A 112,275-nucleotide genomic window follows, 5' to 3' on the forward strand; every position below is an offset into this window, starting at 1 on the left:
TCATGGCCGGCGACGAATATGGCATCCACTGGCTCCCGACCTATGTCGGCGGCGGCAGCCGCGGTGGGCCGCACATGCCCGATTTCCGCATCCTCGATCGCAGCGAGCATCCCTTCGCGCTCGACAGCGTCGCCCGCTACCAGACGATGTATGTCGAGACGGGGCGCTTTCTGCGCACCCTGTCGCGCGACATCCAGATCGCGGGAGGCCGCTTCGTCGTGCGCCGCTTCGCCGCAGCGGCGGAGGTGGCGGCATTGCCCGAACGGCTGGTGTTCAACTGCACCGGCCTCGGCGCCGGCGCGCTGTTCGGCGACGCGTCGCTCTACCCGATCCGCGGCCAGCTCGCGATCCTGCTACCCCAGCCGGAGGTGCGCTACGCCTATAACGGTGCCGCCGGGTACATGTTTCCGCGCGCTGACGGCATCGTCGTCGGTGGCACCTATGAAAAGCACGTCGCCGACCCTACGCCCCAGCCACAGGACATTGCCGACATCCTGACATCGATGAACGGACTCTTCTCCGGCTTCCGGTGCAGTTGAAGTCGGGCGCCGCCACGCCCAAATGCGCCAGCCTATGAATGACACCCTGACCCCCAAGGCGATCGTCGCCGCTCTAGACGCCCACATCATCGGACAACAGGAAGCCAAGCGGGCCGTTGCCGTCGCGCTGCGCAACCGCTGGCGCCGCCAGCAGCTCAAGGCCGAGCTGCGCGACGAGGTGACGCCCAAGAACATCCTGATGATCGGCCCGACCGGCTGCGGCAAGACCGAGATCAGCCGCCGTCTGGCCAAGCTCGCCGACGCCCCGTTCGTGAAGATCGAGGCGACCAAGTTCACCGAGGTCGGCTATGTCGGCCGCGACGTCGAACAGATCGCCCGCGACTTGGTCGAGGAAGCGATCCGCCTCGAAAAGGAACGCCGCCGCAACGCCGTCAAGGACAAGGCCGAGGCCGCGGCGATGACCCGCCTGCTCGACGCGCTGACCGGCAAGGACAGTTCGCAGGCCACGCGCGAAGCATTTCGCGAACGCCTGAACCAGGGGCATCTCGACGACAAGGAGGTCGAGATCGAGGTCGAGGCGTCGGGCGGCATGCCGTTCGACGTCCCGGGCGCGGGCCCGCAGATGATCAACCTTGGCGAGATGATGAAGGGCCTGAGCGGGCCGCAGCTCAAGCGCCGCAAGATGAACGTCCACGCCGCCTGGGCGAAGCTGGTCGAGGAGGAGGCCGACAAGCGCCTCGATCAGGACGATGTCGCCCGCGTCGCATTGGCCGATGCCGAAGCCAACGGCATCGTTTTCCTCGACGAGATCGACAAGATCGCGGTCAGCGACGTGCGCGGCGGCAGCGTCAGCCGCGAGGGCGTCCAGCGCGACCTGCTTCCGCTGATCGAGGGGACGACCGTCGCCACCAAATACGGGCCGATGAAGACCGACCATATTCTCTTCATCGCATCAGGCGCATTCCACGTCGCCAAGCCCAGCGACCTGCTCCCCGAGCTTCAGGGCCGCCTCCCGATCCGGGTGGAGCTCAAGGGTCTGACCGAGGATGATTTCGTCGCGATCCTGTCAGACACCAAGGCGTCGTTGCCCGAACAATATCGCGCGCTGATCGGCACCGAGGGGGTCGACGTCAGCTTCACCGATGACGCGATCCGCGCCATTGCCCGCATCGCCGCGGAGGTGAACGGCCAGGTCGAGAATATCGGCGCCCGCCGCCTGCAAACGGTGATGGAAAAGCTGCTTGAGGAAGTCAGCTTCGATGCCGAGGATCGCTCGGGATCGGCGCTGGTGGTCGATGCCGCCTATGTCGATCGCCAACTCGCCAGCATCGCCCGCAACACCGATCTCAGCCGCTACGTGCTGTGACGGCCACCTTCGGCTAACGCCCGCAAACCATCCGGAAGGCCGGGTCCTTGGCAGGATTGGCGATCTTCTGGCGCGGGCGTTTCGCGGCGGGGAAGACCCGCTCGCGGATCAGCTTGCCCTTGGCGAACAGCCGTTGCGCGCGCAGTTCCGTGACCCCCGCGGCACAGTCCATCGCGACGATGCCGATGATCGACCCCTCCATGCCGAGCGCGGTGGTGCGGGTGCGAAACACGCGCCACTTGCCCTCCTGCCGGATCCCAGCGGTGTCGATCGCCAGGGTCGCATTCGCACCGCCCGGTACCTGTTTCCAGCTTTGCGCGGTGACGGGAAGTGCGGCGAGTGCGAGTGCAGCGAACAGGGCAGGGCGGATCATTGCAGAGCCTTTCCATCGCAGACGAAGTCGATCAGCTTGCGCATGAACGGATGATCGGCGTCGGCCGGCTCGCGGTTCTCCGGCTCGACCGTGGTGACTTCGCCGGTCGTGGCGCTGGTCAGGCGCACGATCATCAGGCGGCGCAGCGGGCAGGACACCGACATGTCGATATAGATATCGCTGGTCGCCGGCGTCTCGGCGGTATCGAGCAGGCGGATGACCTTCTCCCCGTCCTCGTCCCGAACGCTCGACGGATCGACATAGACGGACCCTTGCCCGGGCGCCTGGAACTTGATCCAGGGCGCTCCCGGCTCGCGGTCCGGAACAAGCCCGGTGGCCGCAAGCAGCGGGAGCGCCAGCAGGATCATGCCGCGAGCTTGCGCAGCACGTACTGAAGGATGCCGCCGTTGAGGAAATATTCCAGCTCGTTGACGGTATCGATGCGGCAGCGCGTCTTGAACGTCTCGGTGCTGCCGTCGGCGCGGGTGAGCTTGACATCGACCTCCTGACGCGGGCGCAGGCTCGACACGCCGGTGATGGTGAAGGTCTCGTCGCCCTTCAGACCCAGCGTCTCGCGGGTCACGCCCTCGGCGAACTGCAGCGGAAGGACTCCCATCCCGACGAGGTTCGAGCGGTGGATGCGCTCGAAGCTTTCGACGATCACCGCGCGAACGCCGAGCAGGTTGGTGCCTTTCGCCGCCCAGTCACGCGACGATCCGGTGCCATATTCCTTGCCGCCGATGACCACCAGCGGAGTGCCGTCCGCCTTGTGGCGCATCGCCGCGTCATAGATCGGCATGACTTCGCCTTCATAGCTGGTCATGCCGCCCTCGACGCCGTCCAGCATCTGGTTCTTGATGCGGATGTTGGCGAAGGTGCCGCGCATCATCACCTCGTGATGGCCGCGGCGGGCGCCATAGCTGTTGAAGTCGGCCTTGCTGACCTGATGCTCCATCAGCCACTTGCCGGCCGGGCTGTCCGCCTTGATCGAACCGGCAGGCGAGATGTGGTCGGTGGTGATCGAATCGCCGAAGATCGCCAGCGGCTTCGCCTCGATGATGTCGGCGACCGGCGCCGGGGTCATCGTCAGCCCTTCGAAATAGGGCGGGTTGGCGACATAGGTCGATCCGGCGCGCCAGCTATAGGTCGCCGATCCGGTGACATCGATCGCCTGCCAGCGCGCGTCGCCGGTGAAGACGGTCGAATAGCGGGATTCGAACATCTCGCGGCTGATCGCACCGTCGATGACCGAGCGGATTTCATCGTTGCTGGGCCAGATGTCCTTGAGGAACACGTCCTGACCGTCGCTGCCCTGGCCGATCGGGGTGGCGATGAAGTCCTTGGTCACCGTGCCCTTGAGCGCATAGGCGACGACCAGCGGGGGCGAGGCGAGGAAGTTCGCGCGCACGTCAGGCGACACGCGCCCTTCGAAGTTGCGGTTGCCCGACAGGACCGAGGCGGCGACGATATCGTTGCCGTTGATCGCCTTGCTGATCGGCTCGGCCAGCGGGCCCGAATTGCCGATGCACGTGGTGCAGCCATAGCCGACCAGGTTGAAGCCGACCTGGTTCAGATAGTCCTGCAGCCCCGCCTTTTCGAGATAGTCGGTCACGACCTGCGAGCCGGGCGCGAGCGAGGTCTTGACCCATGGCTTGGGCTTGAGGCCCTTCTCCACTGCCTTCTTGGCGACAAGGCCGGCGGCGACCAGCACATCCGGGTTCGACGTGTTGGTGCAGCTGGTGATCGCGGCGATGACGACGTCGCCGTCGCCGATATCGTGATCACGCCCCTCCACGGCAACACGAACCGGATCATCCTTGCCATAGAGCTTGCTGAGATCGGTGTTGAACACATCGTCGACGCTCGACAGGCGCACCTTGTCCTGCGGACGCTTGGGGCCGGCGAGCGAGGGTTCGACGGTGTCGAGATCGAGTTCGAGCACGTCGGTGAACACCGGGTCGACCGACGGATCGATCCAGAAGCCCTGCGCCTTGGCATAGGCTTCGACCAGCGCGACATTCTCGTCGCTGCGGCCGGTGAGGCGCATGTAATCGAGCGTCTTGTCGTCGATGCCGAAGAAGCCGCAGGTCGCGCCATATTCGGGCGCCATGTTGGCGAGCGTCGCGCGATCGGCGAGGCTGAGCGACGCCAGGCCCGGGCCGAAATATTCGACGAAGCGGCCGACCACGCCCTTGGCGCGCAGCATCTGGGTGCAGGTGAGCACCAGATCGGTGGCGGTGATGCCCTCACGCAGCTTGCCCGTGAACTTGAACCCGATCACTTCGGGGATGAGCATCGACACCGGCTGGCCGAGCATCGCCGCCTCCGCCTCGATCCCGCCGACGCCCCAGCCGAGTACGCCGAGACCGTTGACCATCGTGGTGTGGCTGTCGGTGCCGACACAGGTGTCGGGATAGGCGACGAGCTCGCCGTCCGGCGTGGTCGACGACCACACCGCCTGCGCAATATTTTCGAGATTCACCTGGTGGCAGATGCCGGTGCCGGGGGGCACGACCTTGAAATTGTCGAGGCTCTTCGATCCCCATTTCAGGAAGTCGTAGCGCTCCATGTTGCGCTGATATTCGAGCTCGACATTATCCTCGAATGCCTTGGGCGTGCCGAATTCGTCTACCATCACCGAATGATCGATGACGAGGTGGACGGGCACCTGCGGGTTGATCTTGTCCGCGTCGGCGCCGAGCGCGTTCATCGCGTCGCGCATCGCGGCGAGATCGACGACGCAGGGAACGCCGGTGAAATCCTGCATCAGCACGCGCGCGGGGCGATACTGGATCTCGCGCTCGGGCGCATGCGGGTTCTTCTGCCAGTCGACGATCGCCTGCGCGTCGTCGGTGCTGACGGTCACACCGTCCTCGAAGCGGAGCATGTTCTCCAGCAGCACCTTCATGCTGAAGGGCAGGCGGCTGACGTCGCCGAGCTTTTCGGCGGCCTTGGCGAAGCTGTAATAGGCGTAGCTCTTGCCGCCGACGGTGAGCGTATCGCGCGTCCCGAGGCTGTCCTTGCCGATGGCTGTCATGTGCGGGGTCCCTTTCCCTGTCCTGTTGACGCCCGGCGTCACGGGGAGGCGGCGGGATGCCGCACGAGCGCGCCGGTGTGCGAATGCGAAGAGTCGCGTGGCCGATAGCAAGGGATTGGGGGTTGGGGAAGGGGAGGGCGCGGATCGACCGCGACGGGAATGTCGCTGGAGGTCGAATTAGACCGTCACAAACAAAAATGGCGGCCCAGAGGCCGCCATCAATGCACGCGAATGCGCAATCAGCTTACGGGCTGGTCGGTTCGTCGTCGTTGTCTTCGACTGCGAAATAAATGCCGACGCCCAGCGCGACCACGATGATCGCCGGGATGAGGAAGCCCCCCAACTGCTTGTTCGACTTGCCCGTCGCGGTCGCGGCCCGCGTCTGCGACGCACTCGAGAGCGACAGCTTGGAAGCCGAGCTGCTCGCCAGTGCGGGCGCGGTCGCCAGCGAGGCGGCGGCGACGGTCATCATCAGTTTGGCGAGACGCATGAGGCTTCCCCTTTCACTATTCGATTGGATATCCGACGCCCATGCCATTCGCAGCCCGCAAGGGCAACTATTTGTTGCGATTGCGAAGGAGATTGGGGACGGTGCGTGACTGCATCGGGACGAACGGATAGCGGTTTGCGCCGCGGTCGCTGAGCTTGGGTCCGTGCCGACTGCCAGCTATTTGTTACATACTATATCATAGTTTGCGATCCGACCGGGCTGCTGACGGCCCGGCCGGAACCAGTCGGTGCGCTCAAAATTGCGCCCATTCATCCATTTGCACGACCGTCTCCCGCTGGCTGCCATGCCGCGTTGCAGCGAAGTGTCGGACGGTGCTCTGCGTGGCACTCCGGCGTGGCGTGGCGGGGGATTTCGACGAGCTCGCCTGTCCGACTTTGAAGTTGCTGGCCTGAGCAGACAGCGTTCCCACTTCGTTGGTCAGGCTGCGTGCAGCGGCGGAGGTCTGTTCGACCATCGCGGCATTTTGCTGGGTCGCCTGGTCCATGGCGCCGATCGCGCTGCTGATTTCGGTAATGGCGTTGGCCTGGGCTTCGTTCGCACTGGCCATTTCGGCAAGCAGGACATGGACCTCGCTGACATCGCCCGAAATGTCGGCAAAGGCCGTATCGACCTTTTGCACCATCTCGACCGCGGCTCCGATATCGCTCTGGGTCGCGGTGAGTTGGTCGCGTGCACGGCCGGCTTCTTCCTCGGCGCGCATCGCAAGGGCGGAGACGAGATCAGCGACGACCGCGAAACCGCGGCCGGCTTCGCCCGCTCGACCGGCCTCCACTGCGGCGTTCATTGCGAGCACGCGGGTCTGGAACGCGATCTTGTCGAGTCCTTCGATCACGCTATCGATGCCCTTGGCGCTGTCCGACACGCGGGTCATGGCCTGCACCGCTTCGCCGGTGGTGACGCGGCCGGTGGCAACGCTCTGGATCGCGCCGTCCGCGCGACTGACGGTGCGCTCGGCGGCTTCGGCACTGGTCTTGAGCCGCCCTTCGATCTGCGACACGGCGGCGCTGGTCTGTTCGAGGCTGGCGGCATTCGCCTCGGTGCGGCGCGCCAGATCCTCCGAAGCCTGGGCGATCTCGGTCGATCCGGTGCTGATCGTCGAGGTGCTTTCGAGCACGGACCCGACCAGCGTGCGGAGCGACGCCAGAGCGGCATTGAAGTTGGTCTTGAGCTCGGCATAGGCCGGCGGGAAGTCGGCGTCGATGTCGGCGGTGAAGTCGCCGCGCGTGAGCGAGTCGAGGCTTGAGCGCAGCGTGGTGACGACAGCCGCCTGTTCGGCGGCACTCTCGATCTGGGCCCTTGCCGTGTCGCGGAAGGTGAACATCGCGCGCGTCATGCGGCCGACGCAATCCTGGTACTCGGTATAGGCGATCGGGCTATCGAGATCGCCCGCCGCCAGCGCCTCCATGCGCACGACCGTATTGACATAAGGGTCGCAGATCGCGGTGCGGAAGCGCAGGCTGAGACCGCCGGCTAGAACGGCTACGACGCTATTAGTCGCGGCCGCGATCCAATCACCGCGGACAAGCGCGATGAGCGCGCTGAGCGCGATCAATCCGACGAGAATTCCGAAGGCGACCGCCATCTTCTTGCGGATCGGCGCTTCGGCTTCGAACCAGTGCATCATCTCTATACGTCCTTGAGTCATGGGTGGCGCAAATCTGCGCGCGTTAGACTTTTTTATAGAGAGCGGTCGCCGGGCCTGTACGGCACACCGCGGACGTACATACCCATTTTACGAAAAACATCTGCCGCATTCAGGGGAAATGATTGTATCTCAATATATTACGGGGACACCGTAATATTCGGCTTTAGTAATTTTCGGTGCGGCCCCATTAAGGGGTTGTTCCCCATGTTTGCGCCGAACATAGGCCGGACGGAGGATATTTTCGGCGTTTCCCCGGCGCTGCGCATCCCCTAATCCTGCCGCGATGACCCATATCGCGAAAATTCTGCTACTGGGCTCCGGGGAACTGGGGCGTGAGTTCGTCATCTCCGCCAAGCGCCTCGGCGCGCAGGTGATTGCATGCGATGCCTATCCGAACGCGCCGGCGATGCAGGTGGCGGATGGGTGTGAGGTGTTTTCGATGCTCGACGGCGAGGCATTGCGCGCCGCGATCGATCGCCACGCGCCCGACCTGGTGGTGCCGGAGATCGAGGCGATCCGCACCGAAGTGCTCGCCGATGTGGAGGCTGCGGGGGTGACCGTGGTGCCGTCGGCGCGGGCGACGATGATGACCATGAACCGCGACGCGATCCGCGAGGTCGCGGCGGTCGAACTGGGGCTGCGCACGTCGCGCTACCGCTATGCCGAGAGTCTGGAGGAGGTGCGGGCAGGAGCCGCGCACACCGGCTTTCCGTGCGTGATCAAGCCCGTCATGTCCTCGTCGGGCAAGGGGCAGACGACGGTGCGCGATGCCGAGGCGCTGGAGGCGGCATGGGACTATGCCGTCGCCAATATGCGCGGCGACCGGCGGCGGGTGATCGTCGAGGAGTTCGTCGACTTCGATTACGAGATCACGCTGCTGACCGTGCGGACGCGCGCGGGCGTCGTGTTCTGTCCGCCGATCGGCCACCGGCAGGAGCGCGGCGACTATCAGGAGAGCTGGCAGCCCGCGGCGATGACCCCGGCGGCAATCGCCGCGGCGCAGGACATGGCGCGCAAGGTGGTGGACGATCTGGGCGGCTATGGCCTGTTCGGCGTCGAGTTCTTCGTGAAGGGCGAGGAGGTGATCTTCAGCGAGCTGTCACCCCGGCCGCACGACACGGGAATGGTCACGCTGATTTCCCAGAATCTGACCGAGTTCGACCTTCACGCGCGCGCGATTCTGGCGCTGCCGGTGCCCGAGGTGGTGCTGCGCGGCGCGTCGGCATCGGCGGTGATCCTGGCCGACCGCGACAGCACGGGGCCGGGGTACGAGGGACTGGCCGAGGCGCTGGCGGTGCCGGGCGGCGAAGTGGACCTGCGCATCTTTGCCAAGCCGACGACGCGACCCTGGCGCCGGATGGGAGTCGCGCTTGCGCTGGCGGAGGATACCGACACGGCACGTCAAATCGCGGCCGAGGCGGCGGGCAAGGTCCGGATCGTGTATCGCTGAAGGCGGGCGGCGTTCAGGCCGCCGCTGCCGCCTTCTTCTTGCGCCGCAGCTTCGGGCTGCCCGACTGCAGCACCCCGCGCCGGAACAGCCGTGCGGCGATCGTCACGGTGATCACGACCCACAGCGCCTGCCACGCGAGCGCCGCGAAGTGCCGCCACAATTCGGGCGAGTTCGCCGCACGCGCCGCCATCGCAAAGGGCGAGCTGAACGGGAACAGCTCCGCCGCGGTCGCGACCCAGCTGTCGGGGCTCGCTGCGGCAACGGACGCGAAGCCGAACATCGCGACCTGGAAGATGGTGATCGGCAGCGACATCATCTGCAACTCGCGCTGCGTGCTCGCCTGCGCCCCGATGCCGAGGAACACCGCGCCGAGCAGCATGTACGCCATCACGAAATAGGCGAGGAACAGCAGCACATAGGGGAGTGTCCCGACCGCCGGACCGACATCGGCGAAGGCGGCGGCGAGCTTCGGCGACATCGCAGATGCGTTGGCGCCCAGATTGATGACCACGGTGCCCCAGAACAACAGGAAGAGCAGCGCGACGCCGAACATGCCGAGCAGCTTGCCGAAGAACACGCTTTCGAGCGGCACGGCGGCGGCGAGGATCTCGATCACCTTGTTCGAGCGTTCCTCCGCCATCGTGCCGACCACCTGTCCGGCGAGCATCAGCGAGACGATGAACAGCGCGAACACGGTGAAGAACGCCGCCTGTCCCTGGCCGCTGGCCGAAACGACGGTGCGGGCCACCGCGATCTTGGTCGGCTCGACCACAGGGGCGGACGTCCCCGCGCGTTCGGCGCGCAGCACCTGTTCGGCGACCTGCGCCAGATAATCGGCGGTGCGCTCGCCCGTGCCGCTATAGAGGATCTGCGGCTTCTCGAGCGTGCCGTACAGGACTGAGGACGCCTCGATATCCTTGCGATCGAACAATGCGCGGGCCTGCTGCGCGACATTGTCCCCGGGAGCTTCGACGATCAGCACGGGGGGGCGTTCGGTCGTCCGGTAGATCCGGCGCAGGTCACGGTCGATCGCGATTGCGGCGGCCGCGCGCGGGCCGCTGGCGAGGATCACCATCCGCGCCTTGTCGTCGCCGCTCTTGGCCATCGTCGCCGCGCCCAGCCCGCCGACGGTGCCGAATGCCAGCATCATCAGCGGGGCGAGCAGGAACAACAGGAAGGTCGGGGTGAACACGGTCGCCACGAAATCGCGACGGGCGATCGTCATGGTCTGGCGGGCGAGGCGGGAAAGGGTGGTCATGCGTCTGCCGCCTGCTGGAGGGCCTGTTCGCCGACGATCCGCACGAACACATCGTGAAGCGAGGGGCGCTCGATCGAGAGGCCCGCAATGCCGTATCCGGCGTCGATCAGCTTGACCAGCAACGTCTCGATCCCCTCATCGGGCATGGTGAAGCGCCATCCGCCGCCGCCATCGGGCGTGGCGTCGGCGGGCAGCAATGCGGCAATGCCGTCGGCGGGATGGTTGGGCACATAATGCGCCTTGTGCGGCATGGTCGCGCGCGCGTCGGCCATGCTGCCCTCGAACCGCACCTTGCCCCCGGCGATGATCGTCAGCCGGTCGCACAGCCGCTCGGCATGCGCCATAACATGGGTGGAGAACAGGATCGTCGCGCCGCGATCGCGCTCGGCCAGGATCAGCTTTTCCAGCCGTTCCTGATTGACCGGGTCGAGGCCGGAAAAGGGTTCGTCGAGCACGAGCAGATCGGGCTGGTGCACGACCGAACCGAGCAGCTGGACCAGCTGCGCCATGCCCTTGGACAATTTGCGGATCTTGAGGTCGGTGGCATGGCCCAGGCCCGCCGCCTCCATCAGCTCGACCGCGCGCTTGCGTCCAGTCTTCCAGTCCAGCCCGCGCAACGCGCCCATGAAGGCGATCGCCTGAATCGTCTTCATGCTGGGATAGAGGCCGCGCTCCTCGGGCAGATAGCCGACCCGGTCGCTCACCTCACGCGGCGCATCATTGCCCAGCAGCGTGCGTTCGCCGCCATCGGGTTCGATGATGCCGAGCAGCATGCGTAGCGTCGTGGTCTTGCCCGCGCCATTCGGGCCGAGCACGCCATAGATCATCCCCGCCGGAACCGAGATATCGACGCCGTCGACGACGCGCCGGTCGCCGAAGCGCTTTACGAGGCCGGAGGCGGTGACCGCCAAATCGTTGTGCAACTGGAATCCCCTCGCTTGGCTTCCCGTGGTAGCGGGGGGTGATGCACGAAGGCAAGTCACCAGTATTGTTTTCAGCTTCGCTGAAGCGGCGCCGGCCCGCTCCCCCACCCGGCCACCCAACGCCGGTATCCTATGGGCGGCCGGGTGGGGGAGCGGGCCGGTGCCGCGCGGGGCAGCCATGCTGACCCGCTCGATCGAAGACCGGATTCGAGAAAAGGCGGCGGAGCTGGGCTTCGCGGCCTGCGGCGTCGCGCGCGCCGATGCCGCGCCGCTCGCCGGCCAGCGGCTGCGCGAATGGCTCGCCGATGGCCGCCATGGCGACATGATCTGGATGGAGGAGCGCGCGCATCACCGCGAAAGCCCCGCCGGATTATGGCCCGAGGTGTGCAGCGTGATCGCGCTGGGGATGAGCTATGCCCCGGCGCTCGACCCGCTCGCGCTGGCCGACGTCGGGACGAAGGGGCGCATCTCGGTCTATGCCCAGGGCGCAGACTATCATGACGTGGTCAAGAAGGCGCTCAAGGCGCTGGGGCGCTGGCTGGCGGTGGAGGCGGGGTGCGACCTCAAGGTGTTCGTCGATACCGCGCCGGTGATGGAAAAGCCGCTGGCGGAGGCGGCGGGGCTTGGGTGGCAGGGCAAGCACACCAATCTGGTCAGCCGTGATCATGGCAGCTGGCTGTTCCTCGGCGCGATCTACACGACGCTGGAACTGGTTCCCGACCGCGCCGGGCGCGACCTGTGCGGATCGTGCGATGCGTGCCAGCGTGCGTGCCCGACCGATGCGTTTCCCGAGCCCTACACGCTCGATGCGCGGCGCTGCATCTCCTACCTCACGATCGAGCATAAGGGGCCGATTCCGGAGGAATTTCGCGCAGGGATCGGCAACCGCATCTATGGCTGCGACGATTGCCTCGCCGTGTGTCCGTGGAACAAGTTCGCGCAGGCGGCGGCGGCCAACCGGGCCTTTGCGCCGCGCGCCGAGCTGACCGCGCCCGAGCTTGCCGATCTGCTCGCGCTCGACGATGCCGGGTTTCGGCAGGTGTTTTCAGGCTCGCCGATCAAGCGCATCGGGCGCAACCGCATGGTCCGCAACTGCCTGATCGCGGCGGGGAATAGCGGGGATGCGGCGCTTAGGCCTGCGGTGGAAGCGCTGTTGGACGACCCGGATGATGTCGTGCGCGAAGCGGCGGAATGGGCACGGGAGCGACTTCTTAAAAGCCCCTCCCCTTCGGGGGAGGGGCTTGAGAAGTCTAGCGTCCCGACCGATTAGCCTTCAGCGCGGCGGCGCAGCTTGCCTGGTCGATCGGCGCGCCGTTGCGCTGGCGGGTTTCGGCAAAGGTCACGACGGGATCGCCACGGCCCGATTTGGGCGGGTAGAGATAGGCGTCGAGCACGCAGATCGGACCGCCGAACTGCAGCTTGCGCGCGCTGCCCTCGCTCACGTCCAGGATCGGGCGGCCGAACTGCGCGATCAGCGCATTGGCATTGGCGCCCATGACGCTGGTCAGATTGGCCATGCCGGGCACGGGGACGGGGGCTGCGCGTCCGGGTGGCGGGACGACGGTGGTGCCGCAGGCGGACAACAGGACAAGGGCGGCAACGGCCGCATACGCTTTCACTTGGCTTTTCTCCGATGGAACAGATGCGTCGCCATCGCCGCGCCGACGATCGGCGCGATGAGGTTGACGAAGGGGATGAAGAACAGTCCGGTTCCCACCGCTCCCGTCGCGAAGCGGGTGACGCGGGTGGTGCTGCGCCAGCGGCCGAGGTCGCGCGTGGGCATGTGCCGCACCGCGACCATATCGCCAAGGTCACGGCCGAGCAGCCAGCTATTGACCAGGAAAAACGCGATCGGGGTCCCGACGCCGGTGACCAGCAGCAGCAGATAGACCGGCGAAACTATGATGTTGGCGAGCACCGCACGCCCCGCCGATTTGAGGCCCATCGCCGCCGATCGCGCGAAGGACAGGTCGCGCGCCGTCGAAAAGCGCTCGGGATAGTGTTTCGCCTCGACCGCATGGACAACTTCGTCCGCGAAGACCCCGATCACCGCGATGGCGACGACGCGGAACAGCAGCCATGCGCCGAGCAGCGCGAGGAGGAGCGCGGTCGCGGCGGCGAGGCTGGCCATGCTCTCGCTCGCCGCGAACGTGCGCGCGACGAGATGGTGGGTCCCGAACCACAAGGTCGCGCCGAGCGCGGCGAAGATCGCCAGCGTCACAAGCATCGATTTGAGGAATACCGCGACGATCCGCCGGTCGCCGAGCTGGCCGATCGAGAGGAGCAGCGCCTGGATCATCGCACCCTGCTTGGCGGCAAGCGTGGCCTCAAGTCAACGCGGTTGCGCCGCGCCGCGCCGTCCGATAGGCGCGCGCCATCTGTTTCCCGGAGAAGCTCGTGACCGCACCCACCCATGACGTCGTTGCGATCGGCAACGCCATCGTCGACATCCTCGCCCAGGCCGAAGACAGTTTCATCGAGGAGATCGGTGTCGCCAAGGGCTCGATGCAGCTGATCTTCTCGCCCGAAGAGGCCGATGCGCTGTACGGCAAGATGGGCCCGGGGCGCGAGGTTTCGGGCGGCTCGGCGGCGAACACCGTCGCCGGCATGGCGGCGCTGGGCAGCCGCACCGCCTTTATCGGCCAGGTCGCCGACGATCAGCTCGGCCAGGTGTTCGGCCACGACCTGCGCGCCGCCGGGGTCGGGTTCGACACCGCAGTGCGCCCGGGCCAGCCGACCACCGCGCGCTGCCTGATCTTCGTGACGCCCGACGGCCAGCGCACGATGAACACTTTCCTCGGCGCGTCGCAGTTCCTGCCCGAAGCCGCGCTCGACCGCGACCTGATCGCGGGCGGCGCGATCCTGTATCTCGAAGGCTATCTGTGGGATCCGGAGGAACCGCGTAAGGCGATGCGCGCGGCGATCGACATCGCGCGCGGCGCGGGGCGCAAGGTCGCCTTCACCCTTTCCGACGTGTTCTGCATCAGCCGCCATGGCGACGATTTCCGCGCGCTGATCGCCGAGGGGCTGGTCGACATCCTGTTCGCCAACGAGAACGAGCTTCTGGCGCTGGCGCAGCTCGAGGACTTCGACGCGGCGGTGGACAAGATCGCGGCGCAGGTGCCGACGTTGGTGGTGACGCGCAGCGAGAAGGGCGCGATCGCGCTGCAGGACGGCATGCGCGCCGAAGTGGCGGCGGAGCCGATCGAGAAGGTGGTCGACACGACCGGCGCGGGCGACCTGTTTGCCGCCGGTTTCCTGCACGGGCAGGCGCAGGGCTGGGACGTCGCCCGCTCGCTCAAGCTCGGCGCGGTGTGCGCGGCGGAGATCATCTCGCATTATGGCGCGCGGCCCGAGGCGAACCTGCGCGAGGTTGCCGCGAAGCTCGGCTGACCGGGCTGGACCTTCCCAAAAAGAAAAGGCCGGGGTTTCCCCCGGCCTTTTTTGTGGGTGTCGCCCGGCCTTAGTCGTCGAGCAGTTCGCGCGGCGTCTCGCGGCCATGGTCCGTGCCCGCGGCACGCTGGCCCCGCGCCAGCTTGAACACCACGCCCGACAGCAGCGCGAGCGCGAGCAGGTTGGGCAGTGCCATCGCGGCGTTGGAGATGTCGCCGAGCCGCCAGATCAACTCCAGATCGACCGTGCTGGCCACGAAGATCACCACGCACCACAGCAGGCGCCAGGCGATGTGCAGCACCTTCTCCCCGCGCGCGGTCGCACCCGGGACCTGGTCGTAGATGAAGGTGATCGCCCGCTCACCATAATAGCTCCAGGTGAGAAGCGTCGTGAACACGAACAGCAGCAGCGCCACCGACGCGACCAGGGTGCCGAGCGGAATGCCGGCGACGAGGAACGGGAAGGCCGCGGCGAACGCGCCCGAGGTCATCGCAAAGCCGTTGAGGTCCGACTGCCAGGCATGCTCGACCGCGGTACCGGCATGGGTGAAGTCGCCCTGTACGGTCAGCAGCACCAGCGCGGTCATCGTGCAGATCACGATCGTGTCGATGAACGTGCCCATCATCGCGAACCGGCCCTGCAGCGCCGGATCGTTCGTCCGCGCCACGGCGTGCGCGATCGGGGTCGAGCCCTGGCCCGCTTCGTTCGAGAACAGCCCGCGTGCGACGCCCGCGCGGATCGCGAGGATCACCGCCGCGCCGACGAACCCGCCCGACGCCGCCTGGGCGTTGAACGCGCCGGCGAAGATGCGCCCGAAGGTTTCGGGAAGGTCGCCGAAATTGATGATCAGCGCGATCACGGCCATCGCGATATAGGCGATCGCCATCACCGGAACGACCTTTTCCGCCACCGCGCCGATCGACTTGATGCCGCCCAGAATGACGACGAACACCGCGACCGCCGCGATCGCACCGCCGACCCATTCGCTCATGCCGGTCAGTTCGGTCACCGAATCGGCGAAGCTGTTCGCCTGGATGCCGTTGCCGGTGACCAGCGCGGAGAACAGCGTGCCGAGGCAGAAGATCGTCGCCAGCCACTTCCATTTCGGCCCCAGGCCGTGGGTGATGTAACTCATCGGCCCGCCGCGATAGGTGCCGTCCTCGGCCTGCTCACGAAAGCGGATCGACAATGCGCCCTCGGCAAAGGCGAGCGCCATGCCGATCAGCGCAGTGATCCACATCCAGAAGATCGCGCCCGGACCACCCAGCGTGATCGCGGTGGCGACGCCGGCCAGATTGCCGGTGCCGACCTGGCCCGACAGCGCGGTGGACAGCGCGGCGAAGGGCGAGATTTCGCCCGCGCCGCCGCCGGACTTCTTGAACAGCCCCTTGAACGCCGTCGCCAGCTTGACGACCGGGTAGAAGCGCAGCCCGATCATCAGATACAGGCCGATGCCGAACAGGATCAGCACCATCGGCGGGAGCGGCAGCACCGCCTCGCCGTTCCAGCTTCCGCCCCAGATGAAGTCGGACACGTTGGTCACATGGTCGATCAGCCCGACCGTCGCGGTCGCGTCTTCTGCGGCTGCGCTCATCAAATCCCCCTGAACTTCGCGAAAGCGGTGAGGCTAGCGGAGTAGAGGGCGCGCGCAAGCGGTTTGGCAGGAAAAGGGGCCGAAAGCCTGAGCTTCCGACCCCTTTTTCGTGCCTGCTGCGTCGATCAGCGGCGGTCTTCGTCGTCCACGCCGGGAATGCCCGGGTCGATGTCCTGGACCTCGCTCTCGTGCACCACGACGATGCCGCGCCCCAGATGGCTCTTGCGATAGCCATAGAGGAAATAGATCACGAGCCCGATCGCGCCCCAGATCGGCAGCACCAGCATCGCTTCGAACGGCAGGTTGAAGAACAGGAAGATACAGCCTGCGACCGTCGCCGGGCCGACGAACCACAGCGCCGGGGTACGGAACACCCGCTTGCGGTTCGGTTCGACCTTGCGCAGCATCATCACAGCGATCGCCACCATCATGAACGCGAACAGCGTCCCGGCGTTGGCGATGTCGGCCAGCTTGCCCACCGGCAGCAGCGCCGCGGCGAACGCCACGACGACACCGGTGATCGCGGTCACGACATAGGGCGTCTTCCACTTCGGGTGGATCTTCGACAGCCCCTCGGGCAGCAGTCCGTCGCGCGACATCACGAAGAAGATGCGCGTCTGGGCGAACAGCAGTACGAGGATGACCGACGGCAGCGCCACGAACGCCGCGATGCCGAGCAGGTTGCCGATGCCCGAGAAACCGATCTGGCGCAGCACATGCGCCAGCGCTTCGTCCGAGCAGACCAGCGGCAGCGTGTTGGCCGAGAAGGTGGCGCACTGACGCGCCAGCTCTTCCGAACCGGCCGGGAAGGGGACGCCGTTCGGACCCATGATCGGCTGGCCGCCGATCGTGCCGACCGCGCCTGCCGCGACGAGGATGTAGAAGATCGTGCAGAACAGCAGCGACCCGATCAGGCCGATCGGCACGTTGCGCTGTGGGTTCTTGGTCTCTTCCGCCGCCGTCGAAACCGCGTCGAAGCCGACATAGGCGAAGAAGATCGTCGCCGCCGCGCCGACCGCGCCGAGCCCGGTGCCGAAGCCGCCGAACACGCCTGCCGGCAGGAACGGGTTGAACTTCTCCATCTCGACCTGCGGCAGCGTCAGGATGATGAAGGCGGTCAGCGCGGTCACCTTGATCGCCACCAGAACGGCGTTGACCTTTGCGCTTTCCGACGTGCCGATCATCAGCAGGCCGGTCACCAGCAGCGCGATGAACACCGCGGGCAGGTTGATCAGCCCGCCCTCGATCCCGCCGAGCGCCAGCGGCGCGCCGGAGAGGAAGGCCGGAAGCCCATATCCGAAGAATTCGGTGATCAGCCCGTTGAGATAGCCCGACCATCCGACCGAGACGGCGCTGGCCGCGACGGCATATTCAAGCACCAGCGCCCAGCCCACGGTCCAGGCGAGCAATTCGCCCATCACCGAATAAGTGTAGGTATAGGCCGATCCCGCGACCGGGATCATCGCCGCGATTTCGGCATAGCAGAGCGCGGCGACGATGCAGATCGCCCCGGCAATGGCAAAGGCCAGCATGAGCCCGGGGCCGGCCTTTTGCGCGCCGGCGGCGGTGAGCACGAAGATGCCGGTACCGATAATGCACCCGATGCCGAACAGCATCAGCTGGATTGCGCCGAGCGACCGGTGCAGAGATTTCTTCTCCGCGGTCGCCAAGATGGCGTCGAGAGGCTTTACGCGCCCGAATATCATGCAATCATCCCCTTGACCGGCGCGGCTGTTGCCTGGTCGCCGATGATACGAAAGCGCGGAGCCTAGTCGCAAAACCGGGCGGCGCAATCCCCCAGTTGCACGATCGATCGCCGATCGCGCCGGCGCCCGCCATCACCCGATCGTATCGCCCCGCGCGATCATCGCCTCGACGCGTGCCGCATCGACCAGCATCGGCCCGAGCGGACGCCCGGCGAACAGATGGACGTGAAGATGCCCGATTGTCTGGTGCGCGTCCGCGCCGGTGTTGGCGAGCATGCGATAGCCCGGCTCGACCAGCCCGGCGTCGCGCGCCACCTTGCCGACAGCCCGGATGAACCCGGCGATCTCGGCATCGCTTCCCCGGCTGCTGAAATCCTCCCAGGATACATAGGCCCCCTTGGGGATCACCAGGATATGGGTCGGCGCCTGCGGATTGATATCGGGGATCGCCAGCGCGAATTCATCTTCATAGACCGGCTTTGACGGGATCTCGCCGCGCAGGATCTTCGCAAAGATATTCTGGTCGTCATAGGGCTTGGTCGCGTCGACGGGCATGGGGGGTCTCCTTCACCCCACTCATTAGCCAGACCGTCATCCCCGCGAAAGCGGGGAGCCATCTCGTGCCGCTACGTCCAACTGCACCGGCGCGATGATGGAGAACGCAGGAGATGGGTCCCCGCGTTCGCGGGGATGACGGGATTGAGTCAGTCCGCCCGTGCTGCCTTCTCGTCGATTCCCGACACCCCCTCGCGACGCTCCAGCTCCGCGCGGACATCGTCGAGCGTCAGGTCCATGTCGGCGAGCAGGACGAGCAGGTGAAAGATCAGATCCGCTGCCTCGCCGGTCAGGCCCGCGCGGTCGTCCTGGACCGCGGCGATCGCAGCTTCGACCGCTTCCTCGCCCAGCTTCTGCGCGATCTTGGCGCGGCCCCGGTGGGTGAGCTTCGCGACATATGAGGTCGCCGGATCGCCCGTCCGGCGCTCACGGATCACGGTTTCGAGCGTGGCGAGAATATCGTCGGCCATGCCCGCGCAGTCGGTCAGCGCGGCGCCGGTGTCAATCCTGCGCGCCGCCATCGCGGCGGGCGCGGGCGCGACGGCGCATCGCCCGCTGCGCCAGCCACAGGCCGCCCGCCGCCATCGCCGCGAGCGCCAAGTCCGACAGTTCGGGCATCGTTCGGCGACTGATCTCGCCGCTATGCGCGGCCAGCGCCGGGGTCGCGGTGAGCAGAAGCAGGGGCAGGGTGCGGATCATGCGCCCTGCATAGCCGCGCACCCCTGCCAAAAGGTTGAGGCGCTTCAGCGCGCCCTCAATCCTCGCGCTTGCGGCGGCGGCGCATGATCGCGGCGCCGGCGATGCCGAGCGCGAACAGGCCGATCGCCGCGGGCTCGGGGATCGAGGTGGGGCTGCCGCCCGACGATCCGGTGCCGCCGCCCGAGGACGAGCCCGGCGGGGTCGAGCTGCTGGGGGGCTGATTATAGGCGAGCGCAGGGGCGGCAGCGAGGGCGGCAGCGAGTGCAGCGAAGCGAAGGCTGGTACGAATCATGGGGTTCTCCCTTTCCCGGTCGATGGAAAGGGGTCGCAAGAACCCTGCCATATATCGCTGGCGCGCGGTGCAAGGGCGAGGCAAAGGTTAACGCCGCGCCACCGCAATCGGTAACTGTCAAATTAACCGACGGTGCGAACCGGGATACCCGCGGCCGCCAGCGCGGCATGCGCATCGGCGATGGTCGCCTGCCCGAAATGGAAGATCGACGCGGCGAGGACCGCGCTGGCGTGGCCGTCGCGAATGCCCGCGACCAGATCGTCGAGTCCGCCGACCCCGCCCGATGCGACCACCGGCACGCTCACGCGGTCGGCGATGGTACGGATAAGGTCGAGATCGTAGCCGTCGCGCGTGCCGTCGCGGTCCATCGAGGTGACGAGCAGCTCGCCCGCGCCGAGCCGCGCGAGGTTGAGCGCATGCGCGACCGCGTCGATTCCGGTCGGCTTGCGCCCGCCATGGGTGAAGACTTCCCAGCGGCCTGGCTCCACCTGCCGCGCATCGACCGAGGCGACGACGCACTGGCTGCCCATCTTTTCGGCGATGTCGGAGACCAGTTCGGGCCGCGCGACCGCGGCGCTGTTGACCGCGACCTTGTCCGCCCCGGCGAGCAGCAGCGCGCGCGCGTCGTCAACGCTGCGCACCCCGCCGCCGACGGTGAGCGGCATGAAGCACACTTCGGCGGTGCGGCGGACGACGTCGAGGATCGTCCCGCGCGCTTCATGGCTGGCAGTGATGTCGAGGAAACACAGCTCGTCGGCCCCGGCGGCGTCATAGGCGCGCGCCTGTTCGACCGGATCGCCGGCATCCTTGAGGTCGACGAAGTTGACGCCCTTGACCACGCGTCCATCGGCGACGTCGAGGCAGGGGATGACGCGCGCGCGGACGGTCATAATTCCTCCCCCAGCTTGCTGGGGGAGGGGGACCGCCGCGAAGCGGTGGTGGAGGGGCGGCTGCGCAGACAGCCGTAAGCAGCTCGGCAAAATTCCGCCCTCTGCGGGGCGGCCCCTCCACCGCCTGCGGCGGTCCCCCTCCCCCGTTGGGGGAGGAATTGCAGAGCCACCCTCACCGTGCCACCCGCAACGCTTCGGCGAGATCCAGCCGCCCGTCATAAAGCGCCCGCCCGGTAATCACGCCCTCGATCCCCGGCTGGCCGGCGAGCGCGTGGATATCCGCGATACCCGCCACGCCGCCGCTGGCGATCACGGGAATCGATACCTCGGCCGCCAGCGTCACCGTCGCCTCGAGATTGCACCCCTTGAGCAGACCGTCGCGCCCGACATCGGTGAACAGCAGGGCAGCGACGCCGGCATCTTCGAAGCGGTGGCCCAGTTCGGCGACCGATACGGTCGACACGTCCGCCCAGCCCTTGGTCGCGACGAAGCCGTCGCGCGCATCGACCGCGACGACGACGCGTTCGGGGTGCGCCGCCGCGGTCTCGCGCACGAAATCGGGGTCTTCCAGCGCGGCGGTGCCGATCACGACGCGGTCGACGCCGAGCTCGATCCAGCGCTCGACCGTGGCGCGGTTGCGGATGCCGCCGCCCAACTGCACCTTGCCCGGAAAGCGGTCGACGATCGCCGCCACCGCTACGCCGTTGATCGATTCGCCCGCGAATGCGCCGTCGAGATCGACGACGTGCAGCCAGTCAGCCCCTGCCTGTGCGAACAGCCGCGCCTGCGCCGCGGGATCGTCGCCATAGATGGTGGCGCGCGTCATATCCCCTTCGGCGAGGCGGACGACCTGGCCGGCCTTGAGGTCGATGGCGGGAAATACGATCATCGGTCGGACTTTCAGGGACGCCAGGACAGGAAACGCTCGACCAGCGCAATGCCGTAGCGCTGGCTCTTTTCGGGGTGGAACTGCACGCCCAGAATATTGTCGCGGCCGATCGCCGCGGTCACCGGGCCGCCATGCTCGGTGATCGCCAGCACGCCGCTGCCGGTATAGGCGAAGCTGTGCAGGAAATAGGCCTCGCCCGGCGCGATCAGCGGATGGGCGGCGAGCGGGGTGACGTCGTTCCACCCCATATGCGGCACATGTACCTGCGTCGCCGGCAGCTCGCGCACCACGCCCTCCATCCAGCCGAGCCCGGCATGGCTGCCATGTTCCTCGCCCCGCGTCGCCAGCAGCTGCATCCCGACGCACACGCCGAGGAACGGCGCGCCCTCATCCAGCACGCGGCGTTCCAGCGCCTCGACCATGCCGGAGATGCCGCGCAGCCCCGCCGCGCACGCGCCGAACGCGCCGACGCCGGGCAGGACGATGCGGTCGGCCTTGGCGACGATGTCGGGATCGGCGGTGACGGCGATGTCGGACGCGCCCGCCGCCTTGAGCGCATTATGGACCGAATGAAGGTTGCCTGCGCCGTAATCGATCAGCGCGACGCTCATGACAGCATGGGCGCGAGCGGATCGGCGGCGAAGCTTGCGGCCATTTCGGTCACGGTGGCGGTCGCAACGCCGGAGGTGATGAAGGGATCGGTCGCGGCGAACGCCTCGACCTCGGCGCGACGCCCGCGGCACAGCACGATCCCGCCGGTCCGCGGTACCTGCCGCCCGGCCAGCAGCAACAGCCCTTCTTCGAATCCGGCCTCGAGCCAGGCGACATGCGCCGCCAGCTGCGCGTCGATCTCCTCGATCGGCGCGACATAGGTGATCGTGATGACGCAGACCGGTGCCGCATCCAGCCGCGCCATTACAACGTCCCCTTGGTGCTCGGGATCGCATCCGCCTTGCGCGGGTCGATCTCCACCGCCTCGCGGAGCGCGCGGGCGAGGCCCTTGAACGCGGCTTCGGCGATATGGTGGTTGTTGCTGCCATACAGCGTCTCGACATGCAGCGTCAGGCCCGCAGTCTGGGCGAAGCTGTGGAACCAGTGTTCGAACATCTCGGTATCCATCTCGCCCAGCCGCTTCTGGCTGAATTCGGTCTTCCACACGAGATAGGGGCGCCCCGAAATGTCGAGCGCGACGCGGGTCAGCGTCTCGTCCATCGGGCTCAGCGCATCGGCGTAGCGGCGGATGCCGCGCTTGTCGCCCAGCGCCTTCGCCACCGCCTCGCCGATCGCCAGGCCGGTGTCCTCGACCGTGTGGTGCTGGTCGATATGCAGGTCGCCGACCGTCTTCACGTCGAGGTCGATCAGCGAATGGCGCGACAGCTGTTCGAGCATGTGGTCGAAAAAGCCGATCCCGGTGGAGATCGCATAGCTGCCGGTGCCGTCGAGGTTGACAGTCACGTCGACCGAGGTCTCGCTCGTCTTGCGGCTGATCGTCGCGGTGCGCATGGGCAGGCTCCATAGCGGCTGTGCGGGCAGGCGCAATCGTCGCAACGCTTGGGCGGGCCCGCAACAAATCTTGACCACCCCGCTGGCGGCGCTAGGTCAGGGGATATGACCGGCAATGTACCCGACAGTTTGATTCCCTATGACGAGATCGTGCAGGAGGCGCTGCGCGCGGTCGTCGGCCGGGTGCTGGACCAGATTGCCGCGACCGGCGCGCTGCCCGGCGCGCATCATTTCTACATCACGTTCAAGACGCGCGCGCCCGGCGTGGACATTCCCGACCGGTTGATCGAGCGCTTCCCGGACGAGATGACGATCGTCCTTCAGCACCGTTTCTGGGACCTTAAGGTCGACGACAACCGCTTCTCGGTCGGCCTCAGCTTCAACCAGATCCCGTCGATGCTGGTCATCCCCTTCGCCGCGATCACCGGCTTCCACGACCCCGCGGTCAATTTCGAGCTGCGCTTCCAGGCGGCCGAGGATCCCGACGGCCCCGAGCCGCATGACGAAGCGGAAAACGACGAACCTCCCGTCGCCGCCCCGGTCGAGGATGGGTCGAACGTCGTCGCGGTGGACTTCAAGCGCAAGAAATAGGGGTTGCGTTCGCGCGGCGGCATCCCAGCTTTGGCAGGGATGATGGAGGCTGCATGACCAATACCCGCACCGAAACCGACTCGATCGGCGCGATCGAAGTCCCCGGGACCGCCTATTGGGGGGCGCAGACCCAGCGCAGCATCGAGAATTTTCCGTTCGGCGCGACCGAGCGCATGCCGATCGGGATCGTGCGGGCACAGGCGATCGTCAAGCAGGCGGCGGCGCGGGTGAACCGGCGCCACGGGCTCGACGGCGGACTCGCCGACACGATCGAGGCGGCGGCGGCGGAAATCGCGGCGGGCAAGCTCGACGACCAGTTTCCGTTGGTCATCTGGCAGACCGGCAGCGGCACCCAGACCAACATGAACGTCAACGAGGTGGTCGCGGGACGCGCCAACGAGATGCTGGCGGGAACGCGCGGGGGCAAGTCGCCGGTCCATCCCAACGATCACGTCAACATGAGCCAGTCGTCGAACGACAGCTTTCCCACCGCCCTCCACGTCGCGGCGGTGCTGGCGACGCGCGATGCGCTGATCCCGGCGGTCGACCGGCTGACCGGCGCGCTGATCGCGAAGGCGGAGGCGTGGGGGCATATCGTCAAGATCGGCCGCACGCATACGCAGGACGCGACCCCGCTGACGCTCGGCCAGGAATTTTCGGGCTATGCCGCGCAACTGGTCAGCTGCAAGTCGCGGATCGAAGGCGCCCTCAACGGCAATCTGCGCAAGCTCGCCATCGGCGGCACCGCGGTCGGCACCGGCCTAAATGCGCCAGAAGGGTGGGCGGACGATATGGCGAGCGCCATTTCCGACATCACCGGCACCGCGTTCGAACCCGCGCCCAATACGTTCGAACAGCTCGCCGCCAAGGACGGCCTCGTCTTCTTTTCCGGCGCGCTCAGCACGCTGGCGGTGGCGCTCAACAAGATCGCCAACGACATCCGCTTCCTCGGCTCCGGGCCGCGCTCGGGCCTGGGGGAACTCTCGCTTCCCGCCAACGAGCCGGGCAGCTCGATCATGCCGGGCAAGGTCAATCCCACCCAGTGCGAATCGCTGACGATGGTCGCCGCACAGGTGATCGGCAATCATCAGGCGGTCACCATCGGGGGCATGCAGGGGCATTTCGAGCTCAACGTGTTCATGCCGCTGATCGGCGCCAACGTGCTGCGCTCGATCCAACTGCTCAGCGTCGGGATGGAGAGCTTCGCCGAACGCTGCGTCGACGGGATGGAGGCGAACGAGGACCGCATCGCCGAGCTGGTCGACCGCTCGCTGATGCTCGTCACCGCGCTTGCGCCCGAGATCGGTTACGACAACGCCGCTAAGATCGCCAAGACCGCGCATGCGGAGGGGACGACACTGCGCGAGGCGGGACTCGCGCTCGGACTCGTCGATGCCGACACCTTCGATCGCCTCGTCCGCCCGGAAAAGATGGTGTGATCGCGCGCGGCGACGGAACCCGTCGAGCGTTCGCGCTTTTCCACCTCGAAGCGGAGGTTGGTTAATGGACGCATCGGTTATCGGCGCGCTGCTCGGCGGCATTGCAGCGGCATTCGCGGGCGCAGCTTTCTGGACGGGGCTGCGCGGCATCGGCGAAGTCTTCGATTTCGCCACCGGCAACAAGGAATTCGGACGATGATCGGCGAACTCGTGGCAGGCTATATCGGCCAGAAGATCGATGAGAGCGATGGCGAGGGCGGCACGCTCGGCGCGATCGCCGGTGTCGCGACGTGGAAGGTGGCCAAGACCGTCGTCCCCGCCGCGATCGTCATCGGCACCTTCGCTCTGGGCGCGCGCTATCTCTCGCGCCGCTGGAAGGCGCGCGCGGCATGATCCGTACCCTCTTCGCCGCTCTGCTCGGCCGCGCCATCGACCGGCGCGACGGGCGTGGCGGGATGAAGGGGGCGATCATCGGCGCGATGGGTCAGCGCGCGCTGACCCGCATGGGACCGTTCGGATGGGTGATCGGCGGAGCGATCCTGCTATGGTCGCTGCTGACCGGTCGCCGTCGCCGCTATTGAGTTCGCCTTCCGGGGGAGCGGGCTGGTGCCGCAACCGATCCGCCCGCGCCGGGTCGGAAAAAAGCCCCCGCGCTTGACGTGACGCCTGCCTCCGCGCCAATGGCGCGCATGGCGCATCGCGATTCCAAATTCGAATTCGACCGCAGGGGCGTGCTGTTCGTCCTGTCCTCCCCTTCCGGCGCGGGCAAGTCCACCATCGCGCGCAAGCTGCTCGAGCGTGAGCCGGGCATGGGCGTATCGGTCTCGGCGACCACGCGCCCGATGCGCGAGGGCGAAGAAGACGGCCGCGAATATCATTTCGTGACGACCGAGAAATTCAAGGAACTGGCTGCGCGCCACGAATTTCTCGAATGGGCGCACGTCTTCAACTATCGCTACGGCACCCCGCGCGAGCCGGTGAAGAAGATGCTCGCCGCCGGACAGGACGTGCTGTTCGACGTCGACTGGCAGGGCGCGCAGCAGCTGTTCCAGCTCGAGGGCGGGGACGTCGTGCGCGTGTTCATCGTCCCGCCGTCGCTGACCGAACTCGAAAAGCGCCTGCGTGCGCGCGCGACCGACAGCGAGGACGTGATCCAGTATCGCATGAAGCGCGCGGAGCGCGAGCTGTCGCACTGGGACGGCTATGATTATGTCGTGGTCAACGACGACCTCGATGCCTGTTTCGAGAAGGTGCATACGATCCTGAAGGCGGAGCGCGAAAAGCGGTCGCGCAAGCCCGGCCTGATCGGCTTCGTGCGCGAGCGGCAGGAAGAGGCGATCGAGATGGGTCTCGCCACCCGTTGATCTTCAGGGGCAATTTGCCCTTCGCCTCCGTTCGCGCAACGCGCTATCCTCCCGGCGAGTAACGGGAGAGCTGAGATGACGAGAATTTTGCTGGGCGGCCTGCTGGGCGGGGTCGCGATGTGGATCGTCGGATTCATCTTCTGGGGAACGCCGCTGTCGATGCTGGCAACCAGCAATGCGGGCGACAGCGCCAGCGTCGCGATCCAGTCGGTGCTGGCGCAGCATCTGGGACCCAACGGCACCGGCGCCTATCCGATCCCCTGGCCGGGCACGCCGCTCGGTACCCAGGCCTATGGCGAAGGGCCGATCGCGCTCGTGCTGTTCAACACCAATGGCTATGCGCTGCCCGATACCGGGTCGCTGGTCGGTGGCCTGATCCTCAGCGTCGTCTGCGCGCTGGTGCTGGCGTTCGCGCTCGCCCGCGTGACAGGGGGCATGCGCTTCGCGCAGCGGCTGACTGCTGTCGGCCTCTTCGCGGTGGCGATCACGGCCTATAGCCAGCTCGGCCAGCCGATCTTCAACCATGCCCCCACGGGCTATTTCGTCTATCTGTGGATCAGCGAGATCGCCGGGTGGCTCGCAGCAGGGGCGGCGATCGCCTGGATGCTGCCCAAGGCACCTGCCGCGCCGGCCGGAGCGCCGCTAGAGTAGCGAGAGGAACCGCACCGCCGCGTCATATTCGGCGCGGCGGGCGTCGCGCGTCTGGCGGGCGAGTTCGTCCTCACCCCAATGCTCGACCTGCCAATCCTCGTCGAGGTTGACCGCCGACCAGACATCGTCCGGATCGGCGGCGCGGTCGAGCAGCGCGAGCGCCGCGACCAGCGATCCGGTGATGGTGACCAGCGGCGACAGGCCCGCCAGCTCGAACGGCGACCGCGCCGAGACGGCGTTGGTAAGGCGCTCGATCGCCTCGGGCGACTGCGCGCAATGCATGATGCCGGTGGTGGCCTGCAATTGCGCGCCATGCCGCGCCTTCGCCCAGCCGAGCAGCGGGTCCCAGCTTGCCGCCTGACGCAGTTGCAGTTCCAGCGGATGCTCCGCGCGATAGCAGAGCAGGTCGCTTTCGCCATATTTGGCAAGGCCGGCGGCGAAGCCCTGCGGATCGGGCGCGATCCGGTCGATCGCGGCATTGGCGAGGCCGGTGAGCGGCATCGCGCGCGGATCGAGCGTGTCGCCCACCGCGCGCCATTCCTCCGCCACCGCTTCGGCGAGCGCGGGAGTGGGGAGGGTGACGGGGGCGCGGCCCGGCGTGCGCACCGGCCGCCCGTCGAGGTGGAGATCATGCCCGCCCGGCGCCGGAACCAGCGCGACGTCCTTCCAGAATCGTTTCATGATTTACTCGGTCGGCGGGGTGCGCCAGCGGCGGGCGAGCGAGCGCGGCACCACCGCTATACAATAGAGGCCGGAGATCAGGATCGCCGCACCCAGGATGCGGAGCCACATCGCGTCGGACTTGCCCATGATGACCAGCCCGAACACCGCGCCGGCGACCGCGATCATCTGTGCGAACACCATCGCGAAATAGCGCCCGCGCGCGGGATCCTCGGTCATAACACCTCCAGCAGCGCCGGCAGGTCGCGCGCATGGGTCGTGACGTGATGCGCACCGGCGGCATGCAATTCATGCGCCTCGTGATAGCCCCACGCAACCCCGACCGCATGGGTCCCGGCATTCACCGCCATCGCGATGTCGTAGCTGGTGTCGCCGATCATCACCGTCGCGGCAGGGTCGCCCCCGGCCTCGGCGATCGCGGCGTTCAGCATCGCGGGATGCGGTTTGGACGGGTGGCGGTCGGCGGTCTGGAGCGTGACGAAGCGCTGCGTCAGCCCGTGATGCTCGAGGATCAGTGCCAGCCCGCGATCGGACTTGCCGGTCGCAACGCCGAGCAGCCATCCGGCCGAATCGAGCGCGTCGATCGCCTCGGCCACGCCATCGAACAGCGGTTCGGGGTCGAGCGCGGCATCCATTCGCATGGCGTGGAAGGCACGCTTGTAGGCTTCGGCCATCGCCGCGTGCATCGCGGGGTCCGCCTCGGGCAGCAGCCGGGCGATCGCGGGGACGAGACTGAGGCCGACGATGCGGCGGATGTCCTCGCGCGTCGGCGGGTCGAGCCGGTGCTGGACGAAGCACGCCTCCATCGCGCGGCAGATATTGGCCTGCGAATCGACCAGCGTCCCATCGCAGTCGAACACGGCGAGCCGGATCATGCCCAACCTCCGTTTGCCCTGAGCCTGTCGAAGGGCCGCAGTGCTTCGACAGGCTCAGCACAAACGGTCGTGGGGCAATCTCTCATTTCTTCGCCGGTTTCCGAGCAGGCTTTTTCTTCGCGGTCGTGTCGCGGCGCCCCTGGCGTTCGCCGCGGCGTTCCTTGCGATAGGTCTTGGCGTGCGCCTTCGCCTTGGCCTTTTCCTGCTCCTTGGTGAACGGCACCTTCTCGTCGGGCGGCAGCTTGTCGCCATCCTCGATGTCGAAGCCGAGCTGGACCAGCGTCTCGGCGAAGTGCGTCGGCAGGTCGGCGGTCACGTCCAGCTTGCCGCCATCGGGATGGTCGATGCGGATGCGGCGCGAATGCAGGTGCATCTTGCGGCTGATGCTGCCCGACAGGAACGCTTCCACCATGCCGTATTTGCCGTCGCCGACGATCGGATGGCCGATCGCCGCCATGTGCACGCGCAGCTGGTGCGTGCGTCCGGTATGCGGCTGCAGCTCGACCCAGGCGGCGCGGTTGCCGGCACGGTCGATCACGCGATAGCGGGTGCGCGCGGGCTGGCCCTCCTTCTCGTCGACCTGCATCTTCTCGCCGCCGGTACCCGGCTGCTTGCCCAGCGGCAGGTCGATGAACCCGTCCTCGATGCTCGGCACGCCGACGATGATCGCCCAATAGGTCTTGCGCGCGGTCCGGCCCGAAAAGCTCTTCGAGAAATAGGCGGCGGCACGCGCCGTCCGCGCCAGCACCAGCGCGCCCGACGTATCCTTGTCGAGCCGGTGGACCAGCTTGGGCCGCGTATCGAGATCGAAGTAAAGCCCGTCGAGCAGCTGGTCGACATGGTCGTGCGTCTTGGTCCCGCCCTGCGTCGCGAGGCCCGGTGGCTTGTTGAGCACCATCGCCTGCGCGTCGCGATGGATCACCATCGATTCGGCGAACTCGATCTGCTCGGGCGAAAGCTGGACGCGCGCCTTCTTGGGCTTTGCAGTGGCGGGCTGCACCGCCTCGGCCGGCGGCACGCGGATCACCTGGCCCGCCTGGATGCGGTCGCCCGGAGTCGCTCGCGCGCCGTCGACGCGCAGCTGCCCCGTCCGCGCCCAGCGCGAGACGATGTTGAAGCTGGTGTCGGGCAGATGCCGCTTGAACCAGCGATCGAGCCGGATGCCGTCATCGTCGAGCGCGACGGTGAACTGGCGGACATTCGCCTCGACGCTCATGCGACCACCATCCGGCTGACCTGCAGCCCCGCGAACAGCGCCGCGATCGAGAAGATCACCGACGCGGCGATATAGATGAGCGCCGGCAGATACTGGTTGCGCTGGAGCATCAGCACGGTTTCGAGCGAGAAGGCCGAGAAGGTGGTGAAGCCGCCGAGCACCCCGACGCCGAGCAGATAGCGCAACGCATGGTCGCCGCCCGCCCGCGCCGCGAGCCAGCCGACGAGCAGGCCCATCGCGAACCCGCCCAGGATGTTGACGGTCAGCGTGCCGAGCGGAAGCCCCGGCCCGAACAGCGCAAAGGTCGCGCGACCGACCAGATGCCGCGCGCCGGCGCCGATCGCGCCGCCCAGCATGACGAGAAAAAGGTGGAACATCGCCCGCCGTTAGCGCGGAAACGCCACGCGGTCGATGCCTGCGCTAGTTCCGCGGCGGGACCGTCCAGAAATAGATCGTCCGCCCGTTGATCGTCTGCTGCTTCTCCGGCGCCCAGTCGCCCATGCGAAAGGCATGGCTGACGATCCGCGTCCCGGGCTTGAGCTCGGCGAGCAGCTTGGGCCGCAATTTCTCGTTCAGCGTGTCGAGCAGGTAGAGCGTCACCACGCTGGCGTCGCTGAAGTCGCTGGTGAACAGGTCCGCCTGCTTGAACGTCACCGCGTCGCTCACGCCCGCCGCCGCGGCATTGGCCCTGGCTTCCCGGATGCGTTGCGGGTCGATATCGATCCCGGTCGCCCTGACCTGCCTGCGCTTCGCCGCCGCGATCGGGATGCGCCCGTCGCCCGAGCCGAGATCGTACAGCACGTCGCCGTCGCGCAACGCCACCATGTCGAGCATCGCCTCCACCACCTCGGGCGGAGTGGGGACGTAGATCACGTCCGGCGTCTGGCCTTGCGTGACGGCGGGCGGAGGCGGCGTCGCCGGCGGCTCGATCGCGCTGCCCGCGACCAATGCGGCGGCGGTGAGGATCATGAGCTTCATTCGAACCGCTCCTCTTCGGGCTTGAGGACCAGCAGCAATGCGGCGCCCGCAGCCAGCACTGCCACCCCCGCCAGCGCCCCCCAGCCGGTATAGGCGAGGCTCGACCATAGCAGATACGCGGTCGTCGCGCAGAAAATTGCCGGGAGCACCGGGTAGAGCGGTACCCGAAACGGCCGGACCGCATCGGGCTCGCGCCGGCGCAGCACGAACAGTGACAAGCCCCCGAGCAGCAGGAACAGCCAGAATACCGGCGCGGTATATTCTACCGCCACGCGAAACCCGTCGCGCGCCAGCCCGCCGAGCGCGACCAGCAGCAGTGCGATCGCCCCCTGCGCCACCAGCGCATTGCCCGGCGTGTCGCGCGCGCCATCCCACCGCCCCAGCCAGCGCAGCGCGCCGAACCGGCGGCCCAGCGCACACGCCGTCCGCCCGCCGGTGATCGCGGTGGCATTGGCGCTGGTCAGCGCCGCCACGGCGATCGCCCCGCTGATCACCGCCGCCCCGCCATCGCCCAGCGCGCGCCGCATCAACTCCGCCGCCACGGCGTCGCTGCCCGCCATCCCGGCCAGGCCAAGCGCGTTCAACAGGGCAAGGTTGACCAGCACGTACAGGATCGTGACCAGCCCCAGCGCCGCGCACAGGATCGCCGCGATCCGGCGCGGCGGGTCCTTCATCTCGGCGGAAACGTATACGGCCTCGCTCCAGCCGCCATAGGAGAGCAGCACGAACACCATCACCAGCCCGAACGCGCCGCCGCCATCGACCGTCGCGGGGGGCGCGGCACCGGCAGGCGCGACCGCCAGTCCGGCGACGATGATCGCGACCAGTCCCAGCACCTCCGCCAGCGTCAGCCAGCGCTGCGCCTGCGTCCCCCACCGCACCCCGAGCCAGTTGATCGCGCTCACCGCCACCACCGCCAGCGCCGCCCAGATCGCCGACCCGGCGGGACCGAGCGGGAGCAGGATCTGGAGATAGTCGCCGACAATGAAGGACAGCAGCGCCAGCGACCCGGTCTGGATTACCGCCAGCCGCGCCCAGGCATAGAGGAACGCGATCCGCTGCCCGAAGGCGCGCCCGATGAAATGATAGTCGCCGCCCATATGCGGCCAGGCCGCCGCCATCTCGGCGTAACAGAGCGCCCCGACGATCGAGAGGACGCCCCCCGCCACCCAGGCGAGGATCATCGCGGTCTCGTCGCTCGACACCCCCGCCACCAGCGCAGGCGTCCGGAAAATCCCCGCGCCGACGACGATCCCGACGGTCAGCGCGAAGATATCGAGCGCGCCGAGCGTGCGGCGCGGCTGCAGCGAATCGGTCGTCACGAGGTCGGCATCCGGCAGTCTCCGGGGAGGTGGCTGTCGATTGCCTGGGCAACGGACGGCTGGGCGCAGCGGTTCCTTATGCGATCAGCTTGACCAGCGCTTCAAGATAGGTGGCAAACGCCTTGCGCCCCGCAGGCGTCATGCGCGCGCGCGTCAGCGGCTTGCGGCCCGAGAAACTCTTCTCGATCGCGATATAGCCCGCCTCTTCCAGCTTGCGCAGATGCACCGACAGATTGCCCTGCGTCGCGTCGAGCAGCGCTTTCAACTCGTTGAAGTCGGCAACCTCGGCATCGGAGAGATAGGCCATGATCCCCAGCCGCATCCGGCCGTGGATCACGTCGTCGATCTTGCCGATGTCGAAATCCTTCATCGCGGTCAGCTATTGGCCGCGCTTCGCATCAGGATCCAGCCGGGCAGGGCCATCAACAGCAGCAGGGCGACGCCGATCAGCAGGATGAACAGCTCCAGCCGTTCGATCGTCAACGCGCCCAGCATGGCGGCGACGAACCACCCGATCGATACCATACCCAGCCACGTGCGGCGGCGGATGGCGAAGGCGACGTACCACACCGCGCCCTGCACCACCGCGACCATCAACGGATGAAACAGGAAGATGCCCATGTCGTGATAGCGCCACGCCAGATAGCCGAAGATCACCGCAGTCGTCATCGCGGCAAGGCCGGAGCTGCCGAACGCCGCGTTCAGCGCGCGCATCGCCATGCCGTGCGGGACCGCACCGCGATTGCGCCGCGACAGCCAGATGATCAGCCCGATGAAGATCACCGACGGCAGGATCCCGGCGGTCAGGTGCACGACAGTCGGTGCCTGCCAGCCGCTGATGTAAAGCCCCCATTGGACCATGCACTGGATGCCATAGCACAGGCCGCCGGCCAGCAGCGCCTGGCCGAGCGATCCCTGTACTGCGCCGCCTTCGGTCACCAGCGCGCGGACGAAGGCAAGGTCGTCGCGCGCGCTCTGGGAGGGATCGGTCATGCGGTCTGCACCTCCATCGTCGCGGGTTGGCGCGTGCGCGGATAGGTCCGCCCGTTGAGCCAGCGGCCCAGAAAGCTGCGCCGCACCAGAAGGTGATAGCTGGCGAACAGGATAAGGGAAGCGCTCACCATCACGATCGCGAATTTGACCAGCGCGGGCGCAGCGAGCGGATAGACCAGTACCTGCAGCGCCATCACCACGGGAAGGTGGATCAGATAGATCCAATAGGACGCGTCGGCGATGTAGCGGACCCAGCGGCGCTCGGCATCGAGGAAGCGGAGCGCCGCGCCCAGCAGCCCGAGCGTCCAGCACCAGCTCGCGATCATGTAGGCGGCCGCGAGCAACACGGGGGTGGCTGGCCCTGCCGCCGGCGTGAACAGCGGCACCCCGGCGCTATGCAGCAACAGCCCGCCGGTGAGCACCACCGCGCCGATCAGGTGCAGTGGCCAGCGCGCCGCGATCCGGCTCAGCTGCTCCGGCTGGCGCTGCAGTAGCCAGCCGGCAAGGAAGGCGGTTCCATAGGCCGCGCTCGCCGCCGCATTGGGGATCAGGCCGATATCGGGGGTCGGAATGCCCATCACCGGCATCCATCCCGGCGTCCCGGCCAGCAGCAGAGTTGCCGGCACTGCCAGCAGGACGGCGACCGAACCGCTGCGGATCGCGCCGGCCAGCAACGGGTCGGCGACCTGCGCCGCGACGCGTCCCTCGCGGTCGACCAGTCGTGCGACGCCGCGCAGTGCTAGTACGGCGAGGTAGAACAGCGTCAGCAGATAGAGAAACCATAGATGCGTCAGCGGCAGCGTCGCCAGCGTGGGCGGTGGAGGTGCGGGCTGGTTGGTCGGGAGCGCACCACCGTTCATCACCGCCGCGCCCCACACGAAGGTCGCGATGATCCCCGCGAGCGCCAGCGGCCAGAAGGCAAAGAGCGGCCCGACGATGCGCTCCGCCCGATCCGCGACGAAGCCGCCGGTCCCGCGCCGCTCGATCAGCATGCGCCCGAAAAACCCCGCGATCAGGAAGAACAGGGTCATGCGGAACATGTGCGCGACGATCGTGAAATTGCCGATCAGCGGATCGGCGGCGTCGCGCACCACCCAGAATTGCGGGCCCGGCACAAAGCTCAGGCTGGCATGAAAAGCGACGCCGAGCAGCAACGCGCCGCCACGGACGGCATCGAGCGCGTGTAGCCGGGTCGGCGGCGTACCGGTCTGGGTCATCGAAAGCCTCCTCTGCGAATCAATCACAGCTTCGGGATAACGAAAACCAGTTTACAAAGCAAACTTGTTGAACAGGCCGTAATGTCGATGCCTTTGGCCGTCAGGACGTCGACGGCCTTGCAATGTTGGAGCCGATTTGCTTGCCTTTCGGCATGAACATCCCCCTTGATCGGCGTCGTCGCCCCAGCCTTTCCGTCCTGCGTGACACCCGCGCGAAATTGTCAGGTTCATGTGTGGGGGTCGTCTTGGCGCTCGCGTTCGCGACCCCCGCCACCGCGGGGCCGTCGGACGACTTCCGCGCGCTGCTCGACGAGCATTTCGAATGGGTGCTCAAGGAGAATCCGGGCTTCGCGCGATCGATGGGGGTGGATACCGATCCGGCCGCAGTCGGCGACGCCAGTCTCGCGGCCGACGATCGCCGCGCGGCGGCGGAGGCGGTGTTCCTCAAGCGGCTCGACGCGATCCCCGACGCTGGCCTGACCCCGGCACAGCGCACCGACAAGGCCATCCTGCGCCGGCTGCTGTCGGAAAGCATCGAGGCGAACGGCTTCGGACAGCGCACGATCCTGTTCACCAGCTATTCCAATCCGTGGCAGGGCGCGGCGGGGCAGGGGGAGCGGACCGCGTTCCGGCGCAAGGCGGACTATGCCGCCTATCTCGACCGGCTCGGCAAATTCCCGGCGACCAACGACACGCTGATCGACATCACCGCCCAGGCGGTGAAGGGCGGCTATGTCCAGCCCTGTGTCAGCCTGGTCGGGTTCGAAGGAACGATCCGTGGGGTGATCCAGCAGGATGCGACCAAATCGCGCTTCTATGCTCCGTTTACCCGGACCAAGCCCGTCGATGCGACCGACGCCGAATGGGCTGCGCTGCAGGCGCGCGCGCAGAAGACCGTCACCGAAGTCATCAACCCGGCCTATGCCAAGGCCGCGGACTTCTATCGCACCAGCTATGAGCCGAAATGCGCCAAGGCCGTCGGGGTGTCGGCGCAGCCCGACGGCGCGCGCTATTACGCCTTCCGCATCCGCCAGCTCACCACGACCGACCTGACCGCCGATCAGATCCACAAGATCGGGCTGGACGAGGTCGCCCGCATCCGGGCCGAGATGGAAAAGGTCGCGAAAGACGCCGGCTTCGCCACGCGCGAGGCGTTCGTTCAGGAACTGCGCACCAACCCGAAATACTATGCCAAGACGCCCGAGGAACTGATGGCCGCCGCCGCGCTGCAGGCCAAGGAGATCGACGGCAAGATGCCGGGCTTCTTCAATCGTCTCCCGCGGCTCTCCTACGGCCTGCGCCGCATCCCGGCGGAGACCGCGGAGGGGACCACGACCGCCTATTACGGGCCCGGCAATCCCGAACTGGGCATGGCCGGCAATTACTATGTCAACACGTCGAAGCTCGATCAGCGCCCGCTCTACGAACTGCCCGCGCTGACCGCGCATGAAGCGGTGCCGGGGCACCACCACCAGATCGCGCTGCAGCAGGAGCTCGAGACCGCGAAATTCCGTCGCTATCTCGCCAGCTTCACCGCCTTTACCGAGGGGTGGGGGCTGTATGCCGAGCGCGTCGGGATCGAGATGGGGCTGTACGACACGCCCGAAAAGCAGATGGGGCGGCTGTCCTACGAGATGTGGCGCGCATGCCGTCTCGTCGTCGATACCGGCATCCATTCCAAGGGCTGGACCAAGGAACGCGCGGTCAAGTACATGCTCGACAATACCGCGCTGTCCGCCGCGAACATCGATGCGGAGGTCAATCGCTATATCAGCTGGCCGGGCCAGGCGCTGGGCTACAAGCTCGGCGAGCTCAAGATCCGCGAGCTGCGCGCGCGGGCGGAACAGGCGCTGGGCACCGAGTTCGATCTGAAGCGCTTCCACGACGCCGTGCTCGAGCAGGGCGCGGTGCCGCTCGACGTGCTCGACGCGCAGATCGACAGCTTCATCGCGGCGGAAAAGGAGCGGATCGCCAAGGCCGGCTGAGGGATCGCCAACGCTTCCTTAACCCTGCCCTGTCATCAACTTGGCCCAAATCCGGCATTTTCTCCGGCCGGAACGGAGCGTGATGATGGGCCGTCGGTCGAATGCAATTGCCATCCTGCTGATGCCGCTGGCGCTGGCCGCGTGCGGCGGCGGAAGCGCGGCGGGCAATGTCGATGCGCTGGACGACGAGATCGGCGGCAACTCCGCCGATCCGGCGCTGATGGGCGCGCTGCAGGACCAGATCATGGTCGATCCGCAGCTCGCCCAGCAGTCGAACAAGGATGCGATCCGCCCGCCGAGCCAGCCCTATTCGGCGCCGATCCCGTCCGACACCGTCGCCGCCGCCAAGGCCGCGATGCCCGCCGAGGGCGAGCTGCTCAAGGCACCCGACCCGGTCGACGGCAAGTGCGACGCCTGCGACGCCCAGGACAAGTCGGTGACCCTCGCTGGGCTGGCGGCGGGGCAGAAGGATCGCCGGACGTCGGAGTGCGCCGCGAAACTGAACTACTCGGCCGTCTGGGCAGCGCGACTCCCCGCCGACATGCCGCTCCACCCCCAGGCCCGGGTGACCGAAGCCGCCGGAGCGGATGGCGGCCAGTGCGGCCTGCGCGTCGTCACCTTCTCGACCCCCCAGCCGCTACAGACGATGATCGACTGGTACTACACCCGCGCCGTCCGCGGCGGATACACTGCGGAACATCAGCTGAAGGACGGCCAGCATGTGCTGGGCGGAACACGCAGCAAAGACGACTCGGCCTATGTCGTGTTCCTGTCGAGCCGCGGCGACGGCGGCACCGATATCGACCTGATCGCCAATCGCGGCGGCTAGGCCGCTTCGAGCAGCCGTTCGGCCTGAGCTCTCGCCTCGTCGGTGATCTGCGCACCGGACAGCATCCGGGCGATCTCTTCCCGCCGCTCGGCCTCATCGAGCTGCCGCACCCCGGTCCGGGTCACGAACCCGTCATGGCTCTTGGCGATCAACAGATGCTTGCCGCCCCGCGCCGCAACCTGCGGGCTATGCGTCACCACCAGCAGCTGCGTCCCCGCCGCCAGCCGCGCCAGCCGCTCGCCGATCGCGCTCGCGACGGCACCCCCCACGCCGCGATCGATCTCGTCGAAGATCAGCGTCCGTGCGCCGCCTTCCTCCGCCAGCGCGACCTTGAGCGCCAGGATGAAGCGCGACAGTTCGCCGCCCGAGGCGATCTTGATCAGCGGCGCGAAGGGGGCGCCGGGGTTGGTCGATACCTCGAATTCCACCCGGTCGCGGCCAGCGGCGGACCATTGATCGCGCGGCAGCGGTTCGACCGTGGTGCGGAAACGCGCGGCATCCAGCTTGAGCGGGGCGAGTTCGGCCGCGACCGCCGCGTCGAGCCGCGCGGCGGCGGCGGCGCGGGTAGCCGACAGCGCTTCCGCCGCCGCGACATAGGCCGTTTCCGCCGCCGCGAGATCGGCGGTGAGGCGCGTGATCAGCCCTTCGCCCCCCTCGATCCGCTCCAGCCGTACGGCCAGCGTATCGGTCAGTTCGGCAAGGTCGTCAGGCTGGACGCGATGCTTGCGGGCGAGGCCGCGCAGCTCGAACAATCGTGCCTCATCCGCCTCCAGCGCCGCGGGGTCGAAAGCCAGGGCGTCGGCGGCGCTATCGATCCCCTCCTGCGTCGCGCTGCCCTCGTTCAGCGCACGATCGAGCGCGGCCAGCGCTTCAGCGAGGGCAGGGTGATCCTCGGCGATTCGCTCCAGGATGCGCGCCGCCTGACGCAGCCGGGTGAGCGCGCCGTCCGACCCGTCGATCAGCTCGGCGATCGCCTGAAGCTCGCCCGCGATTTTCTCGCCGCGCTGCATCGTCGCGCGGCGTTCGGCGAGCACGGCTTCCTCGCCCGGTTCGGGGGCCAGCTTGGTCAGTTCCGTGACCGCGTGTTCGAGCCATTCGCGGTCGCGCGCGGCGCTTTCCTGCTCGGCATGCGCGGCGGCGAGCGCGTCCTCGGCGTCGCGCAGCGCGCGATGCGCGGCGGCGACGGCGGCGGTGTCGGCGCGGGCGAAGCTGTCGAGCAGCGCGCGATGGCCGCGCGGGTTGAGCAGGCCGCGATCGTCGTGCTGGCCATGGATCTCGACCAGCAGCGCGCCCAGTTCCCGCAACAGTCCCGCAGACGCGGGCTGGTCGTTGACATAGGCGCGACTGCCGCCATCGGCCTTGACCAAGCGGCGGATCGTCAGCGGTTCGGACGGATCATGGTTCAGCCCGCTGTCGTCCAGCAAGGCCGCGACCGCCGCCCGATCGGCCAGTTCGAAGCTGGCGGTCACCGCGGCCTGGGGCGCCCCCTGGCGCACCAACCCGCTATCGGCCCGCGCACCCAGCGCGAGGCCCAGCGAATCGAGCAGGATCGACTTGCCGGCCCCGGTTTCGCCCGTGAGGACGCCAAGGCCTGCGCCGAATTCGAGGTCCAGCGCCTCGATCAACACCACGTCGCGAATGGACAATGCGGTCAGCATCGGCCCGCATTACCCCTTTTTGTTCCGCCTTGGGAGAGGCGATTCACCGTGGCGGCGCGGGCGCTCAGTTCGTCTCGTCGGTCGGAGATGCGGGGCGCCGTGGCTCGTCGCGTTCAGGACGCGCCGCGGGCGATGCGAGCGCCGGTACCGGGACCGGTGTGCCATGCTTCTGCACCAGTTCATAGGCCCGCTCATACCATTGAGTGCCCGGATAATTGGCGCCGAGCACGGCGGCGGATTTCTTCGCCTCGTCCTTGATGCCGAGCGCGAGATAGCTTTCGGTCAGGCGCATCAGCGCTTCGGGCGTATGCGTCGTGGTCTGATACTGGTCGATCACCGTGCGGAAGCGCATGATCGAGGCGAGCCACTGCCCCTTCGTCTGATAATAGCGCCCGACCTCCATCTCCTTGCCCGCCAGATGGTCGCGGACGAGGTCGATCTTGAGCCGCGCATCGGCGGCGTAGCGGGTGTTGGGATAGCGCCGGTTGAGCTCGCCCAGCGCGTCGAGCGCCTGCTGGGTGATCTTCTGGTCGCGGGTGACGTCGCTGACCTGCTCGTAATAGCTGAGCGCGATCAGATAATAGGCATAGGGCGCATCGCGGTTGCCCGGGTGCACGGCCAGGAACCGCTGCGCCGACTGGATCGCCTGGGTGTAATTCTTGTCGAGATAATAGGCGAAGGCGCCCATCAGCTGCGCACGCCGCGCCCACACCGAATAGGGGTGCTGGCGCTCCACCTCGTCGAACAGCGCGGCGGCAAGCTTGTACTGACCCTTGTCCAGACGGTCCTTGCCCGCCGTGTACAAGGTGCCGACGTCGCGCGCGACATAGGGCAGGTCGGCACGGGTGCCGCCGCCGCGCGCGCAGCCGGCGATGGGAAGGGCCAGCACGGCAAGAGCGACCAGCGAGAGCGAGCGGATGGAAAGCGTACGCATTGCGCAGGTTCTTAGCCGAGGGTTGCGGGCGCGCGAAATGTTTTTTGCCGGTGGTTGCGGCGAAGTGGATCGACGCGCAGATTTGGGGCGTTCTCGCACCATCTTATGCTCTGATCAGGGGAGGCTCGATGCCCGCTCAGCTGTTGGCCACACACAGGGTCGAAAAGCCATGGGGGCGACACCGCCTGTGGCCCGGCTTCGACGATCCGGCGGAGGGCTCCGAACCGATCGGCGAAATCTGGTTTCAAACCCCCGGAGACGCCGCGCCGGACCTGCTGATCAAATATCTCTTCACCAGCGAGAAGCTGTCGGTTCAGGTTCATCCCGACGACAGGGCGGCGCATTTGCGCGGCCTGCCGCGGGGCAAGGACGAATGCTGGGTCATCCTCGCGGCCGAACCCGATTCGACCATCGCACTGGGCCCGCGCGAGCGCGTGGAGTCGGACGCGTTGCGCAACGCGGCGATCGATGGATCGATCGAAGAGATGCTCGACTGGAAGCCGGTACGCGCGGGTGACGTGCTTTATGCGCCCTCGGGCACGGTTCATGCGATCGGCGCAGGCCTGACGCTGATCGAGGTGCAGCAGAATAGCGAAACGACCTATCGGCTGTATGACTATGGGCGGCCCCGCGAGCTGCATCTGGACGATGGGATCGCGGTCGCGGATCTCGATCCATGGGTCCCCGCGCCGGCTCCGGGCGCGGTGGAACCGGGGCGCTCGATCCTCGTCGAGGGCCCGAAGTTCATTCTCGAGCGCTGGGAGGGCGGGGACCGTGTGGTGCGTCTGCCGCACGGCGTGACGGGCTGGCTGATCCCCGTGCGTGGCGTCGGCGACGTCGACGGGGTCGCGTGGCAGGCGGGGGAGTGCGTCACCCTGACGGGCAGCGCGGTGGTGAGCGCATCGGAGGACAGCGATCTGCTGTTCGCCTACCCCGGCGACGCCCGCATCTGAAGCCGACTATAGCATGAACGGGAAGTAGTTTTCCGTTCACGCAACCGCGCGCCGGTCAGGGTCGTTTGGACAACCATTGAAAGCTACAGGAGTGTATCCGATGCGTATCCAGATGATTGCCGCGATGATGGCGTCGGTCGTGCTGACCCCGATCCCGGCCATGGCGCAGCAGACGCCGCGCGAATCGAACCGCGAATATCGTGAGGAGGTGCGCGACGCGCAGCGCGATTATCGCCGCGACATGCGCCGCGCCGACACGCCGCGCGAGCGCCGACAAGCCCAGCGCGAGTATCGCGAGGAACTGCGCGATGCGCGTCGGGACCGCCGCGCCGATCGGCGTGACTGGCGCCAGTATCGCAATTACGACTGGAACCGGCCCGCGCGCGGCCAGCGGGCTTACTATGCCGACGATTACTATCGCGACGGTCGCTATTATCAGGAACGGCGCCTGACGCGACAGGACCGCATCTATCGCGGACGCGACGGCCGTTATTATTGCCGCCGCAATGATGGCACGACGGGTCTGATCGTCGGCGGCATCGCCGGCGGGTTCTTGGGCAATGCCCTGACAAATGGCCGGTCGAGCGTCCTTGGCACGCTGCTGGGCGCAGCAGGTGGCGCGGCGCTCGGTTCGTCGATCGACCGCGGCAACATGCGCTGCCGCTAAACGTATAAATGGATGCCTCGGCCCTCGGGCCGGGGCAATCCTGTCAGATCAGGCCACCGGTCAGAAAAAGACGCAGCCCGCTGATCACCAGGACGACGATGTTAAGATTGCGTCCGGCTGTGCCGCGGGACAGCACGCCAAAGACAAGGCCGACGACCGCGATCGGAAATGCGATCCAGTTGACCAGCGGCAACAGCGGAATCGGCAGGATACCAATCAGCGCGATGAGCAGCGCCACCGCTCCAGTGACCAGAGAAAGAATGTTCAGCATGGCCTCAAGATGGCCCATCCACGGCGTATTGGCAAGATACAACACCCGGGTGGCATTAACGATTATGAACGGAGCTGTCGCGACTGCGACACGCCGCGACACAAAAGCGACATTCCCGCCAAATCGCTGAGACATCCACCCGCGATACCGAAGACAGCCGCAGAGGCGGCGCCTGATTTGAACGAGGAGAAGGTCGATGAATAAGAAGTTCGCACTGATGATCGCCGGTCTCGGCATCGCCACCGTCACCGTCCCCGCCGCGAGCGCGCAGGCCGGCTGGCAGAATATCAACCAGCGCCAGGCGCAGCTTGACCGGCGGATCGACCAGGGTCTGCGTACCGGGCAGCTGACCCGCGGCGAAGCGATCCGCTTGCGTGCGGAATATCGCGGTATTGCCGAGCTCGAGGCGCGCTACCGTCGGTCGGCCCCGGGGCTGACCGCAGCCGAACGCCGCGATCTGGACCGCCGTTTCGACGTGCTGTCGCGCAAGATCCGTTTCGAGCGCCGCGATAATCAGAATCGGCCGGGCGCGGACAATGGCTGGTGGAACATTAACGAGCGTCAGCGGCTGCTCGATCAGCGGATCGATCAGGGCGTGCGCCGCGGGCAGTTGACCCGCGCCGAAGCGGCCCGTCTGAGGGCTGAGTTCCGCGGTATCGCGGCGCTCGAAGCACGCTATCGCCAGAGCCGTCCGGGCCTGACCGCAGCAGAGCGGGCCGACCTGGATCGCCGCTTCGACGTGCTGGCGCGCAAGATTCGCTGGGAACGTCGCGACTGGCAGCAGCGCCGCTAACTAACTGCCACTCGAAAGGTAGCACGGCCTCCGCATCTCGGTGCGGGGGCCGTTTTCCGTTATCGGATGGGCCGACCGCTGTCTTTCCATCGGTCAAGCACTTGCGACTCCGCCGGCGCGGCATAACGCGGCAGCGGATCGCCGCTCTGGACCTCTTCCCGGCGCTGCTCCGCCCGTTCTGTGCGTGGGACCGCCGCGGCGGGGGTAGGTCGGAGCAGCGGATTGCTGGGGCGATCGATCGCATTGCTAAAGCCCGTCGGGGCCGGGGTCGCGCTGGGAACCGGCGCGGGCTTTGCTTCCACCGCTGCGGTCGCGACGATGGCCTTGGGCCCCGGCAACGGCTCGCCCCCGCGATAGGCTTGCGTGAAGGCCGCACCCGTGCCCCAATAGCCCTTCCACCGGTGGAAGAAGTGCGCGCCGAATACGCCGGTCATCACCAGGCTCTTGTTCCAGCGCGGGGTCACGGCGTGGGTATGGTAATGCGTCGCCATGCCGACCGGCGCGAACACTTCGCCCGCAAGTGCCGCCGACGCGACGCGCGACGCGCGGTCCCAAAAGGTCCGCTCGGGCTTGCGCGCCATCGATCCGTCGCACGCGAAGCTGAATTGGCAGCCCGATTTTTCCGACCCCTGATAGACTACGCCGCAAACCGTCCCCGGAAAGGTGGGGTGGCGCACGCGGTTGAGGATGACCTGCGCTACGGCGCGCTGACCGTCATCGGGCTCGGTCGCGGCTTCGTAATAGATCGCGGTCGTCAGGCACTGCAGCGCGCGCGCCTTGTCCTGCCCCGATCCGCGCAGGTCGAACGGCGGGGCCGGCCGGATCGTCGGATCGGCCGTCGCGTCCTCCGGAACCGGGACGTCGGGCAGATCGACCGTGCCCGTCGATCCGATCGAGGGCGTGCTGCGCTCCTCGTCGGCAAGCTGATAAAAGGCGGCGCCCGGAAAATGGTCGTCGGCCTCATAGCCGGTCGGTTCCGGTCCTGCGGCGCGAGCGCCCTGTTGCGAAGCGTGGAGCGCGGTCAATCCGGCGTGCGCGGAGAAGCCCGCGCCGATCAGCGACGCGATCAGCGCCGCCGCCAGTCCCCGAAGCTGTAGTCGCGTCATCCGTCGCAGCATGTCCGTCCCGCCGGGAAGGTCTCCCGAGCCCGCCATAGCGGAACGAAGCTTTATTTTGTGCTGCCGTTTTTGTGCCGTCCCACGCTGAAACGATTGATAGTTAAGGTAATATTAGGACGGGTCGGACGGGCTATGCGGGTCGGCTCTCCCGGGAGGCTGGCCTCATTTCAGCGTTGCACTGTCGAGGTTGAGGGCGCTGGCCGGGATCACTTCCAGCTGTGGATAGGTCTTGCGAAGCTCGTCCAAGAACTGCTTCGAATCGCCGACCACCACGATGCTCGCGCCGGATGGCGCGAGGACCGTCTTCGCCGCGGCCTGAACCGCCGCGGGATCGACCCCCTGGATCGTCGGGATATAGGTCTGCAACGTATTCAGCGGCACCCCGTCAGCGACATAGTCCGCCAGTGCACCTGCGATGCCATCGGTGCGCTCGATCCTGCGGCCGAAGCTGCCGACCAGCACGGCCTTGCGCGATTCCAGTTCCGCCTCCGGTACCGGGCCGGTCCCTAGCGCGGTCATTTCAGCGGCGATCAGCGCGACGACTTCGGGCGCGGACGGGTTCTTGGTCTGCGTCGACGCGGTGACGATGCCGGGCTGGCGACGTGCGTCGACGCTGCTGCCCGCGCCATAGGCCAGGCCGCGCTTGATGCGGATTTCGCGGTTGAGGCGTGAGGTGAAGCCGACGCCGAGCGTGGCGTTGGCGACCTGTGCCGCATAGAATTGCTTGTTGTCGCGCGAGATGCCGGGCCGCGCCACGACCACGCCTGCCTGACCGGCTTCGGGCAGGTCGACGACGATCACGCGCGGCTTGGGTGCGGCGACCACCGGGCCCGAGCTGACGCTCACCTCGCCGCCCTTCCAGTCGCCGAACAGCTTTTGCGCGAGTGCGTCCGCCTGCGCCTTGCCGATATCGCCGACGACGACCAGCGCGGCGCGCTCGGGGCGCCAGGCGCGCGCATAGGCCGACGCGATGTCTTCCCGCGTCACCTTGGGCAGGGACGTGGGATTGCCGGTCAGCATATGGCCATAGGGCGCGGTTCCGAACACCGCGCGGTTGGCGACGATGCCGGCGAGCGCCGCCGGGTCCTTGAGCTGCACGGTCACGCCGTCCAGCGTCTGCTTGCGCGCGCGATCCAGCTCCTCCTGCGCAAAGGCGGGGTTGCGAGCGACATCGGCGAGAACGGTCAGCGCCGGTTCGACCTCGTCGGCCTTGACCGTTACCGTCGCGAAGGCGGCATCCCAGTCCGCACCCGCACCGATCGATCCGCCGAGCGATTCGATCTGCTGGGCGATCTGCTCGGCGGACCGCGTTGCGGTCCCCTTGGTCAGCAGGTCCGCGGCGAGCGCGGCGGTCCCCGCTTTGCCCTGCGGATCTTCGGCTCCCCCGGCCGGCGCAACCACCGTCGCGGTCACGATCGGCAGATCCCGCTTCTCCACAACGATCACACGCATGCCATTGGCGAGCCTAGTCTCGTTCGCGACCGGGATCGCGGGGGAAACCGGCGCGCCGGGCGCAGGGATGGCGACCCGGTCAGCCTCGTTCGCCGCCGTGTGGATAACGATATCCCTTGGCGCGACGAGTGGCGCCACCTTGACGGTCGTGGCGACGCCGACGCTGTCGCCCTTTGCCCCCTGCGCCATTGCTTCGGGCAGATAGACGATCGCGGCCGACTGGTTGTCGCCGAGATATTTGCGCGCGACGCGCTGGACGTCTGCAGCCGTCACCTTGGCGATGTCGGCAAGCTGGCGGTCGCTGTGGCGCGGATCGCGGTCGATGATGATCGATGCGGCGAGCGTCGATGCCTTGCCCTCCGCAGTCTCGCGGCTGCGCAGCGCGGAGGTCAGAATCTCGTTCTTGGCCTCGGCGAGTTCGGCGTCGGTCACCGGCGTGTCGCGCAGCGCGGCGATCTCGCGCCGCATCGCTGCCTCCCCATCCTTTACGGACTTTCCGCCGGCGAGGATGGCGTACATCGCATAGGCGCCGGTCGACTGGCGCGAATCGAGGAAGGTGTCCGCCTGCGCCACCAACTGGTCGCGATAGACGAGGTTGCGGTACAGGCGGGAATTCTCGCCGCCCGACAAGATGCCGTCGAGGACGGTGAGCGCGGGCATGTCGGGATCGTTATCGGGCGGGAGCTGATAGCTAAGCAGCACCGCAGGAAGCGGCGTGTTGGCCTCATAGACTGTCTTGCGAACCGCCTGCGTCCGTGCCGGTTCGGCGACGGTGACGCGGGGGATCGGGCGGTTCGGCTTCGCGATCGGCGCGAAATATTTGTCTACCCATTTGTCCAGTTGTGCCGGGTCGAAATTGCCCGCGACGACCAAAACCGCATTGTCGGGCCGGTAATAAGTCGCATGGAAGGCGAGGATGTCGTTGATATTCGCCGCGTCCAAATCCTCGATGCTGCCGATGCCGGGGCGGGCATAGGGATGCACGCCGTAGGAGATGTTGGGGAAATAGACGTAGAAGAGCTTGCCGTACGGCTGGGCCAGGACGCGGCTGCGCAGCTCTTCCTTCACCACGTCGCGTTCCGACGCGAACACCTTCTCGTCCACCACCAGGCTCGCCATGCGATCCGCTTCGGCGAATAGCAGGCGTTCGAGATGGTTGGCCGGGACCACCTCATAATAGTTGGTATAATCCGAGTTGGTGGAGGCGTTGTTATACCCGCCGACATCCTCGGTCAGCCGGTCCATCTGCTCGTCGACCAAGTTGCGCGTGCCTTTGAACATCAGATGTTCGAACATGTGCGCAAAGCCCGATTTGCCTGCCGGATCGTCCTTGCTGCCAACGTCGTACCAGACCTGGACCGAGACATTGGCGGTCGAGGTGTCGCGAATCGCATAGACCTTCAGCCCGTTGGGCAGGGTGCGCTCGGTGAAATCGAGCGGCGCGACTGCGATCTGCTGCGATGCTGGGGCAGGCGCTGCCTCCTGCGCATGCACGGTGAAGGGAAGCAGGGCGGCGCTGAGGTACAGGGCGGTGCGGGTCAGGCGCATGGTTATTGGTCTCCGAAAAGGAGGGGAAGGGTCAGTCGTTCTTGCGGCTGCGCGCGGCGTACAGCAGCGCGGCGGCGAGCGCCGCCGAGCCGATGCCGATACCGATCTTCGCAAGCGGCCATTTCTTCGCATCGCCAGGCTCCGGCGTACCCTCGGCGCGCTCGGCAGCATCGCGCGCGATCCGGGCTGCCGCAGTGATTTCGTTGGCGATTTCGTCCTGAACTTCAGTCTTGTCGGTCACTGGATACTCCTCTGTGGCACAGAAGTAGGACAGCGGCGCGGCGCACGCAATCAGCCGCGATTCCCGTAATATTGCGCACGGAACGCGTTGGCGAAGGCGGCAAGCTGTCCCTTCGCAATCGCCGCGCGCAGATCGGCCATCAACGACTGGTAGAAGTGCAGATTGTGCTCGGTCATCAGCATCGCGCCCAGGATTTCGCCCGAGCGAACAAGGTGGTGCAGATAGGCGCGGCTCCAGTTGGCGCAGACAGGACAGCCGCATTGCGCGTCGAGCGGCTCCTGATCCTCGGCGAACTTGGCATTGCGGATGTTGACCGGGCCGTTGGCGGTGAACCCCTGACCGGTGCGACCCGAACGGGTCGGGAGAACGCAGTCGAACATGTCGATGCCGCGCTCGACCGCGCCGACGATGTCGTCGGGCTTGCCGACGCCCATCAGATAGCGCGGCTTGGCGGCATCGAGCTGGCCGGGGGCGTAATCGAGCACGCCGAACATCGCCTCCTGTCCTTCGCCGACCGCGAGGCCGCCGACCGCATAGCCGTCGAAACCGATATCGAGCAGCGCATCGGCGCTGGCCTTGCGCAGTTCCTGGTCGAGCGCACCCTGCTGGATGCCGAACAGCGCATTGTTCGCAGCATGGTCGCCGCCGGCGTCGAATGCGTCGCGTGAGCGCTTCGCCCAGCGCATCGAGCGCTCCATCGCGGCCGCCTGCACCTCGCGGGTCGAGGTGGTAGGGACGAGTTCGTCGAAGGCCATGACGATGTTCGAGCCGAGCAGCCGCTGGATCTCCATCGAGCGTTCGGGGCTGAGCAGGTGGCGCGAGCCGTCGAGATGCGACTTGAAGACGATCCCTTCCTCGCTGCGCTTAGTGAGGTCGGACAGGCTCATCACCTGATAGCCGCCGCTGTCGGTGAGGATCGGGCGCTCCCACCCCATGAAGCGATGCAGCCCGCCGAGGCGATCGATCCGCTCGGCGGTCGGGCGAAGCATCAGGTGATAGGTGTTGCCGAGGATGATGTCGGCGCCAGACGCGCGGACGTCGCGGGGTTTCATCGCCTTGACGGTGGCGGCGGTACCGACCGGCATGAAGGCAGGGGTGCGAATCTCGCCGCGCTGCATCGCGATCGTACCGGTACGTGCCTTGCCGTCGGTGGCATGGATGGTGAAGGTGAAACGGGACATGACCGTCCGATGCTGCGTTGAGGAGAATATGGCAAGCGAAGCTGACCAGGCCCTGCGCGAATCCGCGCGCCATCGCGGACTGACGCTCGTCAAGTCGCGACGGCGCAAGCCGGGGGGCGACTTCGGCAAATTCGGCCTTCAGGATGCGGATGGCAACCAGTTGCTCGGGTTCGGCGAGGACGGGCTCACGGCTGGCGCGGACGAGATCGAGGCCTATCTGCGCGGCGCGATGCGCAGCGACTGGAAGGAGGCCGCCAAGGGGCTCCCGAAGCGAAAGACCAGCCCCAAGCCGGCACCGGCGGAGAAGCCCAAGCCGAAGCCCCGACTGAAAAAGCTCAAGACCGACAATCTGTGGAAGAGACTGCCGGCGGCGAGGAAAGGCGAGGTGTTTACCGACTTGCTGGCGCGTGAGGGCGTGCGGGTCGAGCGGATCGTCTCGCACGGGCAGGCAACGCCGGAGGACGCGCCGCTGGTGCAGCGCGAGGACGAGTGGGTGATCCTGCTACAGGGCAGCGCAGCGATCCGGTTCGAGGACAGTACCGAGACCGCGTTGGCACCGGGCGATCATCTCCTGATACCCGGCGGCACCCGGCATTGGGTCACGCGGACCGATCCCGACGCGCCGACTTTATGGCTTGCGGTGCATGTCGGCTGACTGGCGGATGAAGGTGACGACCTGGTCGGGCGTCGCGAAGGCGATGTCGGGGTTGAGGTGTGCGAACGCCTCCGGCTCCGCATAGCCCCACAGCACCGCTCCGGCGCGGATGCCGACTTCGCGCGCCGCGTCGATATCGCGGGTCTCGTCGCCGAGCGAGACGATGCGTTCGGCCGGGATGCCGCTCGCGCGGAGGATCTTGCGGAACTTGGGCGCCTTGCCGAACAGCGACGCGCCGCACGCCCACCAACTGAACCGTGCGGCGTTTTCCGGGCCTAGAACGGCGCGGGCGTTCGCTTCGCTGTTGGAGGTAACCAGCGCGAGCGGAATGCCCATCGCCTCGATCTGCGCCAACATTTCGGTCACCCCGGCGAAGAGGTGAACCTGATCGGTGTTGCGACCGAACAGGCGACGGACGTAGCGCGAGATGAACGGCAGCTTCCAGCGCGGGATGCGCAGATGGCTGATCACGTCGCGCGAACTCATCTTGCGCAGCGGCTCGACCTCGTGCGGTTCGACGCGGCGGAAGCCGTAGCGATCGGACAGATGGTCGATGATCGACAGGAACCAGGCGCCGCTGTCGGACAGCGTTCCGTCGAAATCGAAAATGACGAGGCGCAGCGGCGCGGGCGCCTCAGCCATGCGCGCCGCCATGACCGGATTGAAGCCCGCACGGATCATGGTCGCCGATCTCGATCTGCAAGGTCACGTGCCGGATGCCGAAATCATGCGCCAGCCGGTGCTCGGCATCCTGCAAAAACGCGTCGCCCGGGTGCCCCTGCGGCATCAGCAGATGCGCGGTGAGCGCAATCTCGGTGGTGCTCATCGGCCAGATGTGAAGATCGTGCACGCGGGTGACGCCGGGAAGCGCTGCGATCGATGCCTCGACCTTGTCCGGATCGATTCCGGGCGGGACCGCATGGAGCGCCATGACCACCGAATCGCGCAGCAGACCCCAGGTGCTCCACAGGATGACGACGACGATCAGCAGGCTGATCGCGGGATCGATCCAGGTGGCGCTGGTCAGCAGGATCAGGCCGCCCCCGATGACGACACCGACGGAGACCGCCGCGTCCGCTGCCATATGGAGATAGGCACCGCGGATGTTGAGATCGTCCTTGGCGCCGCGCACGAACAGCATCGCGGTCGCGGTGTTGATGACGATGCCGATCCCCGCGACGATCATCACGGTAAGGCCGGGAACGGGGGTCGGGTCGTTGAACCGCCGCACCGCTTCGAGCGCGATCGCTCCCACCGCGAACAACAGAAGGACCGCATTGGCCAGTGCGCCGAGGATCGTCGAACTGCTCAGCCCATAGGTGAAACGCCGCGAGGCGGGGCGCTTGGCGAGCGATGCGCCACCCCAGGCGATCAGCAGGCCGAGCACGTCGGACAGGTTGTGGCCGGCATCGGCCAGCAGTGCCATCGATCCGGTGGCGATTCCGGCCAGTCCCTCGACCAGCACGAAGCCGAGATTGAGGATCGTGCCGATGGCGAAGGCGCGGCCGAAGTCCTTTGGCGCATGGCTGTGGCCATGATGGCCGTGGCTGTGGCCGGCGGGGTTGTGGGTATGGGAGCCGTGCATCGCGTTCACCTTAACCGCAGTGCAGCATGAGATGCTAGCGCATCCACGGCGCGCTCAGCGGCGGCGTTGGGGACGACGGTTTTCAGCCTCGGCGGGGCGTGGCGCGGCGGCCGGGCGGACGGTCAGCAATTCGCTGCGCTTCAATACGCCGTCCTTGTCGGTATCGAACCGGGTGAAGAACAGGGCGAACCGAGCCTGCAATTCGGCAAGGGTGATGCGGTTGTCGCCGTCCTGATCGACTTCGAACGGGCTGGGCAGCGCATTGCGGTTGCCGAGCCAGCGCTCGGACCAGTCGCCAAAGCCGATATAGCCGATCGATGCCTGCCCCTTGGCCGACAGCTCGAAGCTGCGCGCGATCCCGGCGTCGAACTCGGTGCGGGTCACGAGACCGTCGCCATCCATGTCGAACGCGGCGATGGCCATCGCCACCGGCTCGGCGATCATCAGCGGGATCGGGGTTGCCATCGGATCGCCCGCGGGTGGGGGTGCCGGACGTTCCTGCGCCATGGCGGGAACGGCAGCGAGAAGAAGCAGGGGGAGCATGCGGATCAGGACGGGTCTCCGGGAAGCAGCAGGCTGGCATCGCCATAGCTATAGAAGCGATAGTTTGCGGCGATGGCATGGCGGTAGGCCGCCTGCATCCGATCGAGCCCCATCAGCGCCGAGACCAGCATGAACAGGGTGGAGCGGGGCAGGTGGAAGTTGGTGACAAGACCGTCGATGCCGCGGAAGCGATAACCCGGGGTGATGAAGATCGCCGTGTCGCCTTCGAACGGGCGGATCACATTGTCGTCCCCCGCCGCGCTCTCGATCAGGCGCAGGCTGGTGGTGCCGACGGCGATGACCCGGCCCCCGGCGGCGCGAACGGCGTTGAGCCGGTTGGCGGTGGCGGCGTCGATGCGGCCCCATTCGGCGTGCATCCTGTGGTCGTCGGTATCGTCGGCCTTGACGGGCAGGAAGGTGCCTGCGCCGACATGCAGCGTCAGCGTGGTGTGGGCGATCCCGGCGGCGTCGAGCGCTGCCATCAGGCCGGGGGTGAAGTGCAGCGCCGCAGTCGGCGCGGCGACGGCACCGGGTTCGTTGGCGAACATCGTCTGGTAATCGTCGGCGTCGCGCGCGTCGGTCGGTCGCTTTGCGGCGATATAGGGGGGCAGCGGCATGCGCCCGGCGCGTTCCAGCAGCAGTTCGACTGGTTCGTCGCCGGGAAAGAACAGGGTGAAGCTGCCATCGTCGTGGCGCGCCTCGGCGATCGCGGTCACACCGGCGCCGAAGTCGATAGTCTCACCCACCCGCAACCGCTTGGCGTTGCGGACGAACGCGATCCAGTGGCGCGGCCCTTCGCGCTTGTGGAGGGTGGCGCCGATCCTGGCCTCGCCGCGCGTTCCTTCGAGCTGGGCGGGGATCACGCGGGTGTCGTTGAATACCAGCAGGTCGCCCTTGCGGAGGAGGGCGGGGAGGTCGGTGACGATCCGGTCTTCGGTCCTGTCACCGTCCAAGAGCAATAGCCGCGCCGAATCGCGCGGGCTGGCGGGGCGCAGCGCGATCCGCTCGGGCGGCAGCTCGAAATCGAACAGGTCGACGTTCATTTGGTCATTCTCATTCCTCCACTGCATCGCAGGGGAGGTGGCAGCGCGTAGCGCTGACGGAGGGGCCGCCCCGCAGAGGGCGGAACTTTGTCGAAATGGTCACGGCCTTCTGCGCGGCCACCCCTCCACCACCGGCTTCGCCGGCGGTCCCCCTCCCCCAGCCAGCTGGGGGAGGAATAGCTTTCACTTGGCCGGGCCGGGCGGAAGCGCTGCCGGTTCCTCCGCCGGAGCGGCCGCGATAGGGGTGTACGGCGGAGGGTTGTCGGCCGCGATATAGGCGCGGACGACGCGGGCCGGGTTCACGGGCGGCTCGCCGCGCGGGATCGCGTCGACATATTGCATCCCGTCGATCACGCGACCGAACACGGTGTATTTCTGATCGAGCTGCAGGCGCGGGACCAGCATGATGAAGAACTGGCTGTTCGCGCTGTCTTCACTCTCCGCGCGCGCCGCGGCGACGGCGCCACGGACATGGGGGAGATAGTTGAATTCCTTGGGCACGTCGGGAAGGTCGCTGCCGCCGGTGCCATTGCCCTTGGGATCGCCGCCCTGCGCCATGAAGCCTTCGATCACGCGGTGGAAGACCAGGCCGTCATAGAATTTCTGGCGGGTCAGCGTCTTGATCCGCTCGACGAATTTGGGCGCGACGTCGGGGCGCAGCCAGATGGTGACGCGCCCGCCCGTCGACAGGTCGAGAATCCACAGATTTTCCTTGTCGGTGGTCGGCGGCGGGGTCGCGCGGCCTGCCGGCGGAGGAACGATCTGAGCGGCGGCCGGCATCGCGATCAGCGACGTCAGCAGGGCGAGAAACAGGGCAACAAAACGCATCGAAATCCCCACCGGACTGAAAACTGGAGCGGCTTAGAGCAAATCACCGCTTGCGGCAAAGTGAATGCGGCGGGCCCAGCCACCAGGAATCGAACCGCTCCGAAAGCTGACAAAGTTACGCGAAACGCGCTTCATCCTGTCAGCTTTGCCCCACAGATCGGATCGTCCGACCAGGTGGCGACCATATTGCGGATCGACGCGTGTAGGAAAGCGGTTTTTTCGCGGCGGGTCAGCTGCCCTTGCGGCCGATCTGCTCGACCCGCGCCACCACCTCGTCGCGCACCGTCGCAGGCACGAACTTGCGGATCTCGCCGCCGAACAGGGCGATTTCCTTGACCAGGCGGCTGGCGATCGGCTGGAGCGAGACATCGGCCATCAGGAAGACGGTCTCGATCCGGCCGTTGAGCTGCTGGTTCATCCCCGCCATCTGATATTCGTACTCGAAATCGGCGACGGCGCGCAGGCCGCGCACGATCATGCTGGCGCCCTCGCGCTCGGCAAAGTCCATCAGCAGCGAATCGAAGCTGACGACCTGGATCTCGCCATCAATTCCCGCGACCTCGCGCCGGACCATGTCCATCCGCTCCTCGAGCGTGAACATCGGGTTCTTCGAGGGGTTGGTGGTGACGCCGATGACGAGCCGGTCGACCAGCTTCGCGCCGCGCCGGATGATGTCCATATGGCCGAGCGTGATCGGATCGAAAGTGCCGGGATAGACGCCAGTGCGGGTGGTCATGAATCAATGCCCTCATCGTCATCCCCGCGAACGCGCGGACCCATCTCGTGCGCTAACAGCACAATCAGCGATTGATGTCGAAAAACAAGTCGCGCCAATCGGGATTTTCGCGCTCGATCAATTCGATTTTCCAGGCGCGGCGCCACTTCTTGATCGCCTTTTCGCGCGCGATGGCGGTGGTGATGTCGTCGTGCGGTTCGACGTAAACTAGGCGCGTGACGCCATAGTGTGCGGCGAAGCGGCTTCCGGTGCCTTCACGGTGCTGGACAATCCGGGCGGCGATATCTGCGGTCACCCCAGTGTAGAGCGTGCCGTTCTTGCGGTTGGCGAGGATGTAGACCCAGCCGCCCATTTTACCGCTACGCTCGACGCGCGCTCGGGAGATGGGTCCCCGCGTTCGCGGGGATGACGAGCGTATTTGTCACCGATCGCGTTCCAGCACGAAGCGGGCGATGGCGCGGAGGAGGTCGGCTTCGGGGCCGTAGCTGTGCAGATGCGCGATCGACTGGTCGACCAGCATTCGCGCCTGTTCGCGCGCGCGGTCGATGCCGAGCAGCGAGAGGAAGGTTTCCTTGCCTGCCGCCTCGTCCTTGCGCAGTTGCTTGCCGACCGCATCCTGATCGCCCTCGACGTCGAGGATGTCGTCGGCGATCTGGAAGGCAAGGCCGATGTCGCGGGCGTATCCCCGCAGGCCCGTCCGACCCTCCGGCGGCACGCGGCCGAGGATCGCGCCCGCCTCGACCGAGCACGCGATCAGTGCGCCGGTCTTGAGCGCCTGACAGCGGGTGACGGTGGCGAGATCGAAGCTGGTGGTTTCGGCGACCAGGTCCATCATCTGCCCGCCCGCCATGCCCGATGGACCAGACGCTTGCGCCAGATCGGCGATCAGTTCGGCGCGGACGAAGGGATCGGGATGGGTGGACGGATCGGCGAGGATTTCGAACGCGAGCGCGTGGAGGCAATCGCCGGCGAGAATTGCGGTCGCCTCATCGAAAGCCTTGTGCACCGTCGGCTTGCCGCGGCGCAGGTCGTCATTGTCCATCGCGGGCAGATCGTCATGGATCAGCGAATAGACATGGATCGCCTCAATCGCCGTCGCCACGCGCGCGGTGCAGCGGCGGTCGACCGCGAACAACTGTGCCGTCGCGAAGGTGAGCAGGGGGCGCAGGCGCTTGCCGCCGCCGATCGCGGCATGGCGCATCGCTTCGTAGAGGCGCGCGCGCGGATCGGCGGGAACGGCGAGGAACTGGTCGAACTGGCGGTCGACCTCCGCGGCGACGTCGCGGAGCGCGGCTTCTAGCGTGAGGCTGGCGTCGGCCACCTGCGTGCTCATCCTGCCGCGAAGGGGGTGGTGCCGGTGACGTTTCCGGCGGCATCGGCGCGAATCGCCTCGATCCGGGCCTGGGCGGCGTCGAGCCGGGCGGCGCACTGGCGGCGCAGCGCGTCGCCGCGTTCGTACAACGCGATCGCCTCGTCGAGCAGCGCGTCGCCGCTCTCGAGGCGGCCGACGATCCGTTCGAGCTCCTTGAGCGCGTCTTCGAAGGAGAGGGAGGCGATGTCGATATCGTCGGTCATGCCGATGCTATGCGATGGCAGGGGAACCAATTCAACCTCCCGCGATTGCCCTCGCGTCCCTACATCACCGCCGAAGGAGATCGCGCATGTTCACCAGTATCAATCCGGCGACGGGCGAAGCGGGCGAGACGTTCGAGGAACTGGGCGGCGATGGCGTTGAGGCGGCGCTGGTGCGCGCCGAGGCGGCGTTCGCGTCGTGGCGGGTGAGTTCGCTGGACCAGCGGACCGCATTGCTGAGTGCGATTGCCGACCGGTTCGAGGCGAACAAACAGCATCTTGCCGAAGTCGCGACGCGGGAGATGGGCAAGACGCTGGCGTCGGCGGTGGCCGAGGTGGAGAAATGCGTCGCGGGGTTCCGCTATTATGCCGAGCATGGGCCAGACTTTCTGAAGGGCGAGGAGGTCGCGCTGCCCGATGGGCGGGTGGTGACCCACTGGCTGCCGCTCGGCCCGATCCTGGCGGTGATGCCGTGGAATTTTCCGTACTGGCAGGTGGTGCGCTGGCTGGCGCCGACGATTCTGGCCGGCAATGTCGGGCTGCTCAAGCATGCGTCGCTGACGCAGGGCGTTGCCGCGCTGATCCAGCAGATGGTGAGCGCTGCCGGGGCGCCGGACGGGCTGTTCCAGAACCTTGCGATCAAGTCGGACAAGGTGTCGCAGATCATCGCCGACAAGCGCGTGGTCGCGGTGACCTTGACCGGGAGCGAGGGGGCGGGGGCCAAGGTCGCGGAGGCGGCGGGGCGGGCGCTCAAGAAGGTGGTGCTGGAGCTGGGCGGGTCGGACCCGTTCGTGGTGATGCCTTCGGCCGATCTGGACGCAGCCGTGAAGACGGCGGTCAAGGCGCGCATCCAGAATGCCGGGCAGAGCTGCATCTGCGCCAAGCGGATGATCGTGCATGCGGATGTCTATGACGCGTTCGCCGAGAAGTTCATCGCGGCGATGGATGCGGTGAAGATCGGCGATCCGATGGAGGACGGGGTCGAGATGGGGCCGCTGTCGAGCGTCGAGCAGCGCGACACGGTGCTGGAGCAGCTGGAGCGCGCCGTCGCGGCGGGCGCGACGCTGCGTGGCGGTGAGAAGATCGACCGCGACGGCGCGTGGATGCGGGCCGGGGTGCTGACCGATGTCGATCCCGAGGCGGACTTCGCGAAGGAGGAGATTTTCGGGCCGGTGGCGATGCTGTTCCGGGCGGAGTCGCTGGATGACGCGATCGCGCTGGCGAACGATGTGCCCTATGGGCTGGGGTCGAGCGTGTGGACCAACGACGCCGACGAGCAGGCGCGGCTGGTGCGCGATATCGCGGCGGGGATGACTGCGGTGAACCAGATGCTGGCTTCGGTGCCGGGGGCGCCGTTCGGCGGGGTCAAGCTGTCGGGCCATGGCCGCGAGCTGGGGCCGTGGGGGTTGCATGAGTTTATGAATTTGAAGGCTGAGATGCGGGGGGATTGAGGGGGCATCAAATGATTCAGGGTATGCCCGTGCTACGGGTTTGGAACGTTAATTGCCGAGAGCTTGAAGCGACTCTTTGGTCCATTCACCGCGTTGATCAGGAACAGGCGCGACGGTAACCAAAAACCTCTCCCGTACAGTTCCGCCGAACGCATTCTGCGCGTCCACGTATAGCGCGACATTGAAAGCGCAACGACCGTCCTTCAGTGTCGTCGGGGACGAATATACGCCGTCAGCTGTGATGTACGGGAATGATGCGGTGCTAGGCGAACGAAGTGTTCGCTTCACGAACTCCTGCGCCATTACGAACGCCTGAATCTCATCTTCGCATGGCGGCTTCGAACTACAGGCGGCAAGCCCAAAAGCGCCTACGATCGCGATTGCAGCTCGCATGTGTTTCTCCCAGTCACCGAACGAGGGAACTATGCTTTTCCAAAACTGAAAATTGCAACTGTGAATGGGCTCAATGTCGAGCCTGATCCAAATCATGACTCAAAGAAGAAGGATTTCCCTAACACCTTCCGCGAAGGCGAAAGAGGCTTAGGAAGCGAAAGGAACTGCAGCCTCCTCTACCGCGATCTCCAACAGCAGGTCCTTGCGGCTGAGCTTCCCGATCATCGTCTTGGGCAGTTTCTCGCGCACCACCACCGCATCCACGCGTTCGTGCTTGCCGACTTGCGGGTTGAGCCAGGCGCGCAGTTCCTCGCCGGTCACTGACTCCGCGTCCTCGTTGAGCGCGACATAGGCGCGGGGGACTTCGCCGAGGCGGGGGTCGGGCATCCCGACGACCAGCACCTCCTTGACCGCGGGGTGGCGGTAGAGGACTTCCTCGACATGCTTCGGGAAGACCTTGAAGCCGCCGACCGAGATCATGTCCTTGAGCCGGTCGACGATGCGGATGAAGCCGTCTGCGTCGATCTGGCCGACATCGCCGGTGCGCAGCCAGCGCTGGCCATTGGCGTCGTGGCAGAAGGTCGAGCCGTCGGTGTCGGGGCGGTTCCAGTAGCCGGCCATCACCTGCGGCCCGGCGATGACGATCTCGCCCGGTTCGCCCGCTGGCGCGTCGCGCGAGGGGTCTTCCTTGTCGACCAGCCGCACGCGGGTGGCGACGATCGGCTGGCCGATCGTGCCGGGTTTCCCGGCGGCCTGATAAGGGTTGGCTGAGACCACACCGGAGCTTTCGGACAGGCCGTATCCCTCGATCAGCGTGGCGCCGGTTTCGGCCTCGAACCGCTTCTTGAGTTCGGCGGGGAGCGGGGCGCCGCCGGAGATGCAATATTTTAGGCTGGACCAGTCGGTCGATGCCGACTTCGGATGATCGATCAGCGCCTGGAACATGGTCGGCACGCCGGGCAGCGCCACCGGGCGGGTGCGGTCGATCGCGGCGAGCGCCTGGGCGGCGTCGAAGCGGGGGAGCATGACGATCTCGCCGCCGGTCAGCACGGTGCGGTTGAGGACGCAGGTGTTGGCGAAGACGTGGAAGAAGGGGAGGACGCCGAGCACCTTGTCATGGCTGGTGCCGAGTTCGGGGTCGAGCCGGGCGACCTGGCGCGCGTTGGCGGACAGGTTCTGATGGGTCAGCATCGCGCCCTTGGGCACGCCGGTGGTGCCGCCGGTATATTGGATCAGCGCGAGATGGGTCTGCGGGTCGATCTCCACCGTCTCGCACGCGCCGTCATTGGCGATGAGGTGCGAGAAGGCAGTGATGCGCGGATCGGCGGGGCGCTCCGCCACTTCGCTGCGCTTGAACATGCGGTAGAGGATCGATTTGGTCGCGGGCAGGGCGCCGGCGACCGATCCGACAACGAGGCGTTCGAGCGTGCTCGCTTCGAGCACCTTGAGCGCGGTCGGGAGCAGCGCGGTGGCGCTGAGCGTGAAGAGCAGCCGCGTGCCGCTATCGGCGACCTGCGCGGCAAGCTCGTCCACCGTGTAGAGCGGCGAGAAATTGACGACCGTCGCGCCGAGCTTGAGGATACCGTAATAGGCGGCGACATAATGGGGGACGTTGGGCAGGAACAGGCCGATCCGGTCGCCCTTGCCATAGCCCATCGCGCGCAGGCCGCAGGCGACGCGGTTGGCGCCGTCGAGCGTTTCGGCATAGCTGTAGTGACGGCCGAGAAAGTCGAGCAGCGGGGCATCGCCCATGCGTCGCGCCGATTCCTCGAACGCGGCGACCATCGAGAGCGGCGGGAGGTGCTGGTCCCACGGGCCGGGGTGACGATAGGCGGTGCGCCAGGCGTGCTCGGGATCGCTCATTTACACAGGTGTAAGCAAAGCCCCCGGGAACGCAAGCCGTGGGCGCGCGTCAGCGACGGATGGTGCGCTCGGTCCAGGTGTAGAGCACGGAAACCGCCATCACGCCGACATCGACCGCCGCCTGTACCTTGCGCGGCGAGATGTCGCTCGCCTCATGCGTGATGATATGGATATCGGCCGAGGGATGGGCGATCGCGCCGATCGCCAGCAGCGACGCGCCGCCGGCGGCCAATGCGATCCTGCGCTTGCTCAACTGATCCATCACCGCCTCCCGATGGGAGCGTCATTAGGCATGTTTCGGCTGAACTGGAAGTGAATTCGCGCGCGTTCAGGCGGCTTTTGCGCGATCGCGGCCGGCAGCCTTGGCGGCGAAGAGTGCGCGGTCGGCGGCGCGGTAGAGCGTCTTCCAGTGCTTCTCGTTCAACAGGGGGCCGGTGGCGGTGCCGATGCTGGCGGTCACCGGCAGGTCGAAGGGCATGCGGGTGGTGCGCAGCCGACCGAGCGGTCCTTCGGGATCGAGCGGCTGGGCCGCATCGGACACGACCGCGAACTCCTCGCCGCCGACGCGTGCGATCAGCGCATCGGGCGGGGCGAGCGCGCGCAGCGTGCGTGCGACGACCCGCAGCACCTCGTCTCCGCCGTCATGCCCGATCGTTTCGTTGACCTGCTTGAAATGGTCGAGATCGAGGATCAGCAACGTTTGCGGCCGCTCGCGCCCGATCGCCTGGGCGAGGAAGGCGCGGCGATTGAGCAGGCCGGTCAGCGGATCGATATCGGCAAGCCGGCGCGCCACCGCCTCCGCCGCGACCGCCTCGTCCCGCTCGCGGCTGAGCAGGCGGATGCGATAGGCGATCGCGATCGACGACAGCAGCGCTTCGGCTGCCATCGACAGCAAGGTCGAATTGTCGAGCAGGAAGCTCCACGGAATGAGACCGAGGCTGGCGAAAACCCGCATGCCGGCGGCGAGGATCGGAGCGGCCCAGGCAATCGCGAAGAGCCAGAGGAAGTTGGAACGACGACGCCATGCCGAGACGAGGACCGCACTGACGGTGATCAGGACCGCGGCGAACACCCAATTATACAGGCCGTCGAAAAAACGCGGTGCGAGCGGCGTGCATGCTGCGACCGCAACGCCGGTGAGCAGCAGCGCGGCGATCGTCCAGCGGACCAGGCGGCGCAGGCGTGGGCCGAAGACATGCGCTTCGAAGAAGGTGCGCGCGAACCACAGGGCCGACGCGGCGGCGACGCTGAGCAGCAGATAGTTGATCCGCAGCCGCGTGTTGTTGACGATATCCGGCATCAACCAGGCCAGCGCGCCCGAGGATGTGACGGCATAGGCCATCAGCGCCGCGATCATCAGGCCATAAGCGAGCTGGAAGCGGTGCCGCAGCGAGGCCCAGAGCGCGAGATTATAGACCAACAGCGCGATGCACAGCCCGCCGAACGCGCCGTAGAGCAGGGTCATGGCGAGGTTGGCGCGATGGCTTTCCGCCTGGGTCGCCAGACGCGGGTTGATGACGATGCCGCGCAGGTTCGCCGATCCTTCGACCTTCCACAGCAGCCGGTCGACCGGCGCGCGCAGCCGGGGTAGGGGGTCTTCCACCACTGCGCCGATCTGGATGCGGCGGCTGGTGTTCTGGGTAGTGGCGCGGCGCATGCGGCCGTCGGCGTAGAGGACGTGAAGCGTCACGCGGTCCTGCCACACGCTGCCGATCCGCGCGCTGAGCGGGCGGCGCGAGCGCGAGCGTTCGCCGATCGGCTGGGACACCACCCAAAAGTCGCCCGGGCCGAATTGCAGCTGCGGGGTCGCGCAGTCGAACCCGGCAAGGTCCCGGACGATTTTGCGGGGGTCGTCACCGGGCGCGGCGCGGCGGACGCACACGGAGAGGGGGCGTCCGGTGGTACCGGCGCTCCAGCCGGGGGCGGTGGCGTGCGCGGGCGCCGCCCCCGCGATCGCGAGCGTGAACACAATCCAGATCAGTGCTGCAATCGCCCGCATCATTGGAGCGGCTCTATCCCCCGGAACGCGAAGAAGTGGTAAATTTATGGTGCTCCGGCCGGGAGTCGAGGGGTCGTTTCGGCGCTGCAGCCGAGGCCGATACGTGTCCGAACGCGGGACGCGTGTCCAGATACGATGGTTAACACCGCGCACGCGCGGCACTATGCTGTCATAAGCGAGGCGTATATGAATCGAATGCTTGTTCTGGCGGCATCGGCCGCGATGTGGATGCCCGTTGGATCGGCCGATGCGCGCGATCGCTACGAGACGCGGCAGATCGCGGTGCCGGCGGCGGGGCTGGACCTGTCGACCGATGCGGGGATCGATATCCTCGCGGCGCGGATCGACAAAGGAATCGACCGCATCTGCGGATGGGATGGCGACTGCCGCGACGGCGCCTGGGAAAGTACCGAGTGGCAGGTCGACCGGCTGATCCGCAAGGCGCGCGCCTGGCGGCGACTGGCGGAAGAGCGCGCGGCGCAGTTGCGGGCGTGTCGGGACCGATGCACGCGACCCGCGGCGTGGTATGCGCCGCCGCCGCCGCCGAGTGCGACGACGGTGATCGTGATCCGGGATTAGGGGCCGTAGCGGATCTCGTTCCAAGATCGGCGTCGATCCGCGAGCAAAACCTTCGGTTAGCTCTGCGCCCAGCGACGGCCTAGGCGCCCGGCTTCCACCCACTGTCCCTCAGGATCGCCGCGGGGTCTTTGAGGTCGAGGAGCGTTCGCAGTGCTGCGCGCTTGTCTTCGGCCTTGTCGTAATAAGCCCGGGCAATCCGATATCCTACCCAATAGCCGAGATCGCCGGGCGCATCCGGCGTTCCCACGCCATTATACAGCCATGGCGAAAGATCCTTCTTGTCGGCATCGGCGAGGAAGCGCGCATCGATCGCTTCGACGCGCCCAGACGTCCATGTCTGGAGATGAACGTTGCTCACCTGCCCCGAGATCAATTGGGCGACCAGCTCCGCGACCCCTTCGACAAGCGATTGTTTGAGGACGGTTGTGTTCTCGCTGTCTTCATCGAGCGCGGGCGATTGCTGAACATGGCCATATTCGTGCGCGACAAGATGATAGAGCCGATCCGTCAGCTTCGGTTGCAGCCAGGAGGATCTGCAGACGACCTCCAGTCCGATCAGCACGCCGGACTTGCCTGTTGTGCCACCGCTATTGTTGCGCCCGATCAAGATGGTGACCGGAGGGAACGTCGCCTGCGGATCGAGGGCCGCCAGCCGGCGAAACGCGCCCTGCAGCTTTGCTTTGACCGCCGGCAACGCCTTCATGCAGGAGCGGGCTTGCCGGTAGACCTCCGCCTCGTTGACGACTTCCAGGGCAAGCGCCTCGCCAGACATGATGCGATAAGGGACGAACTGACGGACACCGTCGGTTCCCCTGTCGATATAATCCCTTTGGAGCGTGGTCGCCGATGGCTTGCCCTTGGCGGCGTCATAAAGCCGATAGAATCTCGCGACATCGGAGGTGCGAATTTCAACCGCGTGGGGAGCGCTCGATGGCGCAGCCGCGGCGACCATGATCCAGGCGACTCCGACCAACCATCTGCCGCCCATCTCGCCTCCCCCTCGATCGCCTGCCCATTTCGTAGCAGAACGGGTGGCGTTCGCCAGATTCAGTTTGTCCAGATCTCTCGCACCGCGCGAGGCGAGCGAGTCCGCGCGATGGGGCCGTAGCCGGCCCGCGGCTGGTCCTCCGGACGATTTGGGGAGGCTCCGGTCGTCGCAAAGCAAAACCGCCCCGGTTCGCACCGGGGCGGCTTCGTGTTGTGCTCAGGCGTTGCTTACTTCGCTTTGACGGGGGCCTTCTTGCCACCCTTCTTCGAGCCCTTGGGCGCGGCGGGAGTGATCGCGAAGGTCAGTGCGTTGTCCTTGAGCTTCACCTCGACCTCGCCGCCATGGACGAGCTTACCGAAGAGCAATTCCTCGGCCAGCGGCTGCTTGATCTTCTCCTGGATCAGGCGACCCATCGGGCGCGCGCCATAGAGCTTGTCATAGCCGCGCTCGGTGAGCCACGCCTTCGCCTCGTCGTCGAGGCCGATATGAACGTTGCGGTCGGCAAGCTGGAGCTCGAGCTGCAGGATGAACTTCTCCACCACCCGCTCGACCACCTTGGTCGGGAGATAGTCGAACGGCACGATCGCATCGAGACGGTTGCGGAATTCGGGGGTGAAGAGCTTCTTCACCGCGTCCTCCTGAACGTCCTCGCGGCTCATCTCGCCGAAGCCGATGCTCTCGCGCGCCATGTCGGACGCACCGGCATTGGTCGTCATGATCAGGATGACGTTGCGGAAATCGACCGATTTGCCGTGGTGATCGGTCAGCTTTCCGTTGTCCATCACCTGAAGCAGAATGTTGAACAGCTGCGGATGCGCCTTCTCGATCTCGTCGAGCAGCAGCACACAATGCGGGTTCTGATCGACCGCATCGGTGAGCAGGCCGCCCTGATCATAGCCGACATAGCCGGGAGGGGCGCCGATCAGGCGGCTGACCGAATGCGCCTCCATATATTCCGACATGTCGAAACGCTGGAGCGGGATGCCGAGCAGTTCGGCGAGCTGCTTGGTCACCTCGGTCTTGCCGACGCCGGTCGGGCCGGAGAACAGGTAGTTGCCGATCGGCTTTTCGGGATCGCGCAGGCCGGCGCGGCTGAGCTTGATCGCGCTGGACAGCACCTCGATCGCCTTGTCCTGGCCGAACACGACGCGCTTCAGATCCGTCTCGATATTCGCCAGCACCTTGGTGTCGTCGGTTGAGACCGTCTTCGGCGGAATGCGCGCCATGGTCGCGATCACCGCCTCGATCTCCTTGGGAGTGATGGTCTTCTTGCGGCGGCTGGGGGGCACGAGCATCTGCATTGCGCCGACCTCGTCGATCACGTCGATCGCCTTGTCCGGCAGCTTGCGGTCGTTGATGTAGCGCGAGCTGAGCTCCACCGCCGACTTGATCGCGTCGGGGGTGTATTTGACGTTGTGGTGATCCTCGAACGCGCTGCGCAGCCCGGCGATGATCTTGATCGTGTCCTCGACCGTCGGTTCGTTGACGTCGATCTTCTGGAACCGGCGCAGGAGCGCGCGGTCCTTTTCGAAATGGTTGCGGAATTCCTTGTAGGTGGTCGATCCGATGCAGCGGATCGTGCCGCCCGACAGTGCCGGCTTGAGCAGGTTCGACGCGTCCATCGCACCGCCGCTGGTCGCGCCCGCGCCGATCACGGTGTGAATCTCGTCGATGAACAGCACCGCGTGGGGCAGCTTTTCGAGTTCGGACACGACCTGCTTCAGCCGCTCCTCGAAATCGCCGCGATAGCGCGTGCCGGCGAGCAGCGCGCCCATGTCGAGCGAGTAGATCACGGCCTCCTTGAGCACGTCGGGCACATCGCCCTCGACGATCTTGCGCGCGAGGCCTTCGGCGATCGCGGTCTTGCCGACGCCGGGATCGCCGACATAGAGCGGGTTGTTCTTGCTGCGGCGGCACAGGATCTGGACGGTGCGGTCGACTTCGGGACCGCGGCCGATCAGCGGGTCGACCTTGCCGGCCTTCGCCTTTTCATTGAGGTTGACGGTGAACTGCTTGAGCGCGCTCTCGCCCTTCTTGCCGTCGCCCTTGGCCGGCTTTTCCTCGTCCGCGCCCTTGGGCGGCGCGGCTTCGGTCGGCTGACTGCCCTTGCCGACGCCGTGGCTGATGAAGCTGACCGCGTCGAGGCGGCTCATATCCTGCTGCTGCAGGAAATAGACGGCATAGCTCTCGCGTTCGCTGAACAGCGCGACGAGCACGTTGGCGCCGGTCACTTCGTCGCGGCCAGATGACTGGACGTGCAGGATCGCGCGCTGGACCACGCGCTGGAACCCGCTGGTGGGCGAGGGATCGGTCTGCTGGTCGACGCGCAGCGCCTGCAGCTCGGTATCGAGATAGTGCGCGACGGTGGTGCGCAATTCGCCGAGGTCGACCCCGCACGCGCCCATCACCTTGCTGGCATGATCGTCGTCGACAAGCGCGAGCAGCAGATGCTCGAGCGTCGCATATTCGTGGCGGCGCGAGCTGGCGGCTTCCAGCGCGCGATGGAGGGTGGATTCGAGGGCGGAAGCGAAACTAGGCATTCAGGTTTACTCCAGTCGGGCCGATACGCGGCCCGTCTATCCCTATGTCGGGAGTGCCATGCCGCGCATCAAGCGCCGCACCCGCCCCAGAGAGTCTTATAGCGTGACGCCCGGGGTTCGGTGCTCCGCTCATCGCTTGAATAGAGCGTCTGCGCTTGCGCGATGGTTAACAGCGTGTTCAATTCTGCCGCGACAGCGCGCGATTTCCGCTTCGAGCAGGGCGATGCGGTCTTCCAGCTCCGCCACGGACAGCGGGTCGAGATCCTGGCGCGCGAGCAGCGCGGCGGGGTCGTTGGTTCGGCGGGGAAGATCGTCCGAGTCCATGGCGGACAAGGTCGGGCGCGCGCCGCCGCCTGTCAAGCGCCCCCTGTCGATCGGCACGCGGTCACCGTTCTGCGCAGGTCCGGCCTTGACGTGGCGTCATGACGCCCCGATTCAGGGCGCAACAGGGGGAATTCCATGCATCTGCCCGAGCTTATGACCGCCATCGATCCTGCGCAGCCCGGGGGGCCGGAGGTGCTGGTGCCGGTGGAGCGGCCTGTGCCGGCGCCCGGGCCCGGCGAGGTGCTGATCCGCGTTGCCGCGGCGGGGGTGAACCGGCCCGATGTGCTGCAGCGCATGGGCGGCTATCCGCCGCCGCCGGGGGTGACTAGCATCCTTGGCCTGGAGGTCGCGGGCGAGATCGTCGCGGTGGGCGCGGACGTTCCGCCGGAGATGGTCGGCCAGCCGATGTGCGCGCTGATCGCGGGCGGGGGTTATGCGTCCTACGCAGTCGCGCCGCTTGGCCAGTGCCTGCCGGTGCCCGAGGGGTTGTCGATGGTCGAGGCGGCGGCGATGCCGGAGACGCTGTTCACCGTGTGGACCAATTTGTTCGAGCGCGGCTATGCCAGCGAAGGCGATATCGCGCTGGTCCATGGCGGAACGAGCGGGATCGGCACGATGGCGATTTCGCTGTGCAAGCTGTTCGGCGTCACGGTCATCGTGACTGCGGGGAGCGACGACAAGGTTGCGGCATGCCTGGCGCACGGGGCTGACCATGCGATCAACTACAAGACCGAGGATTTCGTCGCGCGGGTCAAGGAACTGACTGAAGGGCGCGGCGTGAATGTCGTCCTCGACATGGTCGGCGGCGACTATGTTGCGCGCAACATGAAGTGCATGGCCGAGGACGGGCGGCATGTGTCGATCGCGGTGCAGGGCGGGGCCATGGCGACCGTGCCGGTGTTCGAGATCATGCGCCGCCGACTGACGCTGACCGGATCGACGCTGCGCGCGCGCGACGAAGCGTTCAAGACGCTGGTCGCTGACGAACTGGCACGCGCGGTGTGGCCGTTCGTCGCCGACGGGCGGCTGCGCCCGGTGATCGACCGGACCTTTCCGCTGGCCGAGGCGGCGGAGGCGCACCGGCGGATGGAAAGCGGCGCGCATATGGGGAAGATCGTACTGACCGTCTGAGTCGATCCGGATTCGATGGCGGGGGGCGCGGCAACCCCCTAGACTGGCTGGCGAATCGGGGGTTTTCGACGTGTTCGCCTTTCTGCTTGCGCCGGAGAATGTCGTCTTCGTGTCGGCGCTCATCCTGATGCTCCTGCTCGGCGTCGTGCAGGCGATCGGGCTGTCGGGCGATGCCGATTTCGATGCGCCCGACTGGCTCGACTGGATGGGGTTCGGGCAGGTGCCGCTGCTGGTGGTGCTGGTGCTGCTGCTTGCCAGTTTCGGGTTGATCGGCCTGATCGGACAGCAGGTCGCGCTGGATTTCGGGGGCGGACTGCTGCCCTGGTGGATCGCGGTGCCGGGCGCGGGGGCGCTGGCGCTTCCCGCCACGGGGCTGTCCGCGCGGCTGCTCGCGCCGATCCTGCCGCGCGATCATACGACCGCGATCGAGATCGACGATCTGGTCGGCAGCCAGGCGCATATCATCACCGGACGCGCTGCCGCGGGATCGCCCGCCCGCGCGCGGGTCGAGGACTGGCACGGCCAGGCACATTATCTGATGGTCGAGCCCGACAATGCCGACCAGATTTTCGAAGAGGGCGAGCGCGTGCTGCTGGTGCGGCGCGAGGGCGGCGTCTTTCGTGCGATTGCCTATGGCGATCATCATCTGCCGAGACTGGGGGTTTAGAACATGCAGGACGTCGCGACGACGGGGGGCTCGATGCTTCCCTATTTGATTTACGCGGGCGGCGGTCTGCTGACGCTGCTGATCATCGGGCTGGTGATCGCGCGGCTGTACAAGCGCGCGTCGAAGGAGATCGGCTTCGTCCGCACCGGGTTCGGCGGGGAAAAGGTGGTCATCAATGGCGGCGCGCTGGTGCTGCCGGTGTTCCACGAGACGATGCCGGTCAACATGAACACGGTGCGGCTTGCGGTCGAGCGCAAGAATGCCGATGCGCTGATCACGCTCGACCGGCTGCGCATCGACGTGAAGGCCGAATTCTACGTCCGCGTGAAGCCCGACAGCCAGTCGATCGCGACGGCCGCGCAGACGCTGGGCATGCGGACGATGAACCCCGATGCGCTGAAAGAGCTGGTCGAGGGCAAGTTCGTCGACGCGCTGCGGTCGGTCGCGGCTGGGATGACGATGAACCAGCTGCACGAGCAGCGCGCCGAGTTCGTGCAGAAGGTGCAACAGGTGTCGTCCGCCGACCTGGCGATGAACGGCCTCGAACTCGAATCGGTGTCGCTGACCGGGCTCGACCAGACCAGCATCGAGCATTTCAACGCCAATAACGCGTTCGACGCCGAGGGCCTGACCAAGCTGACCGAGCAGATCGAGCTGCGCAAGAAGACGCGCAACGACATCGAGCAGGATACCCGCGTCCAGATCGAAACCAAGAATCTGGAGGCGGAGCGCCAGTCGTTCCTGATCGGGCGCGACACCGAATTCGCGCGGCTGGAGCAGGAACGCGAGATCGAGCTGAAGCGCGCGGCGCAGGCGTCGGAAGTGGCGCAGGAACAGGCGCTGCGCACCCGCGAGGCGGACCAGGCGCGGATCGAGGCGAAGAAGCAGATCGACAGCTCGCAGATCGAGGCCGACCGCGCGGTGAAGGAAGCGCAGATCGCGCAGACCCAGGCGCTGGAACTCGCCCGTCAGGAACAGCAGATCGCGGTGCAAAACAAGAGCCGCGAGGAAAGCCAGTCGCGCGCCGAGGCCGACAAGGCGCGTGCCGCGGCGGTGGTCGCCGAGGAGCAGGTGTCGACCGCGCGCGAGGCCGAGATCGCCGAGCGTACCAAGCGCATCGAATTGATCGACGCGGCGCGCGAGGCGGAGCGCGCGGCGATCGGCGTCAAGGTCGAGGCCGAGGCCGAAAAGCAGGCGGCGGCGGATCGCGCCGAGGCGGCGCGGCTGGTCGCGGAAGGCGAGGCCGAAGCGGCCAAGCTGCGCGCCGAGGCGGATCGCGTGCGATTCGAAGTCGAGGCGGCGGGCCAGCGCGCGATCAACGAGGCGGCGAACCTGTTGTCGTCGGACCAGGTGTCGCTCCAGACCAAGCTGGCGCTGCTCAAGGTCCTGCCCGAGGTGATCCGCGAGGCGGCCAAGCCGATGGAGGCGATCGACAGCATCAAGATCGTCCAGGTCGACGGGCTGACGTCGGGCGGCGGCGCGGCGTCGGGCGGGGCGCCTGGGGGGAGCGGCGACGGTAACCTGGCCGATTCCGCCGTCGCGGCGGCGCTGCGCTATCGCGCGCAGGCGCCGATGCTGGACGGGCTGATGAAGGAACTGGGCTTCGACGGCGGCTCGCTCGACGGCCTGGTCAAGGGCGCGGCGGCGGCCGGCGACGTCTCGCTCGGCGGAGCAGCGAAACCGGCGGAGACGGGCGATGACGCCGATCCTGCATGAATATGCGCCGTCGGGGAATTGCTACAAGATCCGGCTGACCGCCGCGCTGACCGGGCAGTCGATCGAACGGCGCGGCTATGACATCATGGCGGGGGAGACGCGGACGGCGAACTTCCTCGCCAGCGTCAACGCCAATGGCCGCATCCCGGTGCTGCAGATCGGCGACCGGTTTCTGCCGGAGAGCAATGCGGCGTGCTTCTATCTGGCGGACGGGACCGCGCTCGTGCCGGATGATGCGTTCGAGCGGGCGGACATGCTGCGCTGGATGTTCTGGGAGCAATATAATCACGAGCCGAACATCGCGACGGTGCGGTTCTGGCTGAGCTTGGTCGGCGAGGATAATCTCGACGCGGTTCAGCGCGCGCTGTTGCCGGGCAAGCGTGCGGCGGGGGCGGCGGCTCTGAGGCTGATGAACGATCATCTGGCCGAGCGCGACTGGTTTGTCGGCGACGCGCCCTCGCTCGCCGATCTATGCCTGTTCGCCTACACCCATGTCGCCGAGGAGGGCGGTTTCGCGCTGACGCCGGTCCCGGCGGTGCGCGCCTGGATCGCGCGGGTCGAGCAGATTCAAGGCTATATCCCGATCACCGCATGACAGATCGGTGACTCCCGAACGATTCGAGCTGTAACATTCCAACGCCATAGGCACCCGCAGGCAAGGGAACAGCGCGGGGCGACCATGGCCACGATCACTCGACTTCCGTTCGACACCAGCGTCGCGCATATCGCCGACTTCACCGCTTCCGATCCGTCGATTCCGGAAAAGACCGTTACGCAGCGGCGCCAGTATCGGACGATCTGGATCAGCGATATCCATCTCGGCACGCGCGGCTGCAATGCCGAGATGCTGATCGACTTTCTCGACCATGTCGACAGCGACACTATCTATCTGGTCGGCGACATCATCGATGGGTGGCAGCTCAAGAAGAAATTTTACTGGCCGGCGGCGCATAACGACATCGTCTGGCGCATCCTGAAGCGCGCCAAGCGCGGTGCCCGGGTGATCTACATCCCCGGCAACCATGACGAGATATTCCGCCAGTTCAGCGGCCTCAGCTTTGGCGGGGTCGAGATCAAGCGGCAGGCGATCCACCAGACCGCCGACGGCCGCCGCCTGCTGGTGCTGCACGGCGACGAGTTCGATGCGATCACGCTGAGCCATCGCTGGCTCGCGCATGTCGGCGATGCGGCCTATACCGCGGTGATGGCGCTCAACCGCTGGTGCAACAAATATCGGCGCTGGCGCGGGCTACCCTATTGGTCGCTGTCGAAACACGCCAAGCAGAAGGTGAAGAACGCAGTCGAGTTCATCTCCGGCTTCGAGGAAATCGTCGCGAAAGAAGCCGGCGCGCGCGGTGTCGACGGCGTGATCGCGGGGCATATCCATACCGCCGAAATGCGCACGATCGAGGGGGTCGAATATTATAACGACGGCGACTGGGTCGAGGGTTGCACCGCCCTTGTCGAGCATTACGATGGCCGGATGGAAATTCTCCATTGGGCCGATGAGATCGCCGCGCGCGACCTTGGCCCGGAGAGGGTCGAGGAGCGCGAAGCTGCTTGAGTGACGCGGAGATGCGGATCGCGATCGTAACCGACGCCTGGGAGCCTCAGGTGAACGGTGTCGTTCGCACGCTTCAGTCGGTGAAGCGCGTGCTGGAGGGGCAGGGGCACAAGGTGCTCGTGATCTCGCCCGAGCGCTTCTATTCGGTGCCGTGCCCAACCTATCCGGAGATCCGGCTGGCGATGGTGCGCAGCCGGACGATCGGCGATCTGCTCGACGAATTTTCACCGCATGCGGTGCATCTGGCGACCGAGGGACCCGTCTGTGTCGCCGCGCGGCGCTGGTGCCTCAAGCATGATTTCCCGTTCACCACCGCCTATCACACCCAGTTTCCGGACTATGTCGAGGCGCGTTCGGGCGTGCCGGCCGAATGGGTGTGGCGCTATATCCGCTGGTTTCATGCGCCGGCGCAGTCGATTCTTGCCTCCACGCCGTCGATCCGCGAAGCGCTGGCCGCGCACGGGCTGACGCAGGTCCGGCATTGGGGCCGGGGGGTGGACCTCGCCAACTTCCGGCCGGGGCTTGCGCCGCATCCTGCGATGGCCGCGCTGGACGGGCCGGTGCAGCTTTATGTAGGGCGTGTGGCGGTCGAGAAAAACCTGGAAGCGTTCCTGGCTTCGGGGCATCCCGGGACGAAGGTGGTGGTGGGCGACGGGCCGGCGCGCAGTGCGCTCGAAGCCAAATATCCCGAGGCGCGCTTTCTGGGGCCCATGTTCGGTGCGGAGCTGGCGAGCGCTTATGCGGCGGCGGACGGGTTCGTCTTCCCCAGCCGGACCGACACATTCGGTCTCGTGATGATCGAGGCGCTGGCGTGCGGGACACCGGTCGCCGCCTATCCGGTGACCGGGCCGGTCGATATCCTGACGCCCGAGACGGGAGCGATGGATGATGACCTGGATGCGGCGATCGCCACGGCATTGACCCGCGATCGTGCGGCGTGCGCGGACTATGGCGCGACCTTCACCTGGGAGGCGAGCGCGGCGCAGTTTCTGGCGGCGCTGGTGCCGATCGTCGAAGAAGCGCGCGCGGCTTAGTTCAGTCCCTCGCCTCCCACGCAAAGCGAGGCGAAGATCGCGTCACCCGTCGCGCTTCCTCGCCCTCCATCGTTAGCGCGCGACATCCCTGTCTATGTGGAGGGGAGGCCGCGCAGCCACACGCCATTGACCCGATATAAAGATATCTTTATATCTCTATGCGCATGAACACCGCACTCGAATCCTTCCGTGCGCTCGCGGATTCCACACGGCTGCGCATCCTGGCGTTGCTGCGGCTGATGGAATTGTCGGTAGGTGAGCTGGCGCAGGTGCTCGGGCAGAGCCAGCCGCGTGTCAGCCGTCACGTCAAGATCCTGTGCGATGCCGGCCTCGCCGAACGACGCAAGGAGGGGAGCTGGGTGTTCGTCGCGCTGGGCGATGCGAAGCGGACCGGGCCGGTCCTGGCCGCGCTCGATGCCTGGCGCAGCGAGACGGAGGATCATTGGGCGATTGCCGACAGCGCCCGGCTGGCCGCGGTCCGCGCCGATCGCGCCGCCGCCGCCGCCGACTGGTTCGAGGCGAATGCCGGTCAATGGGATGCGATCCGCTCGCTGCACGTGGCGGAGGAACAGGTCGAGGCGGCCATGGCGGCCGCGCTGGACGGGATGCCGATCGCGCGGCTGATCGATATCGGTACCGGAACCGGGCGAATGCTGGAGCTGTTCGCGCCGCGCGCGGAGAGCGCGCTGGGGATCGATCGATCGTCGGAGATGCTGCGGCTGGCGCGCGCGAAACTGTCCGAGCAGGGGATCGCCAACGCGGAGCTGCGCCAGGCGGATCTGTATGCGCTGCCGATGAGCGATGGCGAGGCGGATGCGGCGATCTTGCACCATGTGTTGCACTTCGCGCAGCAGCCTGGGGCGGCGATCGGGGAGGCGGCGCGGGTGTTGAACCCGGGCGGGCGGCTGCTGATCGTCGATTTCGCGCCGCACGACCGCGAGGAACTGCGCAGCCGCGAGGGGCATGTGCGGCTGGGCTTCTCGGACGATCAGATGCTCGGCTGGTTCGGCAAGGCGGGGCTGGCGCCGGTCCAGACCCAGACGCTGGAGGGTGGGGCGCTGACGGTGAAATTATGGCTTGGCCGCAAGGCGGGGCAGGCGGGGGAGCAATTGCCGGTGGGCGAGGTGAAGGCGGCATGAGCGTAAGCGTGGACCCGTCGCAGCTGGACCCCGCGGCACCGCCGCTGTTCGCGGATGTGGCGGGCGATATCGATGTGAGCTTCGAATTCTTCCCGCCCAAGACGGAGAAGATGGAAGAAACGCTGTGGGAATCGATCCAGACGCTTTCGCCGCTGAATCCGCGGTTCGTGAGCGTGACCTATGGCGCGGGCGGGACAACGCGCGAGCGCACCCACAACACGGTTGCCCGGATCGCGCGCGAGACGCCGATCGCTGCGGCGGCGCATCTCACCTGTGTCGAGGCGACGCGTGCCGAGATCGATGCGGTCGCCGAGGAATATTGGGCAGCGGGTGTGCGGCATATCGTCGCGCTGCGCGGCGATCCGCCCCGGGCGGGCGAGAAATATTGCACGCATCCCGGTGGCTATGAGAATGCCGCCGATCTGGTCGCCGGGCTGCGCAAGCTGCACCCGTTCGAGATTTCGGTGGCGGCCTATCCCGAATGCCACCCGGATTCGCCCGATGCGGCGCACGACCTGGACAATCTCAAGCGCAAGATCGACAACGGTGCGAACCGGGCGATCACGCAGTTCTTCTTCGAGGCCGATACGTTTCTGCGCTTTCGCGACGCGGCGGCAGCGGCGGGGATCGACGCGGAGATCGTCCCGGGCATCATGCCGGTGATGAGCTTTGCCGCGGTGCAGAAGATGTCGGCGATGTGCGGCACCGATGTCCCTGCGTGGATGGCGCGGCTGTTCGAAGGGCTGGACGACCGTCCCGCCGCGCGACAGCTGGTCGCCGCGACGCTGGCGGCGGAATTGTGCCGCAAGCTGTACGCGGGCGGGGTGCGGCAGTTTCATTTCTACACGCTCAACCGTGCCGAGCTGTCCTATGCGATCTGCCACTTGCTGGGTGTCCGACCCGGGGTGGGGACGGCGAGCGCGGCGGCTTAGCCAGCGGTCGTCACCGCGTCGCCGGGCACGCGTGGAGAGGTTCGAATGACAAGGGCGAGTTTCGCGCTCGCCGAACAGTGGACCCCGGCACAAGGCCGGGGTGACGAGGATTTGACATGACACCACGCGAGAAACTGCTGGCCGAGGCCGCCAAGCGCATCCTGATCACTGACGGGGCGTTCGGGACCGAAATTCAGAGCTGGAAGCTGTCCGAGGCGGATTATGCCGGAGACCTCAACCTGGGGCACGACCAGAAGGGCAATAACGACATCCTCGCGCTCACGCGACCGGATGTGCCCGCGAGCATCCACCGCGCCTATTTCGAGGCGGGGGCGGACATTGCCGAGACCAATACCTTTTCCGCCAATCGGATCAGCCAGGCCGATTATGGCGCCGAGCATCTGGTGCGCGAGATCAATGTCGAGAGCGCGAAGCTCGCCCGCCGCATCGCCGATGAGTTCGAAGCGAAAGATGGCCGCCCACGCTTCGTCGCCGGCGCGCTGGGGCCGACCAACAAGACGCTGTCGCTATCGCCCGATGTCAACGATCCCGGCTATCGCGAGATCGATTTCGATACGCTGAAGGAGGTGTATCGCGAGCAGATCGACGCGCTGGTCGAGGGCGGCGTGGATTTCATCCTGATCGAGACGGTGTTCGACACGCTCAACGCCAAGGCGGGCGTGATGGCGTGCATCGAGGCGGCGAACGACCTCGGCCGCGACCTGCCGATCATGATGTCGATGACGCTGACCGACCTGTCGGGGCGCAACCTGTCGGGCCATACAGTCGAGGCGTTCTGGGCGGCGGTGCGCCATGCCAAGCCGGTGACGATCGGGCTCAACTGCTCGTTCGGGGCGGAACAGCTGCGGCCGCATGTCGCGACGCTCTCCAAGCTCTGCGACACGTTGATCATGGTCTATCCCAATGCGGGGCTGCCCAACGAGCTGGGCGCCTATGACGAGGCGCCGGTGACCACCGCCGGGCTGGTCAAGGAATGGGCCGATCAGGGCCAGGTCAACATCCTGGGCGGTTGCTGCGGATCGACCCCGGCGCATATCCGGGCGATCGCCGAGGCGGTGGCGGAGCTGCCGCCGCGCGCGGTCCCGACGCCGCCGGTGCGGACGCAGCTTGCCGGGCTCGAGCCGTTCGTGATGGCGGCGTGAATGAATCATCACCCCAGCGAAAGCTGGGGTCTCGTGCCGCAAGCGTACGCCAAGTTTTGAAAGATCCCAGCTTTCGCTGGGATGACGAGGATCGACCTTGACTACCACCCCCAGCTCCACCGCCTTCGTCAATATCGGCGAGCGCACCAACGTCACCGGATCGGCCAAGTTCAAGAAGCTGATCATGGCGGGCGACTATACCGCCGCGGTCGAAGTCGCGCGGCAGCAGGTCGAGAATGGCGCGCAGGTGATCGACGTCAACATGGACGAGGGCCTGCTCGACGCGCATGAGGCGATGACGACCTTCCTCAAGCTCATCGCCGCCGAGCCTGATATCGCGCGCGTGCCGGTGATGATCGACAGCTCCAAATGGGACGTGATCGAGGCGGGGCTGAAGTGCGTTTCGGGCAAGCCGATCGTCAATTCGATCAGTATGAAGGAGGGCGTTCCGCAGTTCCTGGACCATGCGCGCAAATGCATGGCCTATGGCGCCGCGGTCGTCGTGATGGCGTTCGACGAGGCCGGGCAGGCGGACACGCAGCAACGCAAGGTCGAGATCTGCGAGCGCGCGTACAAAGAGCTGATGGGCATCGGCTTCCCGCCCGAGGACATCATCTTCGATCCCAACGTGTTCGCGGTCGCGACGGGGATCGAGGAGCACAACAATTACGGCGTCGACTTCATCGAGGCGGTGAAGGAGATCAAGGCGCGCTGCCCGCACGTCCATTTCTCGGGCGGGCTGTCCAACCTGTCGTTCAGCTTCCGCGGCAACGAACCGGTGCGGCGCGCGATGCACAGCGTGTTCCTCTATTACGCCATCCCCGCCGGACTCGACATGGCGATCGTCAATGCCGGACAGCTCGACGTGTACGACACGATCGACCCCGAGCTGCGCACCGCATGCGAGGACGTGATCCTCAACAAGGACCCCGAAGCGGGCGACCGGCTGGTCGCGCTCGCCGAGAAGTTCCGCGGCACCGATGCGGTGGCGGAGAAGCAGGCGGCCGAGTGGCGCGGCTGGGTGGTCGAGAAGCGGCTCGAGCATGCGCTGGTCAAGGGCATCGACCAATATGTCGTCGAGGATACCGAGGAATGCCGGCTGAAGGCGGCCAAGCCGATCGAGGTGATCGAAGGGCCGCTGATGGACGGGATGAATGTCGTCGGTGACCTGTTCGGGTCGGGCAAAATGTTCCTTCCGCAGGTGGTAAAGAGCGCGCGCGTGATGAAAAAGGCGGTTGCGCATCTGCTCCCCTATATCGAGGCGGCGAAGGAGCCGGGGGCGAAGGGCAAGGGCAAGGTCATCATGGCGACCGTCAAGGGCGACGTGCATGACATCGGCAAGAACATCGTCGGCGTCGTCCTGCAGTGCAACGGGTTCGAGGTGGTGGATCTGGGGGTCATGGTCCCCTGGTCGACGATCCTGGAGGCGGCGAACGAGAATGATGCCGACATGATCGGGCTGAGCGGCCTGATCACCCCGTCGCTCGACGAAATGGTCACCGTGGCCGAGGAGATGAAGCGCGCGAAGATGACGATGCCGCTGCTGATCGGCGGGGCGACGACGTCGAAGGTGCATACCGCGCTGCGCATCGCGCCCGCCTATGACGGCCCGGTCGTCCACGTGCTCGACGCCAGCCGCGCGGTCGGGGTCGCCACCACGCTGGTCAGCGACACGATCCGCGACGATTATGTCGCCAAGATCGCGGATGAATATGAGGCGGTGCGCGTTGCCCGCGCCAACAAGGGGCAGAGCGACCTAGTCCCGCTCGCGGTGGCGCGCGACAATGCGTTCGAGGCGGACATGAGCCTCAAGCCCGGCCGGCCGCGCATGCCGGGCGTGCACAATTTCCCCGACTGGGATCTGAAGGACCTGCGCCAATATATCGACTGGACCCCGTTCTTCCGCGCGTGGGAGCTGGCGGGCAATTATCCCGCGATCCTGGAGGACAAGGTGGTCGGCGAGAGCGCGACGAGCCTGTTCGCCGATGCGCAGAAAATGCTCGATCGCATCATCGACGAGAAATGGCTGACCGCGCGCGGCGTCGCGGGCCTGTGGCCGTGCCGTCGGTCGGGCGACGACATCATCGTCCATGTCGAGGACGAGACGCATGTCACGCTGCCGATGCTGCGCCAGCAGATCCAGAAGCGCGAGGGGCGGGCGAACATGTGCCTCGCCGATTTCATCGACCGGCAGGGCGACTGGATCGGCGGGTTCGCGGTGTCGATCCACGGCATCGAGCCGCATCTGGCGCGGTTCAAGGCGGCGATCGACGATTATTCGGACATTCTGCTCAAGGCATTGGCGGACCGGCTGGCCGAGGCCTTCGCCGAGCGGCTGCACCATTTCGTGCGGACGGCGTTGTGGGGGTATGCCGAAGGCGAGCAGCTGACCAACGAGGCGCTGATCAAGGAGCAGTATCGCGGTATCCGGCCGGCGCCCGGCTATCCCGCCTGTCCCGAGCACAGCCTCAAGCCGATCCTGTTCGAGATGTTGGGCGCGCACAAGAAGACCGGAATCACGCTGACCGAAAGCTTCGCGATGCTGCCGACGGCGGCGGTGAGCGGTTTTTACTTCGGGCACCCGCAGGCGGAGTATTTCGGCGTGGCGCGGGTGGGGCGCGACCAGCTGGAGGATTATGCCGCGCGACGCGGGGTGAGCGTGGAACAGGCGGAGCGCTGGCTGCGGCCCAATCTCGACTGAGGGAGCCAGGATCGGCGGAGCCAAAGCCCGGACGGCTCGTTACGCTTCCATCTCAGGATGAGGCGTGGCGTGTGACGAAGCAGATTGTGGTGGTGACGGGCGGCGAGTCGGGCATCGGCGCGGCGTGCGCCAAAGCCTTTGGCGCGGCCGGCGCGCGGGTCGCGGTGCTGTATTTCGCGGATCATGAGGGGGCGCAGGCGAGCGCGGCGGCGGTGACCGATGCGGGCGGCGAGGCGATCACGATCCAGGCCGATGTCAGCGACGAAGCCTCGGTCAATGCGGCGTTCGGCGCGATCGAGGCGCAGTGGGGCGCGGCCGCGGTGCTGGTCAATTCCGCCGGGGTCAACATGACGGGGGTCGCGGTGCGCGACATGCCGCTGGCGCACTGGCAGCGGACGATCGACACCGATCTGACCGGCGCGTTCCTCGCCTCACGCCGTTTCCTGACGGGGAGGGGCGCGGCGACCGGGGGCGATGTCGCGATCATCCAGATTTCGTCGATCCATGCGCATGCGGTACGCGCCGGTGGCGCGGACTATTGCGCGGCGAAGGCCGGGCTGAACAAGCTGGTCGAAACGCTGGCGATCGAGGAGGCGGCGCGTGGCATCCGCGTCAATGCGATCGAGCCCGGCATGATCCTGACGCCGATGAACGCGCGCGCGCAGAGCGACCTGGCCTATCGCGCGTCCCTTGAGCGCAACATCCCCGCCGGGCGCGCGGGCGAGGCGAGCGAGGTCGCCGACCTTGCGGTGTTCCTCGCCTCCGACAAGGCACGTTATATCACCGGGGCGCGGATCCCGATCGACGGGGGACTGTCGCTGATGCAGGCGCTGGGTGCATGACCGATCCCGCTGTCGCCGACCCGCATCGCAAGGACCAGGTCAGCGAAAATCCGATCCAGCTCGACTTCAACGTCAAGCGGATCGAGGCGATCACGCTCGACGGTCCGCCCGAGCTGACCGCGCGCGACCTGATGAGCCCCTATGTCTGGCGCGAGGCCGATGGGCGGTGGGGGATCATGGTGCGCGCCGTCGTCAAGGCGGGGGCGCCGTTCACCGATACCGGGGTGATCTGGGCCGGCTGGAGCGACGACGGACGGCGCTTCACGATGCTCGACGCGCCCTCGATCACCCCCGGCCCGGAAGACCATGACGCCGGCGGCGTCGAGGATCCGACGGTGGTGCGGCGCGCGGACGGCTATGTCGTCTATTATTCGGGCGTGCTGGCCGACCATGCGCATGGCGAGCTCTCCTACGCCTCGGGACCCGCGCTCGACCGGCTGGTCAAGAGCGGCGTCGCGCTCGCCTCGTCCAAGTCGGAGGGCAACACCAAGGAGGCGACCGTCGATCGCACGCCCGATGGCGGCTGGCGATTATTCTACGAATATGCCGCGGACGAGGCGTCGCGCGTCGGGCTGGCGATCGGCGCGGACGTCGCCGGGCCGTGGGAGGAGCAGCCGACCCCGTTCATGCCGCGGGAGAATAGCTGGGACGATTGGCACCTGTCGACCGGGCCGCTGCTGACCGACGACAAGAGTTGCCCGGTGATGTTCTACAATGGCGCGACGCGGGACGCGCGCTGGCGGATCGGGTGGGTGGCGTTCGATGCCGAATACAGACGTGTCGCGGCGCGCGGCATCGAGCCGCTGATCACCCCGCCGCCGGTGGACGATCGCACGGCGACCGATATCGCCTTCGCCGCATCGGTCGCGCATGACGATGACGGGGCGATCTGGCTCTATTACTCGCTGGAGGACCGCAAGCTCGCGCGCGCGCTCATTCGCCGCAGCTAGCGTGTCGCGACCGCGTCAGCAGCGGCCTTGGCGCACATCGAAGCGCGCGCGTCAGCCGATCAGATAGTGGATCGCGACGCAGGTGGAGATGCCGACGGTCAGGTTCATCGGGATGCCGATCTTGAGAAAGTCGGAGAAGCGATAATCGGCGGCGGCATAGACCATGGTGTTGGTCTGGTAGCCGATCGGCGTCGCGAAGCTGGCCGAGGCGGCGAACATCACCGCGAAGATGAGCGTGCGGGGATCCTGGCCGGTCGCCTGGGCCAGACCGATGGCGATCGGAGTCATCAGTACCGCGACCGCATTGTTGGTCACCGTTTCCGTCAGCAGCGACGTCAGGAAATAGAGCACCAGCAGCACGCCGAGCGGGGACAGCAGCGTCAGCCAGGGCGACACCGCGTCGACGATCAGCTGGACCGTGCCGATGCGTTCGAGGCCGCTGCCGATGCCCAGCATCGCGAAGATCAGGACCAGGACGCTGCCGTCGATCGACCGCCACGCCTCGTCCGGATCGATGCAGCCGGTCAGCAGCACGACGCCGACGCCGATCAGCGCCAGCGTCATCACCGGCGCGACCTCGAGCGCCGCGAGCAGCACCACCGCGGCGAGCGTCAGCAGTGCGATCGGCGCACGCCGGCGGCGAAACGCGCGGACGGCGCTGGTATCTTCGGTGATGAGGTTGGTGTTCTCCCGCAACGCGGCGGCCGCATCCTGACCGGCCGCGACGAGCAGATTGTCGGCGGCGCGCAGCCGGACCGATCCGAGGTCGGGGCCGGGCAGGTGGCGCGGCCGCCCGATGCCGAGCACGCGGGCGGGCAGGTTGGAGAGGAAGGGAATGTCGCGCAGATGGCGGCCCAGCGTCGGGTGCGACGGCGCGACGGTGAGCCCGATCAGGCGCACATCGTCCGCGCGCTCGTCCGAGGCGAGCTTGATCGGCGCGCCGATATTCTGGAGCCCCACGATAACGTCGTGGCTGCGCGCCAGCCCGTCGAGTTCGTCCGCCGTACTCGACACGACCAGCCGATCGCCGGACAGCAGGACCGTGTCGGTTTCGGGCGAGCGCAGATGCGTTCCCGCGCGGACGATCGAAATCAGCTTGATGCCGCCGCGCCGCAGGAAGCCGAGATCCGCGACCGTCGACGCGCGGGTCAACAGGTCTTCGGTCAGCTCCAGCTCGGTCAGGTAGCGTAGCTGGTTGCGCTCGGAAATGTCGTTATCGGGCCGCGACGGCAGCAGGTGGCGACCGAGCAGCAAGAGCGTGGTGGCGCCGACGGCCATCGTGACCAGGCCGACGCCGGTAATCTCGAAAATGCCGAACCCGGGCTGTCCATTGGCCTGCGCGACGCCATCGACCAGCAGATTGGTGGAGGTGCCGATCAGTGTCAGCGTCCCGCCGAGGATGGAGAGGTAGGATAGCGGGATCAGCAGCCGCGTTGCCGGCACGCCCACCGCATGCGCCAGCCGGCGCACCAGCGGGATCAGCACGATCACGACCGGCGTGTTGTTGATGAACGCCGGGGCCACGCCGGCGCCGGTCAGCAGCTCCGCCACGGTCCGGCGGGGGTGATTGGCGGCGCGGCGCACCAGCGCGCTCGCCACCGCTTCGATGATCCCGGTTCGCACGAGCGCACCGGACAGGACGAAGAAGGCGGCGATGGTGATCGGCGCGGAATTGGCGAAGGATGCCGTAATCTGGGGCGTGGCGAGCCAGCCGAGCGCGATCATCACCCCTGCGCCGAATACCGCGATCGTCACCGGCGGCATGCGTTCGGTGGCAAAGGCGATGAACAATGCGACGAGGAAGACCAGGCCGATGATCGGTTGATAGGTGGCGAACAGAGCCGGGATCATGTCCGTCACTTGGGTAGGGCCCTTCCGGTCGGCATCACGAGCGTTCTCAACGCGCGGCGACGATAGCGTGCGCCACCGCCTCTGCCACCTTGATCCCGTCGATCGCGGCGGAGAGGATGCCGCCGGCATAGCCCGCGCCTTCGCCCGCCGGGAACAGGCCCGGCGTGTTGAGGCTCTGCAGGTCGGCGCCGCGCGTGATCCGGACCGGACTGGAGGTGCGCGTTTCGACCCCGGTCATGATCGCGTCGGGATGATCGTAGTTGGCGATGCGACGGCCGAAGACGGGAAGCGCTTCGCGAAATGCCTCGATCACGAAGGGCGGGAGGCAGTGGGAGAGGTCGGTCGGGGTGACACCGGGCTTGTAGCTTGGCACCACTTCGCCGATCGCGGTCGAGGGACGCGCGGCGAGCAGGTCGCCGACGCGCTGGACCGGGGCGTTGTAGTTCGATCCGCCCGCGACATAGGCGAGATCCTCGAAGCGCCGTTGGAGCGCGATGCCGGCGAGCGGGCCGCCGGGATAATCGCGTGCGGGATCGATTGCCACCACCATGCCGGAGTTGGCGTTGAATTCGGCACGCGAATATTGGCTCATGCCGTTGGTGACGACGCGGCCCTCCTCGCTGGTCGCGGCGACCACGCGTCCGCCCGGGCACATGCAGAAGCTGTAGACGCTGCGCCCGTTCGACGCGTGGTGGACGAGACTGTAGGCGGCCGGGCCGAGATCGGGATGCTTTGCGCAATTGCCGAAGCGCGCGCGGTCGATCCATGCCTGAGGGTGCTCGATGCGGACGCCGATCGCGAAGGGTTTGGCCTCGACATGCACGCCGCGCGTGTGAAGCATCTCGAACGTCGGCCGAGCGCTGTGCCCCACCGCGAGGACGACCTGGTCGGTTTCGATGAAGCCGCCGTCGTGCAGGTGCAGCCCGCGGAGGTTGCGGTCGGCATCGAGCGCGATGTCGTCGACGCGAGTCTGCCAGCGATATTCGCCGCCGAGCTCCTCGATCGTCGCGCGCAGGCTTTCGACCATCGTGACGAGGCGGAAGGTGCCGATATGCGGGTGCGCCTCCCACAAGATGTCGTCGGGTGCGCCGGCCTTGACGAACTCCTTGAGCACCTTGCGGCCGAGGAAGCGGGGGTCCTTGACCCGGCAATAGAGCTTGCCGTCGGAGAAGGTCCCGGCGCCGCCCTCGCCGAACTGGACGTTGCTGTCGGCATTGAGTTCGCTGCGGCGCCACAGGCCCCAGGTGTCCTTGGTCCGCTGACGCACCACCTTGCCGCGGTCGAGGATGAGCGGGCGGAAGCCCATCTGCGCCAGGATCAGCCCGGCGAACAGGCCGCAGGGACCCGCGCCGATGACGACCGGACGCTTTCCCGTCCAGCCCGCCGGGGCGGTGACGGGCGGACGATAGGTCATGTCGGGGGTCGGGCGGACGTCCTTGTCCCCGGCGAAGCGGGTGAGGACCGCGGCCTCGTTCGCCAGGTCGACGTCGAAGGTATAGACCAGCTGGATCGCGGTGCGGCGGCGGGCGTCGTTGCCGCGCTTGAACAGCGTCCAGCCGCGCAGCTCTTCGCGCGGGATGCCGAGCCGGGCGCAGATCGCGGCGGGAATCGCCTCTGGCGGATGGTCGAGGGGGAGGGAGAGGCCGGACAGGCGGAGCATGCGCACGCCCTAGTCGCTAACCGCGCGCGCCGGAAGGGGGCCTTGCGAGGGGGCGACAACCCGCTAAACCTTTGTCGCAGAGGAATTGGGGGATTCTGGACATGGCGACCGTGGCCGACGAGGCGCTGGCACAGCGCGAGCCGAGCAGGGCGGAGATGCGACAGGTGGTGACCGCATCGTCGCTCGGTACCGTGTTCGAATGGTATGACTTCTTCATCTACGGCACGCTGGCGGCGTCCGGGATCATCGGGCGGACCTTCTTTGCGACCGGCAATCCGGTGATGGAGACGCTTTACGCCTGGGCGGGGTTCGCGGTCGGCTTCGGCTTCCGCCCGCTGGGCGCGGTGCTGTTCGGCTATCTGGGCGACCGGCTCGGCCGCAAATACACGTTCCTCGTCACCATCACGCTGATGGGCGTGGCGACGGCAGGGGTGGGGCTGGTTCCGTCCTATGCCTCGATCGGGGCGGCGGCGCCGATGATCGTGATCGGGCTGCGTATCCTTCAGGGGCTGGCGCTGGGGGGCGAATATGGCGGCGCGGCGATCTATGTCGCCGAGCATTCGCCGCCGGGCCGCGCGGGCTATTACACCAGTTTTATCCAGGCGAGCGTGTCGGCCGGCTTCATCCTGAGCCTGGCGGTGGTACTGACGACGCGGTTCGCGATGCCACAGGGGGCGTTCGACGCATGGGGCTGGCGCGTGCCGTTCATCTTCTCGATCGCGCTGCTCGCCGTCTCGCTTTACATGCGGGTGAGGCTGTCCGAGAGCCCGGTGTTCCGCGCGATGAAGGCATCGGGCGAGGTGGCGCGCAACCCGTTGAAGGAGAGCTTCACCTATCCCGGCAATCTGCGCCGGCTGATCGTCGCATTGTTCGGGATTGCGGCGGGGCTGACGGTGATCTGGTACACCGCGACCTTTTCGGTCCTGTCCTTTCTGCAAGGACCGATGCGGGTCGATCCGGTGACGGCGCAACTGCTGGCGGCCGGGGGCGCGGCGGCGGGATTGTTCTGGTTCGTCCTGTTCGGCAAATTGTCCGACCGGATCGGGCGCAAGAAGCCGATCATCATCGGCTATGGCTTTACCCTGCTGATGCTGTTTCCGCTGTTCTTCGCGATGGGGCATGCCGCCAATCCGGGGCTGGCGGAGGCGGCCAAGCGATCGCCGGTCGTCGTTTCGGGCCCCGATTGCGCCTATGATCCGTTCGCCGCACGGCAGGAGACGACCTGCGGCCAGCTGATGGATTATCTGTCGAAGAAGGGCATTCCCTACACCCAGGCGGTGACGCCGTCGGCATCGGTGGCGATCGGCAGCATCCCGGTCGTGTCGAACACGGCGGTCGATATCGACGCGGCGCTGGCGGATTCGGGTTATTCGCTCGAACCGGTCACGCCGGGCACGGTCGACCTGATCCTGATCCTGATCGCGATCGTCGCGCTGGCGGCGCTTTCGGGTGCGACCTACGGCCCGGTCGCGGCGTTGCTGACCGAGCTGTTCCCGCCGCGCATCCGCTACAGCTCGATGTCGATCCCCTATCATATCGGAACGGGCTATTTCGGCGGATTCCTGCCGCTGATCAGCCAATATATGGTCGCCAAGAGCGGCGATCCCTATTCGGGCCTGTGGTACACCTGGATCGTCGTGGCGATCGCACTGGCGGTGACGGTGTTCATGCTCAAGGAATCGGATACCGCGCAGCCACAAGGATGATTGCGGTTGTCGCACGGTCACCCTAGGTCCGCGCGATGATCCCGGCACCGCATCGCCTGCGCCTCGATTCCGGCGCGCTGATCGCCAACTGGCGCACGCTGGACGCGATGAGCGGCGGCGCCGCGTGCGGCGCGGCGGTGAAGGCCGATGGCTATGGCGTTGGCGCGCATCAGGTGGTGCGTCACCTGGCGGAAACGGGGTGCCGCGACTTCTTCGTCGCGACCTGGCGCGAGGCGCTGGCATTGGCGGATGCGGAGGTCGCGGTCTCGGTGCTGCACGGGGTTCGCGACGAGGATATGGCGCCGGCGCTGGCATCGCGGAGCGCCCGACCTGTGCTGAACAGCGTGCAGCAGGTGCGGCGCTGGCGCGACGGGGGCGGCGGCGCGTGCGACGTGATGGTCGATACGGGGATGAACCGTCTGGGTATCCGTCCCGAGGATGTCGCGGCCGGGCTGCTCGATGGTCTGAGAGTCGAAACGCTGATGAGCCACCTCGCCAGCGCCGACGAGGATGTCGCCTTCAATGCGGTGCAGCGCGATACGCTTGCGGGGTTGCGCGGACGCTGCGCGGCGCGGCGAATTAGCCTCGCCAACTCGGCCGGCATCGGCCTGGGTCCCGACTACGCGTTCGACCTGACGCGGCCGGGCATCGCGCTCTATGGTGGCGTCGTCAGCCCGGCATTTGCGGGCCGGATCGCGCAGGTCGTGACCCCGCAGGCGCAGATCCTGCAGCGCCGACTGGTCCCGGCGGGGCAGGGGGTGGGCTATAACCTCACCTGGACGGCGACGGCGGACACCGAGGTCGCGATCCTCAACCTGGGCTATGCCGACGGCTATCTGCGCTGTTTTTCGGGGAAGGGGCTGGCCTGTTCCGCGGACGGCATCGCGCTGCCGGTGATCGGTCGGGTTTCGATGGACCTGACCGCGATCGACGTCGCCGCTGCGCCCGATCTGGCGGAAGGGGACTGGGTCTCGATCGCCTACGACTTGCCGGCGATGTCGGCCGTGTCCGGCCTGTCGCAATATGAGCTGATTACCGGGTTGGGACCCCGGTTCGACCGGATCTGGGCGTAGGTCCGCAACCGGTTCAGCGTTGCGAAAGGCGCGATCCGCTACCATCTTGAGTAAGAACAGGAGTGGAGTGAATCGCATGCGTAAAATGCTTATCGCCGCCGCCTTCGCCGCCCTGACCCTTCCGGGCATGGCGTCGGCAGACGAAAAACCGAACCCCAAGGGCGAAGCCGAACTCGCCAAGATGCTGGAGGGCCGCGTCGCCGGCAAGCCGGTCAAGTGCCTGCCGACCTATTCGATGGACAACAGCACCATCATCGATCGCACCGCGATCGTCTATCGCAGCGGGAGCAAGCTGTACGTCAACCGTCCGCGTTCGGGCGCGGGATCGCTTGACGACGACGATATCCTGCTGACCAAGCTTTATGGCAGCCAGCTGTGCAATATCGACAAGGTCGACCTGCTGGATCGCACGTCGCGCATGTGGAACGGCTTCGTCGTTCTGGGCGACTTCGTGCCCTATGAGAAGGTGCGCACCAGCGCGCGCTGATCTGCCCGGGTACGGCTCGAGCGCGTTGACCCGCTGACGCGAACGGGCGAGGATCAGGTGCATGATCCCGCCCGAACTCGCGTCGAAACTTCAGTCGATCCACGCCACGCTCCAGCGCGGGGATGCGGCGAGCGCACGTAGCGCGATCTCCCCGCTCGTCACTGCACATGCCGGAGAGGCGACCGTGGTGCAGCTCGCAGCGATGATCGAGCGCGCGGCAGGCGACCTGGGTGCGGCGCGCGATGTCGTGACACGCGGGATCGCCGCGGGCGCCTTTACGCCGCAGCTTGGCAACATGCTGGGCAATATTCTGCGCGACCTCAAGGACGATGCCGCCGCCGATGCCGCCTATGGCGAGGCAATCGCCGCCGATCCGACCTATGTCGATCCCTATATCAATCGCGGCCAGCTGGCGGCGAGCGCAGGCGATCACGATGCCGCGATCCGATGGCTGCGCGAGGCGTGCCGGATCGCGCCGCGCTCGGCGCTTGCGCATGTCAGCCTGGGCAATGCGTTGCGACAGCGCGGCGACCATGCCGAAGCGGTCGAGATGCTTCGCCAGGCGCAGGCGATCGATCCCGCGCGGGCGACGACGTCGCTGCATCTGGGCGTCGCGCTGAATGCGGCGGGGGATCCGCGCGGTGCCATTGCTGCCTATGAGCGCGCCCGTGCCGCCGGGCTCGACAGCCCGGAACTCGCGAATAATCGTGCGGCGGCGCTGATCGAGCTGGGCGATATCGATGGAGCGTTCCGCCTGCTGGACGGGCTTACCGCATCGGCCCCCGCCTATATGGCTGGGCATCACGCGCGGGCGCGGCTGGTATGGGAATTCGGGATCGATCGCGATCCGTTCGAGAGCTTTGCTGCGCTGGCGCGAAGCTATCCGCGCGAGCCGATCGTCTGGGAAAGCTGGTGTGCGGCGCTGAGCGGGTTTCGCCAATATGACAAGGCCGCGGAGATCGCCGCGCGGGGGATCGCCGCCACGGGTGGGACGCCGACGCTGCACCTGGCAAGCGCAATGGCGCACAGCGAGGAAGGGCAGCTTGACGCAGCGGACGCCGGTTTCGCGGCAGCGTGCGGCGTGCTGGGTGCGCGATCGGACTATCGCGTCGCCTTGACCCGGCATCTGTTGCGTCGCCGCGATCCGGCGCGCGCGGCGGCGGAGGCGCAAGCGTGTTGCGATGCCGATCCCACCAATCAGCTTGCCTGGGCCTATCTGGGGACGGCGTGGCGCCTGCTGGGCGATCCACGCGAACATTGGCTGCATGACTATGAGCGGCACGTCGGGCTGATCGAGCTGGCGCCCGAGACGAGCGACGCGGGGGAGGTGGTGGAGCGAATCGCCACGGCGCTGCGTCGCCTGCACATCACCCGGAATCATCCCGCCGACCAGACGCTGCGCAACGGGACCCAGACGGCGGGGGCGCTGTTCACCCGCCCCGAGCCCGAAATTGCCGAGCTGAAGGCGATGATCGCGCGCGCGGTACGCGGCTATATCGATGCGCTGCCGAGCGATGATGCGCACCCGATGCTGAACCGCAAGTCCACAGACTTTCGCTTTTCCGGCTCATGGTCGGTGCGGCTGGGCCGATCCGGCTTTCACATCAACCATGTCCACTCGGATGGCTGGATCAGTTCGGCCTGCTATTTTGCGCTGCCGCCCGATGATCCGGCCGACGCGCCCGACGCCGGTGCGCTCCAGCTTGGCGCCCCGCCAGAGGAGTTGGGGCTGGATTTGCCGTACAGACGGATCATCACGCCCCGCGTCGGGGCGCTCGCCCTGTTCCCGTCCTCGATGTGGCACGGAACGCTGCCCTTTTCCGGGGATGCCGAGCGGCTGACGGTGGCGTTCGACGTCGTTCCCGCGCGCTGAGGCATCGTCGATCGTAGTGCGCCGGGCCGCTTCAAGCGGGGGGCGACGACGCGTACCCGTTCCGCGCACATCAAGCCCTCGCACGCTCCCGCCAGCGGAAGCGGATCGGCGCTTCCCATTCCGCGACGCATAAAAAAACGGCGGGGATTTCTCCCCGCCGTTCGTAGTTCGACTTGATCGTTACGATCAGAGCTTGATCTTCGCCTGGAAGGTGAAGTTCCGGCCCAGCGCGTAGCTGTCGTAGAAGTTGATGTTGGTGTTGGCCTGCTCGAAGAAGCCACCCGCGGTCTGCGGCGGGAACTTGTCGAGGAGGTTGTTCACGATGCCGGTCAGCTCGAAATTGTCGGTGACCGCATAGCGGAGCGACAGGTTGACGAGGTTCAGGTCGGGCACGCGGCAGCCGCCGGGGCTGCAGAGACCCTCGAAGGTACCACCGACATAGTCCTGACGACCACCCTGGCGCCACACGTAGCGCACCTGGCCGGTGAACTTGTCCGTGCGGTAGCCGGCGGTCAGCGTGTTGCCCCAGCGGAACGTCACGCCACCGATGCCGCCTTCGGCAGTGTCGGCATAGTTGGTGCCGCCGATGTCGTACTTGTCGACATAGGTGGTCAGGTTGCTGATGAAGACGCGTGCGCCGTCACCGACCGGAACCGACCAGTCGAAGCCGACGTCCACACCCGCCGTGGTCAGCGGGGTCGGGCTGTTCAGGCGACCGACGTTGACTGCAACGATCTGACCCGAACCCGGATCGCGCTGAATGTTGGCGCACGATGCGGCGATCGACTGCGAGTAGCACTGGTTCAGGTAGAACTGGGGCGACTGGCCGGCGATGCGGTTGGTCAGTTCGATGTTGTAGTAGTCGATCGTCAGGTTGAGCTGACCGCCCAGAACGCGACCCGGCGAAATCACCGCGCCGACCGTCCAGGTCTCGGCCTTTTCTTCGGTCAGGTTCGGGTCGCCGAAGGCGAAGCCCTGTGCCTGGCTGTTGGCAGCCGAGAAGGTGTCGATCAGAGCAGCCGGAACGCCGAAGGCAAGGCAGTTCGCGCGGGTGGTCGCCGTGCGGGTAGCCGTCGCGTTGCAGGGGTCGACCGTGCTGTAGAAGCCCTGGTCACCGTTCTGGAACAGCTCGAACACGTTCGGCGCGCGCGCCGCACGGTTGTAGGTACCGCGGAAGCGGACTTCCTTGATCGGAGCGAATTCGACTTCGGCCTTCCAGTTGAACAGGCCGCCGATCGACGAATAGTCCGAATAACGCGCACCGGCGCCGACTGCGAGCATGTCGGGGAATCCGTCGCCGCCGAGGATCGGCAGGCGGACTTCGCCGTAGACTTCCTTGACGTTGATCGAGCCGTTGATCGACTGAGCAGCGTTGAAGCCGTAGATGTTGCCCGTGCGCATCGCATCGTCGACCACGGTCGAACCCGTGTCCTTGCGATACTCGACGCCGACTGCGAGGCCGGCAGCGCCGCCCGGCAGTTCGAACAGTTCGCCGGTCAGGTTGGCCGCGGCGCGGACCTGCTCGAACGATTCCTGCGTCTGCGTGTCGATCTGGACGAAGTTGACCATCGCCGGCGTCAGCGTGTTCTGACCGAAGATGTCGAGCGGCACGCAGCCCGGCAGCGAGCCGGTCGGGCAGCCGTTCAGACCCTGGGTCACCGCGGTGCGGTTGATGTTGCCGATGCCGCGCAGTGCGTTGTCGACGCGGCCGTAGCTGGCAATCGCATTGACGTTCCAGCCGTTGCCGAGGTCATGCTCGATAACGCCACGGATGCTGAACGAGTCGGTCTTGAAGCGGCCATCGCGCGGACCGGTCTCGGTGAAGCGACGGGTCATCGTGAACGGCGCCGTCGGGTTCGGGCGCGTTGCCAGAGCCGCAGCCAGGTCCGCCGGGATCAGCGGCGAGTTGTACGGAACAACGATGCCGGTTGCAGGCGTCGGTGCCAGGTTGACCTGCTGGTTCGCCTGGGTGAACGCACTGTAGAAGCGGAACATCGTGTCATCGCCCAGCTCGTAGCTGCCGATCGCCGAGAAGTTCAGGCGGTCGTACGGGGTGATGAGGTAGTTCGCCGGCGCGAAGTTGTAGCGCGACGAGCCATATTCACGGTTCGGACCGTCACCGATGGTGCACGCGCCGCTGCCATAGGTCGGCGACAGCGCGCCGTTCGGAGCGAAGGTCAACGTGCCGAGCGAGCGGCCGCAGCCTGCCGGGGTGAGGGCCGGGTTGAAGCCAGGCAGCGTGTTGAGGAACGCCGTGTTGAACGGGTTCGCAGCGCTGTTGGTGATCGTGCCCCAGGCCGGGGTGCCCGAACCGCCGGGTGCGCCGATGTCGGCGTAGCTGGCGAGACGCTCACGCGGATCGTCGATGACGACGAGGTTGCCGCTGGCCGTGTCATAGAGAACGGCGCTCGAGGTGCGCGAATAGTCGAAACGGTCCTGGCCGACGCCTTCACGGTCGAAATACGACGCGTACAGGGTGATGTTGCCCTTGCCGTCGGCGAAGTTGCCGCCGAACATGCCCGAGATGGAGTGGTTGAAGCCCACGCCCTCTTCGGCGATGTTGGTCTGCGCGGTGATCTCCATGCCTTCGTAATCGTCACGAAGGATGAAGTTGACGACGCCCGCGATCGCGTCCGAACCGTAAACGGCCGAAGCGCCGCCGGTCACAACGTCGACGCGCTGGATCAGGCCGACCGGGATCTGCGAGATGTCGGTCACGCCGGTGGTGGTCGAAGCCGGGAGACGCTCACCGTTCAGCAGGATGAGCGTGCGGCCCGGGCCAAGGCCACGCAGGTCGAGGGTGGCGAAGTTCTCACCGCCCGAGTTGTTCGACACGCGGGTGTTGCCCGGAATGACCTGCGGCAGTTCGTTGACGAGGTTTTCGAGCGTCTGCGTGCCGGTCAGAGCGATCTGCTCGGCCGAAACGGTGGTGACGGGGCTGGGCGCCTCCAGGTCGGGACGCGCGATGCGGGTGCCGGTGATGGTGACGGTGGTGGGCGCATCTTCTTCTTGCGCGCCATCCGTGACCTGCGCGAACGCAGGCGTCGCCGCCATCGACGCGCCGATCAGCAGCGTCGACGCCATCAGGCGAGTGCGGAAAACAGATTTCATAGGTTCTAAACCCCCTAAGACTGACCTTGAAATGGTCATGCGGTTGGCCCGGCTACCGGTCGTGTGGCTGCGGGCGCTGCGGGGAGTTGTAAGTTGGGGTTCATCTTTGCCGCAATGCGATAACCGCGCTGTCATGGATTTTCGTAACCTGTGTGACAAATTCGACACATATTCGAAACATGGGGTTCGGGGTGGCGATCCGTGCACGGTCGTGGCAGCGTGTCCCGATCCAGAATCGGCCCGCTCGGCCGGACAGGGAGGGAGTTCGTGATGCGCCTGATCCTCGTGGCAACGGCAATCGGAAGTCTGGCGACGCCCGCCAGCGCACAGGAGGCAAAGCCATCCCCGTTGGTCGAGGATGTGACCAAATGCCGCGCGATCACCGATCCGACCGCGCGACTCGCCTGCTTCGACTCGGCCGTCGCTGCACTGCAAGACGCGCGCGACAAGAAAGAGATCGTGGTCGTGACACGGGAATCGGTGCGCGATACGCGGCGGCGGCTTTTCGGGATCGCGCTGCCCAAGATCAAGCTGTTCGGCGGCGACGACGACGAGGAAGAGCGCGAGGAGATCAAGGAGATCACCGCCAAGATCGACCGCGCCTGGCGCAGCGGCTACGACCGCTGGACGATCAAGCTCGAGGACGGATCGACCTGGCAGACGCTCGAGCCATTCCCCTCCGCCGAACCCAAGACCGGCGATTCCATCACAATCCGCCGCGCGGCGCTCGGCAGCTTCATGGGATCGGTCAACGGGCTGCGGTCGGCGCGGATCAAGCGGATCGACTGACGGGGTGCGCGGTGTCGCCGCGCACCCGCCCGATCATCCCCGCTCGACGCACATGGCGATGCCCATCCCGCCACCGATGCACAGCGTCGCCAGACCCTTTTTCGCGTCGCGGCGCTGCATTTCGTAGAGGAGGGTGGTGAGCACGCGCGCACCGCTCGCGCCGATCGGATGGCCGATGGCGATGGCGCCGCCATTGACGTTGACCTTGTCCGGATCGAGGGAGAGTTCCTTGCCGACGCACAGCGCCTGAGCGGCAAAGGCTTCGTTGGCCTCGATCAGATCGAGGTCGGCGACGGTCCATCCGGCCTTTTCGAGCGCCTTTTTCGAAGCCGGCACCGGGCCGATCCCCATGATCGAAGGGTCGACGCCCGCGGTCGCCCAGCTCTTGATCGTGGCGAGAACCGGTGCGCCGCGCTTTTCGGCTTCCGCGCGGCTCATCACCACCAGCGCGGCGGCGCCGTCGTTGATGCCCGAGGCGTTGGCAGCGGTGACGGTGCCATCCTTCTTGAAGGCAGGGCGCAGCCCGCTGACGGCGTCGAGTGTCGCGCCAGCGCGGATATATTCATCCTGGTCGACCACCGTCTCGCCCTTGCGCGTCTTGAGCGTGACCGGGGCAATCTCGTCCTTGAACTTTCCGTCGGCGCGCGCCTGTTCGGCGAGATTCTGCGAACGGACGGCGAATTCGTCCTGCTCGCCGCGGGTCACCTGATACTGCTCTGCCAGATTCTCGGCGGTGATGCCCATGTGATAGCCGTTGAACACGTCGGTCAGGCCGTCCTTGATCATCGTGTCGACCAGCGCGACGTCGCCCATCTTCGCACCCGCACGCAGCGTCTGGGCGTGCGCGGACTGCGACATCGATTCCTGGCCGCCCGCGACGACGATGGTCGCGTCGCCGGTCTGGATCGCCTGTGCCGCCAGCGCGACTGCGCGGAGGCCCGAGCCACAGACCTGGTTGAGGCCCCAGGCTGGAACTTCCTTGGGCACGCCCGCCGCCATCGACGCCTGGCGCGCGGGATTCTGGCCCTGCGCGGCGGTGAGCACCTGGCCCAGGATGACTTCGGAAACTTCTTCGCCCTTCACCCCGGCCTGCTCCAGCGCCGCCTCGATCGCGATGCGGCCGAGTTCGTGGGCGGGCGTGGCGGCGAAGGCGCCGAGAAAGCTGCCGACAGGGGTGCGCTTGGCGGCGGTGATGACGACTTCGGTCATGGGAACTCCTTGAATTGCGGCCGTGCGCGCCGGGCATCGCCAGTGCGCCTTGCTTGCGCGCTATCTAGCGACTGGGCCGCCGCTTCGCCAGCACCGGCGCGCATTCAGTCGGAGACGATCTCGCCCGATGCGGCGTAGCGGGTGCTTCCTTTGAAGCCTGCCTTCCATCGTATCACGCCGCTGGCGGTGCATCCCGCGACCCCCGAGGGGATCATGCGCAGCGCACTCGCACAGCTCAGTTGCACCCGGTCCGCGTTCGAGCCTTCGCATTCATTGTCACCGATGCGGCCGGCAAACCGGGCGGTCACCCGTTCCCCCTCGGCCGATAGCGCAGGGTCGGTCAGCGCGAACATGATCCGACTCCCTGCTGCCCGCTCGTTGGAGCGGCAGGCGCGAAAGACCGGCTCGCTGCGTCGATCCTCTTCGATCTTCAATTCGGTGAAGCTGATCTGCACGGGCATCGAACTGCGTTCCCACGGTCCACGCTCCTCGCGCGCAATCCGGCGCAACCGATCGCCGAGCGGTGACGTGGGATCGAGATCGGCGATGCGCGCGGCGATTTCGTCGTCGCCGCAGGTCGCGCCGCATCCGCCCGCGGGGCGGCTGCCCTGTTGCAATTGCGCGATACGTGCGTCGCGTCGCGCGATCTCGATATCCTTGTCCCTCAGGCGCTTCGCGAACGGCTCAACGGCCTCATCGATTGCGCGCGACCGCGCGGCGCGGCGCTCGCTCTCGTCCTTGAGGGGGGCGAGGAGTGCGAACATGACGCCGACCAAGATGGCCGCCGCACCGCCGAGTTGAAGCATCGGGGTCTTGAACGATGCGCCGATCGCGCCGTCGAGGATGTGATAGGCGATAGAGGCGGCAAGGACGCCCGCGAACAGCGCCGTGATCGCGGCGCTTTCGAACCAGCCGAAGCCGAACGCGATCGCTACGGCCGCGCTGAGTAGCAGCACGGCAAGGAGAATGGCGATCTGGCGCGCTGATTGCGTGTTCGCGAGCGCGCGAGGAGTTGCAGCATCGGGGGATACCGCAGGCTGTTCCGGTTCAAGTGCCATCGCCCCTCCCAATTCGCAACGCTATGCGTTTCATGGGCCCCCGGCAATATTTCGCGAGGGGCCGAGATTTGGCGAAGGGCCCAGTCCGCGCAGCCACGCTGCGAGCGGCTGCCAAAGTGCAGTGCGCGCCGACGACCCCACCATCATGCCGACATGGCCGAGGCGAAGTTCGCGCCGGTCGGCCAACCCCGCGGCGCTGGCGGCGGGGACGATCCGGTCGGTGAGCGAGACGAATTCGACGGTCGGGCAGGGCAGGGCGGTCGGATCGGCGATCGCCCCGGCGACCCGCCAGCGGCCGGAACCGGGCAGGTCGGTCGCGAAGAAATCGTCGAAGATCTGGCGCCCCGCGGCATAGGTGAGCGGCGCGCCGGCATTGGCCCAGTCCTCCATCGCCACAAAGGACCGCGCGGCGGGACTTGTCGGGTCCATCCGACCGAATCGCTCGTACTTTGCGACGGTGCGGGCAGGGTCGAGTTGCCAGAATCCTGCCTGGAGCACCTCCATCGGCACCAGTCCAAGCCGGTCGCAGCTATCGTGCGCACCGTGCCACAGCGAGTCGATGCGCTCGAGCGCCTCGGGAGAAAAACCCGAGAAGCGCCAGGGCGCGGCGATCATGGCGAGCCCGCGCACTGGGACGACGCTGGCGGCGGCTGCGGCGAAGGTGCCGCCAAGGCAATAGCCGACCAGCGCGACAGGCTCGCCGATGCTGCGGAGCAACGGGATCAGCATTTCCTCGATATGCTGCGCCGCATCCTGCGCGCGGTCCTGGGGAGTGGGCGTTCCCCAGTCGACCAGCAGTGGGCGTACGCCATTTCGGGACAACCAGCGAAGCAGCGACCGGCGATAGCGCATGTCGAGGATCATCGGCGGGTTGATGAGCGAGGGCACGAACACCGCCGGGACGCCGTAGCCGCCATAGTCGCGCAACACCGCCCGCCCCGCTCGCGCGACCACAGGCATCGGCTTGCGCGGTCGCGGCCGGCGGGCGGCCTGATAGGCGGCGAGTCCCGCCAGGGCAGCAGCGCGGCGATCGGGCGATTGTGCGGTCTCGCTGCGCAGCAACTCCAGAAACAGCGGCAGCGGGCGCGGTCCGTGTTGCGATGCGGCAAGGAAAGGTGTTAGGGACATATCAGACACCTTTGGGGGCCAGCATGAAGAAGACCGCGAATACCGAAGGCCCGGTCATCATCAAGAAGTACGCGAACCGGCGACTCTACAACACCGAAACCTCTTCCTACATCACGCTCGACCATCTCGCCGCGATGACGCGCGAGGGGCGCGACTTCAAGGTCATCGATGCGAAGAGCGAGGAGGACATCACCCATAATGTCCTGACGCAGATCATCATGGAAGAGGAAGCGCGCGGCCAGACGCTGCTGCCGGTCAACTTCCTGCGCCAGCTGATCGCGCTCTATGGCGACAGCATGCAGGCGATGGTTCCGGGCTATCTCGAAGCGTCGATGGAAAGCTTTCGCCGCAACCAGGAGCAGTTCAAGACCGCGGTCGAGGGCGCATTCGCCAACTCGCCCTTCGCCGAGATTGCCAAGCGCAACATGCAGATGTTCGAGGCGGCGGCCGAGGCGTTCAAGCCCGGCGCAGCGCCGGGTGGCGCGACGCCAGCGGGCGCGGCCCCCGAAAAGAGCAAGGATGACGAGATCGCGGCGCTGAAGGCGCAGCTCTCGGCGCTCAAGGATCAGGTCGACAAGCTCGGCTGAGCTGTGAAAGTGACCGGATTCGACCGTTCCCTCAGATCAGGATCGCGGTAGAACGGGGCGATGCTGGTCGCCCTCGCTCTTTCGACGCTGATGGTACAGTCGCCCCCTGTATCGCAACGATGGCCCTATGGTGAGACAGCGACAGCAGCCTATCAGCGCGGTGACTCTCGCGCGGCGTCGGAGGCCCTGAAGGTCGAGCTCGCGCGGTGCGAGGCAAGTGCCCCGAAGGCCGACGCCTGCCTCGACCTTCTGAACGCTTTGACCAACATGCTGATCAATGCCGGCGATGCTGCCGCGGCGGTCCCCTATGGGCGCCAGGCACTTGCGCTGGCGCAATCCGTTCTTCCTACCGGGCATCCCGATCGCAGCGTGGCGTTGGGCAATCTTGCACTGGCCCTATCCGAACAGGGAGCATGGCAGGAGGCTGAGGCGCTATTTCGCCAGGCGCTCGACGCGGAGCGCACGGCGCGGCCCGTGCGCACCGATGCTTTGGCAAGGTCCATCAACAATATGGCGGCCGCACTGTCGGAGCGCGGCCGACTGGATGAAGCGCTGGCGCTGTATCAGGAGGCGGTGCAGTTGATCGAGCAGGGCGAGCCGGTCGATCGCGATCAACTGGCGGCTGCGCTGGGCAATCTGGGCGTCATGCTGAACAAACTCGGGCGCTATCCAGACGCCGACACAATGTTGCGTCGCGCCCTCGTGCTTACGCGTGCGACAAAGCCGCCGACCCATCCTGCGATTGCGTATGCCCTTTATCGGATCGCAGCCAATGCGATCGATGGCGGTCAGCTGGACACGGCCGATACCCTTTTGCGTGAAGCGCGGATATTGTTCGAAGCGACGCTATCTCCCGATCACCCGCAGGTCATACGCGTCCTGATGAGTTCGGCCCGCCTGCTGCAGGACCGCGGCAACGAACAAGAGGCCGAACCTCTCTACCGACGGATTCTCGCGGTACGGATCGCGCAACTTCCCGCCGATCATGTCGATGTCGCGGTGGCCGAGAACAATCTTGCGTTGTGTCTCATCGCGCTGGGGCGGGAGGATGAGGCGGAGATGCTGTTGCGCAAGGTGCTCGACACATATCAGCGGCGCCTTGCCAGCGATGATCCACGCATCGCCCAGGCGATGAGCAACCTGGGATATGTTCTGTCCAGCCAATCCCGCTATGCGGCAGCCGCGTCCTTTTACCGCGCGGCATTGACGATGCGCCTGCAAGTTCTGCCAGCGGGGCATCCGGATATCGCGATCAGCTTCAGCAATCTCGCGCATACCTTGAATGTCATGGGCGACCTACGCGAAGCGGAGACGATGTACCGCCAAGCGCTCTTTTATCTGGAGCAACGATTGGGGCCGGACCATCAAACGGTCGCGCTCGTTGTTAACAACATCGCGCACAATCTGGCGGCTCAAAAGCGGGATAAGGAGGCGATCCCGCTTTATCGCCGTGCGCTTGCAATTTTCGAACGCACCTACCCACAGGGACATCGTTCAATCGCGTCCACGCTCAACAATCTGGCGTTCGCTCACGATCGCGTAGGTGACACGGTTGGGGCCGAGGCGCTGTTCCGCCGGGCTGTCGCGATCCGGAGAACCTATCCGCCCGGGGATGAGGACCGAGTCGATGGAGAATGGGCTCTGGCGAGCCACCTGCTGAAGCACGGCGTCGCCCTGGCAGAGGCGCGAACATTGTTGAACCTGGCGATCGATGGCGTCGGACGGCGCGTCGCGGGGTTCCGGGGCTATTCGGAACCGGCGCAGCGCGCGCTGCGGATCGCACGCCCGGCATATCGCCGGCAAGTGGAAGCGTCGTGGCGGCTGGCCGCGGGAGTGCGCTAAGGTTCGCAGTCTCCGGCGCGGCCCCTCCGCTCCCGATCAGGCAGTTCAGCCGCCCCGCCCGCTCGGGTTGGGCTTGCGGAATTTGAGCGTCATGCGGTCGCTCTCGCCGATCGCCTCGTATTTCGCGCGATCGACGTCCTTGAGGCGGTAGCTGGGCGGGAGCGTCCAGACGCCGTTTTCCCAATCGGCGGTGTCCTTGGGATTGGCGTTCACTTCCGACGCGGCGACGAATTTGAACCCTGCCTCTTCCGCCAGCTTGCGGACGGTGGAGACCTTCACATAGCCGCTGGTCTTCTCGCGCGCCGCGTCGGCACTTTCGGGCAGCCGGTGCTCGACGATGCCGAGCGTGCCGCCGGGCTTCAGCATCGCGAAAATCTGCTTGAAGGCTTCGGCGCTGCGGTCGCTGGTCCCCATTTTCCAGTTATGGATGTTGCGGAAGGTGAGCACAACATCGGCGCTGCCGGCGGGAACGGCTGGCTCGCCGTCCGCGGCGGGGAAGGCGGCCAGCTTGACCGCGCCATAGGCGGCAGCGTCCTTCGCCTGGAGCGCCTGCGTGCCCTTCAACCCGGTGGGCCATGGCGCCGCGGCATAGAGCGTCCCGCCGCCCTTCTTGAGATAGGGCGCAAGGATTTCGGTGTACCAGCCACCGCCCGGCCACAGCTCCACGACGGTCTGGTTCGGCTTCACCCCGAAAAAGGCGAGCGTTTCGGCGGGGTGGCGATAGGTGTCGCGTGCCACATTGGCCGGCGTACGGGTGGCGGCGGCAACCGCAGCCTTCAAATCGGCGCCGGGCGTCGCCATCTGGGGCGCGCCGATGGCAGCGGCCGCAGCAAGGGCAGAAGCGGTGATGGCGATGGCGGGCAGGGTGTAGCGCATGATCGGCTCCTCTCTGTTCTGAACTTCAGGTGTAGGCGGGACGGGAGTCGATGCAAGTGCCGTTATGGATCGGGGTGGGGGCGATGGTCGCGCTGGCCGGGGTCAGCGGGCTGGCCGAATGGCGGCGGGGCCGGCGGCGCGACCTCGACAAGGTCGGATGGGTGCCGTGGACGTTGATCCAGCTTCTGGCGATCCTGCTGGCGGTGACCGGCGCCGCGCTGGCGCTCAAGGGGATGTAATCAGTAGAAGCGAGCGAGCGTGAGCGTGCGTTCGCCGCCATCGCACAAGGTGAGGCGCACCTCGCGGCCCGGCGTTCCGACCGACCAGCCCTGGATCGCGCTCGCCTCGGCGTCGGCGACCGCAATCCCGTCGATCGCGCAGATCCTGGCTCCGGCGCGCCATCCCGACGCGGCGGCGGGGCTGTTGCGCATCACATGGAGCACGCGCAGGCTGCCGCCCTCCGGCGTTACCAGCAGTCCGCTGGTCGAGCGGGTGACGGGCCAGTCTGCCCGGGCGCCGGGTGCGAGCACCATCCGCCCCGCGCCCGGATCGAGCAGCACGCGGTGGCGCCGCAACAGGCCGCCGCCGATCCGCCCGGCGGTCCCCTTGCGCGCCGAAAAGCCGGTATCGGGTTCGACCCGCAGCTCGACCTCGCGCGCGACCAAACCGGCGATGCGCAGCGTGGGGACGATCGTCACCTCGCTTTCGACCGTGCCGCCCAGCCCATAGGCGATCGCGCTGGTGGTGCGGGTGGCCGGCGCGGCGCTGGCACGCCAGGCAGCGCGGGTGAGGGTCACCATGCTGCCGTCGCCGGTATCGACGATCACCGGGCGGTGCGCGCGCCCGCCGAAATCGAGTTCGCTAAGATATAGGCCGGTGCGTTCGGCGAGGCGTAGCGGAACGGTGGCGCCGCGAAACGGCATCCTCCCGCTGGGCAGGAGGCGGAAGCGCTGGGCGTCGTAATCGATCTCCAGCGCGTGCGCTGAGAGCAGGTCTGAACCGACGAACAGATCGACCAGCGCCGCGCCGGTGACGCGCGGATCGGCATCGATGATCGCGACCCGCCCCCCGGTGCGGACGAGGCCACCGACCTCGACCCGGTCGATTCCCGTCCAAGACAGCGCGACGCTTCCCCCGATCGCATCGGCGCGCCCTTTGACCAGAGGCTTGAGCCCCGCTTCGCGGGCGAAGCGCGCTGAGATCGCGCTGTCGGTGACGCCGGTGTCGAGCATCGCATCGACCCAGCGGCCGTTGAGCAGCGTACGGAATCGGATCTGGTTGCCGGGGGTCAGTTCGAACGGGACCCAGCGCGCCTCCGTATCGGCGGAGAGGTGCATGACCGGCGGCGCGGCCTTGACCTGAGCCAGCGGCGTTGCGAGCCCGAACAGGGCGGCAAGCAGCATCATGGGCGCGCGGACATCCATGAAGGCCATGCTAGGCCGGTCGCGGCGCTGCGCCACCGGTTGCGGGCGTGGTTAATGTCCCGTTGACGCACAGCAGGAGCGGCAGCGACGTGGTCGTTCGCCGGCACGGGGCAGGAAGCCGTCAGAGGCATGCCTCGAGCAGCGCCTGATCGAAGCCGAAGGCACGCGCCTTTTCGAGCGTATAGGGGCGCAGGCCCATCGACTGGTACTCGCCGATGATCTTGCCGTCGGCGCTCTCGTCGAGATATTCGAACTTGAACAGCTCCTGCGTCACGATCACCGGGCCTTCCATCCCGATCACTTCGGTAATGTTGGTGACGCGGCGGCTGCCGTCGCGCAGGCGTTTTACCTGGACGATCAGGTCGACCGAATCCGCGATCTGGCGGCTGATCGCCTCCTTCGGGATTTTGATGTCGCCCATCATCACCATGTTCTCCATACGACCCAGGCACTCGCGCGGACTGTTGGAGTGGAGCGTACACATCGAGCCGTCATGGCCGGTGTTCATCGCGGAGAGCAGGTCGAAACATTCCGACCCGCGAATTTCGCCGAGGATGATGCGATCCGGGCGCATACGCAGCGCGTTCTTGACGAGGTCGCGGATGGTGATCTCGCCCTGGCCTTCGAGGTTCGGCGGGCGCGTTTCGAGCGGGAGCCAGTGCGGCTGCTGGAGGCGAAGTTCCGCCGCGTCCTCGATCGTCAGCACGCGCTCGCCCGGGTCGATCATCTTCGACAGCGCGTTGAGCATCGTCGTCTTACCCGAACCGGTACCGCCGGAGATGACGATGTTGAAGCGGCACGCGCCGGCGATCTTCAGCATCGTCGCCATCTTGGTCGACATCGAACCGAAGCCGGCCATCATGTCGAGCGTGATCGGCTTGTCGGAGAATTTGCGGATCGAGATCGCCGTGCCCTTGAGGCTGAGCGGCGGGACGATCACGTTGACGCGGGAGCCGTCCTTGAGGCGCGCGTCGGCGAGGGGGGTGGTCTGATCGACGCGGCGACCGACCGAGTTGCAGATGCGCTGTGCGATCTGGAACAGATGCTCCTCGTCGCGGAACTGGATGTTGGCGAGCTCGAGCTTGCCCTTGCGCTCGACAAAGGTCTGGTCGGGGCCGTTGACCATGATGTCGCTGATCGCGCTGTCGGACAGGAGTTCCTCGAGCGGGCCGAGGCCGAGCAGTTCGTCGACAAGCACCTTTTCGAGCGCGAATTGTTCGCGGCGGTTGAGCGTGAGCTTGAGTTCGGCCAGCACCTCGCCGATGATCGGGCGGAATTCCTCGGCCAGCTCGTCCTTGCTGAGCGTGGCGGCCGCTTCGGGGTCGACGCGTTCGAGCAGACGCGGCAACACCTGTTCCTTGATCCGGTGGATCGAGGCTTCGAACCCCTCGTGCCGGGAACTGCCCGATTCCGCGGACGCCGATTGGCGATCCGCAAGCCGCTGCATCGCGTCGCTGGACGAATGCGATCCGCCGGCCGTTCCGCCGGTCGACGGCGATTCGGGTTCGCGCTGCGCTGCACCTGGAAGGGGCACGTCGTGCAACGGGGGAAATTGCTCGCCGCCGGCGGGCTCTGCCGGACGCGCCATGCCACCGCCCTGCATCGGGCGCGCAACACCGAAGGCCGGTCGCCCCGGCGCTCCCCCGGGTCCGCTGCGACGTCCAAATGCGCTCACATTCGCTCCCCAAATTCCGCTACAGGGGAGGGAGATAGCCGCCAAGATTTGACAAGTTCCTAACCATCAGCGGATTGCGGCGCGGGAGATAGGACCGATGCTCGGGATGACGCTGGCGCTGATCGTCGCGGGCGAGACGCCCAATCTCGCCTGGCTGGAGGGGGAATGGTGCACCGAACCGGTGGACGGGCGCCAGACCTGCGAACTGTGGGGACCCGCGCGCGGTGGCACGATGCTGGGGACCAGCCAGACGGTGCGCGACGGCAAGACGCGCGCATATGAATATATGCGGATTGAGCTGGAGGACGAGATCGCCATATTCCACGGTTCCCCGCAGGGTGCACCTCGGTTCCGTTTCGCGAGAGCGGACGCGAGGCGAGCGGGATTACCTTCGCCAATCCCGGTCACGATTATCCGCAGCGCATTCGATACTGGCGGCGCGGCAAAGAGCTGGTCGCCGAAGTCGCGCTGGCCGACGGGACGAAGCCGATGCGCTGGGTGTTCAAACGCGTGCGTTGACCGATCCTGACCGTGGCGCAGCGAGGCGTAAGTGGGAAAGACCGAAGCCACAGTCGATTACAGGGGTTTCACATGCTCGCATTTCTCGTTTCGCTTTTCACCTTGGTCGTCGCGCCGACCGGCCTCGTCGCCGCGCCGGCACCCGCACCCATTGTGTCCGCTGCTGCGACCCCCGTCACCGGCGGGCAGCTCGACTGGCTTGGCGGGACGTGGAAGACCGATGCGCTGGAGATGACGTGCGAGCAGACCAAGCTGGGGGTCTCGTGCAGCGAGGAAGGGACCAGCGCGGCGATGAAGGGCGCCAAGGCTGAACTGGCGTTCGAGACGGGCGGCGAGAAGGCGCAGTTGCGCGTCGCCGTGCCGTCGATCCCGCCCAGCACCTTCACCGAAGTGGCGCGCGCCGGGCAGAGCGTGACGTTCGAGATGCCGACCAAGATGGGCATTGCACGGCTGCGCTTTACCCGGAGCGGCGACGCATTGAAGGTCGAGCGCGGCGATCGTGAGCGCTGGGCGACGTCGATGGAATATCGCCGGGGCTGACCGGGCTGGCAGGTAATGAAAAAGGGCCGCAGGGATTGTCCCTGCGGCCCCTTTTCGCTTTCGGTGGAGCGTGACGGTCAGCCGGCCTTTTCGGCGAGCACCGTCAGGCCCTTTTCGCTGATCTCGGCAAAGCCGCCCTCGACGCGGATCAGTTCGGGCGACTGGTTCGACGCGGTCTTGTAGATCTCGATATTCCCGTCGCGGATCGTCGACATGAAGGGCGCATGACCCTCCAGCACGCCGAAATCGCCCTCGCTGCCGGGAACGACCACCATGTGGACATTCTCCGAGCGGAGCAGCTTTTCGGGGGTCACGAGTTCGAAGTGCAGCATGTTCGTACCTTACTCCCTCCCCCCTTCGGGGGAGAGGGCTAGAGTGGCTTACGCCTCGGCGGCGATCTTCTGGGCCTTGGCGACGACGTCGTCGATGCCGCCGACCATGTAGAACGCGCTTTCGGGCAGGTGGTCATACTCGCCGTTCACGACCGCCTTGAACGACTTGATCGTGTCTTCGAGCTGCACGAACGCGCCCGGGATGCCGGTGAACACTTCGGCGACGTGGAACGGCTGGCTGAGGAAGCGCTGGATCTTGCGCGCGCGGGCGACGGTCAGCTTATCCTCTTCCGACAGCTCGTCCATGCCGAGGATGGCGATGATGTCCTGCAGCGACTTGTACTTCTGCAGGATCGACTGCACGGCACGGGCGGTCTCGTAATGCTCCTGGCCGACGACGCGCGGCTCGAGCACGCGGCTGGTCGAGTCGAGCGGATCGACCGCCGGATAGATGCCGAGCTCCGAGATCGCGCGGTTGAGAACCGTGGTCGCGTCGAGGTGAGCGAACGAGGTGGCAGGGGCAGGGTCGGTAAGGTCGTCCGCGGGGACGTACACGGCCTGCACCGAGGTGATCGAACCCTTGTTGGTCGAGGTGATGCGCTCTTGCAGCGCGCCCATGTCGGTCGACAGGGTCGGCTGGTAGCCCACGGCCGACGGGATGCGGCCGAGCAGTGCCGACACTTCCGCGCCCGCCTGGGTGAAGCGGAAGATGTTGTCGACGAAGAACAGCACGTCCTGGCCTTCGACGTCGCGGAAATATTCGGCGATCGTCAGGCCCGAGAGCGCGACGCGGGCACGGGCACCCGGCGGCTCGTTCATCTGGCCATAGACCAGCGCGACCTTCGAGCCCTCGGAGATGGCGTTGCCCGCCTCGTCCTTGGCGATGACGCCCGCGTCGAGGAACTCGTGATAGAGATCGTTGCCCTCACGGGTACGCTCGCCGACGCCCGCGAACACCGAGGTGCCGCCATGGCCCTTGGCGATGTTGTTGATCAGCTCCTGGATGAGCACGGTCTTGCCCACGCCGGCGCCGCCGAACAGGCCGATCTTGCCGCCCTTGGCGTAGGGCGCGAGCAGGTCGATGACCTTGATGCCGGTGACGAGAATCGCGCTTTCGGTCGACTGGTCGACGAATTCGGGAGCCTTGGCATGGATCGGCGCGCGCAGGTCGGTCGTGACCGGGCCGCGCTCGTCGATCGGCTCACCGACGACATTGAGGATGCGGCCGAGCGTCGCCGGGCCGACCGGGACCTGGATCTGCGCGCCGGTGGCGGTTACGCTCTGGCCGCGGGTCAGACCCTCGGTCGAGTCCATCGCGATCGTGCGGACGGTGTTTTCGCCCAGATGCTGCGCGACTTCGAGCACGAGGCGCTGGCCGTTATTGTCGGTTTCGAGCGCCGAAAGAATCGCGGGCAGTTCGCCGTCGAAGCTGACGTCGACAACGGCGCCGATCACCTGCGCGATGCGGCCCTCGCCGGACGCGGTCACCGGTGCGGTGGTCGTCGCGGACGCCTTGGGCTTGGTCGCGCGCGGCTTGCGCGCGGGCTTGTCTGCGGTGGGGGCTGCGGTTGCCATGTTCTTCAAGTCCTTGCTTGGCGAATGCGATCAGGGTTGCTGGGAATTGCCGACCATCGCCTCGGCCGGGGCCGTAGCGGAGGGGCGGCGAAAAGTCACGGTCAGGGTCCGGGCGGCGTCGCCCTTGTCGATGGCGATGACGGTCTGCGCGGTGCCGATCATGCCGTCGAACGCCTGTTCCTTGGCGATGGCGTCGAGTGCCTTCTGGTCGTCGATGCCGTACTGGAACAGAAACGCGCGAACGATGTCGGTGAGCCGCTTCTTTGCCGTCTCGGCATTGGCATCGTCGGTCAGCGCCAGGGTGAAGGCGATGCTGTCGATTGCCTCCGCAGTGGGGCCGGTGACGACGACGCTGCCGGTGTTCGGCGTCTTCGCATCCGACTGCGACAAGGTGATGTCCGCGCCGTTGGCCGCGAAGCCTTCACCCGCCGCCGCGTAGGCAGGCAGGCGATAGCCATATTGGTTGAGGCGGCCGATCGTCTCGGTCGGGAAACCGAACATGCGGTCCCAGCCCTTGAGGTCCGCCGCCGCCTCGCGCGCCGCCGCCTCGTTCTGCGCAAGCGTCGGCTCGGCAGGCTGCTGGTTGCAGCCTGCGAGCGCGGCGGACGCGACGAGGAGAAGGGAGAGCGCGCGCATCGCGATTACAGCGCCTCGGCGCCCGAGATGATCTCGACCAGTTCGGTCGTGATCGCGGCCTGACGCGCGCGGTTATACTGGATCGACAGCCGCTTGATGAGATCGCCCGCGTTGCGCGTGGCGTTGTCCATCGCGGTCATCTTGCTGCCCTGCTCGGACGCGGCGTTTTCACGGATCGCGCGGTAGAGCTGGATCGCGACGTTGCGTGGGAGCAGGTCGGCGAGGATCGATTCCTCGTCGGGCTCGTATTCGACGACGGCGGCGCCTTCCTCGACCATGGCAACTTCCGGAATCTTGACCGGGATCAGCTGCTGCTCGGTCGGTTCCTGCGTCAGGACCGACTTGAAGTTCGAGTAGAACAGGTGCGCGACGTCATACTCGCCCGCCTCGAAGCGCGCGATCAGGTCGTCGGCATAGCCGCGGGCATCGGCGAAGCCGAGCTTGCCGAGGTCGCCCGGCTCGACCCCGTGCACGAAGCTGTTGGGGTAAAGCCGGTTGAGCACCGCGCGACCCTTGCGGCCGATGGTGTAGAACTTCACCGTCTTGCCCTGCGCGATCAGCTCCTGTGCCCGGCGGCGGGCGAGGCGGGCGATGTTGGTGTTGAACGCGCCCGCGAGGCCCTTGTCGCTCGTCGCGACGACGAAGAGATGGACCTCGTCCTTGCCGGTGCCGGCGAGCAGCGGCGACATGCCGGGGCCGCCCGCGACCTTCGACGCGAGGCTGGCAACGACCTGTTCCAGGCGCTGCGCATAGGGGCGTCCGGCCTCCGCGGCCTCCTGCGCGCGGCGCAGCTTGGCGGCGGCGACCATCTTCATCGCCTTGGTGATCTTCTGAGTCGACTTGACCGAGTTGATCCGGACTTTGAGTGCCTTGAGACTGGCCATCCTCTAGCAAGTTCCTGCTTGAGTATTGTTAGTGGCGAGAGCCTGCTCCGTTTGACTGGACCAGCCTTCCTCGCCGCATGCGATTTCGTACATGTCGAGATTGAGCGCTTCGTCAGCAACTTCCTGCTTCGGTTCTGAACACCCGATCACGAGTGCCGGAGCCAAGGTCATGGTCGCAATGAATGTCGCTCGCTCTCGCATCGCCTACGCGAACGTCTTGCCGAACACGGCGAGCGCGTCCTTGAGCTTCGACTTGGTGTCGTCGCTCAGGTCCTTGCTCTCGCGGATCGCGCTAAGGATGTCGGCGTGCTTGCTGCGCATCTCGGCGAGCATCGCGGCTTCGTAGCGGACGACATCGGCCACCGGCACGGCGTCGATATAGCCGTTTGTGCCGGCGAAGATCGACACTGTCTGTTCCTCGAACGGCAGCGGCGAGAACTGCGGCTGCTTGAGCAGCTCGGTCAGGCGCGCGCCGCGATTCAGCAGCTTCTGGGTCGAGGCGTCGAGGTCCGAACCGAACTGCGCGAACGCGGCCATTTCGCGATACTGGGCAAGCTCGAGCTTGATCGAGCCCGACACCTTCTTCATCGCCTTGGTCTGTGCCGACGAACCGACGCGCGACACCGACAGACCCACGTTGATCGCCGGGCGGATGCCCGCGAAGAACAGGTCGGTTTCAAGGAAGATCTGGCCGTCGGTGATCGAGATCACGTTAGTCGGGATGTAGGCCGACACGTCGCCTGCCTGGGTCTCAATGATCGGCAGCGCGGTGAGGGAGCCCGAGCCATTGTCCTCGTTCAGCTTCGCCGCGCGCTCGAGCAGGCGGCTGTGCAGGTAGAAGACGTCGCCCGGATAGGCTTCGCGGCCCGGCGGGCGGCGCAGCAGCAGCGACATCTGGCGATAGGCGACGGCCTGCTTCGACAGATCGTCATAGACGATCACGGCGTGCATGCCGTTGTCGCGGAAATACTCGCCCATGGTGCAGCCGGTGTACGGCGCGAGGAACTGGAGCGGAGCGGGATCCGAAGCGGTCGCGGCGACCACGATCGAATAGTCCATCGCGCCATTTTCCTCGAGCGTGCGCACGAGCTGCGCGACGGTCGAGCGCTTCTGGCCGACGGCGACGTAGACGCAATAGAGCTTCTTGCTCTCGTCATCGCCCGCGTTGACGGTCTTCTGGTTGATGAAGGTGTCGATCGCGACGGCCGACTTGCCGGTCTGGCGGTCGCCGATGATCAGCTCGCGCTGGCCACGGCCGACGGGGACGAGCGCGTCGATCGCCTTGAGGCCAGTCTGCACCGGCTCATGCACCGACTTGCGCGGGATGATGCCCGGGGCCTTCACCTCGACGCGGCTGCGCTCGGTGTAGGCGATCGGACCCTTTCCGTCGATCGGGTTGCCAAGGCCGTCGACGACGCGGCCGAGCAGGCCCTTGCCGATCGGCACGTCGACGATGGTACCGGTCCGCTTGACGACGTCGCCTTCCTTGATCTCCGAGTCCGAGCCGAAGATCACGATGCCGACATTGTCGGCCTCGAGGTTGAGCGCCATGCCCTGAACGCCGTTCGAGAACTCGACCATCTCGCCTGCCTGGACATTGTCGAGGCCGTGGACGCGCGCGATGCCGTCACCGACGCTCAACACCTGACCGGTCTCGCTGACCTCTGCCTCGGTGCCGAAATTGGCGATCTGGTCCTTGATGACCTTGGAGATTTCTGCGGCGCGGATATCCATTGTCTTAGCCTTCAGCCTTTCATCGCATGCGCGAGGGAGTTCAAACGGGTCTTGATCGAGCTGTCGATCATCTGGGAGCCGATCTTCACGACCAGCCCGCCAAGGAGCGAGGGATCGACCGACAGGTCGACATTGACATCGCGGCCGACGCGGGCGCGCAGCTGCGTCTTCAGATCGGCGACCTGCTTCGCATCGAGCGGGTGGGCCGAGGTGACTTCGGCCGTCACTTCTCCGCGATGCAATGCGGCCAGCGTGCCGAAGTCGCGGATCATGCCGGGCAGCGCCGACAGGCGGCGATTCTGTGCGAGCACGCCGAGGAAGCGCGTGGTGAGCGGATCGAGCTTCATCGCCCCCGCCGCAGCAGCGACACCGCGCGCGGCCTGGGTCCGCCCGAGCAGCGGACTGCGGGTCAGGGCCGCGAAATCGGCCGAGTCGGTCAGCGCCTGCTTGATCGTGGCAAGGCTCGATTCGACCGTCGCGATCGAACCGCCTTCGCGAGCCAGATCGAACAGCGCAGTCGCATAGCGACCGCTTAAGCTGGCTTGGATACCGCCGGAATTATCCACGGACGCGTGTTTCCTCTTGGACTCTAGAAATGGCCCCATGGGGATTCGGGGGCATGCCGACCGGCACCCCCGATGGGTTGGCGCGCGCCTAGCAAAGGGGGGGCGAGGATGCAACCTGTGTGACCGTGTCGTGACGATCCGCGTGAACCGACTTGCTCCGGTAGGGATCGGGTGCGAAACATTCCCGGACTGATGCATTCAGGGGGAACATCATGCTTCAGACACCGATCCGCGCGGCGATCGCGCTTGCCGCCATAGCGTTTCTCGCCAGCGCCGCCCATGCCGAGAGCGTCCGGATGACCGGGCGTTTCGCGGCGCCCTATCGCGATGCTGCGATGCTCGATTCGGTTCGCGTCGGGCGGATTTCGGGTGAAGACGGCAGGCAGCTGGCGATGGCGATCGAACGTGCGCTGGGGCGCCCGGACATTGCCGGTAATGTGCATTTCGATCTGCTCGGCGGGCCGGGTGGCGAGAATGCGGATGGAGCGCTCAATGGCAATGTCGTGACGGGCGTCCAGGAGAGCCGCTTCAAGCGCAAGGAAAAGGAGTGTGTCGAGCGCGAAGGGGGCAAGCGTGACGGCAAATGCCTGCGCGAGGAGGAGGTCGAAAAGGACTGCACCCGGCGCGTGATCAATGTGAACGCCGATCTGCGCCTAGCGCGGGCGGACGGTCGCGTGGTCTATAGCGTCTCGCGCCCGCGGCGCGACGAGACGAGCTGGTGCCGGGGCCAGAACCCGCCGCGGACGACCGAGGAAGCGATTCGCGGCATGATCGTCGACATTGCCGAGAATGTGCGGCACGACATCGTGCCGTCGGTCGAGACCTATTCGATCCGCTTTCGTGAGAGCACCAAGGGGCTGCCCAAGGAGCTCAACCGGTCGTTCAAGGATGTGGTCAAGCAGACGCAGCGCGATCTGCGCGGGGCCTGTGCCGCCTGGACCGCGATGGACCAGCAGGCGCCGAACCACCCTTCGATCACCTTCGACCTTGCGCTGTGTGCCGAGGCTGAGGGGGATTTCGAGCGGGCAGGCGACCTCTACCGCCGCGCGGCGCAACTGATCGGGCGGGGCGACAATGAGGGGACGCAGGGCGCGGAGCGGATCGAGCGCCTGATCGCCGGGGCGGAAGACGAAAAGGCGCGCCGGGCGGGCAGGCCGGGGCGGCGCTGAGTTTCGGGGTGAGTCGGATCAGCGCGACGTCCGTTGCGTGGCGCCGTGGTCGCGATACAAGGAGCGGATGAACGCTGCCCTATTCGCGATGTCCATCGCCCTCGCCACCGCCGCCCCTGCCGCCTCCCAATCCGAATTCAAGATCGGGCCGGTCGCGCTGACGGCGACGCTTCCGACCGGCTATTGTCTGCCCGAGGGGGACGATGCGACGGCCGCCCAGATGGTCGCGTCTGCCGACAATGTTAACGCGACTTTGCTCACGGTGAATTCCTGTACCAAGAGCGAGGCTTGGAAAGACTATTATCTGGTCAAGGTCCCGGTGCAGCTGATCCCGGTGACGATCACCAATGCCGAATTACAGGCACAGGTCGGGCCGGCACTGGAACAGGCGATCGACAGCGATCAGATCAACAAGAAGGCGTCGGAGCGGACGACCGAGACGCTGGGTACGGAAGTTCAGGTCAAGGGCCAGATCAAGGGCTATGGGAAGGATGAAACCTGCCTGTACATCGGCGGCATCATGGACGCCGCGGTTCCGAAGACCGGCCTCAAATACACGCTCGCCGTCACCGGATGCATGACGGTGGTCGGGGGCAAGATGCTGACGATCTATCGCTATTCGCCCGGCAAGAGCGAGGCCGATATCCTGCGGCTGCGGAGTGCGACCCGGGCATTTGCGCAGGGCATTCGAGTCAAGGCTGCGGGCGGCAAGTGACCGCCGCCCGCGCCTGAACGATCAGCCGCGGCGCTGGCCCTGGCCGCCGCCGCTGCGCTGGCTACCGCCGGTGGCACCGGCAGGGCGGGGCGAGAACTTCTTCTTGCGCGGGCCGTAGAAGCGCGGCTTGTCGCCCGCACCGGCACCTTCGCCACGCGGCTGCTGATCGCCGTGGCGACGATCGCCAGCGGGATTGCCGCGCGGGCCGCGGTCGCGCTGGGCGGCGCGGTGGTGGGCGTTGCGATCCTGCATCGTGCGGCCATTGCGGCCATTCTGCTCGTCACGGCTCATCGGGATCGGGCCGCGGCTCGACTTGATGCGAGCGGATTCGGCGAGGAAATCCTCGGGCAGCGGCTGGATCGCGACCTTCTGGCGGATCAGCTTCTCGATGTCGCGCAGATACGGCCGCTCGTCATCGGCGCAGAAGCTGATCGCGACGCCGGTGGCGCCGGCACGGGCGGTGCGGCCGATGCGGTGGACATACTGGTCCGGGACATTGGGCAGCTCGAAGTTGAACACGTGGCTCACCCCCGACACGTCGATACCGCGTGCTGCGATGTCGGTCGCGACGAGGATCTTGACCTTGCCCGACTTGAACTCGCCCAGCGCGCGCTCGCGCTGCGGCTGGCTCTTGTTGCCGTGGATCGCGTTCGACGCGACGCCGCTCGCCGCCAGCAGCTTCACGACGCGGTCGGCGCCATGCTTGGTGCGGGTGAAGATCAGCGCGCGGTCGATGCTCTCGTCGCGCAGCGCGATCGTCAGCAGCGACTGCTTCTCCGCCTGATTGACGAACGTCACATATTGCTCGACGCGCTCGGCGGTGGTGGCGACGGGGGTCACCTTCACCTCGACCGGGTCCTTGATGAACTGGCCGGCCAGGTCGCGGATCGACTTGGGCATGGTGGCCGAGAAGAACAGCGTCTGGCGCTTCGACGGCAGCTCGCGGACGATGCGCTTGAGCGCATGGATGAAGCCGAGGTCCATCATCTGATCGGCCTCGTCCAGCACCAGAATCTCGATGCCGAGCAGGATCGCGTAGCTCTGTTCGATCAGGTCGACGAGGCGGCCCGGGGTGGCGACCACGATGTCGACGCCGCGCGCCAGATCGGTCTTGTTCTTGTGGATCGAGGTGCCGCCGAACACGGTCGCGACGCTGAGCTTGGTGCCCTTGCTATAGTCGCGGGCGCTCTGTGCGATCTGGCTGGCCAGTTCGCGGGTGGGGGCGAGGACGAGCATGCGGCAGCCGCGCGGCTGCGCCCGCTTGTTCGAGGCGACGAGGCGCTCGATCGAGGGGAGCATGAACGCCGCGGTCTTGCCGGTGCCGGTCTGGGCGATGCCGAGCAGGTCGCGCCCTTCGAGCAGCGCGGGGATCGACTGCGCCTGAATGGGGGTCGCGTCGGTATAGCCCTTTGCCGCGAGCGCAGCGAGGGTGGTCTCGGACAGGCCGAGGGTATTGAACTTGGTCATGGAAACTCTTTGCATAAACGGCCAGCGCGCATGCGGAATGCGCGCGCGCAGGCGGGGTCAATAAATGACGACCCGCGTGATATGGGAAGCCGAGCAATCAACCGAGGCGGAGCCGGAGCCGCAGGAATTCACCCCGGCCCGATCACGCTGCATAACGCCTCGCTGCGGCGCGATATGGCAGCAGGGCTGTCTTAAGTCAAGATGGGGTGGAGTGGGGGAAGGTTGCGAAGGTGGTCCAGGCGGCGGGGTGGGGCTGATGTGAAACTGACGAAGTTTCGCGGAACGCGGTCGATCCTGTCAGCTTCGGACGATCCCGGGACGATTGACGGCGGGGCGGGCTGACGAAGCTGACAAAAATACGGGTGTGTAAGGCGGGGTGTCAGGTTCGGGCGGAAGGGCTGCCAGGACCTTCAGCGGCGCGATCGACGGGGTCAAAGAGCGGTCGGTGTTCGACCGGGGGAGGAGAACATATCAGGTCCAACATTGCAAGGAAGATGAAGAAAGCTATATACGTCGCTCTCTACGCTGCGATTGGAATCATTGGCGCGGCCAACTGGAGCCAATCTGTCAACTTGGCCCTTATGCCGTCATCGACATCCGCTAGAACCCCACAAATTCGAACTCGATCAAGGACTAAGCCGTTAGATTCGACAGATGCTTCCCGAAAGCTTTCGTCGTCGAGTGCAAATGGCACTGCAAATAGGCGGATCGGCGTTGATGAAAATTGGACGGCTTTGCACCAGCGATCAATGTTCGGGCGTGCAGCTTTCCCTGTCCAATCCGTCACGCCTGTCGCACACTGGCCGAGGAGCACGGGAAGGGCGCTGCGCCCGTCGCGGAATCTCTTGACTACCGCTACATCGACCTGCGCGTCATTGGCCGACGGAAACACCGTTTCGTCCTGAAACTTGCCCTTCGACCAATCCGCGACCTTCTGAACTATTCCCTTCTTCCCATCGGCGGCGATTTTTGACCAGCCGGTCTCGTACACGTCCCACTCGGGCATAATGATCCGTAACGCGGCAGCAACCACCGCCTCGAAATGGTCGCGAAACTCGGTCGGATAGCCTTTTCTCAGAGGCGTAAATTGCTCCGGTAGCGATGCTAGCAGGCAAAAAAGATATGCCAGCCGGTTTTTGGTCTCCAGTTCGATCATGTTACCCGCGACCGAAAATGGATAGGCGTTTTCCATATGGCGGCGTCTAAATCGACATGCACTAAAGGCGTCGCCGATAAGGGCCCATGCGTCATCAGAGTCGCGCACCAGGGCAGTCCCCTCAAGCCGGTCGACTAACGCCGGCTGTGATAAG

The 112,275-nt window shown here is 66.6% G+C and carries 113 protein-coding genes (2 of these 113 cut by a window edge); 44 read left to right on the top strand and 69 right to left on the bottom strand.

What is annotated here, in order from left to right; genetic code table 11:
* Positions 1–539: the 3' portion of an FAD-dependent oxidoreductase gene (locus ABS767_RS09415; RefSeq protein WP_408078094.1), read on the top strand. It extends 589 nt beyond the left edge of the window; the window shows 539 of its 1,128 coding nt (coding positions 590–1,128); the start codon falls outside the window, past its left edge; the stop codon is at positions 537–539.
* A 34-nt stretch (positions 540–573) separates the two neighbouring features.
* Positions 574–1,866, top strand: coding sequence for an ATP-dependent protease ATPase subunit HslU (gene hslU, locus ABS767_RS09420; protein ID WP_408078095.1), 1,293 nt, complete (start codon positions 574–576; stop codon positions 1,864–1,866).
* A gap of 13 nt (positions 1,867–1,879) precedes the next feature.
* On the opposite strand, the gene ABS767_RS09425 is transcribed toward hslU, so the two are convergent.
* From ABS767_RS09425 to ABS767_RS09445, 5 genes are all read right to left on the bottom strand, one after another.
* Positions 1,880–2,239: a hypothetical protein gene (locus ABS767_RS09425; RefSeq protein ID WP_408078096.1), complete on the bottom strand. Its 360-nt coding sequence runs from the start codon at positions 2,237–2,239 to the stop codon at positions 1,880–1,882.
* Complete coding sequence (locus ABS767_RS09430) at positions 2,236–2,607, bottom strand: hypothetical protein (RefSeq protein ID WP_408078097.1); 372 nt, start codon at positions 2,605–2,607, stop codon at positions 2,236–2,238. Before ABS767_RS09430 ends, ABS767_RS09425 begins: the two co-directional genes overlap by 4 nt.
* Complete coding sequence (gene acnA / locus ABS767_RS09435) at positions 2,604–5,276, bottom strand: aconitate hydratase AcnA (protein WP_408078098.1); 2,673 nt, start codon at positions 5,274–5,276, stop codon at positions 2,604–2,606. Before acnA ends, ABS767_RS09430 begins: the two co-directional genes overlap by 4 nt.
* A 244-nt stretch (positions 5,277–5,520) precedes the next feature.
* On the bottom strand, positions 5,521–5,766 hold the full coding sequence (locus ABS767_RS09440; RefSeq protein WP_408078099.1) for a hypothetical protein: 246 nt from the start codon (positions 5,764–5,766) through the stop codon (positions 5,521–5,523).
* Positions 5,767–6,019: 253 nt separating this feature from the next.
* Positions 6,020–7,408, bottom strand: a complete 1,389-nt coding sequence (locus ABS767_RS09445; protein WP_408078100.1) for a methyl-accepting chemotaxis protein — start codon at positions 7,406–7,408, stop codon at positions 6,020–6,022.
* Positions 7,409–7,715: 307 nt separating this feature from the next.
* Here ABS767_RS09445 and purT point away from each other — a divergent pair, with 307 nt between their 5' ends.
* Positions 7,716–8,882, top strand: coding sequence for a formate-dependent phosphoribosylglycinamide formyltransferase (gene purT, locus ABS767_RS09450; RefSeq protein ID WP_408078101.1), 1,167 nt, complete (start codon positions 7,716–7,718; stop codon positions 8,880–8,882).
* Between the two features lie 13 nt (positions 8,883–8,895).
* On the opposite strand, the gene ABS767_RS09455 is transcribed toward purT, so the two are convergent.
* Positions 8,896–10,140, bottom strand: coding sequence for an ABC transporter permease (locus ABS767_RS09455; RefSeq protein ID WP_408078102.1), 1,245 nt, complete (start codon positions 10,138–10,140; stop codon positions 8,896–8,898).
* On the bottom strand, positions 10,137–11,063 hold the full coding sequence (locus ABS767_RS09460; RefSeq protein WP_408078103.1) for an ABC transporter ATP-binding protein: 927 nt from the start codon (positions 11,061–11,063) through the stop codon (positions 10,137–10,139). Before ABS767_RS09460 ends, ABS767_RS09455 begins: the two co-directional genes overlap by 4 nt.
* Positions 11,064–11,241: 178 nt before the next feature.
* Between ABS767_RS09460 and queG the strand changes: the two genes are divergently transcribed.
* Positions 11,242–12,333 (top strand): tRNA epoxyqueuosine(34) reductase QueG, encoded by a 1,092-nt coding sequence (gene queG, locus ABS767_RS09465; protein ID WP_408078679.1) that lies wholly within the window; start codon positions 11,242–11,244, stop codon positions 12,331–12,333.
* On the opposite strand, the gene ABS767_RS09470 is transcribed toward queG, so the two are convergent.
* Both ABS767_RS09470 and ABS767_RS09475 read right to left on the bottom strand, forming a co-directional pair.
* A complete protein-coding gene (locus tag ABS767_RS09470; protein ID WP_408078104.1) occupies positions 12,314–12,682 on the bottom strand; it encodes a hypothetical protein in 369 nt (122 codons plus the stop codon). The two genes, queG and ABS767_RS09470, sit on opposite strands and share 20 nt — an antisense overlap.
* Complete coding sequence (locus ABS767_RS09475) at positions 12,679–13,362, bottom strand: EI24 domain-containing protein (RefSeq protein ID WP_408078105.1); 684 nt, start codon at positions 13,360–13,362, stop codon at positions 12,679–12,681. The genes ABS767_RS09470 and ABS767_RS09475 overlap by 4 nt, the downstream gene beginning before the upstream one ends.
* Before the next feature lie 98 nt (positions 13,363–13,460).
* On the opposite strand from ABS767_RS09475, the gene ABS767_RS09480 reads away from it, so the two are divergent.
* A complete protein-coding gene (locus ABS767_RS09480) occupies positions 13,461–14,456 on the top strand; it encodes an adenosine kinase (protein ID WP_408078106.1) in 996 nt (331 codons plus the stop codon).
* A gap of 70 nt (positions 14,457–14,526) precedes the next feature.
* Here the strand turns inward: ABS767_RS09480 and ABS767_RS09485 are convergent, their stop codons facing one another.
* The 11 genes from ABS767_RS09485 to hisB form a co-directional block, all read right to left on the bottom strand.
* Positions 14,527–16,050: an alanine/glycine:cation symporter family protein gene (locus ABS767_RS09485; RefSeq protein WP_408078107.1), complete on the bottom strand. Its 1,524-nt coding sequence runs from the start codon at positions 16,048–16,050 to the stop codon at positions 14,527–14,529.
* A 125-nt stretch (positions 16,051–16,175) separates the two neighbouring features.
* Positions 16,176–17,756 (bottom strand): amino acid permease, encoded by a 1,581-nt coding sequence (locus ABS767_RS09490; RefSeq protein ID WP_408078108.1) that lies wholly within the window; start codon positions 17,754–17,756, stop codon positions 16,176–16,178.
* 132 nt (positions 17,757–17,888) lie between these two features.
* Positions 17,889–18,311: a histidine triad nucleotide-binding protein gene (locus ABS767_RS09495; protein WP_408078109.1), complete on the bottom strand. Its 423-nt coding sequence runs from the start codon at positions 18,309–18,311 to the stop codon at positions 17,889–17,891.
* Positions 18,312–18,460: 149 nt separating this feature from the next.
* The gene (locus ABS767_RS09500; RefSeq protein WP_408078110.1) at positions 18,461–18,781 is read right to left on the bottom strand and encodes a phosphoribosyl-ATP diphosphatase; all 321 of its coding nucleotides are present in this window, start codon (positions 18,779–18,781) and stop codon (positions 18,461–18,463) included.
* A gap of 31 nt (positions 18,782–18,812) precedes the next feature.
* Positions 18,813–19,010, bottom strand: a complete 198-nt coding sequence (locus ABS767_RS09505; protein WP_408078111.1) for a hypothetical protein — start codon at positions 19,008–19,010, stop codon at positions 18,813–18,815.
* A gap of 55 nt (positions 19,011–19,065) precedes the next feature.
* Positions 19,066–19,302 carry a PEP-CTERM sorting domain-containing protein gene (locus tag ABS767_RS09510; protein WP_408078112.1) on the bottom strand — a complete coding sequence of 79 codons (237 nt, stop codon included), beginning with the start codon at positions 19,300–19,302 and terminating at the stop codon, positions 19,066–19,068.
* A gap of 122 nt (positions 19,303–19,424) precedes the next feature.
* The gene (gene hisF, locus ABS767_RS09515) at positions 19,425–20,192 is read right to left on the bottom strand and encodes an imidazole glycerol phosphate synthase subunit HisF (RefSeq protein ID WP_408078113.1); all 768 of its coding nucleotides are present in this window, start codon (positions 20,190–20,192) and stop codon (positions 19,425–19,427) included.
* A gap of 172 nt (positions 20,193–20,364) precedes the next feature.
* On the bottom strand, positions 20,365–21,081 hold the full coding sequence (gene hisA / locus ABS767_RS09520; RefSeq protein WP_408078114.1) for a 1-(5-phosphoribosyl)-5-[(5-phosphoribosylamino)methylideneamino]imidazole-4-carboxamide isomerase: 717 nt from the start codon (positions 21,079–21,081) through the stop codon (positions 20,365–20,367).
* Between the two features lie 11 nt (positions 21,082–21,092).
* Complete coding sequence (hisH, locus tag ABS767_RS09525) at positions 21,093–21,692, bottom strand: imidazole glycerol phosphate synthase subunit HisH (protein WP_408078115.1); 600 nt, start codon at positions 21,690–21,692, stop codon at positions 21,093–21,095.
* A complete protein-coding gene (locus ABS767_RS09530) occupies positions 21,689–21,997 on the bottom strand; it encodes a YciI family protein (RefSeq protein WP_408078116.1) in 309 nt (102 codons plus the stop codon). Before ABS767_RS09530 ends, hisH begins: the two co-directional genes overlap by 4 nt.
* Positions 21,997–22,584 (bottom strand): imidazoleglycerol-phosphate dehydratase HisB, encoded by a 588-nt coding sequence (hisB, locus tag ABS767_RS09535; RefSeq protein ID WP_408078117.1) that lies wholly within the window; start codon positions 22,582–22,584, stop codon positions 21,997–21,999. The genes ABS767_RS09530 and hisB overlap by 1 nt, the downstream gene beginning before the upstream one ends.
* 105 nt (positions 22,585–22,689) lie before the next feature.
* On the opposite strand from hisB, the gene ABS767_RS09540 reads away from it, so the two are divergent.
* From ABS767_RS09540 to ABS767_RS09570, 7 genes are all read left to right on the top strand, one after another.
* The gene (locus ABS767_RS09540; protein ID WP_408078118.1) at positions 22,690–23,175 is read left to right on the top strand and encodes an SspB family protein; all 486 of its coding nucleotides are present in this window, start codon (positions 22,690–22,692) and stop codon (positions 23,173–23,175) included.
* Positions 23,176–23,228: 53 nt separating this feature from the next.
* A complete protein-coding gene (gene fumC / locus ABS767_RS09545; RefSeq protein ID WP_408078119.1) occupies positions 23,229–24,614 on the top strand; it encodes a class II fumarate hydratase in 1,386 nt (461 codons plus the stop codon).
* Positions 24,615–24,678: 64 nt separating this feature from the next.
* Entirely contained in the window at positions 24,679–24,813 is a 135-nt protein-coding gene (locus ABS767_RS09550) for a hypothetical protein (RefSeq protein WP_277872328.1), read from the top strand.
* Positions 24,810–25,007, top strand: a complete 198-nt coding sequence (locus ABS767_RS09555; protein WP_408078120.1) for a hypothetical protein — start codon at positions 24,810–24,812, stop codon at positions 25,005–25,007. The genes ABS767_RS09550 and ABS767_RS09555 overlap by 4 nt, the downstream gene beginning before the upstream one ends.
* Positions 25,004–25,195 carry a hypothetical protein gene (locus ABS767_RS09560; RefSeq protein ID WP_408078121.1) on the top strand — a complete coding sequence of 64 codons (192 nt, stop codon included), beginning with the start codon at positions 25,004–25,006 and terminating at the stop codon, positions 25,193–25,195. The genes ABS767_RS09555 and ABS767_RS09560 overlap by 4 nt, the downstream gene beginning before the upstream one ends.
* Before the next feature lie 108 nt (positions 25,196–25,303).
* Entirely contained in the window at positions 25,304–25,978 is a 675-nt protein-coding gene (gene gmk / locus ABS767_RS09565; RefSeq protein WP_408078122.1) for a guanylate kinase, read from the top strand.
* Between the two features lie 75 nt (positions 25,979–26,053).
* Positions 26,054–26,629 (top strand): hypothetical protein, encoded by a 576-nt coding sequence (locus ABS767_RS09570; protein ID WP_408078123.1) that lies wholly within the window; start codon positions 26,054–26,056, stop codon positions 26,627–26,629.
* Here ABS767_RS09570 and ABS767_RS09575 read toward each other — a convergent pair.
* The 10 genes from ABS767_RS09575 to ABS767_RS09620 all read right to left on the bottom strand — a co-directional run bounded on the left by ABS767_RS09575 (position 26,621) and on the right by ABS767_RS09620 (position 33,911).
* A complete protein-coding gene (locus ABS767_RS09575) occupies positions 26,621–27,310 on the bottom strand; it encodes an ATP12 family chaperone protein (protein WP_408078124.1) in 690 nt (229 codons plus the stop codon). The two genes, ABS767_RS09570 and ABS767_RS09575, sit on opposite strands and share 9 nt — an antisense overlap.
* 3 nt (positions 27,311–27,313) lie before the next feature.
* Complete coding sequence (locus ABS767_RS09580; RefSeq protein WP_408078125.1) at positions 27,314–27,529, bottom strand: hypothetical protein; 216 nt, start codon at positions 27,527–27,529, stop codon at positions 27,314–27,316.
* Positions 27,526–28,185 carry an HAD-IA family hydrolase gene (locus tag ABS767_RS09585; RefSeq protein ID WP_408078126.1) on the bottom strand — a complete coding sequence of 220 codons (660 nt, stop codon included), beginning with the start codon at positions 28,183–28,185 and terminating at the stop codon, positions 27,526–27,528. The genes ABS767_RS09580 and ABS767_RS09585 overlap by 4 nt, the downstream gene beginning before the upstream one ends.
* Positions 28,186–28,267: 82 nt before the next feature.
* Positions 28,268–29,401, bottom strand: coding sequence for an RluA family pseudouridine synthase (locus tag ABS767_RS09590; protein WP_408078127.1), 1,134 nt, complete (start codon positions 29,399–29,401; stop codon positions 28,268–28,270).
* Positions 29,398–29,778 carry a fluoride efflux transporter CrcB gene (gene crcB, locus ABS767_RS09595; RefSeq protein ID WP_408078128.1) on the bottom strand — a complete coding sequence of 127 codons (381 nt, stop codon included), beginning with the start codon at positions 29,776–29,778 and terminating at the stop codon, positions 29,398–29,400. Before crcB ends, ABS767_RS09590 begins: the two co-directional genes overlap by 4 nt.
* A 43-nt stretch (positions 29,779–29,821) precedes the next feature.
* Positions 29,822–30,379: an SAM-dependent methyltransferase gene (locus ABS767_RS09600; protein WP_408078129.1), complete on the bottom strand. Its 558-nt coding sequence runs from the start codon at positions 30,377–30,379 to the stop codon at positions 29,822–29,824.
* Positions 30,376–31,701 carry an APC family permease gene (locus ABS767_RS09605; protein ID WP_408078130.1) on the bottom strand — a complete coding sequence of 442 codons (1,326 nt, stop codon included), beginning with the start codon at positions 31,699–31,701 and terminating at the stop codon, positions 30,376–30,378. The genes ABS767_RS09600 and ABS767_RS09605 overlap by 4 nt, the downstream gene beginning before the upstream one ends.
* 76 nt (positions 31,702–31,777) lie before the next feature.
* Positions 31,778–32,071, bottom strand: a complete 294-nt coding sequence (locus tag ABS767_RS09610) for a winged helix-turn-helix domain-containing protein (RefSeq protein ID WP_408078131.1) — start codon at positions 32,069–32,071, stop codon at positions 31,778–31,780.
* Positions 32,072–32,076: 5 nt separating this feature from the next.
* On the bottom strand, positions 32,077–32,694 hold the full coding sequence (locus tag ABS767_RS09615) for a hypothetical protein (RefSeq protein ID WP_408078132.1): 618 nt from the start codon (positions 32,692–32,694) through the stop codon (positions 32,077–32,079).
* Positions 32,691–33,911, bottom strand: a complete 1,221-nt coding sequence (locus tag ABS767_RS09620) for an acyltransferase family protein (RefSeq protein WP_408078133.1) — start codon at positions 33,909–33,911, stop codon at positions 32,691–32,693. Before ABS767_RS09620 ends, ABS767_RS09615 begins: the two co-directional genes overlap by 4 nt.
* A 245-nt stretch (positions 33,912–34,156) precedes the next feature.
* Here ABS767_RS09620 and ABS767_RS09625 point away from each other — a divergent pair, with 245 nt between their 5' ends.
* Both ABS767_RS09625 and ABS767_RS09630 read left to right on the top strand, forming a co-directional pair.
* Complete coding sequence (locus tag ABS767_RS09625) at positions 34,157–35,896, top strand: DUF885 domain-containing protein (protein WP_408078134.1); 1,740 nt, start codon at positions 34,157–34,159, stop codon at positions 35,894–35,896.
* A gap of 85 nt (positions 35,897–35,981) precedes the next feature.
* On the top strand, positions 35,982–36,725 hold the full coding sequence (locus ABS767_RS09630) for a hypothetical protein (RefSeq protein ID WP_408078135.1): 744 nt from the start codon (positions 35,982–35,984) through the stop codon (positions 36,723–36,725).
* Here ABS767_RS09630 and recN read toward each other — a convergent pair.
* Both recN and ABS767_RS09640 read right to left on the bottom strand, forming a co-directional pair.
* Positions 36,722–38,383 carry a DNA repair protein RecN gene (gene recN / locus ABS767_RS09635; protein ID WP_408078136.1) on the bottom strand — a complete coding sequence of 554 codons (1,662 nt, stop codon included), beginning with the start codon at positions 38,381–38,383 and terminating at the stop codon, positions 36,722–36,724. The genes ABS767_RS09630 and recN overlap by 4 nt on opposite strands.
* Before the next feature lie 64 nt (positions 38,384–38,447).
* Entirely contained in the window at positions 38,448–39,317 is an 870-nt protein-coding gene (locus ABS767_RS09640) for an outer membrane protein assembly factor BamD (RefSeq protein WP_408078137.1), read from the bottom strand.
* 128 nt (positions 39,318–39,445) lie between these two features.
* Here ABS767_RS09640 and ABS767_RS09645 point away from each other — a divergent pair, with 128 nt between their 5' ends.
* Both ABS767_RS09645 and ABS767_RS09650 read left to right on the top strand, forming a co-directional pair.
* Entirely contained in the window at positions 39,446–40,270 is an 825-nt protein-coding gene (locus ABS767_RS09645) for a class I mannose-6-phosphate isomerase (protein WP_408078138.1), read from the top strand.
* Positions 40,271–40,370: 100 nt separating this feature from the next.
* The gene (locus ABS767_RS09650) at positions 40,371–40,937 is read left to right on the top strand and encodes a glycine zipper 2TM domain-containing protein (protein ID WP_408078139.1); all 567 of its coding nucleotides are present in this window, start codon (positions 40,371–40,373) and stop codon (positions 40,935–40,937) included.
* Positions 40,938–40,980: 43 nt separating this feature from the next.
* Here ABS767_RS09650 and ABS767_RS09655 read toward each other — a convergent pair whose 3' ends face one another.
* Positions 40,981–41,208 carry a hypothetical protein gene (locus tag ABS767_RS09655; RefSeq protein ID WP_408078140.1) on the bottom strand — a complete coding sequence of 76 codons (228 nt, stop codon included), beginning with the start codon at positions 41,206–41,208 and terminating at the stop codon, positions 40,981–40,983.
* 196 nt (positions 41,209–41,404) lie between these two features.
* Here ABS767_RS09655 and ABS767_RS09660 point away from each other — a divergent pair, with 196 nt between their 5' ends.
* Complete coding sequence (locus ABS767_RS09660; protein WP_408078141.1) at positions 41,405–42,001, top strand: hypothetical protein; 597 nt, start codon at positions 41,405–41,407, stop codon at positions 41,999–42,001.
* A gap of 59 nt (positions 42,002–42,060) precedes the next feature.
* On the opposite strand, the gene ABS767_RS09665 is transcribed toward ABS767_RS09660, so the two are convergent.
* The 4 genes from ABS767_RS09665 to tgt all read right to left on the bottom strand — a co-directional run bounded on the left by ABS767_RS09665 (position 42,061) and on the right by tgt (position 47,541).
* The gene (locus tag ABS767_RS09665; protein WP_408078142.1) at positions 42,061–43,119 is read right to left on the bottom strand and encodes a cell wall hydrolase; all 1,059 of its coding nucleotides are present in this window, start codon (positions 43,117–43,119) and stop codon (positions 42,061–42,063) included.
* Between the two features lie 162 nt (positions 43,120–43,281).
* Positions 43,282–46,119: a M16 family metallopeptidase gene (locus ABS767_RS09670; RefSeq protein WP_408078143.1), complete on the bottom strand. Its 2,838-nt coding sequence runs from the start codon at positions 46,117–46,119 to the stop codon at positions 43,282–43,284.
* A 31-nt stretch (positions 46,120–46,150) separates the two neighbouring features.
* On the bottom strand, positions 46,151–46,360 hold the full coding sequence (locus ABS767_RS09675) for a hypothetical protein (RefSeq protein ID WP_408078144.1): 210 nt from the start codon (positions 46,358–46,360) through the stop codon (positions 46,151–46,153).
* Positions 46,361–46,410: 50 nt separating this feature from the next.
* Complete coding sequence (tgt, locus tag ABS767_RS09680; protein ID WP_408078145.1) at positions 46,411–47,541, bottom strand: tRNA guanosine(34) transglycosylase Tgt; 1,131 nt, start codon at positions 47,539–47,541, stop codon at positions 46,411–46,413.
* Between the two features lie 28 nt (positions 47,542–47,569).
* On the opposite strand from tgt, the gene ABS767_RS09685 reads away from it, so the two are divergent.
* Positions 47,570–48,196, top strand: coding sequence for a cupin domain-containing protein (locus ABS767_RS09685; RefSeq protein ID WP_408078146.1), 627 nt, complete (start codon positions 47,570–47,572; stop codon positions 48,194–48,196).
* On the opposite strand, the gene ABS767_RS09690 is transcribed toward ABS767_RS09685, so the two are convergent.
* The 9 genes from ABS767_RS09690 to ABS767_RS09730 all read right to left on the bottom strand — a co-directional run bounded on the left by ABS767_RS09690 (position 48,170) and on the right by ABS767_RS09730 (position 54,506).
* Positions 48,170–48,838, bottom strand: a complete 669-nt coding sequence (locus ABS767_RS09690) for an HAD hydrolase-like protein (protein WP_408078147.1) — start codon at positions 48,836–48,838, stop codon at positions 48,170–48,172. The genes ABS767_RS09685 and ABS767_RS09690 overlap by 27 nt on opposite strands.
* On the bottom strand, positions 48,831–49,781 hold the full coding sequence (locus ABS767_RS09695) for a cation diffusion facilitator family transporter (RefSeq protein WP_408078148.1): 951 nt from the start codon (positions 49,779–49,781) through the stop codon (positions 48,831–48,833). Before ABS767_RS09695 ends, ABS767_RS09690 begins: the two co-directional genes overlap by 8 nt.
* Before the next feature lie 54 nt (positions 49,782–49,835).
* Positions 49,836–50,246 carry an EF-hand domain-containing protein gene (locus ABS767_RS09700; RefSeq protein ID WP_408078149.1) on the bottom strand — a complete coding sequence of 137 codons (411 nt, stop codon included), beginning with the start codon at positions 50,244–50,246 and terminating at the stop codon, positions 49,836–49,838.
* A gap of 83 nt (positions 50,247–50,329) precedes the next feature.
* Positions 50,330–51,367, bottom strand: coding sequence for a tRNA preQ1(34) S-adenosylmethionine ribosyltransferase-isomerase QueA (queA, locus tag ABS767_RS09705; RefSeq protein WP_408078150.1), 1,038 nt, complete (start codon positions 51,365–51,367; stop codon positions 50,330–50,332).
* A 183-nt stretch (positions 51,368–51,550) separates the two neighbouring features.
* On the bottom strand, positions 51,551–52,195 hold the full coding sequence (locus ABS767_RS09710; RefSeq protein WP_408078151.1) for a peptidylprolyl isomerase: 645 nt from the start codon (positions 52,193–52,195) through the stop codon (positions 51,551–51,553).
* Positions 52,196–52,424: 229 nt separating this feature from the next.
* Positions 52,425–52,931 (bottom strand): pantetheine-phosphate adenylyltransferase, encoded by a 507-nt coding sequence (coaD, locus tag ABS767_RS09715; protein WP_408078152.1) that lies wholly within the window; start codon positions 52,929–52,931, stop codon positions 52,425–52,427.
* 64 nt (positions 52,932–52,995) lie between these two features.
* Entirely contained in the window at positions 52,996–53,283 is a 288-nt protein-coding gene (locus ABS767_RS09720) for a GIY-YIG nuclease family protein (protein WP_408078153.1), read from the bottom strand.
* Between the two features lie 69 nt (positions 53,284–53,352).
* Positions 53,353–54,264 carry a polyprenyl synthetase family protein gene (locus ABS767_RS09725; protein ID WP_408078154.1) on the bottom strand — a complete coding sequence of 304 codons (912 nt, stop codon included), beginning with the start codon at positions 54,262–54,264 and terminating at the stop codon, positions 53,353–53,355.
* Entirely contained in the window at positions 54,261–54,506 is a 246-nt protein-coding gene (locus ABS767_RS09730; protein WP_408078155.1) for an exodeoxyribonuclease VII small subunit, read from the bottom strand. Before ABS767_RS09730 ends, ABS767_RS09725 begins: the two co-directional genes overlap by 4 nt.
* An 86-nt stretch (positions 54,507–54,592) precedes the next feature.
* On the opposite strand from ABS767_RS09730, the gene ABS767_RS09735 reads away from it, so the two are divergent.
* Positions 54,593–55,954 carry an NAD-dependent succinate-semialdehyde dehydrogenase gene (locus ABS767_RS09735; protein ID WP_408078156.1) on the top strand — a complete coding sequence of 454 codons (1,362 nt, stop codon included), beginning with the start codon at positions 54,593–54,595 and terminating at the stop codon, positions 55,952–55,954.
* A gap of 540 nt (positions 55,955–56,494) precedes the next feature.
* On the opposite strand, the gene ABS767_RS09740 is transcribed toward ABS767_RS09735, so the two are convergent.
* From ABS767_RS09740 to ABS767_RS09750, 3 genes are all read right to left on the bottom strand, one after another.
* Positions 56,495–58,210, bottom strand: coding sequence for a long-chain-fatty-acid--CoA ligase (locus tag ABS767_RS09740; protein WP_408078157.1), 1,716 nt, complete (start codon positions 58,208–58,210; stop codon positions 56,495–56,497).
* A 49-nt stretch (positions 58,211–58,259) separates the two neighbouring features.
* The gene (locus ABS767_RS09745; protein ID WP_408078158.1) at positions 58,260–58,472 is read right to left on the bottom strand and encodes a hypothetical protein; all 213 of its coding nucleotides are present in this window, start codon (positions 58,470–58,472) and stop codon (positions 58,260–58,262) included.
* A gap of 66 nt (positions 58,473–58,538) precedes the next feature.
* Positions 58,539–60,212: a GGDEF domain-containing protein gene (locus ABS767_RS09750; RefSeq protein ID WP_408078159.1), complete on the bottom strand. Its 1,674-nt coding sequence runs from the start codon at positions 60,210–60,212 to the stop codon at positions 58,539–58,541.
* 183 nt (positions 60,213–60,395) lie between these two features.
* Here ABS767_RS09750 and ABS767_RS09755 point away from each other — a divergent pair, with 183 nt between their 5' ends.
* Positions 60,396–60,788, top strand: a complete 393-nt coding sequence (locus ABS767_RS09755) for a UrcA family protein (protein WP_408078160.1) — start codon at positions 60,396–60,398, stop codon at positions 60,786–60,788.
* 79 nt (positions 60,789–60,867) lie between these two features.
* On the opposite strand, the gene ABS767_RS09760 is transcribed toward ABS767_RS09755, so the two are convergent.
* The 3 genes from ABS767_RS09760 to ABS767_RS09770 form a co-directional block, all read right to left on the bottom strand.
* Entirely contained in the window at positions 60,868–61,740 is an 873-nt protein-coding gene (locus tag ABS767_RS09760; protein WP_408078161.1) for a gliding motility protein GldB-related protein, read from the bottom strand.
* Between the two features lie 263 nt (positions 61,741–62,003).
* Positions 62,004–64,316 (bottom strand): ATP-dependent Clp protease ATP-binding subunit ClpA, encoded by a 2,313-nt coding sequence (gene clpA, locus ABS767_RS09765; RefSeq protein WP_408078162.1) that lies wholly within the window; start codon positions 64,314–64,316, stop codon positions 62,004–62,006.
* A gap of 129 nt (positions 64,317–64,445) precedes the next feature.
* Positions 64,446–64,640, bottom strand: a complete 195-nt coding sequence (locus tag ABS767_RS09770; RefSeq protein ID WP_408078163.1) for a DUF1192 domain-containing protein — start codon at positions 64,638–64,640, stop codon at positions 64,446–64,448.
* A 153-nt stretch (positions 64,641–64,793) separates the two neighbouring features.
* Between ABS767_RS09770 and ABS767_RS09775 the strand changes: the two genes are divergently transcribed.
* From ABS767_RS09775 to ABS767_RS09830, 12 genes are all read left to right on the top strand, one after another.
* Entirely contained in the window at positions 64,794–65,771 is a 978-nt protein-coding gene (locus tag ABS767_RS09775) for an NAD(P)H-quinone oxidoreductase (RefSeq protein ID WP_408078164.1), read from the top strand.
* Positions 65,772–65,841: 70 nt separating this feature from the next.
* Positions 65,842–66,438, top strand: coding sequence for a YqiJ family protein (locus ABS767_RS09780; RefSeq protein WP_408078165.1), 597 nt, complete (start codon positions 65,842–65,844; stop codon positions 66,436–66,438).
* A gap of 33 nt (positions 66,439–66,471) precedes the next feature.
* Positions 66,472–68,154 carry a flotillin family protein gene (locus ABS767_RS09785; protein WP_408078166.1) on the top strand — a complete coding sequence of 561 codons (1,683 nt, stop codon included), beginning with the start codon at positions 66,472–66,474 and terminating at the stop codon, positions 68,152–68,154.
* Complete coding sequence (locus tag ABS767_RS09790; RefSeq protein WP_408078167.1) at positions 68,135–68,749, top strand: glutathione S-transferase family protein; 615 nt, start codon at positions 68,135–68,137, stop codon at positions 68,747–68,749. Before ABS767_RS09785 ends, ABS767_RS09790 begins: the two co-directional genes overlap by 20 nt.
* Positions 68,750–68,833: 84 nt before the next feature.
* Entirely contained in the window at positions 68,834–69,718 is an 885-nt protein-coding gene (locus ABS767_RS09795; RefSeq protein ID WP_408078168.1) for a UDP-2,3-diacylglucosamine diphosphatase, read from the top strand.
* An 11-nt stretch (positions 69,719–69,729) separates the two neighbouring features.
* A complete protein-coding gene (locus tag ABS767_RS09800) occupies positions 69,730–70,752 on the top strand; it encodes a glycosyltransferase family 4 protein (RefSeq protein ID WP_408078680.1) in 1,023 nt (340 codons plus the stop codon).
* Between the two features lie 164 nt (positions 70,753–70,916).
* Positions 70,917–71,891, top strand: coding sequence for an ArsR/SmtB family transcription factor (locus tag ABS767_RS09805; RefSeq protein WP_408078169.1), 975 nt, complete (start codon positions 70,917–70,919; stop codon positions 71,889–71,891).
* Positions 71,888–72,823 carry a methylenetetrahydrofolate reductase gene (gene metF / locus ABS767_RS09810; RefSeq protein ID WP_408078170.1) on the top strand — a complete coding sequence of 312 codons (936 nt, stop codon included), beginning with the start codon at positions 71,888–71,890 and terminating at the stop codon, positions 72,821–72,823. Before ABS767_RS09805 ends, metF begins: the two co-directional genes overlap by 4 nt.
* A gap of 116 nt (positions 72,824–72,939) precedes the next feature.
* The gene (locus tag ABS767_RS09815; protein ID WP_408078171.1) at positions 72,940–73,986 is read left to right on the top strand and encodes a homocysteine S-methyltransferase family protein; all 1,047 of its coding nucleotides are present in this window, start codon (positions 72,940–72,942) and stop codon (positions 73,984–73,986) included.
* 97 nt (positions 73,987–74,083) lie between these two features.
* Positions 74,084–76,687, top strand: coding sequence for a methionine synthase (gene metH, locus ABS767_RS09820; RefSeq protein ID WP_408078172.1), 2,604 nt, complete (start codon positions 74,084–74,086; stop codon positions 76,685–76,687).
* A gap of 71 nt (positions 76,688–76,758) precedes the next feature.
* Entirely contained in the window at positions 76,759–77,529 is a 771-nt protein-coding gene (locus ABS767_RS09825; RefSeq protein ID WP_408078173.1) for an SDR family NAD(P)-dependent oxidoreductase, read from the top strand.
* Entirely contained in the window at positions 77,526–78,479 is a 954-nt protein-coding gene (locus ABS767_RS09830; RefSeq protein ID WP_408078174.1) for a glycoside hydrolase family protein, read from the top strand. The genes ABS767_RS09825 and ABS767_RS09830 overlap by 4 nt, the downstream gene beginning before the upstream one ends.
* A gap of 51 nt (positions 78,480–78,530) precedes the next feature.
* On the opposite strand, the gene ABS767_RS09835 is transcribed toward ABS767_RS09830, so the two are convergent.
* Complete coding sequence (locus ABS767_RS09835; protein ID WP_408078175.1) at positions 78,531–80,330, bottom strand: SLC13 family permease; 1,800 nt, start codon at positions 80,328–80,330, stop codon at positions 78,531–78,533.
* 46 nt (positions 80,331–80,376) lie between these two features.
* Positions 80,377–81,990, bottom strand: a complete 1,614-nt coding sequence (locus tag ABS767_RS09840) for an NAD(P)/FAD-dependent oxidoreductase (RefSeq protein WP_408078176.1) — start codon at positions 81,988–81,990, stop codon at positions 80,377–80,379.
* A 101-nt stretch (positions 81,991–82,091) separates the two neighbouring features.
* Here ABS767_RS09840 and ABS767_RS09845 point away from each other — a divergent pair, with 101 nt between their 5' ends.
* The 4 genes from ABS767_RS09845 (at position 82,092) to ABS767_RS09860 (ending at position 87,129) form a co-directional block, all read left to right on the top strand.
* Complete coding sequence (locus ABS767_RS09845; protein WP_408078177.1) at positions 82,092–83,696, top strand: MFS transporter; 1,605 nt, start codon at positions 82,092–82,094, stop codon at positions 83,694–83,696.
* A gap of 35 nt (positions 83,697–83,731) precedes the next feature.
* Positions 83,732–84,769, top strand: coding sequence for an alanine racemase (locus ABS767_RS09850; protein ID WP_408078178.1), 1,038 nt, complete (start codon positions 83,732–83,734; stop codon positions 84,767–84,769).
* A 76-nt stretch (positions 84,770–84,845) separates the two neighbouring features.
* Entirely contained in the window at positions 84,846–85,256 is a 411-nt protein-coding gene (locus ABS767_RS09855; RefSeq protein WP_408078179.1) for a hypothetical protein, read from the top strand.
* Between the two features lie 61 nt (positions 85,257–85,317).
* On the top strand, positions 85,318–87,129 hold the full coding sequence (locus ABS767_RS09860; RefSeq protein ID WP_408078180.1) for a putative 2OG-Fe(II) oxygenase: 1,812 nt from the start codon (positions 85,318–85,320) through the stop codon (positions 87,127–87,129).
* A gap of 186 nt (positions 87,130–87,315) precedes the next feature.
* Here ABS767_RS09860 and ABS767_RS09865 read toward each other — a convergent pair whose 3' ends face one another.
* Entirely contained in the window at positions 87,316–90,213 is a 2,898-nt protein-coding gene (locus ABS767_RS09865; RefSeq protein WP_408078181.1) for a TonB-dependent receptor plug domain-containing protein, read from the bottom strand.
* A 297-nt stretch (positions 90,214–90,510) separates the two neighbouring features.
* Here ABS767_RS09865 and ABS767_RS09870 point away from each other — a divergent pair, with 297 nt between their 5' ends.
* Complete coding sequence (locus tag ABS767_RS09870; protein WP_408078182.1) at positions 90,511–91,029, top strand: hypothetical protein; 519 nt, start codon at positions 90,511–90,513, stop codon at positions 91,027–91,029.
* A 33-nt stretch (positions 91,030–91,062) separates the two neighbouring features.
* On the opposite strand, the gene ABS767_RS09875 is transcribed toward ABS767_RS09870, so the two are convergent.
* The 3 genes from ABS767_RS09875 to ABS767_RS09885 all read right to left on the bottom strand — a co-directional run bounded on the left by ABS767_RS09875 (position 91,063) and on the right by ABS767_RS09885 (position 94,424).
* Positions 91,063–92,238 (bottom strand): acetyl-CoA C-acetyltransferase, encoded by a 1,176-nt coding sequence (locus tag ABS767_RS09875; protein WP_408078183.1) that lies wholly within the window; start codon positions 92,236–92,238, stop codon positions 91,063–91,065.
* Between the two features lie 104 nt (positions 92,239–92,342).
* Positions 92,343–93,296 (bottom strand): hypothetical protein, encoded by a 954-nt coding sequence (locus tag ABS767_RS09880; protein ID WP_408078184.1) that lies wholly within the window; start codon positions 93,294–93,296, stop codon positions 92,343–92,345.
* Between the two features lie 30 nt (positions 93,297–93,326).
* The gene (locus ABS767_RS09885; RefSeq protein WP_408078185.1) at positions 93,327–94,424 is read right to left on the bottom strand and encodes an alpha/beta fold hydrolase; all 1,098 of its coding nucleotides are present in this window, start codon (positions 94,422–94,424) and stop codon (positions 93,327–93,329) included.
* Between the two features lie 23 nt (positions 94,425–94,447).
* Here ABS767_RS09885 and phaR point away from each other — a divergent pair, with 23 nt between their 5' ends.
* Both phaR and ABS767_RS09895 read left to right on the top strand, forming a co-directional pair.
* Positions 94,448–95,011 carry a polyhydroxyalkanoate synthesis repressor PhaR gene (phaR, locus tag ABS767_RS09890; protein WP_408078186.1) on the top strand — a complete coding sequence of 188 codons (564 nt, stop codon included), beginning with the start codon at positions 94,448–94,450 and terminating at the stop codon, positions 95,009–95,011.
* Positions 95,012–95,071: 60 nt separating this feature from the next.
* Complete coding sequence (locus tag ABS767_RS09895) at positions 95,072–96,853, top strand: tetratricopeptide repeat protein (protein WP_408078187.1); 1,782 nt, start codon at positions 95,072–95,074, stop codon at positions 96,851–96,853.
* A gap of 45 nt (positions 96,854–96,898) precedes the next feature.
* On the opposite strand, the gene ABS767_RS09900 is transcribed toward ABS767_RS09895, so the two are convergent.
* Positions 96,899–97,729, bottom strand: a complete 831-nt coding sequence (locus tag ABS767_RS09900; RefSeq protein ID WP_408078188.1) for a class I SAM-dependent methyltransferase — start codon at positions 97,727–97,729, stop codon at positions 96,899–96,901.
* Positions 97,730–97,779: 50 nt separating this feature from the next.
* Between ABS767_RS09900 and ABS767_RS09905 the strand changes: the two genes are divergently transcribed.
* Complete coding sequence (locus ABS767_RS09905) at positions 97,780–97,968, top strand: hypothetical protein (protein WP_408078189.1); 189 nt, start codon at positions 97,780–97,782, stop codon at positions 97,966–97,968.
* On the opposite strand, the gene ABS767_RS09910 is transcribed toward ABS767_RS09905, so the two are convergent.
* On the bottom strand, positions 97,969–99,153 hold the full coding sequence (locus ABS767_RS09910; RefSeq protein WP_408078190.1) for a retroviral-like aspartic protease family protein: 1,185 nt from the start codon (positions 99,151–99,153) through the stop codon (positions 97,969–97,971).
* 121 nt (positions 99,154–99,274) lie between these two features.
* Complete coding sequence (locus tag ABS767_RS09915) at positions 99,275–100,828, bottom strand: CpaF family protein (RefSeq protein WP_408078191.1); 1,554 nt, start codon at positions 100,826–100,828, stop codon at positions 99,275–99,277.
* 97 nt (positions 100,829–100,925) lie between these two features.
* Here ABS767_RS09915 and ABS767_RS09920 point away from each other — a divergent pair, with 97 nt between their 5' ends.
* Positions 100,926–101,357, top strand: a complete 432-nt coding sequence (locus ABS767_RS09920; protein ID WP_408078192.1) for a DUF6265 family protein — start codon at positions 100,926–100,928, stop codon at positions 101,355–101,357.
* 62 nt (positions 101,358–101,419) lie between these two features.
* Positions 101,420–101,887, top strand: a complete 468-nt coding sequence (locus tag ABS767_RS09925; protein ID WP_408078193.1) for a hypothetical protein — start codon at positions 101,420–101,422, stop codon at positions 101,885–101,887.
* Between the two features lie 77 nt (positions 101,888–101,964).
* Here ABS767_RS09925 and ABS767_RS09930 read toward each other — a convergent pair whose 3' ends face one another.
* The 6 genes from ABS767_RS09930 to ABS767_RS09955 form a co-directional block, all read right to left on the bottom strand.
* The gene (locus ABS767_RS09930; RefSeq protein WP_408078194.1) at positions 101,965–102,219 is read right to left on the bottom strand and encodes an ATP synthase F1 subunit epsilon; all 255 of its coding nucleotides are present in this window, start codon (positions 102,217–102,219) and stop codon (positions 101,965–101,967) included.
* Positions 102,220–102,267: 48 nt separating this feature from the next.
* A complete protein-coding gene (gene atpD, locus ABS767_RS09935) occupies positions 102,268–103,794 on the bottom strand; it encodes a F0F1 ATP synthase subunit beta (RefSeq protein ID WP_408078195.1) in 1,527 nt (508 codons plus the stop codon).
* A 30-nt stretch (positions 103,795–103,824) separates the two neighbouring features.
* A complete protein-coding gene (locus ABS767_RS09940; RefSeq protein ID WP_408078196.1) occupies positions 103,825–104,430 on the bottom strand; it encodes a hypothetical protein in 606 nt (201 codons plus the stop codon).
* Between the two features lie 5 nt (positions 104,431–104,435).
* The gene (locus ABS767_RS09945) at positions 104,436–105,314 is read right to left on the bottom strand and encodes a F0F1 ATP synthase subunit gamma (RefSeq protein WP_408078197.1); all 879 of its coding nucleotides are present in this window, start codon (positions 105,312–105,314) and stop codon (positions 104,436–104,438) included.
* Between the two features lie 204 nt (positions 105,315–105,518).
* A complete protein-coding gene (gene atpA / locus ABS767_RS09950; protein WP_408078198.1) occupies positions 105,519–107,048 on the bottom strand; it encodes a F0F1 ATP synthase subunit alpha in 1,530 nt (509 codons plus the stop codon).
* 11 nt (positions 107,049–107,059) lie between these two features.
* Positions 107,060–107,614, bottom strand: coding sequence for a F0F1 ATP synthase subunit delta (locus tag ABS767_RS09955; RefSeq protein WP_408078199.1), 555 nt, complete (start codon positions 107,612–107,614; stop codon positions 107,060–107,062).
* Between the two features lie 212 nt (positions 107,615–107,826).
* Between ABS767_RS09955 and ABS767_RS09960 the strand changes: the two genes are divergently transcribed.
* Both ABS767_RS09960 and ABS767_RS09965 read left to right on the top strand, forming a co-directional pair.
* Positions 107,827–108,783, top strand: coding sequence for a tetratricopeptide repeat protein (locus ABS767_RS09960; RefSeq protein WP_408078200.1), 957 nt, complete (start codon positions 107,827–107,829; stop codon positions 108,781–108,783).
* A 67-nt stretch (positions 108,784–108,850) separates the two neighbouring features.
* Complete coding sequence (locus tag ABS767_RS09965) at positions 108,851–109,498, top strand: hypothetical protein (RefSeq protein ID WP_408078201.1); 648 nt, start codon at positions 108,851–108,853, stop codon at positions 109,496–109,498.
* A gap of 21 nt (positions 109,499–109,519) precedes the next feature.
* Here ABS767_RS09965 and ABS767_RS09970 read toward each other — a convergent pair whose 3' ends face one another.
* Together ABS767_RS09970 and ABS767_RS09975 are read right to left on the bottom strand one after the other, a co-directional pair.
* Positions 109,520–110,965, bottom strand: a complete 1,446-nt coding sequence (locus ABS767_RS09970; RefSeq protein WP_408078202.1) for a DEAD/DEAH box helicase — start codon at positions 110,963–110,965, stop codon at positions 109,520–109,522.
* A 520-nt stretch (positions 110,966–111,485) separates the two neighbouring features.
* Positions 111,486–112,275: the 3' portion of a hypothetical protein gene (locus ABS767_RS09975; protein ID WP_408078203.1), read on the bottom strand. 113 nt of this gene lie beyond the right edge of the window; only the last 790 of its 903 coding nucleotides appear in the window; its start codon lies beyond the right edge, outside the window; it ends in the stop codon at positions 111,486–111,488.

It is taken from the genome of Sphingomonas plantiphila (genome assembly GCF_046000505.1).
GTDB classification, from domain to species: domain Bacteria; phylum Pseudomonadota; class Alphaproteobacteria; order Sphingomonadales; family Sphingomonadaceae; genus Sphingomonas; species Sphingomonas plantiphila.

Coding starts and splice junctions, on each gene's coding strand:
- ABS767_RS09590 (WP_408078127.1), bottom strand. CDS start 29,401: ATGAGCGTCGAGGCGAATGTCCGCCAGTTCACCGTCGCGCTCGACGAT.
- ABS767_RS09500 (WP_408078110.1), bottom strand. CDS start 18,781: ATGGCCGACGATATTCTCGCCACGCTCGAAACCGTGATCCGTGAGCGC.
- ABS767_RS09840 (WP_408078176.1), bottom strand. CDS start 81,990: ATGCTCCGCCTGTCCGGCCTCTCCCTCCCCCTCGACCATCCGCCAGAG.
- gmk (WP_408078122.1), top strand. CDS start 25,304: ATGGCGCATCGCGATTCCAAATTCGAATTCGACCGCAGGGGCGTGCTG.
- ABS767_RS09870 (WP_408078182.1), top strand. CDS start 90,511: ATGCGCCTGATCCTCGTGGCAACGGCAATCGGAAGTCTGGCGACGCCC.
- ABS767_RS09700 (WP_408078149.1), bottom strand. CDS start 50,246: ATGGCAACCCCGATCCCGCTGATGATCGCCGAGCCGGTGGCGATGGCC.
- ABS767_RS09510 (WP_408078112.1), bottom strand. CDS start 19,302: ATGATTCGTACCAGCCTTCGCTTCGCTGCACTCGCTGCCGCCCTCGCT.
- ABS767_RS09660 (WP_408078141.1), top strand. CDS start 41,405: ATGAATAAGAAGTTCGCACTGATGATCGCCGGTCTCGGCATCGCCACC.
- ABS767_RS09445 (WP_408078100.1), bottom strand. CDS start 7,408: ATGCACTGGTTCGAAGCCGAAGCGCCGATCCGCAAGAAGATGGCGGTC.
- ABS767_RS09550 (WP_277872328.1), top strand. CDS start 24,679: ATGGACGCATCGGTTATCGGCGCGCTGCTCGGCGGCATTGCAGCGGCA.
- ABS767_RS09555 (WP_408078120.1), top strand. CDS start 24,810: ATGATCGGCGAACTCGTGGCAGGCTATATCGGCCAGAAGATCGATGAG.
- ABS767_RS09730 (WP_408078155.1), bottom strand. CDS start 54,506: ATGACCGACGATATCGACATCGCCTCCCTCTCCTTCGAAGACGCGCTC.
- ABS767_RS09805 (WP_408078169.1), top strand. CDS start 70,917: ATGAACACCGCACTCGAATCCTTCCGTGCGCTCGCGGATTCCACACGG.
- ABS767_RS09440 (WP_408078099.1), bottom strand. CDS start 5,766: ATGCGTCTCGCCAAACTGATGATGACCGTCGCCGCCGCCTCGCTGGCG.
- ABS767_RS09925 (WP_408078193.1), top strand. CDS start 101,420: ATGCTCGCATTTCTCGTTTCGCTTTTCACCTTGGTCGTCGCGCCGACC.
- ABS767_RS09830 (WP_408078174.1), top strand. CDS start 77,526: ATGACCGATCCCGCTGTCGCCGACCCGCATCGCAAGGACCAGGTCAGC.
- ABS767_RS09905 (WP_408078189.1), top strand. CDS start 97,780: ATGCAAGTGCCGTTATGGATCGGGGTGGGGGCGATGGTCGCGCTGGCC.
- ABS767_RS09910 (WP_408078190.1), bottom strand. CDS start 99,153: ATGGATGTCCGCGCGCCCATGATGCTGCTTGCCGCCCTGTTCGGGCTC.
- ABS767_RS09750 (WP_408078159.1), bottom strand. CDS start 60,212: ATGATGCGGGCGATTGCAGCACTGATCTGGATTGTGTTCACGCTCGCG.
- ABS767_RS09895 (WP_408078187.1), top strand. CDS start 95,072: ATGCTGGTCGCCCTCGCTCTTTCGACGCTGATGGTACAGTCGCCCCCT.
- ABS767_RS09620 (WP_408078133.1), bottom strand. CDS start 33,911: ATGACCCAGACCGGTACGCCGCCGACCCGGCTACACGCGCTCGATGCC.
- ABS767_RS09630 (WP_408078135.1), top strand. CDS start 35,982: ATGGGCCGTCGGTCGAATGCAATTGCCATCCTGCTGATGCCGCTGGCG.
- ABS767_RS09795 (WP_408078168.1), top strand. CDS start 68,834: ATGGCCACGATCACTCGACTTCCGTTCGACACCAGCGTCGCGCATATC.
- acnA (WP_408078098.1), bottom strand. CDS start 5,276: ATGACAGCCATCGGCAAGGACAGCCTCGGGACGCGCGATACGCTCACC.
- atpA (WP_408078198.1), bottom strand. CDS start 107,048: ATGGATATCCGCGCCGCAGAAATCTCCAAGGTCATCAAGGACCAGATC.
- ABS767_RS09560 (WP_408078121.1), top strand. CDS start 25,004: ATGATCCGTACCCTCTTCGCCGCTCTGCTCGGCCGCGCCATCGACCGG.
- ABS767_RS09455 (WP_408078102.1), bottom strand. CDS start 10,140: ATGACCACCCTTTCCCGCCTCGCCCGCCAGACCATGACGATCGCCCGT.
- crcB (WP_408078128.1), bottom strand. CDS start 29,778: ATGTTCCACCTTTTTCTCGTCATGCTGGGCGGCGCGATCGGCGCCGGC.
- ABS767_RS09775 (WP_408078164.1), top strand. CDS start 64,794: ATGACCGCCATCGATCCTGCGCAGCCCGGGGGGCCGGAGGTGCTGGTG.
- purT (WP_408078101.1), top strand. CDS start 7,716: ATGACCCATATCGCGAAAATTCTGCTACTGGGCTCCGGGGAACTGGGG.
- queG (WP_408078679.1), top strand. CDS start 11,242: ATGCTGACCCGCTCGATCGAAGACCGGATTCGAGAAAAGGCGGCGGAG.
- ABS767_RS09485 (WP_408078107.1), bottom strand. CDS start 16,050: ATGAGCGCAGCCGCAGAAGACGCGACCGCGACGGTCGGGCTGATCGAC.
- ABS767_RS09725 (WP_408078154.1), bottom strand. CDS start 54,264: ATGAGCACGCAGGTGGCCGACGCCAGCCTCACGCTAGAAGCCGCGCTC.
- ABS767_RS09640 (WP_408078137.1), bottom strand. CDS start 39,317: ATGCGTACGCTTTCCATCCGCTCGCTCTCGCTGGTCGCTCTTGCCGTG.
- ABS767_RS09690 (WP_408078147.1), bottom strand. CDS start 48,838: ATGGCTGAGGCGCCCGCGCCGCTGCGCCTCGTCATTTTCGATTTCGAC.
- ABS767_RS09600 (WP_408078129.1), bottom strand. CDS start 30,379: ATGAAGCTCATGATCCTCACCGCCGCCGCATTGGTCGCGGGCAGCGCG.
- ABS767_RS09760 (WP_408078161.1), bottom strand. CDS start 61,740: ATGGTCGCCGCGGCTGCGCCATCGAGCGCTCCCCACGCGGTTGAAATT.
- tgt (WP_408078145.1), bottom strand. CDS start 47,541: ATGTCCCGTTTCACCTTCACCATCCATGCCACCGACGGCAAGGCACGT.
- ABS767_RS09850 (WP_408078178.1), top strand. CDS start 83,732: ATGATCCCGGCACCGCATCGCCTGCGCCTCGATTCCGGCGCGCTGATC.
- ABS767_RS09945 (WP_408078197.1), bottom strand. CDS start 105,314: ATGGCCAGTCTCAAGGCACTCAAAGTCCGGATCAACTCGGTCAAGTCG.
- ABS767_RS09770 (WP_408078163.1), bottom strand. CDS start 64,640: ATGGACTCGGACGATCTTCCCCGCCGAACCAACGACCCCGCCGCGCTG.
- hisA (WP_408078114.1), bottom strand. CDS start 21,081: ATGATCGTATTTCCCGCCATCGACCTCAAGGCCGGCCAGGTCGTCCGC.
- phaR (WP_408078186.1), top strand. CDS start 94,448: ATGAAGAAGACCGCGAATACCGAAGGCCCGGTCATCATCAAGAAGTAC.
- ABS767_RS09965 (WP_408078201.1), top strand. CDS start 108,851: ATGAACGCTGCCCTATTCGCGATGTCCATCGCCCTCGCCACCGCCGCC.
- ABS767_RS09815 (WP_408078171.1), top strand. CDS start 72,940: ATGACACCACGCGAGAAACTGCTGGCCGAGGCCGCCAAGCGCATCCTG.
- metF (WP_408078170.1), top strand. CDS start 71,888: ATGAGCGTAAGCGTGGACCCGTCGCAGCTGGACCCCGCGGCACCGCCG.
- ABS767_RS09960 (WP_408078200.1), top strand. CDS start 107,827: ATGCTTCAGACACCGATCCGCGCGGCGATCGCGCTTGCCGCCATAGCG.
- ABS767_RS09495 (WP_408078109.1), bottom strand. CDS start 18,311: ATGCCCGTCGACGCGACCAAGCCCTATGACGACCAGAATATCTTTGCG.
- ABS767_RS09885 (WP_408078185.1), bottom strand. CDS start 94,424: ATGTCCCTAACACCTTTCCTTGCCGCATCGCAACACGGACCGCGCCCG.
- hisF (WP_408078113.1), bottom strand. CDS start 20,192: ATGACCGTCCGCGCGCGCGTCATCCCCTGCCTCGACGTCGCCGATGGA.
- hisH (WP_408078115.1), bottom strand. CDS start 21,692: ATGAGCGTCGCGCTGATCGATTACGGCGCAGGCAACCTTCATTCGGTC.
- ABS767_RS09540 (WP_408078118.1), top strand. CDS start 22,690: ATGACCGGCAATGTACCCGACAGTTTGATTCCCTATGACGAGATCGTG.
- ABS767_RS09655 (WP_408078140.1), bottom strand. CDS start 41,208: ATGCTGAACATTCTTTCTCTGGTCACTGGAGCGGTGGCGCTGCTCATC.
- ABS767_RS09845 (WP_408078177.1), top strand. CDS start 82,092: ATGGCGACCGTGGCCGACGAGGCGCTGGCACAGCGCGAGCCGAGCAGG.
- atpD (WP_408078195.1), bottom strand. CDS start 103,794: ATGGCAACCGCAGCCCCCACCGCAGACAAGCCCGCGCGCAAGCCGCGC.
- ABS767_RS09580 (WP_408078125.1), bottom strand. CDS start 27,529: ATGACCGAGGATCCCGCGCGCGGGCGCTATTTCGCGATGGTGTTCGCA.
- ABS767_RS09940 (WP_408078196.1), bottom strand. CDS start 104,430: ATGCGCGCGCTCTCCCTTCTCCTCGTCGCGTCCGCCGCGCTCGCAGGC.
- ABS767_RS09740 (WP_408078157.1), bottom strand. CDS start 58,210: ATGAGCGATCCCGAGCACGCCTGGCGCACCGCCTATCGTCACCCCGGC.
- ABS767_RS09720 (WP_408078153.1), bottom strand. CDS start 53,283: ATGGGCGGCTGGGTCTACATCCTCGCCAACCGCAAGAACGGCACGCTC.
- ABS767_RS09875 (WP_408078183.1), bottom strand. CDS start 92,238: ATGACCGAAGTCGTCATCACCGCCGCCAAGCGCACCCCTGTCGGCAGC.
- ABS767_RS09665 (WP_408078142.1), bottom strand. CDS start 43,119: ATGCTGCGACGGATGACGCGACTACAGCTTCGGGGACTGGCGGCGGCG.
- ABS767_RS09570 (WP_408078123.1), top strand. CDS start 26,054: ATGACGAGAATTTTGCTGGGCGGCCTGCTGGGCGGGGTCGCGATGTGG.
- ABS767_RS09575 (WP_408078124.1), bottom strand. CDS start 27,310: ATGAAACGATTCTGGAAGGACGTCGCGCTGGTTCCGGCGCCGGGCGGG.
- ABS767_RS09970 (WP_408078202.1), bottom strand. CDS start 110,965: ATGACCAAGTTCAATACCCTCGGCCTGTCCGAGACCACCCTCGCTGCG.
- hslU (WP_408078095.1), top strand. CDS start 574: ATGAATGACACCCTGACCCCCAAGGCGATCGTCGCCGCTCTAGACGCC.
- recN (WP_408078136.1), bottom strand. CDS start 38,383: ATGCTGACCGCATTGTCCATTCGCGACGTGGTGTTGATCGAGGCGCTG.
- ABS767_RS09880 (WP_408078184.1), bottom strand. CDS start 93,296: ATGGCACTTGAACCGGAACAGCCTGCGGTATCCCCCGATGCTGCAACT.
- queA (WP_408078150.1), bottom strand. CDS start 51,367: ATGAACGTCGACCTGTTCGATTTCGAGCTGCCGCCCGAGCGGATCGCG.
- ABS767_RS09855 (WP_408078179.1), top strand. CDS start 84,846: ATGCGTAAAATGCTTATCGCCGCCGCCTTCGCCGCCCTGACCCTTCCG.
- coaD (WP_408078152.1), bottom strand. CDS start 52,931: ATGACCACCCGCACTGGCGTCTATCCCGGCACTTTCGATCCGATCACG.
- ABS767_RS09790 (WP_408078167.1), top strand. CDS start 68,135: ATGACGCCGATCCTGCATGAATATGCGCCGTCGGGGAATTGCTACAAG.
- ABS767_RS09475 (WP_408078105.1), bottom strand. CDS start 13,362: ATGATCCAGGCGCTGCTCCTCTCGATCGGCCAGCTCGGCGACCGGCGG.
- ABS767_RS09735 (WP_408078156.1), top strand. CDS start 54,593: ATGTTCACCAGTATCAATCCGGCGACGGGCGAAGCGGGCGAGACGTTC.
- ABS767_RS09505 (WP_408078111.1), bottom strand. CDS start 19,010: ATGATCCGCACCCTGCCCCTGCTTCTGCTCACCGCGACCCCGGCGCTG.
- ABS767_RS09900 (WP_408078188.1), bottom strand. CDS start 97,729: ATGCGCTACACCCTGCCCGCCATCGCCATCACCGCTTCTGCCCTTGCT.
- ABS767_RS09670 (WP_408078143.1), bottom strand. CDS start 46,119: ATGCGCCTGACCCGCACCGCCCTGTACCTCAGCGCCGCCCTGCTTCCC.
- ABS767_RS09920 (WP_408078192.1), top strand. CDS start 100,926: ATGCTCGGGATGACGCTGGCGCTGATCGTCGCGGGCGAGACGCCCAAT.
- ABS767_RS09835 (WP_408078175.1), bottom strand. CDS start 80,330: ATGATCCCGGCTCTGTTCGCCACCTATCAACCGATCATCGGCCTGGTC.
- hisB (WP_408078117.1), bottom strand. CDS start 22,584: ATGCGCACCGCGACGATCAGCCGCAAGACGAGCGAGACCTCGGTCGAC.
- ABS767_RS09685 (WP_408078146.1), top strand. CDS start 47,570: ATGGCAAGCGAAGCTGACCAGGCCCTGCGCGAATCCGCGCGCCATCGC.
- ABS767_RS09585 (WP_408078126.1), bottom strand. CDS start 28,185: ATGATCCGGCTCGCCGTGTTCGACTGCGATGGGACGCTGGTCGATTCG.
- ABS767_RS09930 (WP_408078194.1), bottom strand. CDS start 102,219: ATGCTGCACTTCGAACTCGTGACCCCCGAAAAGCTGCTCCGCTCGGAG.
- ABS767_RS09710 (WP_408078151.1), bottom strand. CDS start 52,195: ATGCGTTTTGTTGCCCTGTTTCTCGCCCTGCTGACGTCGCTGATCGCG.
- ABS767_RS09785 (WP_408078166.1), top strand. CDS start 66,472: ATGCTTCCCTATTTGATTTACGCGGGCGGCGGTCTGCTGACGCTGCTG.
- ABS767_RS09650 (WP_408078139.1), top strand. CDS start 40,371: ATGCGTATCCAGATGATTGCCGCGATGATGGCGTCGGTCGTGCTGACC.
- ABS767_RS09865 (WP_408078181.1), bottom strand. CDS start 90,213: ATGGCGTCGACGCTGCTGATCGGCGCGTCGATGGCGGCGACGCCTGCG.
- ABS767_RS09530 (WP_408078116.1), bottom strand. CDS start 21,997: ATGGCGCGGCTGGATGCGGCACCGGTCTGCGTCATCACGATCACCTAT.
- ABS767_RS09800 (WP_408078680.1), top strand. CDS start 69,730: ATGCGGATCGCGATCGTAACCGACGCCTGGGAGCCTCAGGTGAACGGT.
- ABS767_RS09490 (WP_408078108.1), bottom strand. CDS start 17,756: ATGATATTCGGGCGCGTAAAGCCTCTCGACGCCATCTTGGCGACCGCG.
- clpA (WP_408078162.1), bottom strand. CDS start 64,316: ATGCCTAGTTTCGCTTCCGCCCTCGAATCCACCCTCCATCGCGCGCTG.
- fumC (WP_408078119.1), top strand. CDS start 23,229: ATGACCAATACCCGCACCGAAACCGACTCGATCGGCGCGATCGAAGTC.
- ABS767_RS09425 (WP_408078096.1), bottom strand. CDS start 2,239: ATGATCCGCCCTGCCCTGTTCGCTGCACTCGCACTCGCCGCACTTCCC.
- ABS767_RS09645 (WP_408078138.1), top strand. CDS start 39,446: ATGCCCGCTCAGCTGTTGGCCACACACAGGGTCGAAAAGCCATGGGGG.
- ABS767_RS09745 (WP_408078158.1), bottom strand. CDS start 58,472: ATGGATCAGTTGAGCAAGCGCAGGATCGCATTGGCCGCCGGCGGCGCG.
- ABS767_RS09615 (WP_408078132.1), bottom strand. CDS start 32,694: ATGACCGATCCCTCCCAGAGCGCGCGCGACGACCTTGCCTTCGTCCGC.
- ABS767_RS09430 (WP_408078097.1), bottom strand. CDS start 2,607: ATGATCCTGCTGGCGCTCCCGCTGCTTGCGGCCACCGGGCTTGTTCCG.
- ABS767_RS09695 (WP_408078148.1), bottom strand. CDS start 49,781: ATGCACGGCTCCCATACCCACAACCCCGCCGGCCACAGCCACGGCCAT.
- ABS767_RS09755 (WP_408078160.1), top strand. CDS start 60,396: ATGAATCGAATGCTTGTTCTGGCGGCATCGGCCGCGATGTGGATGCCC.
- ABS767_RS09610 (WP_408078131.1), bottom strand. CDS start 32,071: ATGAAGGATTTCGACATCGGCAAGATCGACGACGTGATCCACGGCCGG.
- ABS767_RS09860 (WP_408078180.1), top strand. CDS start 85,318: ATGATCCCGCCCGAACTCGCGTCGAAACTTCAGTCGATCCACGCCACG.